At 72.6% G+C, this 112935-nt stretch carries 107 protein-coding genes, 1 tRNA gene and 1 riboswitch (2 of these 109 only partly in view); of the genes, 43 read left to right on the top strand and 65 right to left on the bottom strand.

Annotated elements, in window-relative coordinates:
• The 6 genes in view from thrB to ABWI07_RS01225 are tightly spaced (at most 58 nt apart) and all read right to left on the bottom strand, a layout consistent with a single transcriptional unit that may run on beyond the window.
• Positions 1 to 77, bottom strand: partial view of a homoserine kinase gene (gene thrB, locus ABWI07_RS01250; protein WP_353817320.1) — the beginning only. It extends 865 nt beyond the left edge of the window; 77 of the gene's 942 nt are visible here — the first part of the coding sequence; it begins with the start codon at positions 75 to 77; its stop codon lies off the left edge, out of view.
• 1 nt (position 78) lies between these two features.
• Positions 79 to 1146 carry a threonine synthase gene (thrC, locus tag ABWI07_RS01245; protein WP_353817319.1) on the bottom strand — a complete coding sequence of 356 codons (1068 nt, stop codon included), beginning with the start codon at positions 1144 to 1146 and terminating at the stop codon, positions 79 to 81.
• Between the two features lie 58 nt (positions 1147 to 1204).
• On the bottom strand, positions 1205 to 2509 hold the full coding sequence (locus ABWI07_RS01240; RefSeq protein WP_353817318.1) for a homoserine dehydrogenase: 1305 nt from the start codon (positions 2507 to 2509) through the stop codon (positions 1205 to 1207).
• Entirely contained in the window at positions 2506 to 3897 is a 1392-nt protein-coding gene (gene lysA, locus ABWI07_RS01235) for a diaminopimelate decarboxylase (RefSeq protein WP_149259377.1), read from the bottom strand. Before lysA ends, ABWI07_RS01240 begins: the two co-directional genes overlap by 4 nt.
• On the bottom strand, positions 3894 to 4568 hold the full coding sequence (locus ABWI07_RS01230; protein WP_353817317.1) for a DALR anticodon-binding domain-containing protein: 675 nt from the start codon (positions 4566 to 4568) through the stop codon (positions 3894 to 3896). Before ABWI07_RS01230 ends, lysA begins: the two co-directional genes overlap by 4 nt.
• Positions 4569 to 4589: 21 nt before the next feature.
• Positions 4590 to 4952, bottom strand: a complete 363-nt coding sequence (locus ABWI07_RS01225; RefSeq protein ID WP_149259586.1) for a response regulator transcription factor — start codon at positions 4950 to 4952, stop codon at positions 4590 to 4592.
• A 115-nt stretch (positions 4953 to 5067) separates the two neighbouring features.
• Here ABWI07_RS01225 and ABWI07_RS01220 point away from each other — a divergent pair.
• Together ABWI07_RS01220 and ABWI07_RS01215 are read left to right on the top strand one after the other, a co-directional pair.
• A tRNA-Arg gene (locus ABWI07_RS01220) sits at positions 5068 to 5139 on the top strand.
• A gap of 290 nt (positions 5140 to 5429) precedes the next feature.
• Positions 5430 to 6221 (top strand): PIN domain-containing protein, encoded by a 792-nt coding sequence (locus ABWI07_RS01215; RefSeq protein WP_353817316.1) that lies wholly within the window; start codon positions 5430 to 5432, stop codon positions 6219 to 6221.
• 25 nt (positions 6222 to 6246) lie between these two features.
• Here ABWI07_RS01215 and ABWI07_RS01210 read toward each other — a convergent pair whose 3' ends face one another.
• The 6 genes from ABWI07_RS01210 to ABWI07_RS01185 all read right to left on the bottom strand — a co-directional run bounded on the left by ABWI07_RS01210 (position 6247) and on the right by ABWI07_RS01185 (position 12203).
• Complete coding sequence (locus ABWI07_RS01210) at positions 6247 to 6891, bottom strand: hypothetical protein (RefSeq protein ID WP_353817315.1); 645 nt, start codon at positions 6889 to 6891, stop codon at positions 6247 to 6249.
• Positions 6892 to 8210: 1319 nt separating this feature from the next.
• Positions 8211 to 8528, bottom strand: coding sequence for a GNAT family N-acetyltransferase (locus ABWI07_RS01205; RefSeq protein WP_353817314.1), 318 nt, complete (start codon positions 8526 to 8528; stop codon positions 8211 to 8213).
• A gap of 144 nt (positions 8529 to 8672) precedes the next feature.
• Positions 8673 to 9866: an ABC transporter permease gene (locus ABWI07_RS01200; RefSeq protein WP_353817313.1), complete on the bottom strand. Its 1194-nt coding sequence runs from the start codon at positions 9864 to 9866 to the stop codon at positions 8673 to 8675.
• Entirely contained in the window at positions 9863 to 10552 is a 690-nt protein-coding gene (locus ABWI07_RS01195) for an ABC transporter ATP-binding protein (protein ID WP_353817312.1), read from the bottom strand. Before ABWI07_RS01195 ends, ABWI07_RS01200 begins: the two co-directional genes overlap by 4 nt.
• On the bottom strand, positions 10549 to 11631 hold the full coding sequence (locus tag ABWI07_RS01190) for a peptidoglycan-binding protein (protein ID WP_353817311.1): 1083 nt from the start codon (positions 11629 to 11631) through the stop codon (positions 10549 to 10551). Before ABWI07_RS01190 ends, ABWI07_RS01195 begins: the two co-directional genes overlap by 4 nt.
• Positions 11628 to 12203, bottom strand: a complete 576-nt coding sequence (locus tag ABWI07_RS01185; RefSeq protein WP_353817310.1) for a hypothetical protein — start codon at positions 12201 to 12203, stop codon at positions 11628 to 11630. The genes ABWI07_RS01190 and ABWI07_RS01185 overlap by 4 nt, the downstream gene beginning before the upstream one ends.
• A gap of 111 nt (positions 12204 to 12314) precedes the next feature.
• On the opposite strand from ABWI07_RS01185, the gene ABWI07_RS01180 reads away from it, so the two are divergent.
• Positions 12315 to 13619, top strand: a complete 1305-nt coding sequence (locus ABWI07_RS01180) for a sensor histidine kinase (RefSeq protein WP_353817309.1) — start codon at positions 12315 to 12317, stop codon at positions 13617 to 13619.
• An 8-nt stretch (positions 13620 to 13627) separates the two neighbouring features.
• The gene (locus ABWI07_RS01175) at positions 13628 to 14266 is read left to right on the top strand and encodes a response regulator (RefSeq protein ID WP_353817308.1); all 639 of its coding nucleotides are present in this window, start codon (positions 13628 to 13630) and stop codon (positions 14264 to 14266) included.
• Between the two features lie 72 nt (positions 14267 to 14338).
• Here ABWI07_RS01175 and ABWI07_RS01170 read toward each other — a convergent pair whose 3' ends face one another.
• The 7 genes from ABWI07_RS01170 to ABWI07_RS01140 all read right to left on the bottom strand — a co-directional run bounded on the left by ABWI07_RS01170 (position 14339) and on the right by ABWI07_RS01140 (position 21512).
• Entirely contained in the window at positions 14339 to 14752 is a 414-nt protein-coding gene (locus tag ABWI07_RS01170) for a VOC family protein (RefSeq protein ID WP_353817307.1), read from the bottom strand.
• A 134-nt stretch (positions 14753 to 14886) separates the two neighbouring features.
• The gene (locus tag ABWI07_RS01165) at positions 14887 to 17181 is read right to left on the bottom strand and encodes a thiamine pyrophosphate-binding protein (RefSeq protein ID WP_353817306.1); all 2295 of its coding nucleotides are present in this window, start codon (positions 17179 to 17181) and stop codon (positions 14887 to 14889) included.
• Positions 17182 to 17197: 16 nt separating this feature from the next.
• A complete protein-coding gene (locus ABWI07_RS01160) occupies positions 17198 to 17320 on the bottom strand; it encodes a hypothetical protein (protein WP_268843233.1) in 123 nt (40 codons plus the stop codon).
• Between the two features lie 209 nt (positions 17321 to 17529).
• Complete coding sequence (locus ABWI07_RS01155; protein WP_353817305.1) at positions 17530 to 18702, bottom strand: hypothetical protein; 1173 nt, start codon at positions 18700 to 18702, stop codon at positions 17530 to 17532.
• Positions 18699 to 19217: a SigE family RNA polymerase sigma factor gene (locus ABWI07_RS01150; protein WP_149259367.1), complete on the bottom strand. Its 519-nt coding sequence runs from the start codon at positions 19215 to 19217 to the stop codon at positions 18699 to 18701. Before ABWI07_RS01150 ends, ABWI07_RS01155 begins: the two co-directional genes overlap by 4 nt.
• A gap of 154 nt (positions 19218 to 19371) precedes the next feature.
• On the bottom strand, positions 19372 to 20952 hold the full coding sequence (locus ABWI07_RS01145) for a bis-aminopropyl spermidine synthase family protein (RefSeq protein WP_235036784.1): 1581 nt from the start codon (positions 20950 to 20952) through the stop codon (positions 19372 to 19374).
• Between the two features lie 104 nt (positions 20953 to 21056).
• Positions 21057 to 21512 (bottom strand): carboxymuconolactone decarboxylase family protein, encoded by a 456-nt coding sequence (locus ABWI07_RS01140; protein ID WP_353817304.1) that lies wholly within the window; start codon positions 21510 to 21512, stop codon positions 21057 to 21059.
• 135 nt (positions 21513 to 21647) lie between these two features.
• On the opposite strand from ABWI07_RS01140, the gene ABWI07_RS01135 reads away from it, so the two are divergent.
• Positions 21648 to 22496 (top strand): sigma-70 family RNA polymerase sigma factor, encoded by an 849-nt coding sequence (locus ABWI07_RS01135; protein ID WP_353817303.1) that lies wholly within the window; start codon positions 21648 to 21650, stop codon positions 22494 to 22496.
• A 61-nt stretch (positions 22497 to 22557) separates the two neighbouring features.
• Here ABWI07_RS01135 and ABWI07_RS01130 read toward each other — a convergent pair whose 3' ends face one another.
• Positions 22558 to 24021, bottom strand: a complete 1464-nt coding sequence (locus tag ABWI07_RS01130) for an MFS transporter (protein WP_149259364.1) — start codon at positions 24019 to 24021, stop codon at positions 22558 to 22560.
• A 321-nt stretch (positions 24022 to 24342) separates the two neighbouring features.
• Positions 24343 to 24481, top strand: a riboswitch (cyclic di-AMP (ydaO/yuaA leader).
• A gap of 8 nt (positions 24482 to 24489) precedes the next feature.
• Between ABWI07_RS01130 and ABWI07_RS01125 the strand changes: the two genes are divergently transcribed.
• Entirely contained in the window at positions 24490 to 25272 is a 783-nt protein-coding gene (locus ABWI07_RS01125; RefSeq protein ID WP_353817302.1) for an NlpC/P60 family protein, read from the top strand.
• A gap of 76 nt (positions 25273 to 25348) precedes the next feature.
• Here the strand turns inward: ABWI07_RS01125 and hpnH are convergent, their stop codons facing one another.
• The 8 genes from hpnH to ABWI07_RS01085 form a co-directional block, all read right to left on the bottom strand.
• Positions 25349 to 26353 carry an adenosyl-hopene transferase HpnH gene (gene hpnH / locus ABWI07_RS01120; RefSeq protein ID WP_149259362.1) on the bottom strand — a complete coding sequence of 335 codons (1005 nt, stop codon included), beginning with the start codon at positions 26351 to 26353 and terminating at the stop codon, positions 25349 to 25351.
• Between the two features lie 64 nt (positions 26354 to 26417).
• Entirely contained in the window at positions 26418 to 28283 is a 1866-nt protein-coding gene (shc, locus tag ABWI07_RS01115) for a squalene--hopene cyclase (protein ID WP_353817301.1), read from the bottom strand.
• Between the two features lie 27 nt (positions 28284 to 28310).
• Positions 28311 to 29321 carry a polyprenyl synthetase family protein gene (locus ABWI07_RS01110; protein WP_353817300.1) on the bottom strand — a complete coding sequence of 337 codons (1011 nt, stop codon included), beginning with the start codon at positions 29319 to 29321 and terminating at the stop codon, positions 28311 to 28313.
• On the bottom strand, positions 29318 to 30709 hold the full coding sequence (gene hpnE, locus ABWI07_RS01105) for a hydroxysqualene dehydroxylase HpnE (protein ID WP_353817299.1): 1392 nt from the start codon (positions 30707 to 30709) through the stop codon (positions 29318 to 29320). The genes ABWI07_RS01110 and hpnE overlap by 4 nt, the downstream gene beginning before the upstream one ends.
• Positions 30706 to 31566: a presqualene diphosphate synthase HpnD gene (gene hpnD, locus ABWI07_RS01100; protein ID WP_353817298.1), complete on the bottom strand. Its 861-nt coding sequence runs from the start codon at positions 31564 to 31566 to the stop codon at positions 30706 to 30708. The genes hpnE and hpnD overlap by 4 nt, the downstream gene beginning before the upstream one ends.
• A complete protein-coding gene (gene hpnC, locus ABWI07_RS01095) occupies positions 31567 to 32433 on the bottom strand; it encodes a squalene synthase HpnC (protein WP_353817297.1) in 867 nt (288 codons plus the stop codon).
• Between the two features lie 290 nt (positions 32434 to 32723).
• Complete coding sequence (locus ABWI07_RS01090) at positions 32724 to 33653, bottom strand: helix-turn-helix domain-containing protein (protein ID WP_353817296.1); 930 nt, start codon at positions 33651 to 33653, stop codon at positions 32724 to 32726.
• A 139-nt stretch (positions 33654 to 33792) separates the two neighbouring features.
• The gene (locus ABWI07_RS01085; protein ID WP_149259356.1) at positions 33793 to 34596 is read right to left on the bottom strand and encodes an SAM-dependent methyltransferase; all 804 of its coding nucleotides are present in this window, start codon (positions 34594 to 34596) and stop codon (positions 33793 to 33795) included.
• A 129-nt stretch (positions 34597 to 34725) separates the two neighbouring features.
• On the opposite strand from ABWI07_RS01085, the gene ABWI07_RS01080 reads away from it, so the two are divergent.
• Positions 34726 to 35958: an RNA-guided endonuclease InsQ/TnpB family protein gene (locus ABWI07_RS01080; protein ID WP_149259355.1), complete on the top strand. Its 1233-nt coding sequence runs from the start codon at positions 34726 to 34728 to the stop codon at positions 35956 to 35958.
• 482 nt (positions 35959 to 36440) lie between these two features.
• Here ABWI07_RS01080 and ABWI07_RS01075 read toward each other — a convergent pair whose 3' ends face one another.
• Complete coding sequence (locus tag ABWI07_RS01075; protein ID WP_149259354.1) at positions 36441 to 37484, bottom strand: PucR family transcriptional regulator; 1044 nt, start codon at positions 37482 to 37484, stop codon at positions 36441 to 36443.
• A 176-nt stretch (positions 37485 to 37660) separates the two neighbouring features.
• Between ABWI07_RS01075 and ABWI07_RS01070 the strand changes: the two genes are divergently transcribed.
• Positions 37661 to 38356, top strand: coding sequence for an SDR family NAD(P)-dependent oxidoreductase (locus ABWI07_RS01070; protein WP_149259353.1), 696 nt, complete (start codon positions 37661 to 37663; stop codon positions 38354 to 38356).
• Positions 38356 to 39108, top strand: a complete 753-nt coding sequence (locus tag ABWI07_RS01065) for an SDR family NAD(P)-dependent oxidoreductase (RefSeq protein ID WP_149259352.1) — start codon at positions 38356 to 38358, stop codon at positions 39106 to 39108. The genes ABWI07_RS01070 and ABWI07_RS01065 overlap by 1 nt, the downstream gene beginning before the upstream one ends.
• An 8-nt stretch (positions 39109 to 39116) precedes the next feature.
• Here ABWI07_RS01065 and ABWI07_RS01060 read toward each other — a convergent pair whose 3' ends face one another.
• Together ABWI07_RS01060 and ABWI07_RS01055 are read right to left on the bottom strand one after the other, a co-directional pair.
• Entirely contained in the window at positions 39117 to 41558 is a 2442-nt protein-coding gene (locus ABWI07_RS01060) for an ABC transporter permease (RefSeq protein WP_353817295.1), read from the bottom strand.
• Positions 41558 to 42334 carry an ABC transporter ATP-binding protein gene (locus tag ABWI07_RS01055; protein ID WP_353817294.1) on the bottom strand — a complete coding sequence of 259 codons (777 nt, stop codon included), beginning with the start codon at positions 42332 to 42334 and terminating at the stop codon, positions 41558 to 41560. The genes ABWI07_RS01060 and ABWI07_RS01055 overlap by 1 nt, the downstream gene beginning before the upstream one ends.
• Positions 42335 to 42468: 134 nt before the next feature.
• Here ABWI07_RS01055 and ABWI07_RS01050 point away from each other — a divergent pair, with 134 nt between their 5' ends.
• Positions 42469 to 43074 (top strand): response regulator transcription factor, encoded by a 606-nt coding sequence (locus ABWI07_RS01050; protein ID WP_149259350.1) that lies wholly within the window; start codon positions 42469 to 42471, stop codon positions 43072 to 43074.
• On the opposite strand, the gene ABWI07_RS01045 is transcribed toward ABWI07_RS01050, so the two are convergent.
• Complete coding sequence (locus ABWI07_RS01045) at positions 43071 to 45185, bottom strand: sensor histidine kinase (protein ID WP_353817293.1); 2115 nt, start codon at positions 45183 to 45185, stop codon at positions 43071 to 43073. The genes ABWI07_RS01050 and ABWI07_RS01045 overlap by 4 nt on opposite strands.
• Before the next feature lie 305 nt (positions 45186 to 45490).
• Between ABWI07_RS01045 and bdeA the strand changes: the two genes are divergently transcribed.
• Positions 45491 to 46366 (top strand): bis(hydroxyethyl) terephthalate hydrolase, encoded by an 876-nt coding sequence (bdeA, locus tag ABWI07_RS01040; protein ID WP_149259348.1) that lies wholly within the window; start codon positions 45491 to 45493, stop codon positions 46364 to 46366.
• Positions 46367 to 46393: 27 nt separating this feature from the next.
• Here bdeA and ABWI07_RS01035 read toward each other — a convergent pair whose 3' ends face one another.
• Together ABWI07_RS01035 and ABWI07_RS01030 are read right to left on the bottom strand one after the other, a co-directional pair.
• Positions 46394 to 47653, bottom strand: a complete 1260-nt coding sequence (locus ABWI07_RS01035; protein ID WP_353817292.1) for a PucR family transcriptional regulator — start codon at positions 47651 to 47653, stop codon at positions 46394 to 46396.
• A 275-nt stretch (positions 47654 to 47928) separates the two neighbouring features.
• The gene (locus tag ABWI07_RS01030; protein ID WP_149259346.1) at positions 47929 to 49137 is read right to left on the bottom strand and encodes an RNA-guided endonuclease InsQ/TnpB family protein; all 1209 of its coding nucleotides are present in this window, start codon (positions 49135 to 49137) and stop codon (positions 47929 to 47931) included.
• Between the two features lie 130 nt (positions 49138 to 49267).
• Between ABWI07_RS01030 and ABWI07_RS01025 the strand changes: the two genes are divergently transcribed.
• Positions 49268 to 52018 carry an ATP-binding protein gene (locus ABWI07_RS01025; RefSeq protein ID WP_160160914.1) on the top strand — a complete coding sequence of 917 codons (2751 nt, stop codon included), beginning with the start codon at positions 49268 to 49270 and terminating at the stop codon, positions 52016 to 52018.
• A gap of 25 nt (positions 52019 to 52043) precedes the next feature.
• Here ABWI07_RS01025 and ABWI07_RS01020 read toward each other — a convergent pair whose 3' ends face one another.
• Together ABWI07_RS01020 and ABWI07_RS01015 are read right to left on the bottom strand one after the other, a co-directional pair.
• A complete protein-coding gene (locus ABWI07_RS01020; protein ID WP_353817291.1) occupies positions 52044 to 53204 on the bottom strand; it encodes an SRPBCC family protein in 1161 nt (386 codons plus the stop codon).
• Positions 53205 to 53215: 11 nt separating this feature from the next.
• A complete protein-coding gene (locus ABWI07_RS01015) occupies positions 53216 to 54019 on the bottom strand; it encodes an SRPBCC family protein (protein ID WP_149259343.1) in 804 nt (267 codons plus the stop codon).
• Between the two features lie 365 nt (positions 54020 to 54384).
• Between ABWI07_RS01015 and ABWI07_RS01010 the strand changes: the two genes are divergently transcribed.
• The 4 genes from ABWI07_RS01010 (at position 54385) to ABWI07_RS00995 (ending at position 58431) form a co-directional block, all read left to right on the top strand.
• Entirely contained in the window at positions 54385 to 55632 is a 1248-nt protein-coding gene (locus ABWI07_RS01010) for an extracellular solute-binding protein (protein WP_149259342.1), read from the top strand.
• Complete coding sequence (locus tag ABWI07_RS01005; protein ID WP_149259341.1) at positions 55633 to 56574, top strand: carbohydrate ABC transporter permease; 942 nt, start codon at positions 55633 to 55635, stop codon at positions 56572 to 56574.
• 121 nt (positions 56575 to 56695) lie between these two features.
• Complete coding sequence (locus ABWI07_RS01000) at positions 56696 to 57511, top strand: carbohydrate ABC transporter permease (RefSeq protein WP_149259340.1); 816 nt, start codon at positions 56696 to 56698, stop codon at positions 57509 to 57511.
• Positions 57508 to 58431, top strand: coding sequence for an ROK family protein (locus tag ABWI07_RS00995; RefSeq protein WP_353817289.1), 924 nt, complete (start codon positions 57508 to 57510; stop codon positions 58429 to 58431). Before ABWI07_RS01000 ends, ABWI07_RS00995 begins: the two co-directional genes overlap by 4 nt.
• Before the next feature lie 81 nt (positions 58432 to 58512).
• Here ABWI07_RS00995 and ABWI07_RS00990 read toward each other — a convergent pair whose 3' ends face one another.
• Complete coding sequence (locus ABWI07_RS00990) at positions 58513 to 59394, bottom strand: helix-turn-helix transcriptional regulator (protein WP_149259338.1); 882 nt, start codon at positions 59392 to 59394, stop codon at positions 58513 to 58515.
• Positions 59395 to 59581: 187 nt separating this feature from the next.
• Here ABWI07_RS00990 and ABWI07_RS00985 point away from each other — a divergent pair, with 187 nt between their 5' ends.
• Entirely contained in the window at positions 59582 to 61015 is a 1434-nt protein-coding gene (locus ABWI07_RS00985) for an MFS transporter (RefSeq protein WP_353817288.1), read from the top strand.
• A 72-nt stretch (positions 61016 to 61087) separates the two neighbouring features.
• Here ABWI07_RS00985 and ABWI07_RS00980 read toward each other — a convergent pair whose 3' ends face one another.
• Together ABWI07_RS00980 and ABWI07_RS00975 are read right to left on the bottom strand one after the other, a co-directional pair.
• Entirely contained in the window at positions 61088 to 61546 is a 459-nt protein-coding gene (locus ABWI07_RS00980; RefSeq protein ID WP_149259336.1) for an SRPBCC domain-containing protein, read from the bottom strand.
• 41 nt (positions 61547 to 61587) lie between these two features.
• Positions 61588 to 62559, bottom strand: coding sequence for a GlxA family transcriptional regulator (locus tag ABWI07_RS00975; RefSeq protein ID WP_149259335.1), 972 nt, complete (start codon positions 62557 to 62559; stop codon positions 61588 to 61590).
• A gap of 116 nt (positions 62560 to 62675) precedes the next feature.
• Between ABWI07_RS00975 and ABWI07_RS00970 the strand changes: the two genes are divergently transcribed.
• From ABWI07_RS00970 to ABWI07_RS00960, 3 genes are all read left to right on the top strand, one after another.
• Complete coding sequence (locus tag ABWI07_RS00970) at positions 62676 to 63440, top strand: NIPSNAP family protein (RefSeq protein WP_353817287.1); 765 nt, start codon at positions 62676 to 62678, stop codon at positions 63438 to 63440.
• A gap of 70 nt (positions 63441 to 63510) precedes the next feature.
• The gene (locus ABWI07_RS00965; protein ID WP_353817502.1) at positions 63511 to 66192 is read left to right on the top strand and encodes an ATP-binding protein; all 2682 of its coding nucleotides are present in this window, start codon (positions 63511 to 63513) and stop codon (positions 66190 to 66192) included.
• A 163-nt stretch (positions 66193 to 66355) separates the two neighbouring features.
• Positions 66356 to 67105 carry an SDR family NAD(P)-dependent oxidoreductase gene (locus ABWI07_RS00960; RefSeq protein ID WP_353817286.1) on the top strand — a complete coding sequence of 250 codons (750 nt, stop codon included), beginning with the start codon at positions 66356 to 66358 and terminating at the stop codon, positions 67103 to 67105.
• 137 nt (positions 67106 to 67242) lie between these two features.
• Here the strand turns inward: ABWI07_RS00960 and ABWI07_RS00955 are convergent, their stop codons facing one another.
• The 4 genes from ABWI07_RS00955 to ABWI07_RS00940 form a co-directional block, all read right to left on the bottom strand.
• Complete coding sequence (locus ABWI07_RS00955; protein ID WP_149259332.1) at positions 67243 to 68289, bottom strand: CU044_5270 family protein; 1047 nt, start codon at positions 68287 to 68289, stop codon at positions 67243 to 67245.
• Entirely contained in the window at positions 68286 to 68894 is a 609-nt protein-coding gene (locus ABWI07_RS00950) for an RNA polymerase sigma factor (RefSeq protein ID WP_149259331.1), read from the bottom strand. The genes ABWI07_RS00955 and ABWI07_RS00950 overlap by 4 nt, the downstream gene beginning before the upstream one ends.
• 148 nt (positions 68895 to 69042) lie before the next feature.
• Entirely contained in the window at positions 69043 to 69531 is a 489-nt protein-coding gene (locus ABWI07_RS00945; protein ID WP_353817285.1) for an SRPBCC family protein, read from the bottom strand.
• Positions 69528 to 69773, bottom strand: a complete 246-nt coding sequence (locus ABWI07_RS00940) for a hypothetical protein (protein WP_149259329.1) — start codon at positions 69771 to 69773, stop codon at positions 69528 to 69530. Before ABWI07_RS00940 ends, ABWI07_RS00945 begins: the two co-directional genes overlap by 4 nt.
• Positions 69774 to 69918: 145 nt before the next feature.
• Here ABWI07_RS00940 and ABWI07_RS00935 point away from each other — a divergent pair, with 145 nt between their 5' ends.
• The gene (locus ABWI07_RS00935; protein WP_353817284.1) at positions 69919 to 70743 is read left to right on the top strand and encodes a hypothetical protein; all 825 of its coding nucleotides are present in this window, start codon (positions 69919 to 69921) and stop codon (positions 70741 to 70743) included.
• 21 nt (positions 70744 to 70764) lie between these two features.
• Here ABWI07_RS00935 and ABWI07_RS00930 read toward each other — a convergent pair whose 3' ends face one another.
• Entirely contained in the window at positions 70765 to 71685 is a 921-nt protein-coding gene (locus tag ABWI07_RS00930) for an NADP-dependent oxidoreductase (RefSeq protein WP_353817283.1), read from the bottom strand.
• 103 nt (positions 71686 to 71788) lie between these two features.
• Here ABWI07_RS00930 and ABWI07_RS00925 point away from each other — a divergent pair, with 103 nt between their 5' ends.
• The 5 genes from ABWI07_RS00925 (at position 71789) to ABWI07_RS00905 (ending at position 74831) form a co-directional block, all read left to right on the top strand.
• On the top strand, positions 71789 to 72148 hold the full coding sequence (locus ABWI07_RS00925) for a VOC family protein (RefSeq protein ID WP_353817282.1): 360 nt from the start codon (positions 71789 to 71791) through the stop codon (positions 72146 to 72148).
• Positions 72145 to 72456 carry an ArsR/SmtB family transcription factor gene (locus ABWI07_RS00920; protein ID WP_353817281.1) on the top strand — a complete coding sequence of 104 codons (312 nt, stop codon included), beginning with the start codon at positions 72145 to 72147 and terminating at the stop codon, positions 72454 to 72456. Before ABWI07_RS00925 ends, ABWI07_RS00920 begins: the two co-directional genes overlap by 4 nt.
• Positions 72453 to 73397 (top strand): ATP-binding cassette domain-containing protein, encoded by a 945-nt coding sequence (locus ABWI07_RS00915; protein ID WP_353817280.1) that lies wholly within the window; start codon positions 72453 to 72455, stop codon positions 73395 to 73397. The genes ABWI07_RS00920 and ABWI07_RS00915 overlap by 4 nt, the downstream gene beginning before the upstream one ends.
• Positions 73394 to 74224 (top strand): ABC transporter permease, encoded by an 831-nt coding sequence (locus tag ABWI07_RS00910; RefSeq protein ID WP_353817279.1) that lies wholly within the window; start codon positions 73394 to 73396, stop codon positions 74222 to 74224. Before ABWI07_RS00915 ends, ABWI07_RS00910 begins: the two co-directional genes overlap by 4 nt.
• A gap of 172 nt (positions 74225 to 74396) precedes the next feature.
• Positions 74397 to 74831, top strand: coding sequence for an SRPBCC family protein (locus ABWI07_RS00905; RefSeq protein ID WP_353817278.1), 435 nt, complete (start codon positions 74397 to 74399; stop codon positions 74829 to 74831).
• A 38-nt stretch (positions 74832 to 74869) separates the two neighbouring features.
• Here the strand turns inward: ABWI07_RS00905 and ABWI07_RS00900 are convergent, their stop codons facing one another.
• Complete coding sequence (locus ABWI07_RS00900) at positions 74870 to 76750, bottom strand: ABC transporter ATP-binding protein (RefSeq protein ID WP_149259323.1); 1881 nt, start codon at positions 76748 to 76750, stop codon at positions 74870 to 74872.
• A 124-nt stretch (positions 76751 to 76874) separates the two neighbouring features.
• On the opposite strand from ABWI07_RS00900, the gene ABWI07_RS00895 reads away from it, so the two are divergent.
• Positions 76875 to 78032, top strand: a complete 1158-nt coding sequence (locus ABWI07_RS00895) for an aminotransferase class V-fold PLP-dependent enzyme (protein WP_149259322.1) — start codon at positions 76875 to 76877, stop codon at positions 78030 to 78032.
• 10 nt (positions 78033 to 78042) lie between these two features.
• On the opposite strand, the gene ABWI07_RS00890 is transcribed toward ABWI07_RS00895, so the two are convergent.
• From ABWI07_RS00890 to ABWI07_RS00875, 4 genes are all read right to left on the bottom strand, one after another.
• Complete coding sequence (locus ABWI07_RS00890; RefSeq protein WP_149259321.1) at positions 78043 to 78462, bottom strand: CBS domain-containing protein; 420 nt, start codon at positions 78460 to 78462, stop codon at positions 78043 to 78045.
• Between the two features lie 72 nt (positions 78463 to 78534).
• Positions 78535 to 79536: an LCP family protein gene (locus ABWI07_RS00885; RefSeq protein WP_353817277.1), complete on the bottom strand. Its 1002-nt coding sequence runs from the start codon at positions 79534 to 79536 to the stop codon at positions 78535 to 78537.
• Positions 79533 to 80114 carry an RNA polymerase sigma factor gene (locus ABWI07_RS00880; protein ID WP_235036780.1) on the bottom strand — a complete coding sequence of 194 codons (582 nt, stop codon included), beginning with the start codon at positions 80112 to 80114 and terminating at the stop codon, positions 79533 to 79535. The genes ABWI07_RS00885 and ABWI07_RS00880 overlap by 4 nt, the downstream gene beginning before the upstream one ends.
• A 1421-nt stretch (positions 80115 to 81535) precedes the next feature.
• Positions 81536 to 82108 (bottom strand): hypothetical protein, encoded by a 573-nt coding sequence (locus ABWI07_RS00875; RefSeq protein WP_353817276.1) that lies wholly within the window; start codon positions 82106 to 82108, stop codon positions 81536 to 81538.
• A 117-nt stretch (positions 82109 to 82225) separates the two neighbouring features.
• Between ABWI07_RS00875 and ABWI07_RS00870 the strand changes: the two genes are divergently transcribed.
• Entirely contained in the window at positions 82226 to 83476 is a 1251-nt protein-coding gene (locus ABWI07_RS00870) for a D-alanyl-D-alanine carboxypeptidase family protein (protein WP_353817275.1), read from the top strand.
• Positions 83477 to 83589: 113 nt separating this feature from the next.
• On the opposite strand, the gene ABWI07_RS00865 is transcribed toward ABWI07_RS00870, so the two are convergent.
• From ABWI07_RS00865 to ABWI07_RS00840, 6 genes are all read right to left on the bottom strand, one after another.
• Complete coding sequence (locus tag ABWI07_RS00865; protein WP_353817274.1) at positions 83590 to 85014, bottom strand: pyridoxal phosphate-dependent decarboxylase family protein; 1425 nt, start codon at positions 85012 to 85014, stop codon at positions 83590 to 83592.
• Complete coding sequence (locus tag ABWI07_RS00860; RefSeq protein WP_353817273.1) at positions 85004 to 86365, bottom strand: MFS transporter; 1362 nt, start codon at positions 86363 to 86365, stop codon at positions 85004 to 85006. The genes ABWI07_RS00865 and ABWI07_RS00860 overlap by 11 nt, the downstream gene beginning before the upstream one ends.
• Entirely contained in the window at positions 86362 to 86970 is a 609-nt protein-coding gene (locus ABWI07_RS00855) for a TetR/AcrR family transcriptional regulator (protein ID WP_149259316.1), read from the bottom strand. The genes ABWI07_RS00860 and ABWI07_RS00855 overlap by 4 nt, the downstream gene beginning before the upstream one ends.
• A 33-nt stretch (positions 86971 to 87003) precedes the next feature.
• Positions 87004 to 88224: a PucR family transcriptional regulator gene (locus ABWI07_RS00850; protein ID WP_235036778.1), complete on the bottom strand. Its 1221-nt coding sequence runs from the start codon at positions 88222 to 88224 to the stop codon at positions 87004 to 87006.
• Between the two features lie 130 nt (positions 88225 to 88354).
• Positions 88355 to 88984, bottom strand: a complete 630-nt coding sequence (locus ABWI07_RS00845; protein WP_149259314.1) for a LysE family translocator — start codon at positions 88982 to 88984, stop codon at positions 88355 to 88357.
• A gap of 67 nt (positions 88985 to 89051) precedes the next feature.
• A complete protein-coding gene (locus ABWI07_RS00840; RefSeq protein ID WP_149259313.1) occupies positions 89052 to 89663 on the bottom strand; it encodes a TetR/AcrR family transcriptional regulator in 612 nt (203 codons plus the stop codon).
• 193 nt (positions 89664 to 89856) lie between these two features.
• Between ABWI07_RS00840 and ABWI07_RS00835 the strand changes: the two genes are divergently transcribed.
• Positions 89857 to 91020, top strand: coding sequence for a cytochrome P450 (locus ABWI07_RS00835; protein WP_353817272.1), 1164 nt, complete (start codon positions 89857 to 89859; stop codon positions 91018 to 91020).
• A gap of 206 nt (positions 91021 to 91226) precedes the next feature.
• On the opposite strand, the gene ABWI07_RS00830 is transcribed toward ABWI07_RS00835, so the two are convergent.
• Positions 91227 to 91412 (bottom strand): DUF397 domain-containing protein, encoded by a 186-nt coding sequence (locus ABWI07_RS00830; RefSeq protein WP_353817271.1) that lies wholly within the window; start codon positions 91410 to 91412, stop codon positions 91227 to 91229.
• Positions 91403 to 92206: a helix-turn-helix domain-containing protein gene (locus ABWI07_RS00825; RefSeq protein ID WP_353817269.1), complete on the bottom strand. Its 804-nt coding sequence runs from the start codon at positions 92204 to 92206 to the stop codon at positions 91403 to 91405. Before ABWI07_RS00825 ends, ABWI07_RS00830 begins: the two co-directional genes overlap by 10 nt.
• Before the next feature lie 206 nt (positions 92207 to 92412).
• Here ABWI07_RS00825 and ABWI07_RS00820 point away from each other — a divergent pair, with 206 nt between their 5' ends.
• Positions 92413 to 92811: an ATP-binding protein gene (locus ABWI07_RS00820; RefSeq protein WP_353817268.1), complete on the top strand. Its 399-nt coding sequence runs from the start codon at positions 92413 to 92415 to the stop codon at positions 92809 to 92811.
• A complete protein-coding gene (locus tag ABWI07_RS00815) occupies positions 92790 to 93158 on the top strand; it encodes a hypothetical protein (protein ID WP_353817267.1) in 369 nt (122 codons plus the stop codon). The genes ABWI07_RS00820 and ABWI07_RS00815 overlap by 22 nt, the downstream gene beginning before the upstream one ends.
• A gap of 35 nt (positions 93159 to 93193) precedes the next feature.
• Here ABWI07_RS00815 and ABWI07_RS00810 read toward each other — a convergent pair whose 3' ends face one another.
• A complete protein-coding gene (locus tag ABWI07_RS00810; protein WP_353817266.1) occupies positions 93194 to 93541 on the bottom strand; it encodes a cupin domain-containing protein in 348 nt (115 codons plus the stop codon).
• A 22-nt stretch (positions 93542 to 93563) separates the two neighbouring features.
• Here ABWI07_RS00810 and ABWI07_RS00805 point away from each other — a divergent pair, with 22 nt between their 5' ends.
• Positions 93564 to 94193, top strand: coding sequence for a TetR/AcrR family transcriptional regulator (locus tag ABWI07_RS00805; protein ID WP_353817265.1), 630 nt, complete (start codon positions 93564 to 93566; stop codon positions 94191 to 94193).
• 379 nt (positions 94194 to 94572) lie between these two features.
• Here the strand turns inward: ABWI07_RS00805 and ABWI07_RS00800 are convergent, their stop codons facing one another.
• Positions 94573 to 94713: a hypothetical protein gene (locus ABWI07_RS00800; RefSeq protein WP_353817264.1), complete on the bottom strand. Its 141-nt coding sequence runs from the start codon at positions 94711 to 94713 to the stop codon at positions 94573 to 94575.
• A 118-nt stretch (positions 94714 to 94831) separates the two neighbouring features.
• On the opposite strand from ABWI07_RS00800, the gene ABWI07_RS00795 reads away from it, so the two are divergent.
• Positions 94832 to 96127, top strand: coding sequence for an HNH endonuclease signature motif containing protein (locus ABWI07_RS00795; RefSeq protein WP_353817263.1), 1296 nt, complete (start codon positions 94832 to 94834; stop codon positions 96125 to 96127).
• 314 nt (positions 96128 to 96441) lie between these two features.
• On the opposite strand, the gene ABWI07_RS00790 is transcribed toward ABWI07_RS00795, so the two are convergent.
• Together ABWI07_RS00790 and ABWI07_RS00785 are read right to left on the bottom strand one after the other, a co-directional pair.
• Complete coding sequence (locus ABWI07_RS00790; RefSeq protein WP_353817262.1) at positions 96442 to 97545, bottom strand: CU044_5270 family protein; 1104 nt, start codon at positions 97543 to 97545, stop codon at positions 96442 to 96444.
• A 14-nt stretch (positions 97546 to 97559) separates the two neighbouring features.
• Positions 97560 to 98108, bottom strand: a complete 549-nt coding sequence (locus ABWI07_RS00785) for an RNA polymerase sigma factor (RefSeq protein WP_235036777.1) — start codon at positions 98106 to 98108, stop codon at positions 97560 to 97562.
• A 395-nt stretch (positions 98109 to 98503) separates the two neighbouring features.
• Between ABWI07_RS00785 and ABWI07_RS00780 the strand changes: the two genes are divergently transcribed.
• Entirely contained in the window at positions 98504 to 99292 is a 789-nt protein-coding gene (locus ABWI07_RS00780; RefSeq protein WP_160160911.1) for a trypsin-like serine peptidase, read from the top strand.
• Between the two features lie 77 nt (positions 99293 to 99369).
• Here the strand turns inward: ABWI07_RS00780 and ABWI07_RS00775 are convergent, their stop codons facing one another.
• Positions 99370 to 100224: a helix-turn-helix domain-containing protein gene (locus ABWI07_RS00775; protein ID WP_353817261.1), complete on the bottom strand. Its 855-nt coding sequence runs from the start codon at positions 100222 to 100224 to the stop codon at positions 99370 to 99372.
• Between the two features lie 75 nt (positions 100225 to 100299).
• The gene (gene galE, locus ABWI07_RS00770) at positions 100300 to 101304 is read right to left on the bottom strand and encodes a UDP-glucose 4-epimerase GalE (protein ID WP_149259301.1); all 1005 of its coding nucleotides are present in this window, start codon (positions 101302 to 101304) and stop codon (positions 100300 to 100302) included.
• 243 nt (positions 101305 to 101547) lie between these two features.
• Here galE and ABWI07_RS00765 point away from each other — a divergent pair, with 243 nt between their 5' ends.
• From ABWI07_RS00765 to ABWI07_RS00730, 8 genes are all read left to right on the top strand, one after another.
• Entirely contained in the window at positions 101548 to 102201 is a 654-nt protein-coding gene (locus ABWI07_RS00765) for a response regulator (protein WP_160160910.1), read from the top strand.
• A gap of 108 nt (positions 102202 to 102309) precedes the next feature.
• Positions 102310 to 103671, top strand: coding sequence for a YveK family protein (locus tag ABWI07_RS00760; protein ID WP_353817259.1), 1362 nt, complete (start codon positions 102310 to 102312; stop codon positions 103669 to 103671).
• Positions 103672 to 103675: 4 nt separating this feature from the next.
• Positions 103676 to 104821 (top strand): DegT/DnrJ/EryC1/StrS family aminotransferase, encoded by a 1146-nt coding sequence (locus ABWI07_RS00755; protein WP_353817258.1) that lies wholly within the window; start codon positions 103676 to 103678, stop codon positions 104819 to 104821.
• On the top strand, positions 104818 to 106038 hold the full coding sequence (locus ABWI07_RS00750; RefSeq protein WP_149259297.1) for a glycosyltransferase: 1221 nt from the start codon (positions 104818 to 104820) through the stop codon (positions 106036 to 106038). Before ABWI07_RS00755 ends, ABWI07_RS00750 begins: the two co-directional genes overlap by 4 nt.
• Positions 106035 to 107426: an O-antigen ligase family protein gene (locus tag ABWI07_RS00745; protein WP_353817257.1), complete on the top strand. Its 1392-nt coding sequence runs from the start codon at positions 106035 to 106037 to the stop codon at positions 107424 to 107426. Before ABWI07_RS00750 ends, ABWI07_RS00745 begins: the two co-directional genes overlap by 4 nt.
• The gene (locus ABWI07_RS00740; protein ID WP_353817256.1) at positions 107423 to 108805 is read left to right on the top strand and encodes a lipopolysaccharide biosynthesis protein; all 1383 of its coding nucleotides are present in this window, start codon (positions 107423 to 107425) and stop codon (positions 108803 to 108805) included. Before ABWI07_RS00745 ends, ABWI07_RS00740 begins: the two co-directional genes overlap by 4 nt.
• A 2-nt stretch (positions 108806 to 108807) precedes the next feature.
• Complete coding sequence (locus ABWI07_RS00735) at positions 108808 to 109593, top strand: sugar transferase (protein ID WP_353817255.1); 786 nt, start codon at positions 108808 to 108810, stop codon at positions 109591 to 109593.
• Between the two features lie 26 nt (positions 109594 to 109619).
• On the top strand, positions 109620 to 110540 hold the full coding sequence (locus tag ABWI07_RS00730) for a hypothetical protein (RefSeq protein WP_353817254.1): 921 nt from the start codon (positions 109620 to 109622) through the stop codon (positions 110538 to 110540).
• 4 nt (positions 110541 to 110544) lie between these two features.
• Here the strand turns inward: ABWI07_RS00730 and ABWI07_RS00725 are convergent, their stop codons facing one another.
• Entirely contained in the window at positions 110545 to 110697 is a 153-nt protein-coding gene (locus tag ABWI07_RS00725; protein ID WP_160160909.1) for a hypothetical protein, read from the bottom strand.
• A gap of 180 nt (positions 110698 to 110877) precedes the next feature.
• Complete coding sequence (locus ABWI07_RS00720; RefSeq protein ID WP_353817253.1) at positions 110878 to 112440, bottom strand: Rieske 2Fe-2S domain-containing protein; 1563 nt, start codon at positions 112438 to 112440, stop codon at positions 110878 to 110880.
• Positions 112441 to 112697: 257 nt separating this feature from the next.
• Between ABWI07_RS00720 and ABWI07_RS00715 the strand changes: the two genes are divergently transcribed.
• Positions 112698 to 112935, top strand: partial view of a sensor histidine kinase gene (locus tag ABWI07_RS00715; RefSeq protein WP_353817252.1) — the beginning only. 629 nt of this gene lie beyond the right edge of the window; the window shows 238 of its 867 coding nt (coding positions 1–238); the start codon lies at positions 112698 to 112700; the stop codon falls past the right edge of the window.

The raw sequence follows: 112935 nt of genomic DNA, 5'->3' as shown, positions 1-112935 counted from the left end.
AGCGAGTCGAATCCGGGGCCCAGGTTGGCGCTGGTCGCGGGGGTCCGCACCAGCACCGGGCCGTCAGCCCAGCCCACCTCAGGTGAGGCCGAGCTCGGACGCGGCGGAGTGCGCGTCGACCTTGATGGTCGTCGGCGCGGGCGCCCCGGAGATGGCCCAGTCGGGGTCCTTGAGGCCGTTGCCCGTCACGGTGCAGACGACCCGGGACCCGGCCGCGACCGCGCCCTGCTCGCCCGCCTGGAGCAGGCCCGCGACGCTCGCCGCCGAGGCGGGCTCCACGAAGACGCCCTCCTCCCGGGCGAGGAGCCGGTAGGCGGCGAGGATCTGCCGGTCGGTGACCGAGTCGATCGCGCCGCCGGACTCGTCCCGCGCGGCCACGGCGAGGTCCCACGAGGCGGGGTTGCCGATCCGGATCGCGGTGGCGATGGTCTGCGGCTTCAGGACGGGCTCGCCCTTCACGAACGGCGCCGCGCCGCTGGCCTGGAAGCCCAGCATGCGCGGGGTGCGCGAGGAGACGCCGTCCTTGGCGTACTCCTTGTAGCCCATCCAGTAGGCGGAGATGTTTCCGGCGTTGCCGACGGGCAGGCAGTGGACGTCGGGCGCGTCGCCCAGCGCGTCCACGATCTCGAACGCGGCCGTCTTCTGGCCCTGCAGCCGGTACTTGTTGACCGAGTTGACCAGCGCCACCGGGTAGTCGACGGACAGCTTGCGCGCCAGTTCGAGGCAGTCGTCGAAGTTGCCGTCGACCTGCAGGAGCCGGGCGCCGTGCACCAGCGCCTGGGCCAGCTTGCCCATCGCGATCTTGCCGTTGGGGACGAGGACCGCGCAGGTCATCCCGGCCCGCACCGCGTACGCGGCGGCGGACGCCGAGGTGTTGCCGGTCGAGGCGCAGATGACGGCCTTCGCGCCGTCCTCGGCTGCCTTGCTGATCGCCATCGTCATGCCGCGGTCCTTGAACGAACCGGTCGGGTTGGCGCCCTCGACCTTGAGGAACACCTCGCAACCGGTCAGCTGGGACAGCCGGTGGGCGGGCACCAGAGGGGTGCCGCCCTCCAGCAGGGTGACGACGGGCGTCGCGTCCGTCACCGGAAGCCGGTCGCGGTACTCCTCGATAATGCCGCGCCACGCGCGGGCGTTCGCGTTCACGTCGGTCTCCTCGGCTGACCTGCGATGTCACCCGAAGTCTATCGGGACGGACTCCGCCTCACTCGTCCCCTTCGACGCGCATGACGCTCGTCACCTCGCGGACGATCTCCAGCCCGCGCAGGCCCTCCACCGTCGCCGACAGGGCCGCGTCCGGCGCCCGGTGCGTCACGACGACGAGCTGCGCCTCCTCGCCCGACCCGACCTGCCGGACGGCCTGGATCGAGACGCCGTGCCTGGCGAACTCCTCGGCGACCGTGGCGAGAACACCGGCCTCGTCCGTCACGTCGACCTGGATGTAGTAGCGCGTGACGGTCTCGCCCATCGGAAGCACCGGAAGCTTCGCGTACGTGACCTCCACCGGGCCGGGCGTGCCGCCGACGACGTTGCGGGCGACCGCGACGAGGTCGCCGAGGATCGCCGACGCGGTCGGGGCGCCGCCGGCGCCCGCGCCGTAGAACATCAGCGACCCGGCCGACTCCGCCTCGACGAACACCGCGTTGTACGCCTCGCGGACGCTCGCCAGCGGATGCGACCTCGGGATCATCGCCGGGTAGACGCGGACCGACACCCCGCGCCCGTTCCGGCCGTCCTGCGAGGGGATCCGCTCGCAGATGGCCAGGAGCTTGACGACGCAGTCCATGCCCTGGGCGCCCGCCACGTCGGCGGCGCTCACCTCGGTGATGCCCTCCCGGTGGACGTCCGCGGCCGTCACCGGCGTGTGGAAGGCGAGCTGCGCCAGGATGGCCGCCTTGGCCGCCGCGTCGAAGCCCTCCACGTCGGCCGTCGGGTCGGCCTCCGCGTAGCCGAGCGCCTGCGCCTCTTCCAGCGCGTCGTTGAAACCGGCGCCGTGCGTGTCCATCTGGTCGAGGATGTAGTTCGTGGTGCCGTTCACGATGCCGAGCACCCGGTGGATGTGGTCGCCGACCAGCGACTCCCGCAGCGGCCGCAGCAGCGGGATCGCGCCCGCCACCGACGCCTCGTAGTACAGGTCGGCGCCGTACTCCCGCGCCGCCGCGAACAGCGTCGCGCCGTCCTCGGCCAGCAGCGCCTTGTTGGCGGTGATGACCGACTTGCCGGTCTTCATCGCCTCCAGCATCAGCGTCCTGGCCGGCTCGATGCCGCCGATGACCTCGATGACGATGTCGACGTCGTCCCTGGTCACCAGCCCCTGCGCGTCCGTGGTCAGCAGTTCCGGGTCGACGCCCGCGCGGACCCGGTCCGGCCTGCGCACGGCGATCCCGGCCAGCTCCAGCGGCGCCCCCACGCGCGCCGCCAGATCGTCGGCCTGCTCGTTCAGCAGCCGGACGACCTCCGTGCCGACCACGCCGCAACCGAGCAGCGCCACGCGCAGTCCGGGTTTCACGCTTCGACCTCCGCATCCAGCCGCAGCAGGTCCTCCGCGCTCTCCCGGCGGACGATCACGCGCGACCTGCCGTCCCGCACCGCCACCACGGCCGGCTTCGGGACATGGTTGTAGTTACTGGCCATCGACCGACAGTACGCACCGGTCGCCGCGACCGCGACGAGGTCCCCCGCCGCAAGATCTTCGGGGAACCAGAGGTCCCGCACGACGATGTCGCCGCTCTCGCAGTGCTTGCCGACAAGCCTACTGAGCATGGGCGCGGCCTCGGAGGACCTGCTCGCCAGCACGCCGGTGTACTCGGCGCCGTACAGGGCCGTCCGCAGGTTGTCGCTCATGCCGCCGTCCACGGAGACGTACGTGCGCAGGCCCTCGACGTCCTTCACCGTCCCGACCTCGTACAGCGTGACGCCGCCGGGGCCGATGATCGCCCGTCCGGGCTCCACGGTCAGCCGCGGCATCGACAGCTCGTACGCCCGGCACTCGCGCGCCACGATGTCGCGCAGCCCGTCCGCGATCGACTTCGGGTCGTGCGGCTCCTCGCCCGGCACGTACGCGATGCCGTAGCCGCCGCCCAGGTCCAGCTCCGGGAGCTCGATCCCGTGCTCGTCCCGGATGGCGACCAGCAGCTCGGCCAGCCGGTGCGCGGCCACCTCGAACCCGTCCACATCGAAGATCTGCGACCCGATGTGGCTGTGCAGCCCCACCAGTTCGAGCTGCTCCAGCTCCAGGACCCGCCTGACCGCCTCCAGGGCCGCCCCGGAGCTCCTGGAGAACCCGAACTTCTGGTCGTCGTGCGCGGTGGCGATGAACTCATGGGTGTGCGCCTCCACACCCGTGGTGACACGCACCATCACCTTGGGCCGGACACCCATCTCCTGGGCGAGGTACCCCACGCGGGCGATCTCCTCGAACGAATCGAGCACGATCCGTCCGACCCCCACCTCCAGGGCCTTCTCCAGCTCCCAGGCCGCCTTGTTGCTCCCGTGCAACGTGATGCGCTCGGTAGGAAAGCCCGCCGCCAGCGCCACGGCAAGCTCACCCCCGCTGCACACGTCCAAGCCGAGCCCCTCCTCGTTCAGCCACCGCGCGACCGCCGTACAGAGGAACGCCTTGCCCGCGTAGTGGACGTCCCCGTCATGGAACGCCGCCGCGTACTCCCTGGCACGGCTCCGGACGTCCTCCTCGTCGTAGACGTAGAGCGGCGTCCCGTACTCCTTCGCCAGGTCCCTGACGTCCACTCCCCCGACGGTGAGGACGCCCTCCTCCCGCTTGGAGTTACGCGGCCACACCGAGGGCTCCAGCGCGTTCAGGTCCTCCGCCGGCCCGGCCGGATGGTCCTCCGGCAGGACGTCGGCGTGCCGCGGCCCAGCAGGGTGTACTCGACTCATATCCGCTCTCTAGGGGTCTCACCGATCATGTTCAGCCCGTTGCCGAGGACGACCTTGACGGCCTCCGCCAGGCCGACCCGTCCCGCATGCACGGCCCCTGGCTCCTCATCGCCCATGGGCACCGCGGGACAACGTTCGTGCACCTCGTGGTACTCCTCGGCCACCTTCTCCAAGCACAACAGCAGCGGCCTGGCATCCCGTTCCCGCTCCGCTTGCGCGGCCCGCCCGGGCATGTCTCCCAGAGCCCCCACGAGCTCCTCCGCCCCACCCTCGAACGGCCCGGCCTCGACCCCGAATTCCCGGGCCCAGCGCCCCACCCAACAGGCCCGCGCATAGGCGTAACGCACTGAGAACCCCGGATTCTCGAACGTCCGGGGCCACTCGCTCCACCCGCCCGGCGGCACCCGGGCGACCCCGTAACGAGGATCACTCCGGACGGCGTCCACCAACTCCGGCCCCACCACGACCCTGACGAACCCGGGCCCGGAGACGCTCCCGCCCGCCCGGCGCGCGATCACCCGCGGATCCACCCCGAGCCGCAGCGCCACCGGGCTCTCGAAGACCCCGCCGCCCCGCCCGAAGACCACGACCTCCTCGGGGACCGCGACATCGATCTCCCCCGCGGCCACGGCGTCCCGCACCGCGCGCACGAGAGCATCGCCTGGAGTCACCCTGGTGAGACTAGCCGACCACTATCTGGACACCGCAGCCAGTTTCCGCACCGTCTGGATCAGGTGGTTCGGGTCGAACGGCTTCGTCACGTACGCGTCGACGCCGATCTCCATTCCCCGCCGCACGTCGTGCTCCTGCGCCCGTGCCGTGATCATCACGACCCGGATGTGCGCGGTCCCGGGGTCCTCCCGCAGCCGCACCGCCGTGACCCACCCGTCCAGCCTGGGCATCATCACGTCCAGCGTGATCACGTCCGGCCCGACCTCCGCCACCCTGTCCAGGCAGTCCTGCCCGTCCACCGCGGTCGAGACGTCGAACCCCTCCAGTTGCAGGTTCACGGCGATCAGCTGGCGGATCACCTCGTCATCATCGACGACCAGCACGCGTCCCAGTGGCTCGGTCACGGCCTCGAAGTTAGCCCACTCCACCCCCGGCCCGCACGGCGAACAACCCCGTACGCGCCACCCCGCCAACCCTGGTAACCTCATACCGCGTCGCGCCCCCTTAGCTCAGGGGATAGAGCAACGGCCTCCGGAGCCGTGTGCGCAGGTTCGAATCCTGCAGGGGGCACCCCAAAACGATCAGCCGGTTTCCGCGCTTGACCTGCGGAAACCGGCTCTTCTCGTTCATGGCCCATGTGACATCAGATGCCACCACAGGACGCCGTATGCCACGGCGCGTGTTCCATCTGTGTTCCAGCCTCCGCCAGCTGCGGCCAGCCAGTGGACATCCCCACCCTGAGGTTGCACCCCTAAGCACCTCCCTCGCTCGTTGCGGCCGGTGGCGAGCGCACGGTTCCTCGCGCACCAAATCGCGGAATTGTGTCGCACAAGGCGGAGCCGACCTGGCAATCTTCAGCCATGATTCTCCGCGAAGGACGCGACATCGACGATGCGGTTCGCGCAATTCGTCAGTTGGCGAACAGCGCAGGGACCGTGCGGACCGGCGTCGCCGACGAGCCGAAGGCCAACTACATCAAGTGGGTGGACGACTGCGAGCGGCAACTGCGCAACATCTTCACCGACACGGATATCGCCAAGGACATGATCACCGACCGTTACTGGCGTCTAACCGCTGAAGGTGCCGGTGCGTCCTTGGCCTTCCACACCGCCCTCGGGGCCGAGATCGAAGTACAGCGAGATCGCCTCAACGCCCTGGCAGACAAGCTTGAGGAACTCGCCAAGGTGGCGCGACGCCCTGGGCAGATTGTTATCCCGGACTGCAACTTCTACGTGCATTGCATGCCGATGCAGGACGTCAAGTGGTGCGACGTCCTGAAGGTGGAGCAGGTGAGGCTTGTCATGCCGTACGCCGTCCTCGACGAGTTGGACAAGGTCAAGGACATGAAGGGGGATCGCTCCAACCGAGCGCGCAACGTCCTCAAGTACGTCGACCAGCTGATCCCGGACTACTCCAAGAGCGATATGGGCGAGTTGCGCGACAAGGTCACCTTCGAGATCTTCCCGGACGAGCCCGATCACCGTCGTCGGTGGAGCATGGACGAGGAAATTGTCGACCGCGGGCTTCTCCTGCAGCGGCTTGCTGGGCAACCCGTTCTAATTCTGAGCGACGACCGCGGTATGCGCATCCGAACCCAGCGGCGCGGCCTACAATCTCGCGGAGTCGACGATCTCAGACCACCGACCACTTGAAGTCGTGCTGTTCTCTGACCAGGTCCTAGTCGCCGAGCGCGTCGTCTATGAGCCCCTCCCACACGCGGTCCTGACCGACTATGACCTTGGCGTAGATCTTCAAGAGCACCTCGACACTGTGTCCCGCCCACTGGGCGACCTGCGTGGGCGGGACGCCGGCGACCCCGAATTCCAGACCCCCGAACGCGGGCTCCCGGCTGGTTCCGGTCTCATCCACGATCCGGTCCCACAGCGGTGTATCCCTGAGGCGATCAGGCTGGCATTCGGGCAGATCCGGGCTCTCCAGGCTTGTGACAGTCTCCTCGAACTCCTCCGGCGTTCTGCTGTACCGATCCACCAACGGTAGGAGCTCACGCTCCTCAGCCACGATGCTCCCCGCTTCTTCGGTTGTCAGATCCATCAGGACCCATGTGTCCCCGAAGAAACCGAACCCACTGTCACCGACCTCCGCTGTCTCGTCATATTCGCTCTTGGAGGGCATCCAAAAAGACGCACCCGCAGGAACCTGCGCTGAGACTTCGACTGAGTACGACGGGATCAAGAGAATCCTCCTGTCATCACGACGGCGACTCTTGGGGCACTCAGTCTTGCAGATATGTGCACGCGGACCCCAGTCGCGTTCGAGCTCTCCAGCCACCGACTGGGCCCCCACGAGGAGCAGCCTCGCCACAGCTCCCCAGCGCCGCCGGTTGATCGCCACCAAGCTGCGGCGACCGAACGGACCGGCTCTTTGCTACTCACTGCGTTCCACCTGTGTCCAAGCGAGGCATGTTCCGACTCGTCCTCGCAGGTAGACGGACTGAACGACGATGGTCTCCGGAGCCGTGTGCGCAGGTTCGAATCCTGCAGGGGGCACCTCAGACGACAAGCAAAGACCCCGGCCGACCAGGCACCCCGCCTGCCGCCGGGGTTTGTTGCGTATACAACCAAGTGCCAGCAAAGCCCCCGCTCGCCACACTTCCCGGCCCATACGCGGAACGCGGTCAAGGCCATACCCGGAAGATCGGGCGTACCGGATCCGTCGGCCACCCGAACTGGTCACCGTCGATCGTGAAGCCTTAAACGGAAAACCTCCAGGCTCAGGCCAGGCGGCGAGCTTGCAACGGTCGGGCCGCCGCTCGCGGCGACTTCGATAGATGTCCCCCACCCGCACAGACGCCTGAGCCCATGTGTCCTGACCCAGCACCCTGCGTGGATCAGACACGCCAAGGAATCCCATGTAACTTCGCGCCCCGTGACGGGCCTCCCCAACCCGATGCGCTGAGGACGGACGGACCCCCCGAAGCCGGCGATGCTTCAGGGGCTGGGCGGCTATCACATTCCGTCTTCCATCTCTTGCCGAAAGATTCTTCGTCTGTACCAGGCGTCGAATACCAGACCGTAAAGGACGGCGAAGGCCAGGCCGAAGAGGGCCGCTCTGGTCCAAGAGGCGTCCGGCTCCAGCACCGTCCGCATGAGCACGCACCAGAGGAACCCGCCCATGGCGTAGAGGAACACGCGCAGTGGGAGCGGGCGTCTCGGGACTCGGGTCTTGGCCACGCTGTCAGCACCTCAGCATTGGAGACAACCGATCATCCCACTGACGACCGCAGGCAGGGCAAGGGATGGGCGGCGTCTCGGGGGCGTGGCATGGTGAGGGGGTGTCTTTTCCCTGGACCAATCTCATACGGCCGGGTCGACGCTGGTCGCGGCGCTTGGTGGATCGTTGTTTACGGCGGTCCTAGGTGGACGTACCGAGCATCGTCGGCTCAGTCATGAAAGGTGGATGAGGCGCAGAAGCGAGCGTGTCGATGGCTATGCTGAGTTTCTTCGGCTTGCGCATGCGGACACTCGCCTGTTGCCTATCGCGCTCTTCCGGTTCTCCCACAGTGTTCCCGATGACGAGGCGCGAAAGATGATTGACGAGGCAACTCGCAGGCGGGGAGTGAGGGCGGCTGCCACAGGGCGATTTACTCTGCCGCATGCTCATGATGGCGAACGTGAAGTGCGCTATGGAAGGTGCTTGCGCATCTGGGTGCATAGCGTTTCGTAGCGGGTGATCGTTCCGTCTGGCGCTTCCTGGTCCCAGGACTCGGGGGCGCGGCCGTGGGCGATGTAGCCGAGGCGTTCGTAGAGCGCGCGGGCTCGAGGGTTGGTCTCCTCCACGCTCAGTTCGGCGCGGTTCAGGCCTCGGGCGCTGATGCGCTGTTCGGCGGCCTGGATGAGTGGCGTGCCGATGCCGCAGGACTGCAGCGCCTCGTGGACGGCCAACTGCCACAGGGTTCCCGCGCCGGGCGTCTTGGCATGGTCGACCCCGCCGATCGCCACTGGCAGACCGGACGGCGGGCAGACGGCACGAACTTCCCCTCCCACGTATCAGCGGTGGCCGGTCGGGCCAACGCTAGTGCCGGCGCATGTGTCCCCACCGTCGGCGCCGATCTTGCGGCCGGCGCCGTGGGTGGGAGGTGCGTGTCAGACGGTTCGCAGGGCTTCCGTGGGGGGTAGGCGGGCGGCTCGGGTGGCGGGGTAGAGGCCGGCCAGGGCGCCGATGAGGACGGCCGCCGCCAGGGCCGCAGTGATCGCGGTCGTGGGGGTCTCCGGGTGCCAGCCCCGTGTCGTGGCGGCCGTGAAGGTGATCAGTGTGCCGAGGAGCACTCCCGTCAGGCCGCCGAGCACCGAGAGGAGCAGGGCTTCGAGGAGGAACTGGGCCGCGATGTGCGGGCGGGTGGCGCCCAGGGCGCGGCGCAGGCCGATCTCGCCGCGGCGTTCCAGGACGGAGATGACCAGGACGTTGGCGATCCCGATCCCGCCGACGAGGAGCGCGACGGCGCCGAGGCCGATCAGCAGCGTCGTGGTCGAGCCGGCGATGAGCAGGCGGGACTCCAGGACATCGGACGGACGGGTGACGTCCACCGCCTCCGGGTTCTCCGGGCTGACGGCACGGGCCAGGAGGGTGGAGGTCGCGTCGACCCGGTCGGTGTCCGCGCGCAGGTAGAGCCTCGTGGGATGGCCCGTGTAGCCGAACGCGGAGGCCGCCGGGGCACCGATCAGCGCGGCGCGGTTGATCTCGGGCGCGAGCTCCAGGGGCCGGAGGATTCCGGCGACCGTGAACCAGCGTCCGCCAAGCCAGATCCGCGTGGCCGGATCGATCCGGTCGATGCCGAGGCCGGCGGCGGCCTGGTGGCCGAGGACGACCACCGGGTAGCGGGCCGTGGCGCCGGTGAGGAAGGCACCGGCGGCGAGTCGGCCGTCCAGGGTCGTGAGCAGGGACGGGTCCGTCGCCCGCACCTCCAGTCCGCCCGTCCGGCCGGCGGGGACCCGGTCCGTCCGGAACACGGCGACCCCGGGAAGTTCGGCGGTGGCCGTGACCCGCGTGACCCCCTCGGTCCGCGCGACGCTCGTCGCGGCGGTGGTGGGCAGCGGCACCTCGGTTCCGCCGCGGTCGGCGCCGGTCGCGACCGTGAGCAGGTTCGTCCCGAGACGGTCGACTCGGGCCAGCAGTTCCGACTGGCTGGAGCGGGTGATCCCGAGGACGGCGACGATCGCCGCGATCCCGAGCGCGACGCCGAGCGTCGACAGCGCCGTCCGCAGCCGCCTGCTCCGCAGCCCCACGACCGCGAGGGGAAGCAGGTCGCCCGGCCGCAGCCGCGACTCGACCGCGCTCATGCCCGGTCCGCCGTGCGTTCGGCGACCCTGCCGTCGCGGAGTTCGACGCGGCGGCCGCAGGCGGCCGCGACGTGCGGGTCATGGGTGATGAGCAGCAGGGTGACGCCGTCGGCGTTGAGGCCGTGGAGCAGAGCGAGGATCTGGTCTCCGGTGGCCGAGTCCAGGTTGCCGGTCGGCTCGTCGGCTAGGACGAGGGCGGGGCGGCCGACCAGGGCCCGGGCGATAGCCACCCGCTGGCGTTCGCCGCCCGACAGTACGCGGGCCTGCCGGCCCGCGCGCTCGGCGAGCCCGACCCGCTCCAGCGCCTCCAGTGCGGCGGCCCGGCGGCGGTGCGGCGGGACGCCCCGGTAGAGCAGCCCGTCCGCGACGTTCGCCGCCGCGGTCCGGTGGTCGAGCAGGAAGAACCGCTGGAAGACGATGCCGATGGCGTGGGCTCGCAGCCCGGAGAGCCGCCGGTCGGAGAGCGTCTCGACGCGCTCGCCGCCCAGCAGCACCGATCCGCCCGTCGGGCGGTCCAGCCCCGCGGCCAGGTTGAGCAGCGTCGTCTTGCCCGACCCGGACGGTCCGACCACCGCGACCATGTCCCCGGCGCGCACCTCCAGGTCCACGCCGCGCAGCGACTCGACCGGCGGCGTCCCCGGATAGGTCTTCGCCACCTCTTCGAATCTCAGGACGACCTCGTTCATGAGACCGGCACCTCCACCCGGGCGCCCTCGTCCACCCCGGTCACCTCGACGGTTCCGGTCGTGTCGTCGAACAGGCCGGGCGTGACCGGGACGAGCCGCCGCGCCGACCCGTTCCGGACGGCCACCTGGTAGCCGCCTCCGGGACGGGCGAGGAGTGCGGTGACGGGAACCGTCAGCACGTTCCGCCGCCGCTCGGTCTCGATCGCGACCTGGACGGGCACCTGGTCGAGTTCGGTGAGCGTGCGCGGCGGATCGACCAGGGTGACCGTCACGGCCACGGTCGGCGGCGGCGGGGGGCCGTCCTGCTGTGCGGGCTGGTCCGTCGTGGCGACCTTCCCGACCGTCCTGACCCGGCCGCGCAGGGCACTGCCCGAGTCGGTCGCCATGACCTGCACCGGATCGCCCACGTGCAGATGGGGCCGCTGCTCGGCCGGCACCGAGACCCGGACGGTCTTCGACGTCGACGTCCCGGCCAGCATCCGGGTCCCGGGACCGGCCGACGCCCCCGCTCCGGTCGTCACGCGGGAGATCCGGACGGGCCCGCGCAGGAAGACGACCTCGCCGAGCGCGAGTTCACCCGTCCGCGCGGCGGACGGCAGCCCGCGCGCCTTCTGCCATCGCCGCACGGCCGCCGCCGTGGTGGCCGAGAAGTGCCGGTCGACGGTTCCCGGGGCGTGGCCGAGGGCGTCCAGATTGCGTTCGAGCTCCAGCACGTCGGGTCCGTCCGTCATGCCCGAAGTGAACGGGCGGTAGGCCGGGACGCGTCCGTAGAGCAGCACCGCGGCCGTGCCCCGCACGGCGAACAGCCGGGATCCCCGCCCGATCACCGCTCCGGCCGGGGGCGCGGCGGTGACCACGCCCGCGGGGAGCTGGTTCAGGATCGAGACCGTCCCCTCGTAGCCGAGCGTGCCCGAGAACGGGAGCCGGGAGACGATGTCCCCGCGGCCGACGGGCGCCGTGGTCACGGCGACCTGCGGCGCGTCCGCCCCGTGCGCCGGTTCCCGCCGGCCCGCCTCCCAGAGGCCCGCGGATGCGGCGACGACGACCGCCCCTGCCGCCAGCATGAGGATCATCCTCATGAGGCGGCGATCCTTCCGCTCCAGTACCGCACGCAGGGCCGCGTCGCCCGGACCATCCGCTGGGACTTGCCTTCGGCGGCCAGCGGGGTCCCCATGAGCGGGAACGTCCCGTCCGCCTTGGGGTCGGGCCACTCGGGGATTCCGTGCTCGCGGAGGCACTGGGCGAACCTCCTGAGGGCGGGGACGTCCTTCGGCCCCGGGTCCTGGCTGCTGCGGGTGTTCGACCGCCTCTTGCTGATCGAGGACATCTGGCGGAGCACCGCCTTGCACTCCGGGACCTTCTCCAACTCCAGGAAGATGGACTTCAGCCGGACATCGCCGCCGGGCGGGGAGAAGACGACGTCGTCACCGGAGGTGTTGAGGGCGGGGTCGGGAAAGTTCGGGTAGCCGTGCGTCCTGGCGCACTGCGCCACCCGCTTGCCCAGTTCCAGCATCTGCTGCGTGCTGTTCCCGGTGGACGGCCCGGTGGCGGAGGGCGCGGCGTGGCCGGAGGAGCAGCCGGCGAGCGCCAGGGCCAGGATCGGTGCCAGGGCCCACGCCTGCCCCGGCGGCCTGGAAGCGAGTCTCTTCATGTCCGACAGGCTGCGCGTCCGCTGTGCCCCGGCGCGTCTGGCGTGCGGCAGACCCGGAAATACATCGTCCGACAGATCCGCGCCTCACCGTCTCCCGCCTACTCTTCAGCCATGCGCCCCCGGCCCGGCCCCGTCCTGCTCGACTCCGCCCTGGCCGCGGTCCTCGCCGCGGCGAGCGCGCTGCTGGGCGCAGACCCGGGGGTGGGCACCCCCGTCCAGACCAAGGTGGTCATGATCTATGGCTCCGAGGCGGACTGGCGGCTGCACATCGTCTTCTGGTGGTCGGCGTCCGCGCTCCTGGTCGCGGCGCTGCTCGTCCGGCGCCGGCGGCCCGCGACGGCGATGGGGCTCGCCGCGGCGGGCGTCTGCGCGCACCTCACCGGCTGGCCGGCCGTGCTGTTCGCCCCACCGCTGCGCCCCTGGTCGGGGCTCAGTCGCGATCTCCCCCTGCTGCCGCTCGACCTGGTCGTCCTGGTCGTCCTCTACGGGTTGGCCGGCTCCGCCGCCACCCGCCGGCCGCCGCTCGCGGTGCTGATCGCCGCCGAGGCGGGGCTGGCCGTGCTCGCCCTGCTCCAGCCGCTCGACGCGATCCGCCACGACCGCCTCGGCCCGCGCAAGGGGGAAGTCCTTCCCGACGTCTGGGGCGCGTTGGTACAGGCCCTCTCGGACGCGGCCGTCCCCGCGCTGCTGCTGGCCATTGCCTGGGCCGCCGGCGACAACGCCCGGACCAGGCGGGTGCACCTGGCCGTCGTCGAGGCCAGGGCGGCCGACCTGGAACGCGAGCAGGAGCAGCGCACGGCCCTCGCCGTCGCGGCCGAGCGGGGGCGGATCACCCGCGAGCTCCACGACGTCATCGCCCACGGCCTGTCGGTCATGGTCGTCCAGGCGCAGGGGGCGCAGGCCGCGCTGCACCGCCATCCCGAGCGCAGCGAGGCCGCGCTGCACAACGTGATCGGTACCGGGCGGGCCTCGCTCGCCGAGATGCGCCGCCTGCTCGGCCTGGTCCGGGCCGAGGCCCGGCTCGCCCCGCAGCCCGGCCTCGCGGCGCTGCCCGAGCTGATCGACCGTGTCCGGGCCGGTGGACGGCCGGTCGCGTTCGAGATCACGGGCGAGCCGGCGACGCTGCCCGCGAGCATCGAGCTCTCGGCCTACCGCATCGTCCAGGAGGCACTGACGAACACCCTGAAACACGCCGAACCGGGCTGCTCGTGCAGTGTCGGCCTGCACTTCGGCAGCGACGAGCTCCGGATCCGCGTGCACGACACCGGCGCCTCGGCGAGTCCGCCGGTCTTCGGCAACGGGCTACGCGGCATCGCCGAACGCGTCACGGCGCTCGGCGGCACCGTCCGCGCTGGACCGGCCGGCCAGGGCGGCTTCGAGGTCGCCACCGTCCTGCCGCTGGCGGCCCCCGCATGATCCGCGTCTTGATCGCCGACGACCAGGCCCTGGTCCGCACCGGCTTCCGCATGATCCTGGACGAGACCGGCGACATCGCGGTCGTCGGGGAGGCCGCCGATGGGCTGGAGGTGCTCGCCACCGCCGCCGCGACGGCCCCGCACGTCATCCTGATGGACGTCCGGATGCCCGGCATCGACGGTATAGAGGCGACCCGGCGGCTGCGCGCGCACGCCGCCCCTGAGGGACCGCCCCACGTGATCATCCTGACCACCTTCGACCTGGACGAGTACGTCTACGCCGGCCTCCGCGCCGGTGCCGCCGGGTTCCTGCTCAAGGACACCCTTGCCGCCGACCTCGTCGCGGCCGTCCGCGCGGTGGCGTCCGGCCAGAACGTCGCCGGCCCGACCGTCACGCGCCGGCTGGTCCGGCATTTCATCGACAGCGCGCCGCGGGCCGCCGACACCTCGGACCTGGCGCTGCTGACCCCGCGCGAACGCGAGGTCCTCGTCCTCATCGCCCAGGGGATGTCCAACGCCGAGATCGCCGGCACGCTGGTGATCACCGAGGGCACGGCGAAGACCCACGTCAGCCGCATCCTCACCAAGCTGGGCCTGAGGGACCGCATCCACGCCGTCATCCACGCCCACCAGAACGGCATCGTCTGAGCGCTCGACGCCGGGCCTTCTCCAAGCCGGTCACGCTGGTGGTGCCCGGCTTGGAGCGTCCTGCCGGCTCGGTTACTCGGCGTAGGGCTGGTCTTCGCCTTGGGCGCTGTAGCCGAGGCTCCAGATGTAGCCGTCCGGGTCGGCGAAGGTGCCGCCGTAGCCGCCCCAGGGGAGGGCGCCGGCGGGCTTGAGGATGGTGGCGCCGGCCTTTTCGGCCTCCGCCATGATCTCGTCGACGCGCGCCTCGCTGCGTACGACGTAGGTGAGGACGATTCCGCTGAAGCCGCTGCCCTCCGGGCTCAGGCCCACCTGCTCGGCGAGACCTTCGCGGCCGTAGAAGCCGACCGGCGAGGCGCCGTCGGACTCGAAGAACACCGAGATGCCGTAGTCGTTCTTGATCTTCCAGCCGAGGCCCTCGGTGTAGAACTTCTTGGCCCGGTCCATGTCCCGGACGGCGAGGAGGATCGAGCTCACATGTGCCTTCATGGCGTGTCTCCTTGTGTGTGTCACCCGCCTTGTGGAGATCACGCTAGGTAAGGAGCGGGGGTCGGCACTTCTCGATTCCTGACCGATGCCCCGGACCGGCGGGCTGGGCGGCGCGCCGGGCCGGGGAGGGTGGGTCAGGTGGAGTGGAGGTCCAGGGCGGTTCGGACTATCGCGTCCGTGTCTATGCCGTGGTGGCGGTAGACGTCGTCGATCGTGCCGGACTGGCCGAAGGTGGTGACGCCCAGGGTCGCACAGGGGACGTTGTTGATGCCGGACAGGAAGGCCAGGGTGTGGGGGTGGCCGTCAAGGACGGTGACGAGCGGGGTGGCGCGGGAGGCGGGGAACGCCTGGTCCAGGACCCAGTTCGGTCCGTCGTCGAGGCCCTGGCGGGAGCGGAGGGCCTGGAAGAGCAGGCCGGGGCTCGTCACGCACACCACGTCGGCGCCGATGCCGGCCTGTTCGAGGCGGTCGGCGGCGGCCAGGGCCTCGGGGACGAGGGCGCCCATCGCCGCGATGGTGACGGCGGGGCGGTCGGCGCGGCGCAGCGGGTAGGCGCCGGCGATCACCTGGCGGCGGCGGCGCTCCCGGGCCGCCGGGTCGGCCGGGACCGCCGCGAGGGTCTGGTCCACTGGACGGGTCGACAGGCGCAGGTACGCCGAGCCGCCGTCAGGGCGGCCTAGGCGGGCCATGCTCGCGAGCAGCGTCCATTCGGTGTCGAGGACGAACGCGGGCTCGTAGGCGACGCAGCCCGGCTGCTCGACGCCGATCGAGGGGGTGACGATGGACTGGTGCGCGCCGCCCTCGGGGGCCAGCGTGACCCCGGACGGGGTGCCGATCAGGATCGACTGGCCGCCCGCGTAGATGCCGAACGACCAGGGTTCGAGCGCGCGGCCGACGAACGGGTCGTACAGGACGCCGATCGGCAGCAGGGGACGGTTCCAGCGGCTCCAGGTGGCGCCCAGTTCGCCGAGGAGGCCGACCAGGTTGGTCTCGGCGATGCCCAGCTCGATGTGCTGGCCCGCGGGGCTCTCCCGCCAGTGCAGGATCGTCTCGCCGTCGTCGGCGAACCAGTCGCGGCGTTCGGACGGCGACCAGACGCCGACCTTGTTCACCCAGCCGCCGAGGTTGGTGCTGGAACTGACGTCCGGGCTCACGGTGACGACCCGCGACGCGGCCTCGGGGGCCTCGCGGGTGAGGTCGAGCAGCAGGCGGCCCAGTGCGGCCTGGGTGGTCGCGGTGCCCTTGGGGGTGCGGCCGATGTCGTCGGGCAGCGAAGGCGGGGCCTCCGGGGCGGCGGAGGTCCGGCGCAGCCGCGCGGCCGTTTCGGCGCACAGCCGGGCGGCCTCCGATCCCTCTTCGAAACGGGCCCACGGGGTGTCCGGGTCGACGCCCAGGCGGGGCGCGAGCTCGGCGATCTGGTCGGCGGTGAGGAGCGAGGAGTGGTTCTGCGGGTGGCCCTCGCTGGGCAGGCCGTGCCCCTTGACGGTGTACGCGAAGATCACGGTCGGCCGGGAGTCGTCGATGGCGTCGAACGCCTCGGCCAGGGTGCCGAGGTCGTGGCCGCCCAGGTTGCGGAGGGCCGCGAGGAGCGTGGCGTCGTCGAGTTCGGCGATCAGGCGGGCGACGGGCTCGCTGCCGCCGGGGAGGCGGTCGCGGAGCTCGCCGGCGTCGCAGCGCAGCAGGCGCTGGTACTCCGGGTTGGGCATCGCGTCGATGCGGGCGCGCAGGTCCGCGCCGCCGGGGCGCTCGAACAGCTCCGTCAGCAGCCGGCCGTACTTCAGCGTCAGCACCTGCCAGCCGGCGGCGGCGAACATGCCCTTCAGCCGGTGCGCGGCCATGTACGGGACGACCCGGTCGAGGGACTGCCGGTTGAGGTCGACGATCCACACGATCTCGCCCAGTTCGGCCACGCCCGGGTCGAGGATCGCCTCCCAGACCGCGCCCTCGTCCAGTTCCGCGTCCCCGACCAGCGAGTACTGCCGGCCGGCGGGCGCCCCTTCCACGTACCGGCGGGCGACCGCGCCCCAGATCGGCGCGGTGGCGCCGATGCCCACGGACCCGGTGGAGTAGTCGACGGGGTCGGGGTCCTTGGTCCGGCTCGGGTAGCTCTGCAGCCCGGCGAACTCGCGCAGGGACGTCAGGTACCGCTCGTCCAGGTCGCCGAGCAGGTAGTTGATCGCGTGCAGTACCGGGGAGGCGTGCGGCTTCACCGAGACGCGGTCGTCCGGGCCGAGGTGGCGGAACCACAGCGCCGTCATGATCGACGCGATGGACGCCGACGACGCCTGGTGGCCGCCCACCTTGAGCCCGGACGGGTTGGGCCGCACCCGGTTGGCGTGGTGCACGATGGCCGTCGCCAGCCACAGCACCCTCCGCTCGACCTCTTCCAGCACCCCGGAGTGCGTGGCCGTCCCCACCGGATCGTTCATCATCGGCTCCTTTGCCTCAGCGCCAGGGCGGGGGCAGGCCGGCGGAGATCGGCCGGATCTCCGTGTCGGCCTCCGCGAGGTGGCGGCCGCCCAGCCGGCCGTCGCCGCTGCCGGGACCCGGCGCACCGCCCAAGGGCACGGCAGCCCCCTTTGGCTGCCGGCGCCACTGGCGATGGCCTGTCCCGCGCGGATCCGGTCGGCCACCCGCCAGGGTACGGGCCCTGTCGCGGCCCAAGACCACCGAGTCGAGGGCGGGACGACGTCCGGTGTCGAGGTCCGGCCCGCCAGCAGCGCCGCCGGCGAACGGAGCGTGGGTGCCGGCCCCGGGGCGCGGCACCCAGGCGTCCGTCAGCGGTGGGTGAAGACCGGGTTCCAGGAACCCGCCCGGTCGGACCGGCGGTACCCGGTGAGAGGGGTGATCTTGCCCTTCAGGTCCACCAGCAGCAGCCGGTTGCGGAACTCGCCGAGCCCCTTGCATTTGAGCGGGTCGCAGCCGATCGCGAAGAGCGTGCGATCGTCGGCCCAGGCCTCGGCCGATTCGATCGGGAGCACCGCCGCCTTCTTCCCGGTGACCACGTTGGTGACGGTGACGGCGGGGCCGGGCTTGGGGCCGAACTTGGGCAGCAGGGCGCCGTTCGGGGACAGGCCGGCTTCATGGTCGTCGTATTCGGCCTCGTGCGCCGGTGCGGGCCGCTTCTTGCCGTCCAGGCTGTAGAAGACCTTGGTCGGCAGGGTCGCGGTGGGCGCCCAGATGAGGGCGCCGTCCCGGCTCCATCCCAGGTCCTGCCGGCTGCTCGGGTTGTCGCGGCCGGCCGGCATGGGGTGGAACGCGCCCGGCCCGGCCGCGCTGTCGGTGACGTAGTAGCCGGTCCTGGACGATGTGCCCGGACCGGGCCGCGTGTCGGGGTTCTTGCCGTAGGCGGTCAGGAGCAGCCGGCGCCCGTCGGGCGACCAGGCGGCCCCGCCGACGGCGTGGTCGACCCGGATCCAGCGGACGACCTTCCGGGTCTTCATGTCGAACATCCCGACCCGCTTGGCGGGAAGGGGCCCCTCCAGCACGGCCGCCCGCGCCATGCCGGGCGCGACGCTGATGTACGCCCAGGGCGCATTTTCGTACTCGCCGGTCGACGGGTTGTACAGGTGCCAGGTGCGTTCGAAGGACCCGCCGCCGTCGCCGCCCACCCACTGCCCGGTGTAGTAGGCGGACACGGCCATGTGCCCCGCGGCGACGAGCCTGCGCGGGAAAGCGCTGCCGAGGTCCGTGCGCAGCGTCGTGTCGGACGAGAGGGCCACCCGCTCGAACTCGGGCGCCGAAGGCCGGGGCCGTGCCGTCCCGCCGCCGGAGACGAGGGCCACGGCGGCCGTTCCGGCGAGGAGCGCGGCCGTCCCGCCGACCAGGGCGATCTTGATGAGCGGCCGGCGGCGGCGTGCCCCCAGTGCCCGGTCGGCGAGACCGGCCGGGACCTGTGCCTCCGCGCCCCAGTCCTCGAGCGCGTGCTTGACGATCGTCTCCGGTTTCATCGCCGGGCCTCCTCTGCCATCTCGGGTTCGTTCAGTTCGGGCGCCAGCCGGCGCAGCCGCGCGAGGGAGCGATGGGTCGTGCTGCGCACCGTGCCGACGCTGCAGCCGAGGATCTGCGCGACCTCCGCCTCGGGCAGGTCCTCCAGGAAGCGCAGCGCCAGGACCAGCCGCTGCCGGGGCGTGAGGCAGGCCAGCGCGCCTCGCACGGCGAGCTTGAGGTCGACCGCCGACGTGCCGTCGGGTGCGCCCGTCTCGGGCAGCACTGCGACCTGCGCCTCGCGCCGCCGCCACGCGGGCCGCCAGAAGCTGGCCTGCTGGCGGTACATCACCCGCCGCACGTAGGCCTCCGGGTTCTCGATGTCGGCCCAGCGGGCGGCGGTCTTGAAGAGCGCGGTCTGCAGGACGTCCTCGGCCGCGTGCTGGTCGCCCCCGGTCAGGAGGTAGGCCAGCCGCATCAGCGCGGTCGACCTCGTCTCCACGAACTCACGAAAATGTCGCTCTGCGGCGGCATCCATCGTCACCTCCGAATTGCTGTCGCCACTGAGACGCATCCGGAGGGACGGGGCTATGCCTGCGCCCGTGAAGTTTCCGTCCGGCCGGACCGGTCGCAGGCCGCCGGCAACGGCCGGAGTGGGTTCTCGGACGCGGCCGAGCCCGAGGGCCATCCGGTCACGATGGCGTGGTGACGAGGTCCAGGGAGGTGCGGACGGTGGCGGGCAGGGCGCGCAGGCGGTGGAGCGGGAGGTCGAGCAAGGTGGCGTCCATCGCCCAGGGGGCCGCGTCGGCCACGATGCTGCGGGCCTGGCGCTTTGTCAGGCCGGGGTGCGCGTCGATCAGCGCGTCGCGCCAGACGTTGGCGACCTTGCCGTGGGCCCGGTCCTGGATGGCGCGCACGATGCGGCCTACCTGGTCGGCGTCGTCGGGTCGTGTGCGCACCGCCTCGGCGGTCGAGCCATGGCGGGTCAGCTCGTAGAGGCCCTTCAGTACGGCGGTTTCGTCCGCCAGGTCACCGGGCGGGTCGGGCAGGAACACCCGGACGTGCTCGGCGCGCGTGGCCAGCAGCACCCGGACCAGCGCCGCCTCCAGGCCCGGAGGGAGCGCGACGGCCGCCCGCCGCACCCGCGCCGCGTACGGCTTGGCCAGCCAGGTCGTCAGCCGCACCCGCGGCACCTGCGGGAGCACCTGCTTGGGCCAGTCCCCCACCAGGACGTCCGGGTCGAGGTCGGCGACGTCGGGCGACGCATCCGCCGCCGCCCGGGCTTCGACCGCCTGGGGCCCCTGGGTGTAGATGGCCGTCGCGAAGCGGTCGGCGCGGGCGTCGGCGGCCGGCAGGGACTTGCCGGTCGGCCGGAGGATGTACAGGTCGGCGCGCGAACCGATCGCCTCCGCTCCGAAGTAGCGGTTGAAGTCCGGGTAGACGGCCTCGTTCACCAGGTTCAGGTCCTGCAACGACTGCTGGACCTTCAACGCGAGCATCGGGGTGCGGTCGCTCGCGCCGTAGGCGAGCAGCACCCGGCCTCGCCCCTGGTCCCGCAACCCCTGGACCGCCCGCGCCACGAACAGCCCGACGCCCTCCGGCGTGTACGGAGGGTCGGTCACCGCCAGGTCCGCGTACGCGACGGCCGAGGCGGGCAGCCCCAGCCTCAGGTCCGCCCACCGGGTGCGCACGTCCAGGCCCAGTTCGGCGGCGCACTCGTCGATGTAGGCCAGGATCCGCTCGTCGACGTCCACGACGGTGGTCTGCACACCTGGGTGGACGAGCCCGACCGCCAGCGAGGTGAGGTCGTGGTCCCCCACGCACAGCAGCCGCGTGCCCGGCAGCCAGAACCGGGCCGCGAGGAGCAGGGCCCGCCGCACCACCGTCTCCGGCGTCGCCGATACATGGTCGAGCACGTGCCGCGCCCCCGGCGCCCGCTCGATCAGCCCGGCCATCCGCTCCACCACGGCGGCGTACTCGGGCAGCAGGTGCCCCACCGGGTCGGCCGGTTCGAGCGGGCGGTACCCGGTGCTCAGCAGGTCGACGATCTCGCCGCCCTGCTCCGGGGTGAGGCGGAACCGGTCGCCGGCACGCTCCAGCGAGAGCCCGGCGAGCAGCGACTCCACCGAGCGCCGCGGGGCGCCCGTCTCCCGGACCAGCTCGCCGAGCGTCCGCCATCGCCGGTCCGCCAGGAGGCCCAGCGCGGTATGGACACGCCGGGGGTCCATGTCCGCCGCGACCGGTGGACCGTTCGGCGTTTCCCCATCAGCCACCCGCGAATGCTATCGGCGCCCGGCCTCCGCACCGCCGACCAGGCCGCGCCGCTCGCCGCGCGGAGGGGCGGGGAACCATCCGGCGGTCCCCCGCGCCGCGCGTCTCAGCCCCAGCGCGTTCCGGCGGGCACCCGGAAGGCGGTGTTGATCCGGTTGAAGAAGTTGGTGATCGCCACCATCAGGACCAGGGCCCCGAGCTGCCGCTCGTCGTAGTGCTCGGCGGCCTCGGCCCAGGTCTCGTCGGTGACCGCGCCGGGCCGGTCGGCGAGCCGGGTCATGGCCTCGGTGAGCGCCAGCGCCGCCCGTTCGGCGTCGTCGAAGCGCGGGTCCTCGTACCAGGCGGCCAGCGTGAGCAGCTTCTCGGTGCTGACGCCGGCCTCGGCCGCGCTCGTGGCTCCGGCGTCGGTGCAGGCGCTGCATCCGTTGATCTGGCTGGCCCGCAGGTGGACCAGCTCCAGCACCTCCCGGGGGACGCCGCCGCCGTACACCGCCTTGAAGATCTCCTGGACGCCCGCGCCGATGTCGGGCCCGCTCGAAGAACCGTGGATCCGTGGTGCCATCTCTTCCTCCCGCAGTCGATGTGGACGGCACCACGACGCACCGGGCCGGGGAGAAGTAACGTCGGCCCCGGCGTTACCTTCTCGACTCGTGCCGCGTCCTGGTGGAGGAACCACGACACGCAGCCCGGGAGCACCGTGACCCGACAGGACAAGCTGGCCGCCGACTTCGAGGCGCACCGCCCCTACCTGCACGCGATCGCGTTCCGGGTGCTCGGCCAGCACGCGGACGCCGACGACGCGGTGCAGGAGGCGTGGCTGCGGCTGGCCCGTACCGGCGGCGACGGCATCGAGGAGCTGCGCGGCTGGCTCACCACGGTGACCGGACGGATCTGCCTCGACATCCTGCGCCGGCGCGGAGTCCGCGGCGAGCAGCCACTGGAGCCTGAGCTCTGGACCGCCTTGGGCGACCTCGGCCCCGACCCCGAGGCGGAGGCCGTGCTCGCCGACTCGGTCGGCCTCGCCCTGTACGTCGTCATGGACGCTCTCACTCCGGCGGAGCGGGTCTCGTTCGTGCTGCACGACGTCTTCGAGATGCCGTTCGACGCGGTCGCGGCCGTCCTCGGCCGGAGCACCGCCGCCGCCAAGATGCTCGCCAGCAGGGCCCGGGGACGGATCCGGCTCGGCGCGCCCACCGCCGACGCCCACTCGGCGGCACGCGGGGTCGTCGACGCCTTCCTGGCGGCCGCCGGCCGGGGCGACCTCGCGGGCCTCCTCACCCTCCTCGCGCCTGAGGTCGAGCTGCACAGGGGCCCGAGCGTCGTCCGGGGCGCGGACGAGGTCGCCGCCCAGGCCACCGTCGGGGCCCGCCGGGACGCGAAGGGCCACCCGGCACTGGTCGACGGCGTCCCCGGCGTTCTCATCACCATGGGCGGCCGCCCGTTCCTCCTGATGGCCTTCACCGTCGAGGACGGCCGAATCACCACGATCCGGACGCTCTCCGACCCGAAGCGGCTGGCCCAGATCGTCCCCTCCTGGGTCACCTGACACGCCGGGTCCGCACGCCTTGAGCGCCCCTTTCGACGGGGGCGCTCTGGGTGGCCGGGCGTCAGTGGGCGGGGGTGTCCGGCTGGGGTGGGGTGCGGATCAGGAGGGTCACCAGGACGGCCACGGTGGCCAGGGCGAGGGCCGAGACGGTCGCCGCGGTGGTGTAGCCGTGGACGAGGGCGCTCACCCGGGAGGCGGCCGGGCCGTGCTCGCGCAGGTAGCCGGCCGTCGCGCCGATCGCGACGGTGTTGACGACGGCGGTTCCGACCGACCCGCCCATCTGGGACGCGGCGTTGACGACGGCGGCGGCGACCCCGGCCTCGCGCGGGGAGACGCCGGCGGTCGCCAGCGAGAAGGCCGGCGGGAACACGGCGCCCATGCCGATCCCGAGCAGGATCTCGACGGGGACGACCGAGGCGGCGTAGCCGCTGCCCGGGTCGAGCCGGGTCAGGACGGCCAGGCCGGCCGCGGCGATGAGCAGGCCGCCGCCGATCAGCAGGCGGGCGGGCACGCGCCGGGTGAGCAGGGCGCCGACCAGGTACCCGCTGACCGAGTTGGCGAAGGCGAGCGGCAGGAACGCCAGGCCCGTGCGCATCGGGGAGAAGTGCGCGACCACCTGCAGGTAGTAGGTGAGCGTCAGGAAGATCCCGAAGGCGCCGACGACCGCGGTGGCCACGGCGAGGTAGGCGCCTGCCCGGCCGCGGTCCGCGAGGATGCGCAGCGGCAGCAGCGGTGCGTCGTGCCTGGCCTGGCGCGCGATGAACAGCGCGAGCGCCAGGGCGCCGGTCGCGAGCGGCGCGGTGGTCTGCCACGCGTCCCAGCCGTGCGGGGCGGCCTGCCCGGCGCCGTACACGACGGCCGCCAGGCCGCCGGTGACGAGGACGGCGGAGATCCAGTCGACGCGCGCCCCGGGGAAGCTCGGCGGGGCCGGAAGGACGATGCGTCCCGCCACGGACGCGGCCGCGGCGATCGCCACGTTGACGTAGAGGCACCAGCGCCAGTCGGCGTACTGGGTCAGCGCGCCGCCGAGCAGCAGCCCGACGGCCGCGCCGCTGCTCGCCACGGCGCCGTACACGCCGAACGCCTTCGCGCGCTCCTTCGGTTCGGTGAACGTCACGGCCAGCAGGGACAGGGCGGTGGGCGCGAGCAGCGCGGCGAACGCCCCCTGCAGGGCGCGCCCGACCACGAGGACGCCGAAGCCGGGCGCGGCGCCGGCGATCATCGAGGCGACCGCGAACCCGGCCAGCCCGGCCAGGAAGCTGCGGCGCCGCCCGACCAGATCGGCGATCCGGCCGCCGAGCAGGAGCAGCCCGGCGAAGGACAGGGTGTAGGCGGTGATCACCCACTGCCGGTCGGTGTCGCCGAAGCCGAGCGCGTGCTGGGCCGTGGGCAGCGCGATGTTCACGATCGTGGCGTCGAGCGCGATCATCAGCTGCGCGACGGCGATGACGACCAGCGCGGCCCAGCGGCGGTTCGGGACGCCCGCGGACGGGCCGGACGCGGTGCGCGACGTGATGGCGGTCATGGAACCCACCTCCCTTTAAGTGAAGGGTTCTCCTCCAGATATTAACTGGAGGTTTCTCCTCCGTCTAGAGGTGGAGCGGGATCGCGTACGGCCTTGGAGAGGGAGGGACTCAGAGCACCTCGGGATCGCCCACCGGGGCGCTGAGCTGCGGGTTTGATCGCGGGAAGCTTGCCATCCCTTGGTGATTTCTGTAGGTTTGCCGCTCCAAGACGCTCTCCAGGCGTTTTGTCCCACTTACGTGGGCGGGGTGCCCTCCCCGCGGAACAAGGCCCCGAGACGGTCCATCGATCGGGCCTCACATCGTCAGCGCCGCTTCTCCCTCAGCGGCACCCGCCGAGTCCGCCGTCGCGCGGAGCCGGGGACCCACCTCGCACCGGGGTGAATCGGCCTGCCCAGGCCGTAGGGCGACTTCCACGCCCGAACCCGTCAGCTAACCCGGTAGGCGGCACTTGGAAGCAAGGAGCCCCCTTGAAAGGCAAGCACAGCAAGCAGTCGCGCCGTCTAAGGCTCGCCCCCTGGGCCATCGGCACGATGACGGGTCTCGCCACCTTCGGCGTGACGGCGGCACTGCCGACGACCTTGCAGCACGCGACCATCGAGACGGCCGCCGCAGCCCAGACCGTCCCCCAGCAGCAGACCGCGCAGCTGCTGGCCGAGCGGCGGACGCAGGTCGGAGAGCGGAGGCAGGCCCGGGCCGCGGCCCAGTTCCAGAAGGAGTTCAAGGCGCCGACGAAGGCCGAGGCGACGAAGAGCCGGTCCTCGACGAAGGTCGAGTCGAAGCCGGTCTCCGCGAAGAAGCAGGCCGTTCCCCAGCAGCAGGCGGCCGATCCCAAGGCGGCCAAGCGGGCCCTGGTCATCAAGCGGGCCAAGAGCTGGCACCCGCACACCGCCCAGCGGGTCCCCTACAGCCAGACCGGGTCGCACAACGGCTACCGCACCGACTGCTCGGGCTACGTCTCCATGGCGCTGGGGCTGCCCAAGCCCGGGCCCAACACCGTCGGCCTGACCTCGTCGCGATACACCCAGCGCATCAAGATGTCCCAGCTGAAGAAGGGCGACCTCGTCATGGACGCCCTCGGCAGCAACACCACCCGGCACGTCGTCATCTTCGAGAAGTGGGCGAACAAGCAGCACACCTCGTACTGGGCGTACGAGCAGCGCGGGCGGTACGGCACCGACCACCGGACGCTCACCTACGGGCTGTCCTCTGGCGACGAGTACAAGGCGTACCGGCCGACGTCCCTCAAGTAGGCGGCGGCTCAAGAGAAGCGCCCGGCATCGGCGGATCGCCGGTGCCGGGCGGAGCGGGTTGTAGAGCGGTCACAGGTCAGACCGAGCGGACGGCCCGCATGGACTCCTTCAGGGAGCCGAGGGTCGCGAAGACGGCCGTGGGCTCGTAACCGCAGTGGGCCATGCAGTTGGCGCAGCGGGAGTCGCGGCCCCGCCCGTAGGAGTCCCAGTCGGTCTCGTCCAGGAGTTCCTGGTAGGTCTGGGCGTAGCCGTCCGACATCAGGTAGCAGGGCCGCTGCCAGCCGAAGAGCGAGTAGGACGGGATCGCCCAGGCCGTGCAGGGAAAATCGACCTTGCCCTCTAGGAAGTCCAGGAACAGGGGCGAGTGGTTGAAGCGCCACCGCTTGCGGTTGCCGTCCCCGAACGCCTTGCGGAACAGCTCCCGCGTCTCCTGGACGCCGAGGAAGTGGTCCTGGTCGGGAGCCTTGTCGTACGCGTAGCCGGGCGAGATCATCATCTCGTCGACCTCGAGGTCGTCGTTGAGGTAGTCGAGGACGTCGATGACGGTCTGCGGCGTGTCCGTGTTGAAGATCGTCGTGTTCGTGGTGACGCGGAACCCGCGCCGCTTGCACTCCCTGATGGCGGCCACCGCGTCGTCGAAGACGCCCTCCTTGCACACGGACTCGTCGTGGCGCTCGCGCAGCCCGTCGATGTGCACCGCCCACGCGAAGTAGGGCGACGGCGTGAACTTGTCGATCTTCCGCGGGATGAGCAGCGCGTTCGTGCACAGGAACACGAACTTCTTGCGCCGGACGAGCTCGTTCACCAGCTCGTCGATCTGCGGGTGCATGAGCGGCTCGCCGCCCGCGATGGAGACCATCGGCGCGCCGCACTCCTCGATGGCGGCGAGGGCCTGCTCGACCGGCATGCGCTTCTTCAGCACGTCGTGCGGGTGCTGGATCTTCCCGCAGCCGGCGCAGGCGAGGTTGCAGGCGAACAGGGGTTCCAGCTCGACGATGAGCGGGAACTTCTCCCGCCCGCGCAGCTTGTTGCGGAGGATGTAGCCCCCGATGCGAAGGCTCTGGCGGAGCGGCATGCTCATGGTGTCCGGACCTCCTTGGGCGGTGCGGGCCCGGTGGACTCCACCGGGTCGTGGGCGGGCCGCGTCATGTCGCGGCCCGCAGGTAGCGGCCGAGCGCGCTCACGGGGAACACCAGCCGGTACAGGTGGTAGTTGATGTAGAAGTCGCCGGGGAAGCCGGTGCCGGTGAACAGGTCCTCGTCCCAGTTCCCGTCCGGGCGCTGGTGGTCGACGAGCCACTGGACGCCCGCCTCCACGGCCGGGGAGCGCTCGCCCGCGGCGAGCAGCGCCAGCAGGGCCCAGGCCGTCTGGGAGGGGGTCGACTCGCCCCGCCCGATCCACGCCGGGTCGTCGTAGGAGCGCAGGTCCTCGCCCCAGCCGCCGTCGGCGTTCTGGTGGTCCTCCAGCCAGGCGACGGCGCGCCGGATCGCGGGCTTGCCGGGACGGACCCCCGCCGCGATGAGCGCGGGCACCACGCTGCCCGTCCCGTAGACGTGGTTCGCCCCCCAGCGCCCGAACCAGGAGCCGTCCTCCTCCTGCGCCCTGAGCAGCCACACGACGGCGCGCCTGACCGCGGGCGACTCCGCGAGGCCCTCCCCGGCCAGCGCCTCGACGACGTGGGCGGTGACGTCGGCGGACGGCGGGTCGATGACGGCGCCGAAGTCGCAGAACGGCAGCTTGGTGCAGAGCTCGCGGGTGTTGTCGGCGTCGAACGCGGCGAAGCCGCCGTCCCGCGACGCCATCCCGTCCAGCCAGCGGACGGCCCGCCTGACCGGCTCCTCCGCCTCCGGGAAGGACACCTTGCGCAGCGCCAGGATGGCCTCGGCGGTGTCGTCGGTGTCGGGGTAGACGTCGTTGTCGAACTCGAACGCCCACCCGCCCGGCGGGACGTCCGGCCGCTTCACCGCCCAGTCCCCCGGCCCGCGGACCTCCTCGCCGACGACCCATCCGGCGGCCTTCACCAGGGCGGGGTGGTCGGCGGCCACGCCCGCGTCGGCGAGCGCGTTCATGGCGAGCACCGTGTCCCAGACGGGCGACTGGCACGCCTCCAGGCGGCGGCCCTTGTCGTCGCGGATGATGAACCGTTCGAGCCCGTCCAGCCCGCGTTTGACGACCGGGTGGTCGAGGCCGTAGCCGAGCTCGTGCAGCGCCATGAGCGAGTACACCCACGGCGGCTGGATCCCGCCCCAGCAGCCGTCGGCCTCCTGCCTGGCGATGATCCAGTCGGCGGCCCGGCGCAGCGCCGCCAGGCGCAGCGGGCGCACCGGCCGCCTCTCGTACACGTGCAGGACGCGGTCGAGGGCGTTGAACGCCGCCCCCCAGCCCTTGGCCTCGTTCGCCGGCATCGCGCCGCACCGCAGCTCCGGCAGGTCGAACGGCAGCGCCCGGACGGGCCGCAGCGACCCGAGGACCGTCAGCGGGACGATCGTCTGCCGTGCCCAGCACGCCCAGTCGTAGACGTTCAGCGGGACGCGGCTCGGCAGGAACATCAGCTCGGGCGGCATGACCGGCAGGTCGTCCCAGGACCACTGGCCGAACAGCGCCAGCCAGATCCGGGTGAACACGCGGCTGCCCTCGACGCCGCCCGCCTCCCGCACGTACTCGGCGGCCTTGCGCATGTGCCCGGCGCCGACCGGGTCCCCGGCGAAGCGCAGCGCGACGTAGGCCTCGATCGTCGTGGACAGGTCGGCCGGGCCGCCGTGGAAGTTCGCCCAGGTGCCGTCCTCGCGCTGCTGGGAGCGGATCCAGCGCGCCGCGTCCTTGGTGTCGGCGTCGGAGCGGATGCCGAGGAACTGGCGGAGCAGCAGGTCCTCGGCGTCCATGGTGACGTTGGTCTCCAGTTCGGCCTTCCACCAGCCCTCGGGCGACTGCAGGCCGAGCAGGTGGTCGCGGGCGGCCTCGGCGGCGGCGGCCGCCGCGCCGGTGAGTCCGGACACGTCGGTGGTGGTCATTCGGTCCTTCCCTTCTGGCGCGGCGGGTCAGTGGTCCCGGGAGGTGACGAACAGCGCGATGTCGCGGAACTCGGCGGCCACGAGCCCGTCCATGCCCGAGTCGTCGAGGTGGCGCCCGGCGGCGGCGACGCGGCGGTCGGCCTCGGCCGCGGCCCAGTCCCGGCCGCCCGCCGCCTCCACGAGGCGGGCCATCTCCCGCAGGACGCCCTCGGACGGCGGCCCGGGTTCGGCGTACAGCGCGGCGAGCCGCTCGGACTCGGGGCGCCCGGAGTTCAGCGCGTACACCACCGGCAGCGACTTCTTGCGCGCCCGGAGGTCGGCCAGGACGGGCTTGCCGGTCGTCTCGGGACTGCCCCAGATGCCGAGCAGGTCGTCCACGAGCTGGAACGCGAGGCCCATCTCGGTACCGAACCCGGTCAGGTGCGTCACGAGGCGGGTGGGGCCCTCGGCGAGCATCGCCCCGATCGAGCAGGCGCAGGCGAGCAGCGCACCCGTCTTGTCCCCCGCCATGGTCAGGCACTCGTCGAGCGCCACGTCGTCGCGCTGCTCGAACCCGATGTCGAGCGCCTGGCCCGCGATGAGCCGCTGAGTGGCGGCGGTCAGCGCGCGCGCCGCCCAGTGGGCGCCTCGCGTCTGCTGGTCGAGGAGCAGGTTCTCCGACAGCGCCAGGAGCGCGTCCCCGCCGAGGATGGCGGCGGACGGGCCGAACACCGTCCACGCGGCGGGCCGGTGCCGGCGGGTCCGGTCGCCGTCCATGATGTCGTCGTGCAGCAGCGAGAACGCGTGCACGAACTCGACGGCGACGGCGCCGGGCAGCGCCGTCTCGTGGGGTGCCCCCGCGGCCCGCGCGGACAGCAGCGCCAGCGCGGGACGCAGCGCCTTGCCGCCCGCGGCGGCGGGCTCGCCGTTCTCGTCGGTCCAGCCGAGGTGGTAGGCGACGACGCGGCGGGTCCACGGGTCGAGGCGCTCCGCGCAGGCGCGCATGGCCTGGTCGACCAGGGCGCGGCCGTCGGTGATCGAGGCCGGGACGGTGGTCATCGGCCGCTCCCCCCGTCCTGGCGGTGCTCGTTCCGGACGGTCGGTCTCAGGTGGCGGCGGACGAGACGGGCCGCGGTCAGACCGCTGCGCACGGCTCCCTCCATCGTGTCGGGCCAGCCCGTGTCGGTCCACGCGCCGGCGAGGAACAGCCACGGCAGCCGGGTGGCGGACGCGGGACGCAGCGCGTCGCTGCCGGGGCTCTGGCGGAACGTCGCGTGCCGCTCCCGCGTCACGAAGAAGTCGGTGACGCGAGCGCGGCGGGCGGCCGGAAGCAGCCGCCTCAGCTCGGCGAGGTACACCGAGCGCAGTTCGGCGGTGGGCGTGTCGATCCAGCGGTCGGCCGCCGAGACCGACACCGCCAGGTACTGGCCGCCGCCCGTCAGGCCGCTGACCGCGGTGCGGTCGAACACCCACTGCACGGGCGAGCCGACCGCGGCGGCGAACGGCAGGTCGGCGCCGTCGACCCGCAGGACGGGCCGGTCGTAGACGACGTGGACGTTGACGATCGGGCTGGAGCCGAGCCCGGCCCAGCGCGCCCGGTCGGGGGCCGCCTCCTCGGGGACGAGCCCGGCCGCCGCCCGGTGGGGCACGGCGAGGACGACGGCGTCGGCGCCGACCGGCGAGCCGTCCACCACGAGCTTCGGCCCGGCGTCGATCGCCGTCACCTTCGCGTTGAGGTGGATCCGGCCGCCGTTCCGCTCGATCTCGGCCGCCGGGAGCGTGCCGTGCAGGTCGCCGAGCGGGACGGCGGGCACGCCGATGTCGGCGGCGTCCGCGCGGCCGAGCAGCGCGGTCTGGCACACGAACGCGGCGGGGCCGAGCGCGGCCCCGTCCAGGCGGACGTTGAGCGCGGCCGTGACGAACAGCTCCCAGAGCGCCGCGCGCGCCCAGGGCCCCTGCCCGTGCTCGGCGAGCCAGGTGCCCATGCTGATCCGGTCGAGCGACGGGTCGGCCGGGTCGACGCGGTCGAGCGCCAGCGACGCGCCGACCGCCCGCAGCCGGTCGGGCGGGGAGAGCAGCCGGTACCCGGCGAGCGCCGGCAGCAGGTGCAGCGGGCCGGGGGCCTTCGCACGGCGGAGCCGTCCGCCCGGGCCGTCCGGGGTCAGGACGCGGACGTCGAAGCGGTCCTGGACGCGGACGCGGTCCAGCGCGTCCAGCCGGGCGAGCAGCCCCTGGTACGCCGAGCAGCATTTCAGGAAGATGTGCTGGCCGTTGTCGACGGTCAGGCCGTCCCGCGTGAAGGAGTGGGTGGCGCCGCCGAGCCGGGGCCGCGCCTCGTAGACCGTCGGGCGCAGCCCCGCCTCCTGGAGCGCCAGCGCGGCGGTGAGCCCGGCGAGCCCGCCGCCGACGATCGCGACCTCCGCCGGGCCGCCGTCGCGGGCGCTCACCGGTGGATCCCGGCCATCGCCATGGCGGACACGGTCGCCTTCTCCCACGCCGGCAGGGACGTCCGCGTCTCCAGGGCGGTCAGCGGGTCGGCCGTGATGCGGCGCAGCAGGTGCCGGTAGATGCCCGCCATCGCGCCCGCGCACGCGGCGCTGCGCCGGTCGAGCATGGGCAGCAGCTTCAGGCCGTCGGCGTACCACCGCTCCGCCCGGTCCGCCTGGAAGCGGACGAGGCTCGCCAGGCGGTCGGGGTCGTCGGTCGCCCGGCCCGCCTCGTCGCGCTCCAGGGTGCATCCGAACCGGGCGAGGTCCTTCGCGGGCAGGTAGACGCGGCCGTTCGTCCGGTCCTCCCGGACGTCGCGGAGGATGTTCGTGAGCTGCAGCGCGACGCCGAGCGCGTCGGCGCGCGGCACGGCCGTGGCCGGGTCGTCGGTCCCGAAGACGCCGAGCGACAGGCGGCCGACGGAGCCGGCCACGCAGCGGCAGTACCAGAGGAGGTCGTCGAAGGTGTCGTAGGTCCCGCCGCGCACGTCGGCCTCGCAGCCGTCGATGAGCTCGCCGAACGCGTCGAGCGGGATCGGGTGGCGGCGGGCCGCGTCGGCTAAGGCGACCAGCACCGGGTCGGAAGGGTGGGCGCCGGGGTCGGCGATCCGGGCGCGCTCGCCGGCGAGCGCGGCGAGCCGGTCCGCGACGGGCGCGCCGTGGTCGTCGCCGATGTCGTCGACCCGCCGGGCGAACGCGTACACGGCGCTGAGGGCCCGCCTCTTGGGGGCGGGAAGCAGCCGGATCCCGTACGAGAAGTTGCGCGCCTGGGAGCGGACGACGCTCTCGCAGTGCCGGTAGGCGGTGGATGCGTCCATCTAAGCTGCCCTTCTCCTTCCCATGGTCCGCGACCACTCGGCGAGCAGCCGCGCCTTCCTCGGCCGCGGCGGGCCCGCGAGGACGTCGTAGGCGGCGCGCTCCAGCGCGTCGAGGGCGGCGAGGCCGCCCGCGACGTACCCGGCGACCGCGACCCGCGCGAACCCCTGGAGCCCGCAGGTGAGGGCGGCGCCCTCCGCCAGCATCCGCCGCGCCCGCCCCGCCTGGAGCGCCACGACCCCGCGCAGCCGGGTCGGGGTCGCCGCGGCGGTGAGGTCGTCCTCGGTGCAGCCGAAGCGCCGCAGGTCGTCCGCGGGCAGGTAGACGCGGCCGTTGCGGTGGTCCTCGGCGACGTCCTGGCAGTGCTCGATGATCTGCAGGGCGGTGCACACCTTGTCCGACAGCCGGATCCGGTCCGGCGTGGCGGCGCCGAAGACGTGCAGGACGATGTGCCCGACCGGGTCGGCGGAGAGCGCGCAGTAGCCGAGGAGGTCGTCGAACGTCGCGTACCGGGTGACGGCCTGGTCCTGGCGGTTCGCCCGGATCAGGCGGCGGAACGGCTCGGCGGGGATGCGGCGGGCGACGATCGTCTCGGCCAGGTCGCGCAGCACGGGCAGTTCCGGCCGCTCGCCCGCGTAGACGCGGTCGAGGTCGCGCTCGACCAGGTCGAGGAGGTCCGCCCGCTCGCCCGGCGGCGCCTCGTCCCCGATGTCGTCGACGAGCCGGGCGTACCCGTACACGTTCAGCAGGTGGGCGCGGTGGCGGGCGGGGAGCAGCCGCGAGGCGACGGGGAAGTTCTCCCCGGCCTGCAGTTCGGTCCTCGCCCGGCGTTCCTCGGTGGCGTTCCGCAGACGCTCGCTGACGGACATGGTGTTCCCCCTGGGGCGGTGGCGGCGCGGGGGCGCTTATCGATGCCCGTTAACCGGGTGATCGACCGGTAAACCTGGCATCGTCGGGGCCCATGGTGCGTACGTCCCCGATCGACAGCGCGAAGCCTCCCGAATTTCCGTCGTTCATGAATATAGGCCGGAAGTGGTCAGGCGGGAATATGGGTTCGGGCGTCCGGGCGATCACCGGCCGTCGTCCCGCATTCACCGGAGAATGGCGGCGGCTCCGCGGGACGGGCGCCGCGGGACGGGCGGAACGGGCGGCGGGAGGCTCAGTAGGTGGCGAGTATTCGGGCGAGGACGCGAGGCGTGTGCTCGGGCGGCGAGGCCTCGGTGACCAGTGTGTTGAACAGGTGCCAGTGGTGCTCGATCTCGGCGCGCCGCGTCGGGTAGACGGCATTGTCGGGACGCTCCAGATAGACCATGTCCTGCAGCCCCTGCTGCGGGAACCGGACGAGGGTGAGCGACCCGTCTCCGGCGACCTGGCCGGAAATGCCGAGGGGCGCGATCTGGATGGTGACGTTCGGCCGCCTGCACAGCTCGACGATGTGCAGGATCTGCCCGCGCATCGTCTCGGGCGCGACGGTGGGACGCCAGAGCGCCCCCTCGTCCAGCACGACCCAGAGGTTGAGCGGGCGCGGCCGGCGGCGCAGGACGCGCTGGCGCCGCATCCGGAACTCGACGCGCCGCTCGATCTCGGCCTCCGACCCGGACCCGGTGCGGGAGGCGACGAGTTCGCGGACGTAGTCCTCCGTCTGGAGCAGTCCGGGAACGAACCGGGCCTCGAACGTCCGGACCAGCTTGGCCGCCTGCTCGGCGCTGAGGTAGTCGCGGACCCAGCGCGGCACGATGTCGCCGTCGGCGTGCCACCAGGGCGGCGCGTCGGTCTGCTCGGCGAGGGCGAGCAGGGTGGCGAGCTCGCCGGGGTCGGCGCCGTAGCGGTCGAGCAGCCGGGCGACGTCGCCGGCCCTGGCGCGCGAGCGGCCCAGCTCCAGTCTGGTGATCTTCGACTCGGAGCCGTAGATCGCCAGGCCCGCCTTCCGGCGGGAGAGCCGGGCGGCCTCCCGCAGCTCGCGGAGCCGCCGGCCGAGCAGCATGCGCGGGACGAGCGGGTCGCCCTGCGCGGAGACCGTGCTCACCGGAGCGTTGCGGGTGCGGGCCGACCGCGGCTTCCTGCTGCCGGTGATCGTGGCGGAGGCCAAGGGGGGACTCCTCATCGGAAGACGGCGTGGACGACCGCTCCGACTATAGTTCACGCTGCGCGTCGGAGATAGGACCGTATGTTACGTAGCGTCTCGGACATATAGCCCAGTCCCGGGAGGCGACCCCCGGCACGGCGCCTCAGGGTTTGCGGGCCACCCCGCATCTGGTCGGCAGGTTCTCGCCGCCGATCGGCCCCACCTCGGGGCGCCATGCGCCGCTCGTCACCAGGCCCGGCTCCTCCAGTTCCAGCCCGTCGAAGTAGCCGCGGATGAACTCGGGGCCGCGCAGCCGGAACGGGACGGCGCCGGTCTCGTCGTAGGCGCGCTGCGCCGCGTTGAACGCCTCGTTCTCGTCGGTGGAGTCGTGCAGGATGAGGTAGCTGCCGGAGGGCAGCGGGTCCATCAGCCCGCGGACGACGTCGTACGCCTCGTCCGGGTCGACGATGTGCCCCAGCACGCCGATGATCATCAGCCCGACCGGCCGGGACAGGTCCAGCAGTTCCGACGCCCGGTCCATGATCGTCTTCGGGTCGTGCAGGTCGCAGTCGATGTAGGCGGTGCTGCCCTCGTTCATCAGAGCGCGGGCGTGCGCGAGGACGAGCGGGTCGTTGTCGACGTAGACGACCTTGGCGTCGGGAGCGGCGCGCCGGGCCATCTCGTGGGTGTTGTCGACGGTGGGCAGGCCGGTGCCGCAGTCCATGAACTGGCGGATCCCGCGCTCGCGGGCCAGGAACCGGATCGCCCGGTCCATGAAGTAGCGGCCCGCGCGGGCGATCTCCACGATGCCCGGGTACAGCCCGACGTAGTGGTCTCCGGCGAGCCTGTCCACCTCGTAGTTGTCGGTCCCGCCGAGCCAGTAGTTCCAGATCCGCGCCGACTGCGGAACGCCAGTATTGATCTTGGAGTCCGATCCCTTCCCCGGGCCGGGCGTGGCATCCGTCATCGGTTCTCCTTCGTGGACAGCCCGGCCGTCAGGCCAGGGGAAACGGACTTTTGCGGAGCATGTCGGGGATGCCTGGGCGTTTCGGCGGCGGCCGGGTCGGCTCGTGCCGAGACTGTTAGAACGTGGGGTATGGCGCGGCAGGTCAGGCGGGCGTTCAAGTACCGCTTCTACCCCACCGGCGAGCAGGCGGCTGAGCTGTCGCGCACGTTCGGCTGTGTGCGGCTGGTGTACAACAAGGCGCTGGAGGAACGCACCCGAGCCTGGTACGACGAGCAGCGCCGCATCTCCTACGCGCAGTCCTCGGCGGCGCTGACGCGGTGGAAGAAGACTCCGGAGCTGGCGTTCCTGGCGGAGGTGTCGTGCGTGCCGTTGCAGCAGGTGCTGCGGCATCTGCAGACGGCGTTCGCCAACTTCTTCGCCAAGCGCGCCGCCTACCCGCGGTTCAAGTCGCGCAAGCGGTCGCGTGCGTCGGCCGAGTACACCCGCAGCGCCTTCACCTGGCGCGACGGGCGTCTGACGCTGGCGAAGATGGCGGCGCCGCTGGACATCCGCTGGTCGCGTCCGCTGCCCGAGGGCGCGGTGCCGAGCACGGTGACGGTGTCGCGCGACAGCGCGGGCCGCTGGTTCGTCTCGATCCTGTGCCAGGACACCATCACCGCGGCCCCGGCCACGGAGCACGCGGTCGGGATCGACGCCGGGATCACCACGCTGGTGGCGCTGTCGTCCGGGGAGAAGATCGCCAATCCCCGCCACGAGCGGCGTGACCGCGCCCGTCTGGCCAAGGCGCAGCGGGAGTTGGCCCGCAAAACCCCGGGTTCGGCGAACCGGGACAAGGCCCGCCGGAAGGTGGCCCGCGTGCACGCGCGGATCGCCGACCGGCGACGCGACTTCCTGCACAAGGTGTCGACCCGTCTCGTCCGTGAGAACCAAACGGTCGTGATCGAGGACCTCACCGTCGGCAACCTGCTCAAGAACCGCACGCTCGCCCGCGCGATCACCGACGCCGCGTGGCGGGAACTGCGCTCCATGCTGGAGTACAAGTGCGCCTGGTACGGCCGCGACCTCGTGGTGGTCGACCGCTGGTTCCCCTCCTCCAAGCTGTGCGGAACCTGCGGAACCGTCCGCGAGACTCTTCCGCTGGAAGTCCGCGAGTGGACGTGCGAGTGCGGTGCGGTGCATGACCGCGATGTGAACGCGGCGCGCAACATCCTGGCCGCCGGGCTGGCGGTGACCGCCTGTGGAGACGGTGTAAGACCTCAACGGGACACCTCCCGGACGGGGCACTCGTCGGCGAAGCAGGAAACCCAGCGGGCGACCGCTGGAATCCCCCGCCTTCAGGCGGGCGAGGAAGCCAAGGTCTGACGCTCCTTCCAGCAGGTACGGGGCACCTCTCGCGGCAAACTTAGACCCCGGGCCCCGAGAACTGCCGGAAAAGCGGAATTCGGACCTGTCCCCCCATCAATTCGGGACGATGACGAATACGCAGGGTGATCTCGACACCGAAATGTACGTTGACTCGTGTGCCCTATGTGACGCCTGCGGGCGCGGAAACCGGCCGGGGACGCGCGTCGGCCGTCCGGCCGAAATGATCACTAACGGAGCGGATATGGATCGGTGTCCGCGACGCCATGGCGATCACACCGGGAGTCCAGGCGATCAGCTTTTACCTTTCCTGATATTTTGCCAAATCGAACGTCACTCATTACCCGCAGGCCGAGTCGTCGCCACGGCCTTCGTCCCGGACGAATCCGAACAAGATTCACGACTAGCCATTTATCCCTTATTGCGTCATTTCAGGCGTTTCTTTCGTTCGCCGTACCAACGCCCACCCGGGGATCGGGCGGTCAGCGGCCCGCCCAGACGGCGATCGCGAGCGCCACCCGGTCGTCGAACCGCATCGGGTCGCGGCCGGTGAGCGACTCGATCCGCGCCAGCCGGTGGCGGAGGGTGTTCGGGTGCAGGAACAGCGCGCGCGACGTCGCGCCGACCGCGCCGCCCATGTCCAGGAAGGTGCGCAGCGTCTCGGTGAGGCGGGTGCCGTGCGCGGCGTCGTAGTCGCTCAGCGGCCGGGCGATCTGCTCCAGGAAAGGGGCCAGCTGCTCCTGGTCGAGCCGGTCGAGGAGGGCCTGGAAGGTGGCGAGTTCGGAGGCGTACACGACCCCGCCGGTGCGGCGCGCGGAGTCGAGCGCGGTGAGGCTCTCGGCGAGCGAGAGCGGCAGGTGCTCCAGCGGGCCGGCGCTGCCGACGCCCGCGGGCTCGGTCCAGGCGTGGGCGTCGTTGGTGACGAGCAGGGCCGTGTCGTCGTCCAGGCCGAGGACGCCGGGCAGCTCCTCCTCGACCGAGCCGTCCATCGCGATCACGAGCAGGGAGGCGGGGTCGAGCCCGGCGTCGTCGATCCGGGGGCGCAGCGCCTCGGCGGACGCGAGGCCGTCGCGCACCATGCGCAGCAGCCGCCCGGTCTCCTCCCGCTCGTGCCGCTCGTCGCCGGCGGACGCGAGCCGCTCGGCGAACCACTCGGTGAAGCCGAGGAACGGGACGTCCTGCGGCACCTCCAGCAGCGGGAGTCCGACGCGGTCGCAGGCCAGGCTCAGCTCGTCGGGCACGGTGTCGGTCATGTCCCCGACGCCGTAGCCGATCGCGCTCCCCCGGCCGGACTTGACCGAGTCGACGAACGCGGCGCACGCGCCCGGGTCCCGCAGCGCCGCGCCGACCGTCAGGACGACCTCGTGCCCCCGCAGGTAGGGGCCGGGGTCGAGCAGCTCGGTGGAGTGCGCCCAGCGGACCGGGCGGTCGAGCCCGTCCTCCCCCGCGACCAGGCGCAGCCTGAAGCGCGGCACCTCGAGGAGCTGCCGGACGGTGAGGTGCGGCGGCGCGGAATCGCTGGTCACAGCCTCACCCTCTCATTCCGGCCCGGCGCCGTCCCGTGCCCGTGACCGTCTTTTGGGCAAGTGCACGAAAGGTCGGGCGCGGCGCGGTGGGTTCGGCCAAGAAATCGCCATGAGGCTTGTCACCAGCGCTTATGCCGGGTTTGCCTGGTGCTTTCGGGGCATCGGGAGGTGATCTCATGGACGGGCGGGTCGCGCTCGTCGCCGGGGCGGCCGGCGGCATCGGCTCCGCGCTGGTGCGCGAGCTGGCGGGGCGCGGCTGGCGGACGGCGGGGCTGGACCTTCGCCGGGCCTCGGACGCCGACCACTCGGTGAGCGTGGACGTGGCGGAGCCCGCGCAGGTGCGCGCGGCGGTCCGGCGGATCGAGCGGGAGCTCGGCCCGGTCGAGGCGGCCGTGTGCGCGGCCGGGCACCACGCGATCGTCCCGATGTCCGACATCGCCTGGCCCGACTGGCGGCGGATGCTGCGGGTACACCTCGGCGGCGTGGTCAACGTGTGCGCGGCCGTCGCGCCGGGGATGGCCGAGCGCGGCCGGGGCAGCCTGGTGCCGATCGTCTCCCACCTCGGCGTCGGCGGCGCGAACGCCGAGGCGCACTTCGCGGCGGCCACCGGCGCGGTGATCGGGTTCGTCCGGTCGCTGGCGGCGGAGCTGGGGCCCTCCGGGGTGCGGGTCAACGCGGTGGCGCCCGGCCCGACCGACACGCCGATGCTGCCGTCCGACTCGCCCTGGCGCCGGCCGTCCTACCTGCAGGCCCTGCCGGCCGGGCGGCTCACGTCCCCGGAGGAGGTCGCGCTCGCCGCCGCCTACCTCATCGAGGACGGCACGTTCTGCGCCGGCGAGATCGTCTCCCCGAACGCCGGGACGGTGCTCTGATGACGATCGCGCTGATCACCGGGGCGGCCGGCGGGCTCGGCACGGCCGTGGCGCGCCGGCTCTCGGCCGACGGGCGCCTGGTCGCCCTCAACGACCGTCCCGGCCGGGACGTGGCCGGGCTCGCCGCCGAGCTGGGCGGCGTCGCCGTGCCGGCGGACGTCTCCGACCCGGCGGCGGTGACCGCGATGGTGGCGGAGGTCGAGCGCCGGACGGGCGGGCAGATCGGGCTCCTGGTCACCTGCGCCGGCCGGCTGGAGACGGCCCCGTTCACCGCGGAGCCGGAGGACCTCGCCGACTGGTGGCGGGCGGTCGACGTCGACCTCGGCGGGACGTTCGCGTGCGCGCAGGCCGTCATGCCGGGCATGGTCGAGCGCGGCGGCGGCCGGATGGTCTTCGTCGCGTCCGAGTGGGGGGTGATCGGGTGGCCGCGGGCGAGTTCCGACTCGGCGTCCAAAGGAGGGACCATCGCGCTCGCCAAGTCGCTCGGCCGCGAGTTGGCCCCGCTCGGCATCGCGGTGAACGCGATCGCGCCGAGCTCGATCGACACGCCGCGGCTGGAGGTGGACGCCGCGGCGGCCGGGGTGACGGTCGGGGAGTTCCGCGCCCGGTGCGTCGCGCGGACGCCGCTCGGCCGGGTCGCCTCGCCCGAGGAGGTCGCCGCGGCGGTCGCGTTCCTGGCCGACGAGCGGCTTCCGACGCTCGTCGGCCAGATCCTGCAGGTCAACGGCGGCACCACCCGGGCCCGCGCCTGACGGCCCTCCTACTCGCGGGCGGCGACGGCGTCCGCGGGGCGGGCGGTCATGGCGAGGCGCGCGGCCGGGAAGGTCGCGGCCCCGGCGAGCAGGAGCCCGAAGGCGAGGACGCCGAGGTGGCCGATGGGCGGGACGTACGGGGGGCCGCCCGTCATGCCGGCGGCGAACGCGGTGAGGGTGCCGAGGGCGATCGCGGTGCCGAGGGCGGCGGCGATCGCGGCGACCGCCAGCGTCTCCCATCCGAGCATCGCCATGATCTGGCGCCGGGTCGTCCCGACCAGGCGCAGCAGCGCGAACTCGCGGGACCGGCCGGCGGTGGACATCGCGAGGGTGTTCACCACGGCGATCGCCGTGAACGCGATGATGAGCCCCATCGCGACGTAGGCGACCTCCGCGTCGGCGGCCGACCTGGCCTCGGCGAGCGTGCCCGCGGACACGACCGGGAGGCCGCGCGGGGGGCTGCCCGCGATCAGCAGGGTGCCGCGGGGGTCGTCGACGTGGGCGGCCAGCAGATCGCGGGAGACGGTCAGGTCGCCGAACCCGAGGCCGCGTCCGTAGACCGCGACCACGGTGGGCGCGAACGGCGTGCCGTCGCCGAGCGTGAGCGGCAGCCGGTCCCCGGGCCTGACGCCGAGGCGCCGGGCGGCGGTGGCGCTGACCGCGACGGCGGAGGCGTCCAGGCGGTCGAGCGACCCGGACCGGACGTCCAGGTCCAGGGTGCGGTCCAGGCCGTCCGGCGTGACGCCCTGGACGGCGTAGTTCTCCAGGCCGACCCGGACGGTGCTGTGCAGCACCTCGGTCACGGCGGTCACGCCGGGCGTCCGGCGGAGCTCCTCGGCGGTGCCGTGCGGGACCCTGGGACCGGCGACGTGCGCGGCGAGGGTGCCCTCGCGCGCCTGCCGCGTCGCGGCGTGGCCGATCGTCGTCTGGACGAACAGGATCGTCGCGGTCAGCCCGATCATCAGGGTCAGCGGGGTGACGACGGAGGCCAGGCGCCGCGCGCCGGCGGCGAGGTTGGCCGCCGCGAGATGCCCGCCGCCCGGGAGGAGCCGGAGCGGGACGGCGAGGGCGGCTACCGCGCCGCGGGCGATGAGCGGGCCGAGGAGCGCGACGGCGACGGTCCAGACGATCGCGGTCAGGATCGTCACCGGGCTCGACGCCGCCTCCGTGTCGAGGTGCGCCAGCAGCACCGTCAGGACGACGGCTCCGGCCGCGACGGCGGCCCCGGCCGCGATCCGGGCCGGGCCGAGCCGGGCGCGGCCCGCCGCCGCGTCGCCGAGGGCCTCGACGGGACGGATCCGGGCCGTCCCGCGCGCGGTGATCCGGGCGGCGGCGACGGCCGCGGCGAGGGCGGCGAGCGCGGCGGCGAGCGGCGGGAACGGTCCGACGACGAGCTCCAGGTTGGGCGGCAGCGCACCCAGCCCGCGGAACTCGTCCCGCAGCCGGAACGCCAGCGGCAGCCCGGCGGCCGCGCCGAGCGGCCCCGCGACGAGCCCGACCAGCAGCGCCTCCCGCCCGATCATCCGGCGGACCTGCCGCGGCGTCGCGGCGACCGCCCGCAGCAGCGCGATCTCCCGCTCCCGCTGCCGCACCGACAGCGCGAACGTGCCGGACACCACGAGGACGGCGACGAGCAGGGCCGTCCCGCCGAGGGCGCCGCCCATGGAGATGAGCTTGACGCGCGCCTTCTCCGCGCCGAGGAACTCCGCCCGGCCCCGGTCGTCGCCGGTGTGTACGGTCGCCGCGGTGCCGCGCACGGCCCCCTCGACCGCCTTGGCGGGGCCGTGGGCGCCGATGGCGGTCACCATGCCGCCGTGGCCGGCGAGGCGCGCCGCCTGGGCCGTCGTGAAGAAGACGGCGGTCTGGTGCGCAAGGGCCTGCCGGGTCACGCCCACGACGCGGTAGGAACCGGGGACGGCGGCCTGGACCCGCACGGTCGCGCCCACGCGCAGGCCGCCGGCGCGCGCCGCGGCCGCGTCGACCACGATCTCGTCGTCCGCGGCCGGTGCCCGCCCCTCGCGGAGGGTGAACGGGGTGAGCGCGGCGGACTCCCACCCGTGGCCCCACGACGCGCGGCCGTCCGCGCCGGAGCCGCTCCCGGCGGAGCCGATCTCGGCGGGGAACGTCACCTCGGTGACGACCCCCCGGACGCCGTGCGCCGCCCGGACCCTCGCGGCGACGGACGCGGGCAGCCACGCGCGCTCGGCGATCGGCTTCGCCTTGTGCTTCCGCTTGCCCTCCTTCTTGACGATCGTCTTGTGGACGAACTGGTCGCCGGTGACGACGACCGGCGCCCCCGCGTACCGCTCGGGCTCGACGGAGCCGCGCAGTCCGGTGTCGAGGAGGACGCCGCACGCGCAGACCAGGGCCGCCGCGCACAGCAGCGCGGCGAACGCCCCCGCGAAGCCCGCCTTGCGGTGCCGCAGCGTGGCGAGAACGAGTCCGAGCATCACTTCCACGCCCCCAGCCGGGTCATGCGCGCGGCGACCCTGTCGCTGGACGGGGCGTCCATCGCGTCGACGATCCGGCCGTCCGCGAGGAACAGCACCGTGTCGGCGTAGGAGGCGGCGACCGGGTCGTGGGTGACCATCACGACCGTCTGGCCCATGCCGTCCACCGTCTCGCGCAGCAGCGTCAGCACGTCCCGCGCCGTCATCGTGTCGAGCGCGCCCGTGGGCTCGTCCCCGAAGACGACGTCCGGGCAGGTGACGAGGGCGCGTGCGATCGCGACCCGCTGCTGCTGCCCGCCGGACAGCTGCGCGGGCCGGTGCCCGGTCCGGTCGGCCAGCCCGACCCGGGCGACCACCTCCGTGAGCCACCCCCTGTCCGGACGGGTGCGCGACAGCCGCAGCGGAAGGGTGATGTTCTGCTCCACGGTCAGCGACGGCACCAGGTTGAACGCCTGGAACACGAAGCCGACGCGCCGCCTGCGCAGCTCGGTCAGCTTCGTCTCGTTCATCGAGGAGAGTTCGGTGTCCCCCAGGCGGACCGTGCCGGACGTGGGCGTGTCCAGGCCGGCGGCGCAGTGCAGGAACGTGCTCTTGCCCGAGCCTGACGGCCCCATCACCGCCGTCAGGCGGCCCCGCGGGAGTGACACCGTCACCTCCCGCAGCGCCGCGACCGCTCCCCTGCCCCGTCCGTAGACCTTGCTGACCGCGTCCATGCTGACCGCGTCCGTGGGCGCCGCGCCGGTGCCGACCGCCTTCGTGCGTACCGCGTCGTTCATACCGATCAGTCTTCTGACCTGCGGTTCCGGCCACCAGAGAAGAGATCACCTGCTACCCGTGACTTCGTCATGGGTCCGGGCGTGACGCCGTCCGGGCGGGCCGCGCGGGCGGCGGGCGCTGGTAGACATGAGCCGTGATCAAGGTGCTTCTCGCCGACGACCACCACGTGGTGCGCGGCGCCCTCGCCGCGCTGCTGGGGCTCGAACCCGACCTCACCGTGGTCGCCGAGGTCGAGCGCGGGGACGAGGTGCTGCCCGCCGCCCGCTCGTCCCGTCCCGACGTCGCCGTCCTGGACATCGACATGCCGGGGCTGGACGGCCTCGCGGCCGCGGCGGCCCTGCGCGACGCCGTCCCGGAGGTTGCGGCGCTGGTCCTGACCGGGCACGGCAAGCCCGGTCACCTGCGCCGCGCGCTGACGGCCGGGGTCCGCGGGTTCCTTTTGAAGACGGCGCCGCCGGACGAGCTGGCCGCCGCCATCCGCAAGGTCGCCGCCGGGGAGCGCGTCCTCGACCCCAACCTCGCGCTCACCGCCTGGGGCCTCGCCGACAACCCGCTCACGCCGCGCGAGACCGACGTGCTGCGCCTCGCCGCGGACGGGGCGGACGCCCCGGAGATCGCCGAGCGCCTCCACCTGTCCGCCGGGACGGTGCGCAACTACCTGACGGCCGTCGTCGCCAAGCTCAACGCCCGCAACCGCACGGACGCCGCGCGCATCGCCCGTGAAGCGGGGTGGCTCTAGCCGATCCTCGCCTCCAACCGGAAGCATCCCTTTCCGTCGGCGCGCGCGCTGAGCGTTCCTCCTGCCGCGGCCAGTCGCGTGGTCAGATTCCCGATTCCGGCGCCGGGGGCGGTCCGGGGCGCCTCCGGGTCGAGCCCGTCGTTCTCCACGACCAGCCAGACGGCGCCGCCGTCCTGCCCGGTCGCGATGGTGGAGCGGGTGGCGGCGCTGTGGCGGAGCACGTTGGTCACCGCCTCGCGCAGCACCGTGCCGAGCACCGCCGACGTGCGGGCGTCCAGGTCCGGGTGCCCGAGGACGGTCTCGACCTCCACCCCGGCGGCGGTGAGCACGGACCGCGCCGACGCCGCCTCCGCGTCCAGCGCCAGCTCGGCGTCCCCGCCGGTCGCCGCGCGCAGGTCCCTGCGGGCCTGCTCGGCCATGTCGACGACCTCGGCGAGCTCCTTGCGGGCGCGGCCCGGGTCCGCGCCGGCGAGGCGGCGGGCCAGCTCGCACTTGAGCAGGATCGCCGCCAGGCTGTGCCCGAGCAGGTCGTGCAGGTCGCGGGCCGCCCGCAGCCGCTCCTGAACGGTCGCCGCCCTGGCCAGCTCCTCCCCGGCCGCCCGCAGGTCCCGCACCAGCCGCGCCAGCCGGACGAGCCCGTACACCACCAGGCCCGTCACCAGCGTGCTGATCACGTGGTTGACGACGGCCGCCGTGCCGAGTCCGAGCGTCCGCGCGGCGAGGCCGACCGCCGCCATGGACGCCGCCACGAGCGGGACGGCGGCCCAGGCCGGCAGCCCGACCAGGAACGTCCCGGCGAGGAACCCGGCGACGCCCACCCACGCCTTCCCGAACACGGCGACGGGGGCGAAGCTGAGGACCGCGAGGACCGGCGGCCACCACCGGGGCCGTCCGCGCCCGGCCCACAGCAGCTGCACCGCCGAGATCACCGCCAACCCCGCGGCGGCGGCCGGCCACAGCGGCCCCCACGGGACCGCCAGCAGCCCCTTGACGGAGAACCCCGCCAGGACGGCCGCCAGCAGCGCGAGCGAGAGCCGGTACGCCGTCCGGTCGGGCAGGCTCACCGGGCGCTCTCCCGCCGCGACGGCCGCCTCCACCGCGAACCGGCCGTCCTCGCCCAGCCCGGCGGAGAAGGCGCCGCCCGCCGCGCGCACCCGCTCGGCGGCCTCCTCCAGCCCGTCCGCGCCGCGCTCGGCCGTCCGGACCCCGTCGTTGACCACCCGCAGCCCGACCACGCCGTCGCGCTCGGACGTCGCGATCAGGCAGGTCCGCGCGGAGCCCGCGCGCACCACGTCCGTGACGGCCTCGCGCAGCACCGTCGCCAGCAGGGCCCCGGCCGGGCCGAGCGGCTCCCGGTGCCCCTCGCGCACCTCGGCCCGCACGTCCGCCGCCTCCAGCAGCGCCCGCGCCGCCGCCACCTCGGGGGCGAGCGACATGCTCCGCAGGTCCGCCGCCGCGGTGCGCGCCCTGTTCAGCGACCGCCTGGCCACCGCGAGCACGTCCGCGATCTCCGCCGGCCGGTCGAGGGCGCGCCGACTGCCCGCCGAGACCGCCCGCAGGCCGTCGCCGAGCCCCTCGTCCAGTTCCGCCGCGATCCGGAGCCGCTCGCGCTCCACCGCCGCCACGGTGAGGGGCAGCCGGGCCGCCGCGACGTCGTCCGCCCGGTCGGCCAGCCGCACCAGCCCGTAGACCACGAGCCCGGTCAGCAGGCAGGTGATCGTGACGTCGGCGCGCGTCCCGCCGTACGGCGCGCCCGCGAGCGCCGCGCTCGCCAGGACGCACGCGGCGGCCGGCCGGGCGCCCGCGAGCAGCAGCGAGCCGAGGACGAACCCGAGGATCCCCGCCGACGTGCCGAACGCGACGACGCCCGTGTAGGCGGCCGCCGCCTGCGCCGGCAGGCTCCAGGTCAGGGCGCGGCGTGTCCGCCACCGCGGTACGACCCGGACGAACTGGGCCAGCAGGACCGCCAGCACGAGGACGATCGCCGCGCCCGCCTGTACGGGGCCCTCCGTCCGCGAGGGGGCCGCGAGCACGTACACGCCGGCGAACGAGGCGAGCACCACCCCGACGACCCACCGCGCCGACCGCGCCCCCGGAACCGCCCCTGCCAACCGTCTCCCACCTCCCGGCCCGAAGGCCGCCGTCCCGCCGCCGGCTCCCGCGTCCGCGTGCCCGGGACGCGGCGGCCGGTGCCAGAGTACGAGCCGGAACGGGCGGTTCCGGCTCCCGGAGGCGCCGCCCGCGCGCGCGAACGGCTGGTCAGGGCGACCGCCACGGGGTGACCGGCGATTTCGCCGATGCCCGGGGGCGCGGCGGGTGCCGAGAATGTGCGCGTCCCGGAGCCGGCTCCCCGGCTCCGGCCTCCGACTCCGGAGCCGCAGCCCGGCTCCTCCACCCCGAGCAAGGAGCGACCCCCGTGCCCTCCCTCACCGCACGCGCGGCGAAGACGGCGCTCGCCGCGACGCTGACAGCGGCCGCCCTCGTCCTCCCGCAGACCGCGCAGGCCGCCGACAACCCCTACGAGCGCGGCCCCGCCCCGACGCAGCAGAGCATCGAGGCGCTGCGCGGCCCGTTCGCCACGTCCCAGACGAGCGTCTCGTCCCTGAGCGTCACCGGCTTCGGCGGCGGGACGATCTACTACCCGACCAGCACCGCCGAGGGCACCTTCGGCGCGGTCGCGGTGGCGCCCGGCTACACCGCCGACCAGACCAGCATGGCCTGGCTCGGCCCGCGGCTCGCCTCGCAGGGCTTCGTCATCTTCACGATCGACACCCTCACCCGGCTCGACCAGCCGGACAGCCGCGCCCGCCAGCTGGAGGCCGCGCTCGACTACCTCACGCAGCGCAGCACCGTCCGGTCCCGGATCGACACGACCCGGCTCGGCGTGATGGGCCACTCGATGGGCGGCGGCGGGACGCTGGAGGCCGCGGAGGACCGGCCGCAGCTCCAGGCCGCGATCCCGCTGACGCCGTGGGACCTGCAGAAGAACTTCTCCGACGTGCACGTCCCGACCATGATCATCGGCGCCCAGGCGGACACGATCGCGCCGGTCGCCACGCACTCCCAGCCGTTCTACGAGAGCATCCCGGCGGCGTCGGAGAAGGCGTACCTGGAGCTGGCGGGCGCCAGCCACTTCGCGCCCAACACCTCGAACACGACGATCGCGAAGTACAGCATCTCCTGGCTCAAGCGGTACATCGACAACGACACCCGCTACGACCAGTTCCTGTGCCCGGCGCCCGCCCGCGACCTGACGATCTCGGAGTACCGGGACACCTGCCCGAACTCCTAGGGGTCCGCCGCAGAACCGAGCCCCCGCTCACCGACCGGGCCGCCCGCCGCCTCCCCGCGCGGGCGGCCCTTCGGCGTGCGGGCCGGGCGAGCCGTCCCCGGGGCCGTGCAGGCGCAGCGCGCTCAGCGCGAGGACGAGCTCGACGAGGTCGCCGGGCCGGGCGAGCGTCCGCCCGGTGAGCTGCTCGATCCGGCGGAGCCGGTTGAGCACCGTGTTGCGGTGGCAGAACAGCCGGTCGGCCGCGCGGGCCGCGGAGCCGTCGCACTCCAGCCAGGTCTCCAGCGTCGTCAGCAGCGCGTCGCGGAAGCCGGGGTCGACGTCCGCGAGCCCGCCGAGCGCGACGTCCCCGAGGCGCCCGGCGAGGCGGGGCTGGGACAGGACGAGGGCGTCGGGGAGCCGGCGGTCCAGCCGGGCGATCTGGTTGCCGGGGCCGCGGCAGGTCCGCAGCGCCAGCTCGGCGAACCAGCGGGCGCCGCCCAGCTCGGCGAGGGAGCTCACGACCGGGCTCACCCCGGCGTGCGAGCGCGCGTAGGGGCGGACCGCGTCGACGAGGTCGTCCAGCTCGGCGGCGCCGAGCGCGACCAGCGCCACCTGGGCGTCGGTGCGCAGCCGCCAGATGAACCGCATCCCGCCGGTGTCGCCGGGGCGCCGGCTCACGCCGTCCCCGAAGCCGCCCTCCGCGCCGAGCATCACCACGGCGTAGCGGCCGGTCGCGGGCAGCCCGAGGACGGACGTGGCGGTCGCGAGCAGCCCGCCGTCGGCGCCCTGGCCGTCCAGGAGCGCGTCCACGATCGCCTGGACGCGCTCCTCGCTGCGCCGCGCGAGGTCCAGCTCGGTGCGGTGGTACGCGGCGGCCGCCGCACCGGACTGCTGGTCGATCGTGTCCCAGGTGCGGGTCGCCTGCCGGATCAGCGCCGGGACGTTCTCCGGGTCGTGCCGGCCGACGACCTCGACGACGGCCTCCCAGAACACCCGCCCGGCGAGCCGGTAGGAGCGCAGCAGCTGGTCGAGCGGCTGCCCCTGGTGCGCGCGCCGCTGCCCGAGACGCCGCGCCCACTCCAGGTCGGCGCGGCCGCGGCCGGGGTCGAGGATCGTCTTGAAGCCGTGCCCGAGCCCGGTGTGGCACATCTCCCACACGTCGTGGCGGAACGCGTCGTCGCTGCCGCCGCGGTCACCCGAGAGGATCTCGGCGGCGAGCCGGTCCGCGAGGTCGGGCAGGCGGTCCGCGAGCCGCAGCACCGCCCGGCGCATGATCGTGCGATCGGCGTCCACCTGGCCGACGTTCATCGAGGGCCACCTCCAGCACAACGCGGGGGCCTCATCGTGCCACCACGGGGGCGCACGGGCCATCGAGGGACGGCGACACTGTGCCCGCTCACAATCGGGGCCGGTCGCGATTGCGCCGCGTCCCCGAAACCGGAGCCCGCTCTGGACCGGTACCGGGTGCCCGTGTTGACCTAGGGTCCCTTCCCTTTTGAGTCCCCGTCCAATAGAGCCCTTCCCGCGGCTCCGGGCGAGGACGGTTCCCGCCGAGGAGGGACCGGCTTGGCTTCCTCTCCCGCTTACAAGTGGGGGATTCCAGCGGTCGCCCGCTGGGTTTCCTGCTTCATCGACGAGTGCCCTGTCCGGGGGGTGTCCCGTTGAGGTCTTACACCGTCTCCACAGGCGGTCACCGCCAGCCCGGCGGCCAGAAGGTTCCGCGCCGCGTTCACATCGCGGTCATGCACGGCGCCGCACTCGCACGTCCATTCGCGGACGTCCAGCGGCAGCTTGCCGCGGATGGTTCCGCAGGCCGCGCACAGCTTGGAGGAGGGGAACCAGCGGTCCAGCACGACCAGGTCGCGGCCGTACCAGGCGCACTTGTACTCCAGCATGAAACGCAGTTCCCGCCACGCGGCATCAGAGATGGCCCGGGCGAGCGTGCGGTTCTTGAGCAGGTTGCCGACAGCGAGATCTTCGATCACGACCGTTTGGTTCTCACGGACGAGTCGACTCGACAGCTTGTGCAGCAGGTCGCGGCGCCGGTCGGCGATCCGTGCGTGCACCCGGGCCACCTTGCGGCGGGCCTTGTCCCGGTTCGCCGAGCCGGGGGCTTTGCGGGCCAGGTTCCGCTGCGCCTCGGCCAGGCGGGCGTGGTCACGGCGCTCATGGCGGGGATTGGTGATCTTCTCCCCGGTCGACAGTGCCACCAGCGAGGTGATCCCGGCGTCCACCCCGACTGCGGCCTCCGTGGCCGGCGCCGCAGGGATGGTGTCCTGGCACAGCAGGGACACGAACCAGCGCCCGGCGCCGTCGCGCGACACCGTCACTGTCGTCGGCTCGGCCCCGTCGGGCAGCGGACGCGACCAGCGGATGTCCAGGGGCGTCGTCATCTTGGCCAGCGTGAGGCGCCCGTCGCGCCAGGTGAAGGCGCTGCGGGTGTACTCGGCCGAGCAACGCGACCGCTTGCGCGACTTGAACCGCGGGTAGGCGGCCCGCTTGGCGAAGAAGTTGGCGAACGCCGTCTGCAGATGCCGCAGCGCCTGCTGCAGCGGCACGCACGACACCTCCGCCAGGAACGCCAGTTCCTGGGTCTTCTTCCACTGCGTCAGCAAGGCCGACGACTGCACGTAAGAGATACGGCGCTGCTCGCCGTACCAGGCCCGGGTGCGCTCCTCCAGCGCCTTGTTGTACACCAGCCGCACGCACCCGAACGTGCGCGACAGCTCAGCCGCCTGCTCGCCCGTGGGATAGAAGCGGAACTTGAACGCCCGCCTGACCTGCCGCCCCATGCCGCCCGTTCTAGCAGCCTCGGCACGCGCCCACCCGGCGGACGCCGAAACGTCCCGACTTCCCCGACCTGCTCTAAAAAACCGTTCCCTCCCCGGTCTGAAGACCGGGTGTATCCACGAAGGAATCTCCATGACACACGAACGGCTGCACGGACGCGAGCGCGAGCTCCAGGCGGTCGAGGAGATGCTCGACCGCGCCCGGGACGGGCACGGCGGCGCCCTGGCGGTCACCGGGGACGCAGGCGTCGGCCGGACGGCCCTGCTGGAGGCCGCCGTGCACCGCGCCGGGACGGCCTTCCGCGTGCTCGGCACGACCGGCGTCCCCGCCGAGACCGGCGTCCCGTACGCGGGGCTGCACCGGCTGCTGCGCCCGCTGTCCGAGCAGGTCGCGCAGCTGCCGCCGGCGCACCGGGACGCCCTCGCGGCCGTCCTGTCCGGCGCGCCGCGCGCCGAGCCGTTCGTGCTGTTCACGGCGGTGTGCGAACTGCTGAGCCGGGCCGCGCGGAACGGACCCGTGCTGTGCCGGGCCGACGACGTCCAATGGCTCGACCGCGGTTCGCTGGAGGTGCTGGCGTTCGCGGCGCGGCGCGTCGAGGACGAGCCGGTGGCGGTGCTGTTCGCCGTCCGCGACGGGGAACCGGACACGGGCGCGCTCGGCGGCATCCGGCGGCTGCGGCTGGCGCCGCTGGCCGAGGACGCGGGCCGGCGCGTGCTGCGGGACGCGCTCGGCAGCGCCCTGGACGGCTCGGCGGGCGGCGACCTGGCCGAGGAGATCGTCGACCTGGCCTGCGGCCGCCCCCTCGCGATCCGCGAGCTGGCCGCCGCGCTGACGTCCGGGCAGCTGTCCGGCGCCGCGCCGCCGCCGCGGGCGCTGCCCCCGTCCAGCTCGCTCCGCGCCCTGCACCGGCGCCGCCACCTCGCGCTTCCCGCGGGCGCGCGGCGGCTGGTGCTGATGACCGTGGCCGAGGAGTGGATCGGCGCCGCCACGATGGCGCGGGCCGTCCGGGCGGACGGGATCGGCGACGGCGACCTCGACGCCGCCCGCGAGTCGGGGCTGCTGCGGTTCGAGGGCGACGGGGTGGCGGTCCGCAACCGGCTCGTCCGGTCCTCGCTGTGGGCCGACGCCTCGCGCGAGGAGCGGCAGGACGCGCACACGCTGCTCGCCGAGGTCCTCGTCCGGGAATGGCAGCGGCCGCGGCGGCTCTGGCACCGCGCCGCCGTGGCGGGCGAACCCGACGACCGGCTCGCCGGGGAGCTGGCGGAGGCGGCGGCCGCGGCCCGGCGGGCGGGCCGGTACGCCGACTCCTGGCGGATGTGGCAGCGCGCCGCGGCGCTGACCGTCGAGCACGGCGCGCGGACGGACCGGTACCTGGCCGCCGCCGCGGACGCCTGGGCGAGCGGCCGGTCGCGGCGGGCCCGCGCCATGCTCCGGCAGGTCCGCCCCCGCGCCTGCGACGGGGCGCGCACCGCCCGCGCCGCCGCGCTGCGCGGCGAGATCGAGGCGGCGGCGGGCTCCCCCGCGGCGGCGGTCCCCGTGCTGCGGGACGCGGCCGAGCGGCTCGCCGGCGCCGACCCGGAGGCGGCGCTGGACGCGCTGATGTGGGCCGCCGAGGCCGCCGACGCGTCCGGCGACCACCACGTCTACCTGGAGGTGGCCGGCCGCGCCGCGGCGCTGGACGTCGCCGCGCCCGGTCCGCGCACCGAGCTGCTGCTCGCCCACCTCGGCGGCTTCGCGGCCTCGATCCGAGGCCGGTACCCGGAGGCGGCCGGACGGCTCCGGCGCGCCGTGCGCCTCGGCGCGGACGTCGCGGACCCGGTCGCGCAGACGTGGGCCGCGCTCTCGGCACTCGCGCTCGGGGACGGCCCCCGCGCCCGCGCGCTGGCGGGCGAGGCCGTCGCCTCGGCCAGGCGGGCCGGCGACGCGCCCGCCGAGTCGTTCGCGCTGATGATGGCCGGACGGTGCGAGGCGCTGCTCGGGCATCCGCCCGCACCGATCGCCGCGTGCCACGACGGCCTGCGCCTCGCGCGGGCCACCCGGCTGCACGGGCACGCCGCCGAGCAGCTCGCGACGCTCGTCCTCACCGCCTCCTTCAACGGCGACGAGGCCAGGGTGCGCGAGCCGCTGGAGCAGCTCACCGGGACGGCCGACGAGCACGGCCTCGCCCGCGCGGCCGCGCTCGGGTCATGGGCGCCCGCGTGCCTGGACCTCGCCGCGGACCGGCCCGCCGACGCCGCCGCGCGGCTGCGGCTGCCGGGCGGCGCGGGGCTCGCGCACCCGCCGGCGCGGCTCCTCGCCGTCCCGCACCTGGTCGAGGCCCTGGTCCGCACCGGCGAGCCCGACCCGGCCGCGAGGGCGTACGAGCACTTCCGCCGCTGGGTGGACGGGATCGGCCCGGCCCCCGGGCCGGAGGCGCTCGGCCGCCGCTGCCGGGCCCTGCTCGCCGGATGCGACGACGAGGCCGAGGAGCACTTCGCCGAGGCCCTCCGCCTGCACGAGGCCGCCGGCGCCGTGTTCGAGCTCGCCCGCACGGAGCTGCTGTTCGGGCACCGGCTGCGGCGCGGGCGGCGCCCCCGCGCCGCCCGCGAGCACCTGCGCGCCGCGCTGCGGATCTTCGAGCGGTACGGCGCCGCCCCGTGGACCGCGCAGGCCCGCGCCGAGCTGCGCGCCGCCGGGGAGACCGCGCCGCGGGCGGCGAGCGGGTTCGGCAAGCTCACCGCGCAGCAGGCGCACATCGCCCGGATGGCCGCCGAGGGGGCCACCAACCGGGAGATCGCTGCGCGCCTGCTGCTCAGTCCGCGGACGATCGACCACCATCTCCGCAACGTCTTCACCCGGCTCGGGATCCGGTCGCGCGTCGAGCTGGCCCGGCTGATCCGCTGATCCGCTCATCCGGCCTTACGCCGGGTCAGCGGACCTCCTCGTACTCCTCCTCGCGGGCCTCGGACCCGCTGTTGCGGGAGGTGGAGGAGCTCCGGGTGCTCCGGCCGTTACGGGAGCCCTTGGACTCGGAGTCCTTGGCGCTCTCGGTGCCCTTGCCCTCGGAGTCCTTGTCCTTGGAGCTCGCGGAGCCGCCCTTGCCGGACTTCTCCTCTTCCTCCATGGCCTCCTCGTGGGTGCGGACGACCTCGCTGTCGCGGATCTCGCCGCGCCAGCCCTCGATCTCGTCCGCGCGGGTGAGCGAGTTCGTCATCACGTACCGGCGGAAGTGCTTGAGCTCCAGCCGGGCGCGGCGGCCCTGGGCGCGCCAGAGGTTCCCGGTGCGCTCCATGAAGCCCTGCGGGTGGTACTCCAGGACGACCAGGACGCGGGTCAGGTTCGGCGACAGCTCGTGGAAGCTGACCGTCCCGTCCACGTGGCCCTTCGGGCCCTTCGAGCGCCACACGATGTGCTCGTCCGGGACCTGCTCGACGATGGTCGACTCCCAGGTCCGCGCCGACCAGAAGATCTTCGCCTTCCAGTTCAGCTTGGTCTCGTCGGCCTGGTCGACGCTGATGACCTTCTTCATGAAGGACGGGTAGTCCTGGAACTGCGTCCACTGGTCGTAGACGAGGCGGCGCGGCGCACCGATGTCGATGTGCTCGACGATGTTGGTGACCTTCACCTTCTTCCCGCCGCCCTTGCCGCCCTTGCCCTTCCCGTCCTTCTTGCCGAAGGGCAGGACGTTCTTGAGCTTGCCGAAGATGCCCTTGCCCTTGCCGTCGTCGGACTGCTCGTCCTTGCCGGCGTCGTCGGCGTCCTTGGAGTCGCCCTTGGAGTCGGCCTTGGAGTCGCTCTTGGCCTCGTCCTTGGCCTCGTCCTTCGCGCCGTCCTCGGCGCCGGAGGTCTTCGCCTGCTCCTGGTCCTGGTCGCCCTGGCCGCTCCCGCCGCGCTTGCCGGAGAGGGCCCGGCCGGCCGCGACGGCCGCGCCCGCGCCGAGCAGGACGCCGCCGGCGGTGCCGACGGCCCGGCCGCCCGGGAGGGCCTTGGTGACGGCGCTCAGACCGGACGAGCGCTTGCGCCCGCCGATCGGCAGCCTCTTGGCGATCTGTCCGACGGGCAGCTTGCCCACCGGGTTTCCGCGTGCCATGTTCAGCTTCCTCACTTGGGGTTGGTGACGGTCTCGCCGTCGCGGATCTCACCGCGCCAGCCCTCCACCTCGTCCGGGTGGAGGAGCGCCTGAGTCATCACGTGACGGCCGAAGTGCTTCAGTTCGAGCCGGGCCCGGCGGCCCTGGGCGCGCCAGAGGTTGCCCGTCCGCTCGAAGAGGCCGGCGGGGTGGTACTCCAGGACGAGCAGGATCCGGGTCAGGTTCGGCGCCAGCTCGTGGAAGCTGACCGACCCGTTCACGTAGCCCTTCGGGCCCTTCGAGCGCCACACGATGTGCTCGTCGGGCACCTGCTCGCTGATCGTCGACTCCCACGTCCGCGCCGACCAGAAGATCTTCGCCTTCCAGTTCAGCTTGGCGTCGTCCGTCTGGTCGACGCTGACGACCTTCTTCATGAAGGTCGGGTAGTCCTGGAACCGCGTCCACTGGTCGTAGACCAGGCGGCGCGGCGCACCCACGTCGATCTGCTCGACGATGTTGGTCGGTTTCCCCCTTCGCCCCCGCCCGAAGATGCCGGCGAGGGTCTCCTTCAGGGCCGTCCAGCCGAAGCTCAGCAGCGCGCGGAAGGGGGACTTGCCCTCCTGCAGCGCCTTGACTCCGGCCAGAGCGGCCTTGGCGAGCGGGCCGGCCTGCTCCGCCTTCGCGGTGAGGTGCCGGACCGCTCGGTCGAGCCGCCGTTCGAGCCGGGTGACGAGCCCGCTCGTGGCACGGCGTGCCAGGCGCCGGGCCGAGAGCACGGCCAGCGCCCCGCCGGCGCCGACGGCCGCGCCCACGATCGGGCCCGTCCGGAGTTTCATGTCCTGTCCACCTCATCGTCCAACTCGGGTACGGCGCCGGGTTACCCGGTCAAGCAGGGGCAAAACAGGACGCAGGAAGGAACAAGACATCTCTTCCGACCGGTCGTGACAGAAAGGTGTCCAGACGTTCACTCCCAGTGCACGGGAGGGATCGGCGCCGCCGGACGACCAGACCAGCCCAGCGTGCGCACCGGACCAGTGGGGTGTACCTGAAACGCCACATAACGGTTGAGATTCGGTGAAACACCCGCCTCTTGAACCGGTACGGACCAGTGTTTATCTTCAACCCCACCACGCACGTTCATGCTCGGGGGGCGTTCACACGCGCATTTCTTTCATGCGCGCCGGCCAGAAGGCGGGGACAGATGAAACGGCACCTCCTGGGCATCGCCGCCGCGGGCCTGACCGTGGCCCTCGGCGTCAGCGGATGCGGCAAGGGAAGCTCGTCCGGAGGCGACTCCGACGGAAAGACCATCAAGTTCGTCGCGGCCATCTACGACGACAACACCAAGCCCTACTGGGACGCCCTGATCAAGGACTTCGAGGCGAAGAACCCGGGTTACAAGGTCAACCTGGAGATGGTCGATTGGACCCAGATGGACGCCAAGGTGAAGACCTACGTCCAGACCAGACAGGTCCCCGACATCCTCAACTACAACGCGTTCTCCGACTTCGCCCGCGACGGTCTCATCTACAAGGCGGAAGAGGTGCTGTCGCCGGGCACGCTCGGCGATTTCACCCCGACCTTCGTCCAGCAGGCGCAGTACAACGGCGCCCAGTACGGCCTGCCGTTCATCTCCAGCGCCCGCCTCCTGTTCTACAACAAGGCCCTCTTCGAGAAGGCCGGCATCGGCGACCCGCCCGCCACGTGGGACGAGGTCAAGGCGGACGCGCAGAAGATCAAGAAGGCGGGCTCGACCGGGTACGGGCTGCCCCTCGGCCCCGAGGAGTCGCAGGCCGAGTTCTACTCCTGGGCGATGAACAACGGCGGCGGATGGGTCGACGCCACCGGCAAATGGGCGATCAACCAGAAGGCCAATGTCGACACGCTCGCCTTCCTCAGGGACCTCAACAAGTCGGGGCTGACCCAGCCGAACCCGGAGACCACCGACCGCAAGACCGTGTTCAACCAGTTCGCGCAGGGCAAGATCGGCATGGCGATCGGCGGGCCGTTCACCAAGGCCGGATTCATCGACCCGGTGGACAAGAATCTCGACTTCGGCGTCGCGCCGCTCCCGAGCAAGAACGGCACCGAGCACAACACGCTCGGCGTCATGGACGTCCTCGCCGCGTTCAAGAAGGGCGACGGCAAGAACAAGGAGGCCGTCAAGAAGTTCCTCGACTTCTTCTACCAGAAGGAGAACACCTCGAAGTTCCTCAGGACCGAGGGCTTCCTGCCGGTGACGAAGTCGGCCGGCGACGCGCTCAGCGCCGACCCCTACATGAAGCAGTTCGTGGACGCGCTCCCGACGTCGAAGTTCGCGCCGACCTCCAACCCGGCGTGGTCGGCGGTCGCGGGCGCGGTCAAGCAGGACCTCGGCACCGCGGTCGCGAACGAGGACCCGAAGAAGGTCCTGGACAAGATCCAGGAGACCGCCGAGAAGGCCGGCTGAGTGCGGGACCTCAAGACCGGGGAGCGGGGGGCCGCCGCCTCGACGGCCCCCCGCCCCTCCCCCGTCCGGCGGATCGGGCGGGCCCTGGCCCCGCTGCCGTGGCTCGCCCCGTCCCTCGCGCTCATCGCGTTCGTGGTGCTGTGGCCGGTGATCGAGATGGTCCGCACCTCGCTGCAGAGGATCAGCTCGTCCGGCACCGTGCTCGGCTACCGCGGCGGCGGCAACTACACCGACCTGTTCGGCGAGGACGATCTGGTCCCGGTCGTGCTGCGGACGCTGCTGTGGGTCGCCGGGATCGTCGCCGTCACCATGGTGCTGTCGCTCGCCCTGGGCCAGTTGCTGAACGCCCGCTTCCCCGGCCGCCGGGTCGTGCGCTGGGCCGTGGTCGTCCCGTGGGCGGCGTCGGTGCTGATGACGGCGCTGATCTGGAAGTGGATGCTGGACAACTACTCCGGCCTGGTCAACCGCGTGCTGCTCGACCTGCACGTGGTCGACGAGCCGGTGAACTGGCTGGCCCACCCGGGGCAGGCGATGCTGTGGATGATGTGGGTGGCGGTGTTCGTGTCGCTGCCGTTCACCTCGTTCGTCATCCTCGCCGGGCTCCAGACGATCCCCGCCGACCTGTACGAGGCTGCCCGAGTCGACGGCGCCGGACACGTGCGCGCCTACGTCGCCATCACGCTGCCGCTGCTGAGGCCCGCCATCCTGATCGCCTCCATCATCAACGTGATCAATGTCTTCAACTCGTTCCCGATCATCTGGGCGATGACGGGCGGCGGCCCCGGCAGCAAGACCGACACCACCACCACGTTCATGTACAAGCTGGCCTTCTACGACCAGAACGTCGGCGAGTCCGGCGCGATGGCGGTCGTGAACTTCGCCCTGATCCTCGTGATGGTGCTGCTGTACCTGAGGGCCGCCCGCTGGCAGGAGGTCCGATGACCGCAGCGAAGCGAGGATCTTCGGACCTCCGGTCCCGGGGGCCTGGGGGTCGCCCCCAGGAAGGAAGGGTCCGATGACCGCAGCGGGGCCTGGGGGTCGCCCCCCAGGAGGGAAGGGTCCGATGACGCGCCGGATCGTCCTCGCGGGCGTCGGCTGGCTGGTCGCCCTGGCCTTCCTGCTGCCCTACCTGCAGATGTTCGTCACCGCGCTGAAGCCGGAGCGCGAGCTGACCAGGTCACCGGGCACCTACCTGCCCTCGCACTGGACGTGGTCGAACTTCGTGGACGTCTGGTCGGCCGCGCCCGTCTGGACCTACATGCGGGTCTCCCTCACGGTCGCGGCCGCCGCCACCCTGGTCACCCTCGCCTGCGCGATGCCCGCCGCGTACTACACGGCCCGCAACCGCTTCCGGGGGCGCGGGGCGTTCCTGCTGCTCGTCCTGGTCACGCAGATGTTCGCGCCGACCGCGCTCGTGATCGGCATCTACCGGGAGATGGTCGCGCTCGACCTGACCGACACGCTGCTGTCGCTGATCCTGGTGAACGCGGCGTTCAACCTGCCGTTCTGCGTCTGGATCCTGCACGGCTACTTCGCCGGCATCCCGAAGGAGCTGGAGGAGGCCGCGTTCCTGGACGGCGCCGGGCGCATCGGCGCCCTCGCCCGCGTCACGCTGCCCATCTCCATGCCAGGCGTCGTCACCGCGGTCGTCTACACGTTCATCGCGGCCTGGAACGAGTACATCGTGGCGCTGACGGTCACCGCATCGCCGGACCGCCGCCCCCTCACCGTCGGCATCCCGTCCTTCGTGACCCAGTACCAGGCGCACTGGCAGTACCTCTTCGCCACCTCGCTCATCGCGATCGTCCCGGTCGTCATCCTGTTCGTGTTCGTCGAGCGCTACCTCATCGGCGGCCTCACGGCGGGCTCGGTCAAGTGACCCTCATCGGCCTGGACGTGGGCGGCACGACGATGAAGGCCGCCCTGGTCAGCGACGGCACGCGGGGCGGCGAGGGCGTGCGGGCCGGCGGGGAGCCGCAGGTCCTGGCGAGCGAGTCGCGGCCCACCGACCGGGCCGACCCGGTGGGCGGCGTCCTGGACTTCGCCGCCCAGCTCGCCGCCCGCGCCGCGTCCCTGGGCTCCCCCGCCCGCGCGGTCGGCATCGCCCTGCCCGGCATCGTGGACGAGGCGGCGGGCACGGCCGTCCACTCCGCCAACCTGGGGTGGCGGGACGTGCCGATCCGGCGGATGGCGCGCGAGCGCCTGGGCATCCCGGTCGCCATCGGCCACGACGTCCGCACCGGAGGCCTGGCCGAGGCCGTGCTGGGGGCGGGCCGCGGCGCGGGCGACTTCGTCTTCATGGCGATCGGGACCGGCATCGCGGCCGCCCTGATCCTGAACGGCGTCCCCTATCCGGGGACGGTGGGCTGGAGCGGCGAGATCGGCCACGTGGTCGTCCGTCCCGGCGGCGAGCCCTGCGCCTGCGGGAACCGGGGCTGCCTGGAGACCTACGCCTCGGCCGCCGCCGTCTCCCGCCGCCACGGCGGGGGCGTGGCCGCCGAGGAGGTGATGGCGCGGGCCGCGAGGGGCGAGGAGAAGGCGGGGCGGGTCTGGTCGGAGGCGCTCGACTGCCTGGCCGACGGCCTCGCCGCGGCGACCCTCCTGCTGGACCCGGGCCTCGTGGTCATGGGCGGCGGCCTCGCCCGCGCCGGCGACGCGCTTCTGGACCCGCTCGGCTTGCGCCTGGCCGACCGCCTGGTCTTCCGCGCCCCGCCCCGCCTGGTGCGCACGGAACTGGACGACCAGGCGGCCGTCAAGGGCGCGACGATCCTCGCCCACCGCCTCCTGGACGTCGGCTAGGGCCGCAGCAGGTGAAGCCATTCGTGCGACACCTCGGGCGACCACCCGCCGCACGAGCGGCCCAGCGCATGGAGGTTCCGGTCAGCGTGGCCGCGTGGGGTCGGGCACGTCCGGCGACGCTTCGTGCGGCGCGTCCTGGGTGAGGGTTCGCAGTGCGTCGGCGGAGGCGGCGTCGTTCGGGGTGTAGATCTCAAGCCGGTGGTCCGGGCTGTCGGGCTGGAGCCAGACCTGGTAGGCGACGCTCGCGGCTCCGATGGTGGGGTGCTGGAGGTGCATGTCTCCGACGGTGCAGTCGGCGACCTCTCCGGTCGCCCACATGGCCGCGAACTCGTCGCTGCGCATGGTGAGTTCTCCGATCAGCTCGGCCAGCCGGGCGTCGGTCGGGAAACGGCCGGCGGTGAGCCGCAGGTAGGCGACGTGGATGCGTGCGAGTTCGTCCCAGTTGCGGTGGAGGTTCCGGGTGAGCGGGTCGAGGAAGAACATCCGCGGGATCGAGGGGCGCCGGTCCGGAGCGTTCGGCGCCTCGAAGTCGATGTGCTCGGCGAACAGCGCGTGACCGGCGCGGTTCCACGCGAGCACGTCTCCTCGCCGGCCCAGCACGAGCGCCGGGGTCGCGTCGCCGAGTGTGTCGAGGAGAGCCAGAACGCGCCTGTGGGGTTGCTCCCGGCCGGGGTCCGACAGTCCGGGGGCGGCGGGCTGCCGAGCGAGATTGCGCAGGTGCGCCGTCTCCACTTCGTCGAGTCGCAGCACCCTTGCCAGGGCGTTGAGCACCTGATCCGAGGCGGTTTCCGCCTGTCCCTGCTCCAGCCGGGTGTAGTACCCGGGGCTGACTCCGGCGCACTGGGCCAGTTCTTCGCGGCGCAGGCCCGGGACGCGTCGAGCGGTGCCGTAGGTGCGCAGTCCGATCTCGGCGGGCGTGATCCGATCACGCCGGCTCTTCAGGAACGTTCCCAGGCTCTCCACGGCATCGAGCGTATGCATGCCGCGGCGGGCGTGGGTGCACCTGCTGGGTGTACCCACAGCAAGGGGATGGCCGTCTTACGCGGCGGCCCTGAGCGTGGACGCCATGTATCAACAGCACGCGAGTAAGCCGGGTGCACGGGTCTGGCTTGGTCTCCTTGTCGTCCTGGGGCCGGTACTGCTGGTCTCGATGGACGGGTCGATCCTGTTCCTGGCGATGCCCCGGATCAGCCGGGCACTGGCGCCGACGGCCGAGCAGTCCCTGTGGATCCTGGACGTCTACGGCTTCGCCGTCGGATCCCTGCTCATCGCGTTCGGCAACCTCGGCGATCGATACGGCAGGCTGAGGCTCCTCATGATCGGCACGGCGGTCTTCGGCCTGGCGTCCGCGGCCGCGGCGTTCGCCCCCGACGCCGGACTGCTCATCGCCGCCCGTGCGCTGATGGGCGTCGCCGGGGCCACCCTGCTCCCCTCCGCCCTGGCGGTGCTGAGCGAGCTGTTCACCGACCCGCGGCGCCGCGCACAGGCCATCGGAATCTTCGCGGCCGCGTTCGCCGCCGGCTTCGCCGTCGGCCCGGTCTTCGGCGGCGTGCTGCTGGAGAGCTTCTGGTGGGGGTCGGTCTTCCTGATCAATCTCCCCGTGGTCGCCCTGTTCCTGGTCTTCGCGCCGGTCCTGCTCAGTGAAGTCCGCGCGACTCGCCCCGGCCGCGTCGACGTCACCAGCGTCGTGACCTCCGCTGCCGGCCTGCTGCTCGCGATCTACGCGCTGAAGCGCGTCGCGGCCGAAGGCCTCTCGCTCCTCCCCGTCCTGGCGGCACTGACCGGGGCGGTGCTGCTGGTGTGGTTCGCGACCCGGCAGCGGCAGCTGCGACATCCACTGATGGACTTCTCCCTGTTCCGTGACCGCACCTTCACCGTCGCGATCATCACCGGGCTGCTGCCCCTGGCGGCATGGTCCGCGACCGCCTACCTGGCAGGCGTCTATCTCCAGTCGGTCCTGGGCATCGCGGTCCTGCAGGCCGCCCTGCTCGCACTCCCAGGAGCCGCGGTGCTCACCACCACCTGCGTCGTCACGCCGGCCGTGGTCGACCGCATCGGCAAGCGCACCACCCTGCTCGTCTGCCACTTCTCCATCGCCGCCGGGCTGCTGCTCCTGCTCCCCACCACCGTCCACGGTGGCGGCGGCTGGTACGTCGCCTCCACGGTCGTCGCCGGAGTCGGCTACGGCCTCTCCTTCGCACTCGTCGCGGACACCGCCGTCGGCGCCGTCCCCCCGGAACGCGCCGGCGCGGCCGGAGCCATCGCCGAGACCAGCAACGAGATCGGCAACGCCCTCGGCATCGCGCTGCTCGGCTCGCTCGCCGCACTCGTCTTCCGGCTCCAGGGCCCGGCCCTCGCCCCGACCCTCGGCGAGACACTCCAGATCCCGAAGCTGACAGCCATTTCCGCCGACGACGCGAAGTCCGCCTTCGTCGTCGGACTGCACGCGGCGGCCGTCGTGGCCGGCCTCCTGCACGTCACACTCGGCGTGCTCGCTTCCCGTTGGCTGCCCAGGCAGAGCCAGAGCGACTCGACGCCCTCCTCAGACGAGCCGGCCGATCTCGCGGAGAGCGAGGCGCGATGAGCCGGGCGGACTCGCCCTTGCCGATCGAGGGCCGGTACCCGCCGGTGGAGCGCAGTCCGCTCCCGCCCGGTCCTAGTCCGGTTCGACGAGCCTCGCGAGGTTGTCGAGCGCCATGCGCGTGCCGGTCTCGTTGTCGGCGGCGGGGACGGCGTCGGGCAGGCCCTCGTGCACGATGAGCACCTCGGTGCCGCCGTCGACCTCGGTGAGCGTCGTGGTCATGGTCATCTCGCCCCGGAGGGCGGGGTCGCCGGTCTCGAACTCGAACACCTCGACCACGCGCTCGTCCGGCACCAGCTCCGCGAACCGCCCGTGGTAGGTGTCGGTGTGCGCCGCCGTCTTCCCGGCGCCGGTCGGCGCGTCGTAGGTGAGCGAGATCCGGAACGCGCCGCCCTCGCGGCCGTCGAACTCGTGCACCTCGCTGGTCATGCCGTCCGGGACCCGCCACCGCATGATGGCGTCCGCGTCGATGAGCGCCCGGTAGACGGCCGAAGGCCGGGCCCGCACGCGCCGGGAGACCCGCGTCGAGTACATGCGCCCACCCTACGGCGCACCCGCACGGGCGCCGGGCGGTTTCAGGCGCCGCGGGAGCGGAAGGCGCGCCGGTAGTCGGTCGGCGGGACGCCGACGTGCCGGGTGAAGTGGCGCCGCAGGTTCGCGGCCGAGCCGAGGCCGCTGCGGCGGCTCACCTGGTCGACGGGCAGGTCGGTGGATTCCAGGAGCACCCGGGCGCGGCCGAGGCGCTGGTCGAGGAGCCACCGGGACGGCGTGGTCCCGGTGTGCGCGGTGAAGCGGCGGGCGAACGTCCGCGGGCTCATCCGCGCCCGCCGGGTGAGGTCGGTGACGGTCAGCGGCTCGTCCAGGTGCGCGGCGGCCCACTGGAGGACCGGCCCCAGCCCGTCCCCGTCGGTGCGGGGCACGGCGAGCTCGACGTACTGGGCCTGGCCGCCGGGGCGGTGCGCGGGCACCACCATGCGCCGGGCCACCTGGTTGGCGACGTCCGCGCCGAGGTCGCGGCGGACGATGTGCAGGCACAGGTCGAGCCCGGCGGTGCGCCCGGCGCTGCTGAGGACGTCCCCGTCGTCGACGTAGAGCACCGAGGCGTCCACCCGGACCTCCGGGTGCCGGCGCTGCAACTCGTCGGCGAACATCCAGTGGGTGGCGGCGGAGCGTCCGTCCAGGAGCCCGGCGGCGGCGAGGGCGAACGCGCCGGTGCACAGCGACACGATCCGCGCGCCCGCGCGGTGCGCCGCCGCGAGCGCGCCGGTCAGCGCGGGCGGCACCGGGCGATCGGACTCCACGTGGACGTACGGCAGCGCGGGCACGACCACCATGTCGGCGCCGGCGAGGGCGTCGAACCCGTGCTCGGCGTTGAGGGTGAATCCGAACTCCAGGCGCACGTCCCCGGGCTCGGTCGAGCACAGCCGCAGCCCGTACCACGGGACGGCGGGGTCGGCCCGCGCCGAGCGGAAGACCTGGCAGGCGATCCCGACCTCGAAGAACGGCATGTCCTGGAGGAGGACGAGGGCGACGGAGGCGCGCGTCATAGCCGTCCAACCTATGGCGAAAAGCGTGCGAACATCGGCGGATTTGCCACTCGTGGCCGCCGCACCCGGGCTGCGACCGTGGAACCCCGACCACTCCTCCGCACAAGGAACGAGCCATGCCCGAATCCCTCACGACCACGCCGGACTCCGCGGCCGCCCTCCCCTGCGCCGTCGTCGAGCTGCGGCAGTACACGCTCCGGCCGGGAGGCCGCGCCGTCCTGACCGAACTCTTCGACCGCGAGTTCGTCGAGACCCAGGAGGCCGTCGGGATGCGCGTCATCGGGCAGTTCCACGACGAGGACGACCCGGACCGGTACGTGTGGCTGCGCGGCTTCCGCGACATGGAGTCGCGGAAGGCCGCGCTCACCGCCTTCTACCTGGAGGGCGCGGCTTGGAAGGAGCACGGCGTCGCCGCCGCCGAGACCATGCTCGACTCCGACGACGTCCTGCTGCTGCGGCCGGTGGCGCCCGGCTCCGGCTTCCCGCCCGCGGGCGGGCGGCCGCCGGTCGGCGCGACGCCTCCCGAGTCACGGGTGACGGCGACGATCCTGCACCGGGAGGACCCTGTCGACGCCGCGTTCGCCGACTACTTCAACGACACGGTCGCTCCGTTCCTGACCGGCCTCGGAGCCCCTCCCGCCGCCCGCTTCCAGACCGAACCGGCCGAGAACACCTTCCCCCGCCTGCCCGTGCGGTCGGACGCGAACGTCTTCGTCTGGTTCACCGTCTTCGAGGACACCGCCCGTCTGCGCGACCACCTCGACCAGCTGGACAGGTCGCCGGAGTGGACCGAGCGGCTCCTGCCCGCCCTCACCGCCGGCTCCACGGCACCGCTGGAGCGGCTGGTCCTGTCCCCGACCGGCCGCTCGGCGCTGCGCTGAGGCGCCCCGGCAGGGTGGTCGATTCGTCCGTCTTTGTGGCGGGTGCGGCTTGTAGTGTGGTCCCGTGCTCATGGGGCGAGACCGCGAGCTCGACCACCTCGCCGGCCTGCTCGAGGACGCCCGCGCCGGGCGGAGCAGGACCGTGGTGGTCCAGGGCGAGGCGGGGATCGGCAAGACGGCCCTCGTCCACCAGGTCGTCGCTGACGCCGGGGAGATGCGGGTCGTCCGCGGCGTCGGCGTCGAGTCCGAGTCGGAACTGGCGTTCGGCGGGCTCCATCTGATGCTGCACCCCTACGCCGACCGGTTCGACGCGCTGCCCGAGCAGCAGGCGGCGGCGCTGCGGTCGGCTTTCGGCCTCGGCTCGGGACCGGCGGGCGACCGCTTCCTGATCGGCGCGGCCACGCTCACGCTGCTGTCGGAGCTGGCCGCCGACCGCCCGCTGGTGTGCCTGGTCGACGACGCGCAGTGGCTGGACACCGCCTCGCTGGACGCGCTGCTGTTCGCCGCCCGCCGGCTCGGCGCCGACCCCATCTCCATGATCTTCACGGCCCGGGACGGCGCCCGCCCGTTCCCCGACCGCGGCCTGGAGGTGCTGCGGCTGGCCGGGCTGGACCGCCGCGCCGCCGAGGACCTGGTGGCGGCGCACGCGCCCGGCCTGACCGTCCCGGTGCGGGAGCGGCTGCTGGACGAGGCGGCCGGCAACCCGCTCGCGCTCATCGAGCTGGGGAGCGCCCTGCGGTCGCGTCCCGCCCGTCCCGCCGAGCCGCTGCCGGTCGGCGGCAGGGTGCAGGAGACGTTCCGCCGCCGGCTGGCCGAGCTGCCGGAGGCCACCCGCCGGCTGCTCCTCGTGGTCGCCGCCGACGGCACCGCCGACCTCGCCATCGTGCTGCGCGCCGGGGACGCGCTCGGCCTGACCCCCGCCGACCTCGAACCCGCCGAGGAGGCCGGGCTCGTCGTCCTCGACGGCGAGGAGGTGCGGTTCCGGCACCCGCTCATCCGCGCCGTCACCTACCAGGACGCGGCACACCACCGGCGGATCGGCGTCCACGGCGCGCTGGCGCGGGTCCTCGGCGGCGACGAGCACGCCGACCGGCGCGCCTGGCACCTGGCGGCGGCCGCGACCGGCCCGGACGAGGACGTCGCCGCCGAGCTCGAACGGGTCGCGCACCGCGCCGAGCTGCGCGGCGGGACCGCCGCCGTCGCCACCGCCTACGAGCGCGCCGCGCGGCTCAGCACCGAGCCGGAGGGCAGGGCGCGGCGGCTCGTCCACGCGGCGCGGGCCTCCTACGACGCGGGACGGCCCGACCAGGCCGCCCGCCTCGCAGAGGAGGCCGAGCACCTCACCGCCGAGGACGGGGTCGTCGCCGAGGCCACCTTCATCCGCGCCCAGGTCGCCTACGAGCGCGCCTCCCCGGCCGCCGACGCCGAGCTGGCGCTGCGGGGCGCGGCGCTCATCGCCGGGAGCGACCCCGAGCAGGCGGTGGCCATGCTCACGGAGGCCGTCTGGTCCGCCCGGGACGCCGGGGCGCACGACCTGGTGCGGCAGAGCGTCGAGCTGCTCGGGACGGTGCGGCTGCCCGCGGGTTCGGCGAAGGCGCCGGTGACCGCCGCGCTGATCGCCTACGGGCGGCTGCAGGAGGGCGCGCCGGGGGCCGTCCCGCCGATGCGGGCCCTCTTCGAAGCCGCGCGGAACGGCGGGATCGAGGACGTCGTCGAACGCCTCATCGGCGGTTTCATGGGCCTGCTCGTGGCCGACGACCGCGGCGCGACCGGGCTGCTCGTGGAGATGGCGTCGGAGGCCAGGGCCAGGGGCGCGCTCGGCTGGCTCCCCTACATCCTGGAGCCCCTCGCGATCGGGCGGGTGCTGCTCGGCGACCTGCGCGGCGCGGACGCGGCGGCGGCCGAGGGCATGTCGCTGGCCGCCGACATCGGCATGGACATGCAGGTCACCGCGCTGAAGTGCATCACGGTGCGGCTGGAGTCGGACGCCGGGCGCAGCCGCGCCCTCGCGCCGGACGTCCTCGCGCACGCCGACCTGCACCCGACGAACGCCGCGCTCGCGTCCTGGGGCCTCGGCCTGCTCGACCTCGCCGAGGGGGACGCCCGCGCCGCCCTGGAGCGGCTGGACGCGGTGTGCTCCGGCCCGGCCCGGCACGACGTGCTGATCCGCGCCGTCCCCGACCACGCGGAGGCGGCGGTGCGCGCCGGGCGGCCGGAGCTGGCCCGCACCCACCTGCCCGCGTTCGAGACGTGGGCGGCGGCCGCGTCGAGCACCGCCCTGGTCTCCCGGTGCCGCGCCCTGCTCGCCGCCGGGGACGAGGCGGACGAGCACTACCGCACCGCCCTGAGCCTGCACGGCGACCGCGCCTACGACATCGCGCGGACCCGGCTGCTGTACGGCGAGTGGCTGCGCCGCCGGCGCCGCCGCACCGAGGCGCGGGAGGAGCTGACCGCGGCGCGGGAGGCGTTCGCCCGGCTCGGCGCCGAGTGCTGGGCCGAGCGCGCCCGCGCCGAACTGGAGGTCCTCGGGGACCGCCCGGCGGCCCGGTCCGGGGACGCCGACCCCCTGAAGCGGCTGACCCCGCAGGAGCTCCAGGTCGTGCGGCTCGCCGCCGCAGGGCTCAGCAACCGGGAGATCGGCGCGCAGCTCTACCTCAGCCCCCGCACGGTCGGGCACCACCTCTACAAGGCCTATCCGAAGATCGGCGTCACCCGCCGCGTCGAGCTGGCCCGGCTGGTATCGGACATCTGACTTACCCTGACCGGCGCACCCGCCGGCCCTGCCCCGGTGACACCGCCCTCTGAGCCCGTCCACCCCTGCTGGCCTGCGGTGTCGCACATCCGTTCGATGACCGATGCGGGCCGTCCGGTCGCGCTCGTAGCGTCGTGGCACCTCGAACGAACGGAGAACCACGATGCTTCTGGAGAACAAGACCGCGGTGATCTACGGCGGCGGCGGGGCGATCGGCGGCGCCATGGCGCGCGCCTTCGCGGCCGAGGGCGCGCGCGTGTTCCTCGCCGGCCGCACCCCCGCCACGCTCGACGCCGTCGCCGAGGAGATCCGGGGCGCCGGCGGCCTCGCCGAGACGGCCCGCGTGGACGCCCTGGACGAGGACGCGGTGAACGGCTGGGTCGACTCGGTCGTGGAGACGGCCGGCAGCGTCGACGTGTCCGTCAACGTCATCTCCCAGGACGCGCTGTTCGTGCCCCTGATCGACATGCCGGTGGCGGACTTCGGCCGGGCCATGGAGAAGGTCGCCCGCTCGTTCCTGCTGACCACCCAGGCCGCCGCGCGGCACATGGTCAAGCAGGGCTCGGGCGTGATCCTGCACTTCGGCGGCTCCGACAGCACCAACCGCATGCCCGGCATCGGGACGGTGCAGATCGGCTGCGACATGGTCGAGGCGATGCGCCGCCAGTGGGCGTGCGAGCTCGGGCGGCACTCGGTCCGCGTCCTGTCGATGCGGACCGGCGGCATCCCCGAGTCCATGCCGGACATCCCGGACATGGAGCCGGTCAAGCAGCAGATGGTGGACGCCACCCTGCTCAAGCGCGCCGCGACCCTCACCGACGTCGGCCGCGTCGCCGCCTTCCTGGCCTCCGACCACGCCGCCAGCCTGACCTCGACGCAGGTCAACATCACCGCCGGCGCCCTGGTCGACTGACGGGGGCCTTCTCGGCGCCGCCTCCTCCGCTCCTCGCGCGCGGAGAGACGGCGCGACGGGGGCGGTGACGCCTCGCCCGCTCCGACGGTCCGCACCCCCGGACCGGGCGAGGCGTCATCCCGGCATCCCGTCCCGGCTCAGCCGCGACCGCCCGGCTTCGGGACGAAGGCCGCGGCCGTCAGGGCGCCCCAGCCCGTGATCTGCCCCCGCTTCACCGGCAGCAGGCCGGGCTCCCGGTGGTCCTTCACGGCTAGGACGCGAAAGCCCAGGTAGGCGTAGCTCTTCGGATCGATGAAGATCTCACTGCGCAGGTAGCCGTTCTCGACGCGGTAGAGGGTGACCCCGCGGCGCCCCCCGAGATCGGCGGCCGCGGGCTCGTAGCGCACGCCGGGGATCCGGGCCGCGGCGCCGTACAGCGCCGCCTCGATCTTCGAGGGGAGGACGGCGTCGCGCATGGAGCGGGTGACGAGTTCGAACGCCGCGGAGTCGCGCTCCTCGGCGGTCGGCGGCTTCGGCTTCGCCTTCTTCATCAGCGCGTACTTCTCGCGTGTCCGCTTCGGCAGTCCCTCCGGGACCGGCTTGCTCCACTCCGCGAGACGCCGGGCGTACTCGGCGTCGACCGTCTTGTAGATCCGCGCGAGCACCGCGCCGGGGTCGGTCGGCAGGGAGAGCAGTTCGGGATAGGTCGGGGTGTACTTCGAGCCCTCGGCGACGCGCAGCCTCCCGTTCTCGACCACGGCGAACCGCTTGCCGTCCGTCCGGCGCCAGAGTTCCTGGGTGCGGGTCTTCGCCGGGGTGCCGAAGAGCGGGCGCCCGCCGCCTTCCTGGGTCTCCGCGTAGACGGTCTTCACGTAGGCCCACTGCGCCGGGCCGAGCTTCGGGACGGGCTTGGTCGCCGCGACCAGGGCGGCGTTGCGGGCCAGGTCCTGGGGGCCGCCGACCGGACGCAGGGCGACGGGCTCGGGCTCCCGGTCATCCTGTCCGATGGCGACGACGGCGGCGACCGCCATGGCCCCGGCGAGGGCGCCCGCCGTGAGGAGGCGCCGGCGGCCCCGCCACGGCCGGGCCTGGGAGGCGGGCGCGTCCTCGCTGAGCCGGACGCGCAGGCGGGCCTTGGCCATGCGGTCGTACTCGGGCACGTCCGGGCGGCCCTCGCGGAACAGGGTGATCTCGTCTGTGGTCATGTCGCGCTCTCCTGGAGGGGGTGGACGCCGCCGAACGCGCGGTGGAGCTTCTTGCGGATCCGGTGCAGGCGGGACTTGATCGTGCCGACGGGGACGCCGAGGGCCTGGGCCGCCTCGTCGTAGCTCAGTTCGGCCCAGGCGATGAGCAGGAGCAGGTCGCGGTCGGCGGCCGAGAGGCGGGTGAGGGCCGCGGCGAGCTCGGGCCGCAGCCGGCCCGCCGCCACCCTGGCGGTGCTGCGCTCGTCGAAGCCCTCCTCCGGCCGGTCCGGCGCCGCGCGGGCCAGGGCCCGGTTCCGGCGGGCCTCGGCCCGGCGGTGCTCGCGCAGGGCGTGTGTCGCGATCCCGTAGAGCCAGGGGCGCGCGTCCGGTCGTCCGAGGTCGTACCGCCCGCGCTTGCGGAACGCTGCCAGGAACGTCTCCGCGACGACGTCCTCGGCCATGTCGGGGCCGAGGCGGCGGGCGACGTAGCGGTGGATCTCGTCGCCGTGCCGGTCGAAGATCTCCGCGAAGCGCTCGGGCCGCCGGAGCGACTCCCGCAGGACCGCGGCGTCGGTCACCGGACCGGGAGGGACGTCCGGTTCCGTCCCGGAAGGCGCGGTCAACATGGGCCACGTCCGTTCATGGGGGTCCTTTCGGTTGGCTGTCACCCGGTACTCGACCGGTCGCCGCGAACGGGTTCCCTCTGCATGCGGGGCGGCACGGGGTGCGTGGGCGGGCCTTCGGCGTCCTTCCTGGTGAATCCCCCAGGGGTGGTCAGGTGGCCGGGCCCGGGTTGGCGGCTCGCAGGGCTTCGGCTTGGAAGGCTTCGGCTTGGAGGGCATCTGTGATGGCGTCCTGCCAGCTCGCCAGGAAGGCGGGGTATTCGGCGGCGAACCGGTGCAGGTGGGCGGCTCCCTCGTCGGAGAGCGCGGTGAGCTCGTAGGTGACGGTCACCTCGCTGTGCCCGTCCGCCTCGTCCAGGACGACGGAGACGGTTCCCGCGCTGGTCCCCGGAGTGACGCGCGCGTAGCGGATGCGCCGTCCCGGCGTCCCGTCGACGACGATCCAGGTGGTGGTGCGCTCGCCGGCGTGGGTCTGGAAGACCGTCTCGGGCCTCGCGTCGTCGGTGACGGGCGCGGGGAAAGACGGTTCCCACCCCGGCACCCAGCGCCGCTCGCCCCGTGCGGTGAAGAGGGGGAACGCCTCGGCCGGGGGCAGCGGGACGGTGATGCGGCCGGCGAGGCGGTGCCGGACGCCGCTCATCGCGGCTCGTCCAGGGTGTGCGCGTCCGCGGCGGTCAGCGTCAGGCCGTAGACGTCCTTGAGCTGCTCGATCTTGGCGAGCGTCTCCGGCGAGAAGGGGGCCTTGCCCTCGAAGGCGTGCAGGGCGATGCCCTCGACCAGATCGCCGAGGGAGAGGTCGAGGTACTCGGCCAGCGCCTTGAGGACCTTGAGCACGTTGCGCTCGACGCGCACGCCGGTCTGCACCCGTTCAACTTTTACCATGGTACCAAGTTACCAGTTTCGCTGTGGGCGGGGCCTTGCCGGGCAGGGGCGAACGGCGGCGCGGGGTGGCCACGCAGGGACGATCGCCCTACCTTGGACGATCACGTGATCTACGGACGTGACAGACAAGAGCGGATGGAGCGGTATGTCGGAGCCTTCGGCCGGACCTGGCAGCACCGGCGGAGAGCCGCGGACGAAGGGGCGTCCCTCCACGGACGACGACCGCCGGCACTGGATGTGGCGGCCGTCCTACCTGGCGGCGGGCTTCGCGGTCTCCTTCGTGCTCCTTCTAGCGGTCCGCAGCGACACCTTCTACTGGGTCGCGGTCCTCGGGATGCTCGGGCTCGCCATCGTGGTGCTCCTGGCCTTGCAGCTGGCGCTCTACAGGCCGTTCGGCGGTCCCGTCCCCTATGCCACGGACGGCACCGACCGCCAGGGCCCGGTGAAGTACCACTACAAGGTCCTGGTCAGGCGCTACCTGCTGGTCATGGCGGTCGCCGCCGTGCTGGTGGCCGTGCCGCTCGCCGTCGGCGTCGGCTACCTCGGCCCGTTCCTCGGCGCGGGGCTGGTCTCGCTGGGGATGGGGACGAGGTTCTGGCTTCCCCAGATCATCGCCGCGCGGAGATGCGCCCGGGTGCTGAAGGTCTACGACTTCGAGTTCCGCGCCCCCATACGGAAGACGAACCTGGGGGCCAAGGGAGTGCGCTCCCTGATCCTTGGCGGCGACGCCGCGCCGCGCATGTCCGCCCGGGAGCCGCTGTTCTCCGACCGGTGGCCCAAGGAGATCGGCCTCGGAGCGTGGTTCGCCGGGGACGAGCCCTTCGGCGGCGTGATCCTGGTCCCGGGCACGGGCGAGCTGATGTGCATGCAGCCCGAGAACTGGGCCGCGCTCGACAAGGCCCGGCGCGAGGCAGGCCTCGAGCGCCAGGAGCGGGCCAGGCGAGCCGGCCTGGCGCGCAAGCGGATCTAGCGGCTCCGGCCGGTCCAGTAGCTACGGCGTGATGACGAGCTTGCCGCGCGTGTGCCCGCCGCGGCTCTCGTCGAACGCCTCGCCCGCCTTCTCCAGCGGGAACGTCCCGGCCACCTCCACCGTGAGCGCGCCGCGGTCGGCCATGGCCGCCAGCTCGGCGAGCTTCGCCCCGCTCGGACGGACCCAGATCCAGTGGCCGCCGTGCTCCTCGACCGTGTTGTCCGCGACCGACACGTGCCGCCCGCCCTCGGCCAGGACGGCGAGGGTCGTGTCCAACTGGCCGCCCACGAAGTCGGCGACCGCGGACACGCCGCCGGGCGCCAGGTCCCGGACGCGCTCGACCAGCCCGTCCCCGTAGGCGACGGGCTCGGCGCCGAGGCCGCGCAGGAAGTCGTGGTTCCGCTCGGAGGCCGTGCCGATGACGCGGGCGCCGCGGTCGCGGGCGATCTGGACGGCCAGGCTCCCCACCCCGCCGGACGCCGCGTGGACCAGCAGCACGTCGCCCGGCCCGATCTCAAGGCGGTCCAGGGAGCGCTGCGCGGTCATGCCGACGAGCGGCAGCCCCCCGGCCTGGTTCCAGTCGAGCGCCGCGGGCTTGCGCGCCACGTCGTCGGCCGCGACCGCGACGTACTTCGCGAACGTCCCGGCGCCGACGACGTCCTTGCGGGCGTAGGACATGACCTCCTCGCCGTCCGCGAAGTCCGGCGTGTCGGGGCCGCTGCCCCGCACGACGCCGGCGACGTCCCAGCCCGGGATGACGGGGAACACCGCGTCCATCATCCCGTCCAGGCCGCCGGCCATGACCTTCCAGTCCACGGGGTTGACCCCCGCCGCGCGGACCTCGATCAGGACCTGCCCGGGCCCGACCTTCGGGTCCGGGACGTCCCCGACCCGGAGGCGCGAGTTGTCGGCGGCGAAGGAGTCATAGGTGACGGCACGCATTCCCTCAACCTGCCACCCGACCGGCCCGGCAAACATGGCGTGCAACACGTAGGGAGTTCCCTACGTTTGACAGGTAGGAAATCCCCTACATATCTTCGTGCGCATGAACATCACGCATGTGCGGCTGCTGACCGTGCCGGTCTCCGACCAGGACGCGGCCAAGGACTTCTACGCGACCAAGTTGGGCTTCGAGGTCGTCGCGGACCGTTCGACGGGCCCGATGCGCTGGCTCCAGCTGGCGCCCAAGGGCGCGGAGACGGGCGTCGTCCTGGCGGACCACGTGCCCGGCGCGGCGCCCGGCAGCGTCCACGGGCTCATGCTGGAGACGTCCGACCTCGACGCGGACTGCGAGCGCCTGCGCGCCGCCGGGGTGGCGGTCGAGGGCCCGCAGGACCTGCCCTGGGGGCGGCAGGCGACGCTGACCGACCCCGACGGCAACGGCATCGTGCTGGCCGCGCGGTGACGGTGGACGTCTTCGCGGCCCTGGCCAGCCCCGTCCGGCGGGAGATCACCGCGCTCCTGCTGGACGGGCCGCGCCCGGTCAACGACCTCGCGGCGCACTTCTCGATGAGCCGCCCGAGCGTGTCGGAGCACCTCAGGGTGCTGCGCGACGCCGGGCTGGTCAGCGAGCGGCGCAGCGGCCGGCAGCGCCTCTACCGGCTGGAGCCCGCGCCCCTGCGCGAGCTTTCGGAGTGGCTGTCCCCCTACGAGCGGTTCTGGCGGGAGAAGCTCGCCGACCTGCGCGATCTCCTGGACGAGGAGGACCTGTGACCCCCGTCATCGAGGCGGCCGGGCTGGTCAAGCGGTTCGGGGGCGTCCGGGCCCTCGACGGGCTCGACCTCGTCGCCGAACCGGGGCAGGTCGTCGCGCTGCTCGGCCCGAACGGCGCGGGGAAGACGACGTTCGTCCGCGCGGTGGCGACGCTCGTCCGGCCCGACGGCGGCACCCTGCGCGTGGACGGCGTCGACGCGGCCCGCGAGCCGGGCCGGGTGCGGCGGCTCATCGGCCTGGCCGGCCAGTACGCGGCGGTCGAGGCGGCGATGACCGGGCGGGAGAACCTGGAGATGATCGCCCGCCTGTTCGGCCAGGGCCGCCGGACCGCCCGCGCGAGCGCGGCCGAAGTGCTCGACCGGCTGTCCCTGGGCGAGGTCGCCGACCGTCTCGTCCGCACCTACTCGGGCGGAACGCGCCGCCGCCTCGACCTCGGCGCGAGCCTGGTCGGCGCGCCCCGGCTCCTGCTGCTGGACGAGCCCACCACCGGCCTCGACCCGCGCGGCCGCATCGAACTGTGGGACGCCATCGGCGGCCTGGCGGCGGGCGGCACGAACGTCCTCCTCACCACCCAGTACCTGGACGAGGCCGACCGCCTCGCCGACCGCGTCGTGATCATCGACAGGGGCCGGGTGGCCGCCGAGGGCACTCCCCGCAAGCTGAAGTCGCGGATCGGCGGCGACCTCGTCGAGGTCCACGTCCGCGACCGCGCCGCACTGGCCCCCGCCGCCCGCGCCCTGGAGCCGATCGCCCCCGCCCACACCGACCCGTCGTCCCTGCTGGTGACGATGCCCGCCGAGGACGGCCCCGACGACCTGCTGAAGGCCGTCCGGGCCCTGTCCGACCACCACGTGGCCATCGAGGACGTCACCCTGCGCCGCCCCACCCTCGACGAGGTCTTCCTAGCCCTCACCACCAACCCGGAACGGACCCCGTCATGACCGTCCCAGCCGCACCCCCCACCGCCCACGGCTCGCCGATGACCCGGGTGGCCGGCGGGGCCGGGTTCGGAGCCGCGACCTGGGCGGTCGCGCAGCGGGGGGTCCGGCGGACGCTCCGGACGCCGCAGATCCTCGTCATGGGGCTCGCGCAGAGCGTCGCGTTCCTGCTCATCTTCCGGTACGTGTTCGGCGGCGCGATCGGCACGGGCGGCGTCGGGTACGTCGACTACATGATCCCCGGGCTGCTGACGGTGAGCGGCCTGTTCGCCGGGATGAGCGCGGCGGTCGCGGTCGCCGAGGACCTCGCGTCCGGCTACCTGGACCGGCTGAGGTCGCTGCCGATGCCGCGCACGGCCGCGCTCGCGGGGCAGGTGGCGGCCGACACGGTGCGGGTCGCGCTGATCCTCGCGGTGAGCGCCGCGCTGGCGTTCGCCGTGGGGTTCCGGGTGCACGCCGGCTGGGGATCGGCGCTGGCCGGGTTCGGGCTGTGCGTGCTGTTCGGGTTCGCGTTCGTGTGGATGTTCGTGGCGCTGGGGCTGCTGACCGCGAGCCCGCAGGCCGCGCAGGGCGTGGGGTTCCTCGCGCTGCCGCTGAGCTTCGTCTCCGGCGCCTACGTCCCGGTGGAGACGATGCCCGGGTGGCTGCGCGGCTTCGCCGAGCACCAGCCGGTCACCGTCATGATGGACGCCGTGCGCGTCCTCACGCAGGGCGACGCGGCGGCCCTGGGCCACGCCCCCGGCTACTACGTCTGGCGGTCCCTGGCGTGGACCACCGGCATCGTCCTAGTGTCCGGCGCCATCGCCCTGACCCGCTTCCGCAAGATCTGACATGGGCGCAAATCGTCGTGAGCGTAGGGCGCGACGTGGGCGGATGGCGGCCTGGGCGCAGGGTGTGACATGGGCGCCGGCCACGACGAGGGCGCAGGATGCCAGGTGAGCGAGGACGCGACTTCAGCACAGGGGCACGACTGGGCGCGGGGTGCGATGTGGAGGTGGGGACATGAGTGGTGAGCGGGCCTCGATCGAGGTGGACGAGTTCCTGCCGCATCCGCCCGCGAAGGTGTGGCGGGCGCTGACCGAGCCGGAGCTGCTGGCCCGCTGGCTGATGCCGAACGACTTCAAGCCCGTCGTCGGGCACCGCTTCACCTTCGCGGCCAAGCCGATCCCCGCGGTCGGCTTCGACGGGACCATCGAATGCCGCGTCCTCGACGTCGACGAACTCCGGCTGCTGCGCATCAGCTGGCGCGGCGGCGGCCTCGACACGACGGTGACGTGGCGGCTCGTCGCCGAGGGGCGCGGAACGCGCCTGTTCGTCGAGCACGCGGGCTTCGACCTCGACGACCCCGTCAACGCCTACGCCTTCCGCGGGATGGGCGGCGGCTGGCGCTCCGGCATCTTCCGCGCCCTCCGGGAAGTGCTCACCGACCTGCGCTGACCCCCGTCGCAGGCCGGTGAGCACTTCCAGGCGCTCGGTCAGGCGACGGGTTCGAGGGGCGGCTCGTCGGCGAACTGGGTGCGGTAGAGGTCGGCGTAGCGGCCGCCTGCGGCGAGGAGCTCCTCGTGGGTGCCGCGTTCGATGATGCGGCCGCTCTCCACGACGAGGATCAGGTCGGCGGCGCGGACCGTGGACAGGCGGTGGGCGATGACCACGGCGGTGCGGCCGTCGAGGGCCTCGGTCAGGGCCTCCTGGACTGCGGCCTCGGACGTGGAGTCGAGGTGCGCGGTGGCCTCGTCGAGGATCACGACGCGCTGCCTGGCGAGCAGGAGCCGGGCGATGGTGAGGCGCTGGCGCTCACCGCCGGACAGGCGGTAGCCCCGCTCGCCGACGATGGTGTCGAGGCCGTCGGGCAGGCCCTCGATGAGGGTGTCGAGGCGGGCGCGGCGCAGGACGTCCCACAGCTCCTCGTCGGTCGCCTCGGGGCGGGCGAGCAGGAGGTTCTCGCGGATCGACTCGTGGAACAGGTGGCCGTCCTGCGTCACCATGCCGAGCGTGTCGCGGATGGCCTGGAACGACAGGTCGCGGACGTCGACGCCGCCGAGCCGGACGGCGCCGGAGTCGACGTCGTAGAGGCGCGGCAGCAGCTGCGCGATCGTCGACTTGCCCGCGCCGGACGAGCCGACCAGGGCGACCATCTGGCCGGGTTCGGCGCGGAACGATACGTCGTGCAGGACGTCCACGCCGCCGCGGGTGTCGAGGGTGGCGACCTCTTCGAGGGAGGCGAGGGAGACCTTGTCGGCGGACGGGTAGGCGAAGGTGACGTTGTCGAACTCGACCGCCACCGGGCCCTCGGGCACGTCGCGCGGCTCGGGCTTCTCGCTGACGAGCGGCTTCAGGTCGAGCACCTCGAAGACCCGCTCGAAGCTCACGAGCGCGCTCATCACCTCGACGCGTGCGCTGGCCAGGGCGGTCAGCGGCGCGTAGAGGCGGGTGAGCAGCAGGGCCAGGGCGACGACGGCGCCGGCGTCGAGGTGGCCGCGCAGGGACAGGAACCCGCCGACGCCGTAGACGAGCGCGAGGGCGAGCGCGGAGACCATCGTGAGCGCCGTGATGAAGACGTGCTGCACCATCGCGGTGCGGACGCCGATGTCGCGGACGCGGCGGGCCCGGGCGGCGAACTCGGCCGACTCGCGCGCGGGGCGCCCGAACAGCTTCACCAGCGTCGCTCCGGGGGCGGAGAAGCGCTCGGTCATCTGCGTGCTCATCGCGGCGTCGTGCGCCGCGGCCTCGCGTTCGAGCTTCGCCAGGCGGCTGCCCATCCGGCGGGCCGGGAGGACGAAGACGGGCAGCAGGACCAGCGCGAGCAGGGTGATCTGCCAGGAGATGCGCACCATCACGGCGAAGGTGAGCAGGACGGTCACAAGGTTGCTGACCACTCCGGAAAGGGTGTCGCTGAACGCGCGCTGGGCCCCGATCACGTCGTTGTTGAGGCGGCTGACCAGGGCGCCGGTGCGGGTCCGGGTGAAGAAGGCGACCGGCATGCGCTGGACGTGGTCGAACACGGCCGTGCGCAGGTCGAGGATCAGCCCCTCGCCGATGCGCGCGGACAGCCAGCGGTTGAGGAGGCCGAGGGAGCCCTCGGCGAGCGCCAGTACGGCGATCAGAACGGCGAGCCACACGACGGTGGACGTCGCCTCATGGTCGACGATCGCGTTGACGACCCACCCGGCGAGCACCGGCGTCGCCACCGCGATGACCGCCATCACCACGCTGAGCAGGAGGAATGCCGTGAGCAGCCCCCGGTGCGGGCGGGCGAAGCGGCCGATGCGCCCCAGCGTCGCCTTGGAGAACGGCCTGCTGTCCCGTGCGTTCATGGCGTGGTGCAGCGACATCCACGCCGTGACTTCCATGTCCATGGAGACCCCTGTGATCGTTAACCTGGAACAGCGAGCATGCGACCTCAAGAAAGGTTGAGGTCAAGCCGCCGCCGGATCCCAGGGTCCCGCGGGGGTACGACATTCCGCGAGAGGAAGGCGGCCTGTGGACATCGACGAGCTCCGGTCCGACACCCCCGGCTGCGCGAAGGTGGCTCACCTCAACAACGCCGGAGCCGCCCTGCCGCCGCGTCCCGTCATCGACGCCGTCGCCGGGCACTTCGAACTGGAGTCGCTGATCGGCGGATACGAGGCGGCCGAGCGCAACGAGGCGCCGATCGCGCGCTTCTACGACGCCGTCGCCAGGCTCCTGGGGGCCCGTCCTGACGAGATCGCCTTCGTGGAGAACGCCACCCGAGCGTGGGACATGGCGTTCTACGCGATCCCCTTCGCGGACGGCGACCGCATCCTGACGACGACGAGCGAGTACTCCAGCAACGCCATCGCCTACCAGCAGGTGGCGGCGGCCAAGGGCGCGCATGTGGAGGTCGTCCCGGACGAGGCCGACGGCACCCTGTCCCTGGACGCGCTGGAAGCCGAACTGGCCAAGGGCGACGTCCGGCTGGTGTCGCTGAACCACATCCCCACGCACAACGGGCTCGTCAACCCGGCCGCCGAAGTGGGACGGCTGTGCCGCGAGCATGGCGTCCTGTACCTCCTGGACGCGTGCCAGTCGGTGGGGCAGCTCGCCATGGACGTCAACGAGATCGGCTGCGACATCCTGTCGGCTACGGGGCGCAAGTACCTGCGCGGCCCGCGCGGCACGGGCTTCCTGTACGTCCGGCACGGAATCCTGCAGACGCTCGTCCCGCCGTTCCTCGACCTCCAGGCCGCCGACTGGAAGGCCCCGGACGGGTTCGTGATGCGCGACGACGCGCAGCGGTTCGAGACGTGGGAACGGCACGTGGCCGGGCAGATCGGGCTGGGCGTCGCCGCCGACTACGCGGCCGGCCTGGGAATGGCGGAGATCGAGGACCGCGTCCTCGGCCTCGCCGCCCGGCTCAGGGAGGAGCTGGCCGCGCGGCCCGGCGTCACCGTCCTGGACAAGGGCGCCCGCCCGTCCGGCATCGTCACGTTCACGGTGGAGGGCCGCGACCCGGCGGCCGTCAAGGCGGCGGCGAGAGAGGCCGGCGTCAACGTCAACGTCACCAACCCGGTCTCACACGGATACGACCCGCACGCCCGTCCAGCGGCCGTGCGGGCCTCCGTGCACTACTACAACACCGACGAGGAGCTGGAACGGCTCCTGTCCGTGCTGCCCTAGGCCGGGCAGTTCACGTGTTGGAACGCGCCGCGCTGATGTCGGCGAGCGCCGACGCGGCGTCCTTCTCGATCGCCAGGTCCCCGATGGACACGATGCCCACCGGACGGCCGTCCTCCATGACCGGGAGCCGCCGCACGGACCGTTCCCGCATGATCTGCGCGGCCCTGTCGAGGGAGTCGTCGGGCCCCACGGTCGCGGTCACCTTGCTGGCGATCTCGCCGATCCTCGCCTTGGCGGGGTCGCCGCCCGCGGCGAGCCCGCGCACCACCAGGTCGCGGTCGGTGACGACGCCCTTCAGGTCGTCGCCCTCCGCCACCAGGACCGCACCGATGTCCTCGTCGCGCATCGCACGCGCCACGGTCACGATGTCGAGTTCCGGCGACACCGACGTGGGCGAGCCGGTCATGATGTCGCGGACTTTCGTGGCCATCGCTCACACACTCCTTGCTCGTGGGTCGTAGCCGGGATCGATGCGGCCCCTACCCTCCGAAGGCGCGATCACTCATCGCGTCCGGAACGGTGCGAGCACCCGCCGCGCGGCCGGCTCGTCCACCACGAGCCGGTTCGGGTCGGAAGGCGCGGGACGGACCGGGATCGTGTGGAAGGCGGCCCCGTCGCCCTTGTCGAACCCCCGCGCGAGGGAGCGCAGCGTCCCGGCGTCCAGCTTCGGCGTGCTCTCGACCGAGCCGGCCGCGACGGCGAGGAAGCGCGCGAACCTCAGCGGGTCCCGCGACATCATCTCCCTGGCCTTCCGCGCCACCGAGGCGAGGAACTGCTGCTGGCGTTTGACGCGGTCGAGGTCGGAGCCGTCGCCCAGGCCGTGCCTGGTCCGGACGTAGGCGAGCGCCTGCGTCCCGTGCACCAGGTGCCTGCCCGGGGGCAGGTGCAGCCCGGACTTCTGGTCGGACACGGCCACCGGCAGCGTGATCTCGACCCCCCCGAGCGCGTCCACCACCTTCTTGAACCCGGCGAAATCCACGGTCACGGTCTGGTCGATCGGGACGCCGGTCAGCGACTCCACCGTCTTCAGCGTGCAGGCGGCTCCGCCGAGCGTGAATGCCGCGTTGACCGTCGCCCACTGCGCCGGGTTCTTCCCGCATGCGGGGATCCGTACGAGGACGTCCCTCGGGATGCTCACCACCTGCGGCTTCTTACGGTCGGCGGGGACGTGTACGAGGATCAGGGTGTCCGAGCGCTGCGGGCCGCCTCTGTAGCGCGCGTCCAGCCCGATGACCAGCACGTTCAGCGCCTTGGTCGCGGCGGGCGGGGTCGGGTTCGGCGTCGCGGGCCGCGCGCCGCGCCCGTGCAGCAGCACCACCGGAACGAGGATCGCCGCGGCCGTCACCGCCGCGACCACGCCGAGCAGCGTCCACCGCCCCGGGCCGCGGCGCCTGCGCCGCGCCCCGTCGAGCAGCCGGTTCCGCTGCCGGGCGAGGGACGGCGGCGGCTCGTGCTCCAGGTCGCGGCCGAGGTCGCGGAGCAGTTCCAGGTCGTCCACGGTCACGCCTCCTCGCGCGTCGGGTCGGTGTCGCCGAGCGCCGCGCGCACCTTGCGCCGCGCCCGGTTGAGGCGGGAGCGGACCGTCCCGACCGGGATGCCGAGCGCCCGCGCCGCCTCCTCGTAGGACAGGTCGCCCCAGGCCACCAGCAGCAGGACGTCCAGGTCGCGGCGCGCCAGGCCGGACAGCGCCGCCGCCAGCGCGGGACGCGTCGCCGACGCCGTCACCCCCGCCGCGACGCGGTCGTCGGGCCCCTCCACCGGGCCGTCCACGGGGCTGCGCCGCAGCGCCCGGTAGCGCGCGGCCTCCGCGCGGTGGTGCCGTGCGACCAGCTTCGTCGCGATGCCGAACAGCCACGGCCGCGCGTCCTGCTGCGCCAGGTCGTAGCGGTGCCGCTTGCTGAACGCGACCAGGAACGTCTCTCCGACGACGTCCTCTGCGGGCTCCGGACCGAGCCTGCGGGAGACGTACCGGTAGAGCATCGCCGAATATCGGTCGAACAGCGCGGCGAACGCCTCGGGATCGGCGAGCGAACTCTCGATGAGAGCCGCGTCGCACTCCCGAGCCGTGGGGGGAACGGTCATCGCGGCCACCATGGCATGCGCACCGGGCCTTCCCGTGCGGGGACGTTGTCAGCGGTGTATCTCCGCAACCCGCGTTACGAGTTCACGCTGGACCTGAGACACGGCCCCGCGGATACGGATTCCGGCGAACCTTCCCGATAAAATGCGCATCCTCATATGCACGGGGTTGTCGGCAGGACCGCTCCGCCGCCTGTCGGGGTACGAGCAGAGGGGGTCTGCACGTGGGCGACGACGCCGAACTTGACGAGGAAGCGGCGCGCAACGGAACCGCCGAGTTCCGCGTACCGGCGAAGGTCAACATGACCCGTCCGGACATCGCCGTCCGCCGTCCGGTGAAACCGCAGGACGAGGCCGGCGACGAGTCGGCCGACGCGTCCGGCGACGAGGAGGCGGCGGAAGAGCCGGGCGAGAAGCCCTCGGCGAGCCCCACCTGGTACGTCCAGTTCACGCCTCCCGAGGCCGAGGAGCCCGAACGGGACACGCCGTCCCCTGCCGCGCCTCCGCCCCCGGAGACCAAGCCTTGGCGCCCCACGTCCCAGTCCGTCCGCGACGAGGAGCCCGCCCAGGAGGAAGAGGCCGCGTCCCCGGCGGACGAGGCCCCGGCCGAAGAGCCCCCCGCCGACGACCCGACCCAGACCACCGCACCCCAAGAGGACCGCGCGGCCCCCGCCGCGCAGGAGCGCGAGGGGCGCGGCGCCTCGGCCCCTGGCCATGCCGCGCCCCCGACGCCCAGCGATGCCCCACCCCCGGCCGTGACACCCCGAACCAGCGGCAGGCACGCGGCACGCCCCGCCCCCGAACGCCCCCAGGGCGAAGCTCCCCAGGAAGACCCAGGCGACGTCCAAAAACCACGCGGCAAGCGAGCCCGGCCGGCGCCCCCTGACGGCGAACGCGGCCCGCGGAGCACGCCCGCGTCCGCCGCACGCCAGGAAACACCTCGCGAAGCGCACGAGAACGCAGCACCACCCGCCCGATCACAACAAGCACCACCTCAGGAGACCGAGCAGGCCCAGGGCGCAGCTCCACGCACCGCCCCAGCCCAGCCGCAACGCCAGGAGCGCCCCAGCGAGGCCCGCGGGAACGCGGCACCTCACGAGAGCGAGCGGGCACAGGGTGCGTCCCGCCCCGCTCCTGCGCAACGGCAGGAACGGCCCGGCGACGCCCGCGGTAACGCGGCACCACCCGCTCCGCCGCAACAGGCGGGACCTCAGGAGCCCGAACGGCCACAAGGCGCAGCTCACCGCGCCACTCCGGCTCAGCGGCAACCGCAGGAACGTCCGGGCGACGGCCAAGAACCACGCGGCGAGCGAGCCCGGCCGGCGCCCCCTGACGGCGAACGCGGCCCGCGGAGCACGCCCGCGTCCGCCGCACGCCAGGAAACACCTCGCGAAGCGCGCGGGAACGCGGCGCAGCCCACCCGATCACAACAAGCGGCACCGCAGGAGACCGAGCATCCCCAAGGCGCGGCCCCACGCCACAACCCGGCCCAGCCGCAACGCCAGGAACGGCCCGGTGACGCCCGCGAAGCGCGTGGGAACGCCGCACCACCTGCCGCATCCCGTCAGGCGGCACCTCGGGAGCACGGGCGGCCCCAGGGCGCGGCTCCACGCCCCGCTCCTGCGCAGCCGCAGTGGCAGGAACGTCCGGGCGACGTCCATGAAACACGGGGCGATCGGGGCCGACACGCGCCCCCTGACACCGAACGCCCTCAGGGTGCGCCGGCGCCACAGCAGGAACGTCCCGGCGGAGCGCACGGGAGCGCGGCGCCGGCCGCCTCGCGGCATGTGGTGCCTCGGGAGAACGAGCGGGGCCAGGGTGCGGCCCGTTCCGCTCCACCGCAGCGCCAGGAACGTCCCGGTGACGTCCACGAGTTGCGCGGCAACCGGGCGCTGCCCGCGCCGCAACGGCACCCCGCCCCGCCCGACACCGAACGGCCCTGGGGCGCGGCCGGGCCGGGGACGCAGCAGGAAGCGCCCGGCGACGTCCGTCCTCAAGCGCTCTCCCCTGCCGGACCCACGCGGATCGAGCGGTTGCCTGACCTGTCGTCGCAGGGCGGTCCCTGGGAGGCTTCGCTTCCGGCCCCGACGGCGCGGACGTCCGGGCAATGGAGCGTGCCCTGGGACGGGGAGGCGCCACCTCCCCAACCGCCCGAGCCCGCCGTGGCGGAGAAGCGCAAAGGCAAGCGGCGCTGGCTCGTCGTGGTCGCGGCCATGCTGGTCCTCGTGGCCGGGGTCGTGGCGGGGCAGCTGCTGCGGCCGCCGCCCAACCCGACGGTGCGGCTGACCATCGCGTCCAGCCACACCTTCCCCGGGCAGGCCCCGACGCTGCCGTGGCCCGGGGTGGGCCAGGCGGTGCTCTACGTGGACGGGGTCGGGACGATGGGCTCGTCGGGCGGGACGGTGCCGACGCCCACGGCGAGCGTCGCCAAGGTGATGACGGCCTACGTGTACCTGAACGACCATCCGCTGAAGCCCGGCGAGGCGGGGCCGGTGCTGACCGTGTCACCCCAGGCGGCGGCGCAGATCCCGGCGCGCAAGAGGCGCGGCGAGTCGCTGCTGGAAGTCACGGCGAACCAGCGGCTGACGCAGCGCAAGGCGCTGGAGGCCCTGCTCATCATCTCGGCGAACGACGTGGCGCACGAGCTCGCGCGCTGGGACTCCGGCAACGAGCAGGCGTTCGTGGCGAAGATGAACGCCGCGGCGCAGCGGCTCGGCATGACCTCCACGCGCTACACCGACCCGAGCGGCTACCACTCCGGCACCGTCAGCACGGCCGCCGACCAGGTGAAGCTGCTGCGGGCGGCGATGAAGATCCCGGCGTTCACCGAGATCGTGAACAACCGGATGTACGTGCCGGACGGCGGCGGCTCCCCCCGGCAGGGCGGCAACTTCATCCTCGGACGCAACGGCGTGGTCGGCGGCAAGACCGGCTACACCGACGCGGCGGGCGGGAACTTCGTGTTCGCCGCGCGCCGGGACGTCGGCGGCACGCAGACCCTGATCGTCGGCGCGGTGATGGGGCAGCGCTCCCCCAGCGCGGCGGACGCCGTCAACACGGCGGAGGGCATCCTCGTCGCGGCCGAGCAGGCCATCGTCGCGGCGCCGCTGGCGCGCCCCGGCCAGACGGTCGCCTGGCTCGACGACGGGCTCGGCGGCCGGAAGGCGCTGACCGCCGCGTCGCCGCTGAGCATCGTCGGCTGGCCCGGCCTCACCGTGCCCGTCCGATTCGACGGCGACCCGCCCGCCGAGCCCGAGCGCGGTGCCAAGGCCGGTGTCGTGGACGCGGGCGCCGCCCGGGTGCCGGTGAAGGTCGGCACCGGAAGCCCCCCGTCCATCGTCAAGCGACTGACGCGCCTCGGCTAGCGACGTTGACGCGCGGCGTGCCACCCCTGTCCAAGCGCTGACAGGGGCAGCACGCCGCAAGGCAACGCGGGGAGCGTCGGCATCGAGCCGGCCGACGTCCGCGGACCCCGGCGTCAGGCGTACAGGGCCGACAGGAAGCGGATCAGCAGGGCCTCGCGGGTGGCGGGCGGCAGGGCGTCCAGGATCGCGTTGACCATGGCCATCTCCGGTTCCGCGCCGCCGGCGAGGTCCACGCCGACCGACGCGAGCAGCCCCGCGAACCCGGCGTCGTCCAGGCTGTCGAGGTCGAGGCCGGCGAGCGCCTCCACCAGGTCGGACGGGACATCCGGCGGCCCGGCGGCGCGGGCGGCCTTCACCGCGTCGGCCAGCGCGGCCAGGAGCGCGTCGACGTCGCTGACCCCGGTCAGCGTGAAATGCAGGTTCGGCGGGATGCCCTGGTAGGACAGCTGCGGCTGGAAGAACCAGCCGCGGGCGCGGGCCTCGTCGGCTACGACGAACACGTCCAGCTCCGGGTCGGACGAGGCGACGGCGACGAGCGGGGCGGCGGGCTCGCCGAGCACCCGCAGGCCCGGAATGCCCGCGATGCCCGCGGCGAGCCGCTCGGCCGCGCTCATCGCGGACTCGGCGAGTTCCCGGTAACCGCGCGCGCCGACCGCCATGAGGGTCGCCCACGCCGCGCCCAGCGGCCCCGCGCTCTTGCTGCTCTGCACGCCCGCGTTGATGACGGTGTAGCCGGGCCATTCGGCGGACGCGAAGTACGCGTGCCGGCGGAGCGACTCGTCCGCGAACAGCACGACCGAGGCCCCCTTGGGCGAGTAGCCGTACTTGTGCAGGTCGCAGGAGAGGGACGTCACGCCCGGCACGGACAGGTCGAACGGCGGGACGTCCCGTCCGGCGTCGCGCAGCCAGGGCAGCACCCAGCCGCCGACACAGGCGTCCACGTGGCACGGCACACCGGCGGAGGCAGCGATGGAGGCGATCTCCGGGACCGGGTCCATGACGCCCTGCGGGTAGGACGGCGCGGAGGCGACGACGAGCACCGTGCGGGGCGTGAGCGCGGCGGCGGTCGCGGCCGGGTCGGCGCGGAACGCGTCGTCCACGGGAACGTGCACGACCTCCAGGCCGAGGTAGTGCGCGGCCTTGTGGAACGCGGGGTGCGCCGTCGCCGGCAGGACGATCTGGGGCGTGCCGTCCACCGGCCGGGCATCCCGCGCCGCCTTCACCGCCAGCATGATCGACTCGGTGCCGCCGCTGGTGAAGATGCCCGACCCGCCGCCGAGCTTGCCGGCGACCGCCCCGACGATCCGGCGTTCGAGCGCGACGATGCTGGGGAAGGCGGTCGGGTCCAGGCAGTTCACCTCCAGCATCTCCTGGTAGGCGGTGGCGGCGAGGTCGTGCACCGCCTCCCGCCCGGTGTCGTAGACGTAGGCGGTGACCTGGCCGCCGCGCACGGGCAGGTCGGCGTCCCGCAGCCGGGCGAGTTCGGCGAGCAGCTCGGCGGCGGGGCGGCCGGCTTCGGGAAGGGGGTCAGACGGCATGTTCCGGTGTTTCCTCGATCGGGAGGTGGGCGGCGGCCCGCCGGCGGTAGGCCAGCAGGAGGGGGACGCTGAGCAGCAGGAGCACGGCCGGGACGAGCGTGAACCCGGCGGTCAGCCCGCTGAGGGCGGAATCCGGCTGGACGACGGGGGTGTCCAGGTCGGAGGACTGGAACGACGAGGCGGCCAGGATCAGCGCGAAGACGCCGGGGCCGAGGGCGAGCGCGCCCGTCTCCGCCGCCGTCCACAGCCCGGTGAAGGCGCCGGACTGCGCGTGCCCGGTCCGCCCGGCGTCGGCGTGGACGGTCTCGGGCATCAGCGACAGCGGCAGCAGCTGGACGGCGGCATAGCAGACGCCGACCACGGCGCTGAGGGCGAGGACGCCGGCGGTGGAGGTGATGAGCGGGTAGGCCGCCGCGGCGGCCGCGGCGAACACCACCAGCGCCGCGGCGTAGCAGCCGACCTCCCCGTACCTGCGCGCCAGCCACCGCCACAGCGGGACGGCGAACGCGCTCGGCGCCACCATGCAGACGAACATCGCCGAGGTGAGCCCGTAGTCGTCCAGCCGGTAGGTCGCGACGTAGGGCGCGCCCGCCAGCATGATCGCGACGGCGAGGGTGTTCCCGACGTGCGCGCCGAGCAGCAGGAAGAACGGCCGGTTGCCGCGGGCGGTGCGCAGCGCGGCGACCAGCCCGAGCGGGTGCGGCCCCGGGCGGGAGGGGATCCAGCGGGTCGCCAGCGTGCTGGCCACCATCGCCGCGCCCATGATGACCCCGATCACGGCCCCCATCAGGGCGTATCCGGCGCGCCCGCCGCCGGCGGCGCCGGTCAGGACGGGCGCGAGGCCGCCGGCGACCAGGATGCCGACCGTCAGGCAGACGACCCGCCACGCCATCGCTCGGCCGCGCTCGGACGGCTCGCCCGAGATCTCCGCGGGCAGCGCCACATACGGCACCTGGAAACACGCGAACGCGCTCGCGGCCAGCAGGAACATGATCCCGGCCCAGCCGGCGGCGAACCCCGGGGAGTCGACCGGGACGGCGAACATCCCGGCGAACAGCAGCGGCAGCGTCACCGCGCCCAGCAGCAGCAGGCGGGTGCGGCGCCCGGTCCGGACGGCCTCGCGGTCGCTGGCGGCGCCGACGACCGGGTTGAGCAGCACGTCCCACGCCTTGGGCACGACCAGGACGGCCCCGGCGATCGCGGCCGTCACGCCGAGGACGTCGGTGAGGTAGTAGAGGAGGAGCAGCCCGGGGACCGAGGAGAAGACACCGGTGCCGATCGAGCCGACGCCGTAGCCCAGGAGGCGCCGGCGGGGCAGTGCGGTATTCGTTTGGAGCGGCACGTTGGTCATCCGGCGCCGCCGGAGCGCATCCGGATCGCGGCGGAAACCGTCCGGCGCATGTGGGCGCGGAACCGGGCGACCGCCTGCGGGTCGTCCAGTTTCCGGCGTTTCCCCTGCTGGTCGAGGATGCCGCCCGCACCGAACCCGTGCGTGCACCAGACGACCGTCCACACGAGGTAGTCGAGATCGACCTCGTCGCCCACGACCGCGCGGACGGCGTCGCTGGTCATCTGCATCAGCGGCCGGACGTAGTCGTCGTCCAGATGCGCGACGTCTGCGGCGTCCGACAGCCACCGGTGCATCCACAGGGCGGGGATCTCAGGCTGCTCCAGGCAGAGCACGACGTACCGGTCGACGAGGGTGAGGAGGCCCTCCTCGTCCGGGGTCATCTCGGCGATGGCCTTCTCCAGCACCTGCCGCTCGGCGCGGTGGGCACGTTCCATGACGATGAGGTACAGGTCGCGCTTGCCGCCGACGTGGTAGGCCACGGTGGCGACGTTCAGCCCCGCCGCCTCGGCGATCATGCGGGTGGACGTCCCGTCGTAGCCCAGCGCGGCGAACAGCCGGGTCGCGGCCTCGATGATCCGCTCTCGCCCGTTGTCGCTGCTGCTCATGCGGCCAAAGCTAGGCGCTCGGACCGCGCTCGGTCAATCGCTTGATTGAACCGCCGGGGGCGCGGTGAGCCAGACGGTCAGCACCATCTCCAGCTCCAGCCGCAGCTCCGGCTCGTACATCCGCTCGCCGAACAGCTCCTCCAGCTGGTGGAGCCGGTACCGGACGGTCTGCGGGTGGACGTGCAGCCGGTGCGCGACCTCGGTGGCGTTGAACCCGTTCTGCAGGCAGGAAAGCAGCGTCCGCATGAGCCGCTCGCGGTGCCGGGGCCGGACGCTCTTCAGCGGCGCCAGCCGCTGCTCCGCGACGGCGCGCACCAGTTCCTCGTCCTTGAAGACGACGAGCGCCGGCATGTGCTCGGCGCAGCGGATCAGCCGGTCGGACGGCAGGATGCCGCGGCGCGCGAGCGGCAGCGCCTCCCGGGCCCAGCGCAGGGACCTGGCCGCGTCCTCGGTGCGGACGGTGGGTCCGAGCGCGGCGACCCAGTCGCGCAGCGCCGACTCCAGCATCCGGCCGCGTCCCGGGCCCTCGGGGTCGGGGACGAGCAGGCAGGGTTCGCGGCGGTTGACGTCGGCGAGCACCTCGGGCGGCAGCGACGGCGGCGAGAACGGCCGCCGCTCCCGCTCGTACAGGACGACGGCGGCCACCGTGCGCGGGACGCGCCACTGGGCGAGGCGGGCCAGGTCGGCGACGGCCTGCGGGGCGGCGGGCGGCTCGGCCAGCAGCAGGTCGAGCAGCCGGCGGCGGCGGTGCTCCAGCTCGCCGGCCTCCTGCGCGCGGGCCTTGGTGTAGCCCTCGGTGGCGGCGCGGGCGATCTCGTCCAGGAACGCGAAGATCGCCTCGGCGATGCCGGCGAGGGTGCGCGGGGAGATGTCGTACCGCTCCGACTCGGCGGCGAACCGGCGCCAGGCGACCCGGGCACCGAGCCGCATCGAGGTCTGCAGGACGTCCAGGCTGCGGCCCTCGCGCGCCTCCGCCCAGCCGATCTCCCGGTAGACGGCGGCGACCGGCTCCCAGGAGCTGCCCGGGTCCATGATGAGGTCGACGAACTGGCGCAGCGCCCCCTCGACGGCGAGCCGGACGAGGCGCGCGTACTCCTCGTCCTGCGGCCGGGAGTACTCGGGGATCCCGGCGAGGATCTCCTCGATCATCTCCTCGGCGAGCGCGTCCAGGTGAGGCCGGAACATGGCGGACAGCTCGCGGGGGACGCCGGCCAGGGGCTTCAGCGGTGAGCGCTCTCCAAGGCTCGTCGTCACGTTCTCACCTCCCGCACCGGAAGCTACAGAGGACCTTCCGGGCGGGCTGCAAGACGCGCTACGCATTGCGCAGCGTCACTTGTAAGCGAACTGACAAACCCACCATGCCGCGCAGGAGCGCGACCGGACTTCACGCACGGCGGGGGCTGGGCGCGGCGAACACGGCCGCGGCGCCGAGCGCGAGGTAGATCAGCCCGGTCGCGTGCCGCTGCCGCCGCCGGAACGCGGGGCGGGCCCGCAGCCAGGCACCGATCGAGCCTGCGGCGACCGCGTAGACGATGTCGCTAGCCAGCCCGATCAGCGCGGTCGCGGCCCCCATCACCGCGATCTGCAGCGGCACCGCGCCCGCCTCCTGGTCGACGAACTGGGGCAGGAACGCGAGGAAGAACAGCACGACCTTCGGGTTGAGGACGTTGACGAGCACGCCGTCCAGGTAGACGCGGCGAAGCGGCCGCGGCCGGAGGACGGGTTCCCCGGCCTCGTGGCGGGTGCGCAGCGTCCGGTATGCAAGGTAGACGAGGTATGCGGCGCCCGCGTAGCGCAGGAATCCGAACGCGGTCGCGGACGCGGCGATGACGGCGGACAGCCCGGCCGCCGCCGCGGCGATGTGGACGAGCGTGCCGGTCTCGACGCCGAGTGCGGACGCGATCCCGGCACGGCGCCCTTCGCCGATGCTGCGCGTGGTGATGTACAGGTGGTTCGGGCCCGGGATGGCGACGAGCGCCAGCGCGGCCAGCAGGAACAGCAGGGGGTTCGTCACATGCGCACGCTATGACCGGGATGGTCTACGTCCCAGGTCCAATCAGCGTCGCGGCGAGTGGACCAAATCAGGTCGGAGTGGGGGCGGCGAAGGCGCCGGCCAGGACCAACCGGCCCGCGGTGCGGACCATCGAGGCGACCTCGTCGGCCGGCTGGCGCAGCGAGGCGAGGCTGATCAGCGCGGCGAGCAGGATGTGCCCGAGGACGATCTCGACGTCGTCCCGCTCGGGCACCGGGTCGCCGATCGCCGTCGAGAGCCGGTCGCGCAGGAACAGGAACAGCACGGTGCGGGCGTCGTCGACGCTGGAGTCGTCCGAGGTCACGGCCTGGATGATCGCCGAGGTCAGGGTGGGCTCCGCCGCCGCGACGTACACGATGCGCTCCAGCAGCGCGGTGAGCCGCTCCTGCGGGGTGTCGCCGACGGCGAGCGCGTCGATGTCGTCGGTGACGCGGTGCGCCCAGGTCGCCGCAACCTCGGTGAGCAGGTGGTCCTTGGTGGCGAAGTACCGGTAGACGGTCGCGCGGGCGACGCCGGCGCGGTCGGCCACGTCGTGCATGGTGACGGCCGGGTAGCCGCCCTCCAGCGCGAGTTCGCGGGCAGAGTCGATCAGCCGCTCGCGCCGCGCCTGCTGATCCTTGCTCAGCGTCCGCGTGACGGTGAACCGCGCATCGCCGCTCAATTCGCCCTGCCTCTCCGCATGGCCCGCCTCGCCGTGACCGTCCCCCATTCTTCCGTACATCGGCCCCGAACGCGTGCATCCCGGACGTACGCCCCCTTTACCGGCGGCGCCTTCCGATCCACGATAGACCTACCGCTTGCTTGGTGAGATCGTGGTCTCGACTCACGTCTCCCCCGTCCCGAGGAGCGAGCCCGTGGACATCGACCTGCTCGACGGCGAGATGTACGCCACCGACCCCTGGTCCGTCTACGCGCGACTGCGCGCGGAGGCGCCCGTCTACCACGACGAGGAGAACGGCCTCTGGGGCGTCTCGCGCCACGCCGACGTGTTCGCGATCGAGCGGAACCCCAAGGTGTGGACGAACTCCGGCGGCTACCGCCCGCAGCTTCCGGCCGACCCGTCGATGATCGGACAGGACGACCCCGAGCACGCCCACCGGCGCCGCATGGTCTACCAGCGCTTCACCCCGCGCGGCGTCTCCCGCTACGCCGAGCGCATCCGCGCGACCGCCGTCGACTGCATCACCACGGCCCTGGAGGCGGGCACCGTGGACGCCGTCCCGGCGCTGGCGGCTCCACTGCCCGCCCGCGTCATCGGCTGGCTGCTCGGCTTCCCGGAGGACGCCTGGCCGCGGCTCGTCCACTGGTCGGCGACGGCCGTGTACGCGGGCGGCGGCCTGCGCTACGTCACCGACGACGCGACGATCGCCGCCGGGGAGTACGCCGTCGCGGTGCTGGAGATGGCCAAGGACCGCCGCGCCTGCCCGACCGACGACCTGCTGTCCGTCTGGTCGAACGCGGGCCCGGACCAGCCCGCCTACGACGACGAGCACCTCGCCCACGAGGCGCTGCTCCTGCTGGTCGGCGGCGCCGAGACGACCCGGACCGTCATCGCCACCGCCCTGGACGCCCTCATCCGCAACCCGGCGGAGTGGCGCAAGCTGCGCGACGACCCGTCCCTCATCCCGGACGCCGTCGAGGAGTTCGTCCGCTGGACGACCCCCATCCTCAACATGTGCCGCGTCGCCGCGACCGACGCCGAGGTCGCCGGCGTGAAGATCCCGGCAGGCGGCCAGGTCCTCCTGATGTACGGCAGCGCCAACCGCGACGAAGCGGTCTTCGAGGACCCGGACGTCTTCGACGTGACCCGCCGCCCAGGCGACCACATAGCCTTCGGCCTGGGCCCCCACTTCTGCCTGGGCGCGTCCTTGGCCCGCCTGGAACTCCAAATCTTCTTCGAAGAGTTCATAGCCCGCGTGGCCACCGCCGAATGGGCCGACGACCAGGGCCCCCGAATCCTCCGCAACGCCTTCGTAAGAGGCGTAACCGAGTTCCCCATAACCCTCACCCCCCGCTGACCGACCCGGACCTCATTGAGGCGCCGGAAGGGGTGGGGCTCCCACTGAACTTCGGACCGTCCCGGACTTCGCTGTCCCAGAGGCCACCGCCCTCACACGGGGAAGGCTAGTTCTGTACAGTTAGAACCGGCCTTGAGATGCCATTGGACTATGCCACATTCGCGACGGCCCATGACCGCCGGTCGCTTTCCGGTTCGAACAGTGCGCTAAAGGTTCTTGAGTACCCTGGTGAAGTGCCGAAACTCCCCGGGGCTGATAACGAGCTTGGGACCGTCAGGGTCCTTGCTGTCACGGAACGCCACCACCAGCGAAGTCCTAGCAATCTCAACGCAGTTGTCGTTCTGAACCGTGCTGCGTGAAGCCTTGCGCCACACTGCCTTGCTCAGGTCCATCTTTCCTCGATCACCTTCCTGATCAGCGCTCGACTGTCCCTTACATTGAGCGCCTCCGCCTGCAGACTAGCGAAGGTCTCGTTGAGGCTGGCAAGGTCCTCAGCGGATGCGCTGGTCACGCCCTCGGTCGCGTTCACGATGTATGCCGCTTCACTACGGTCGGACTGTGTCGCTATGGCGAAGGCCGCCCGCGCCTCCTCAACATAGACGGGCGGGAGGATCTGAACTCGGATCCCGTCTCGGCGGGACAGGTCAAGCAGATAATCGAGCTGCTCACGCATCACCTCGACGGTGCCGACTTGCCTGAGCAGGACGCTCTCCTCCAGCACCACGAATATCTTTGGCATCGGACTGCACATGACTTGCTTCTGCCTGCCCATGCGGGACGCGGTGTCATCGGGGTTCTTCAGGATCGCGCCTGCGTACGCCTCGGTCTGAAACAGTCCGTTCACGATATGCGTCTCGTAGACACGGATAAGGCCGGCTGTCAGTTCCACCTTCGGGAAGTTGACGAAGTAGGTCGCGTACTTGGTCGACTTGATCGTTTCCAGCAACTCGTTCCATGCCTGGATGATCTCTCCGTTGGCACGCAGCGCGCCGTCCAACCGGTTGGCGAAGTCGAAGCGGCATCGAGTCTTGCCACGCTCGACGTGGCTGACATAAGCACGCGAAACGTGCACCAAGGCAGCCAGTGCCGTCTGGTTCAGACCCGCCGCCTCACGTAACCGTCTTACCTCTGCCCCGAAGGTCCTGAGTTCAGGACTGTCTTTGCCCTTACCTCTCGGCTCAGCCATCTAGCTTCTCCTCGCAGGCCTGCAACCAGTGCGCTAATGAATGCAACCAAAATGGGGGTGCTTCTCCGGTCACCTATTAACGTACTTCGCCCTGTGGCTTGATGGTGTTCATTCGATAACACAGGGTGATCGAGCAGGTTTCTTCCGGTTTTGCGGGGTTAGCCCGTTTGAGATCGCCCTCTGTCCAGGCTGGGAGGGGTTCACCGATGCAGGGAGTACTGCTCGCGCCCGAGGCGCCGCCGCTCGTTCTGGAACCGTCCGACGAAGCCCCCGCGCAAGCGCGGCGCTACCTCATCGGCCGGTTCCGCGAACTCGGGCACGCCGACGACTTCGTCGGGCGGCTTGTGGTTACGGAGCTGGTTACCAACGCCTACAAGCACGTCGGGGTCGGGCACATCGTCGTGCGGATCTTCCCGGACGTGCGCGAACCGCTCACCGTCATCGAGGTGTGGGACGAGAGCAGTGCCCACCCCGTCATCCAGTGCGCATCCGACGAGGCCGAGGGCGGGCGCGGTCTGGTGCTGATCGAGCAGCTCGTCCATGACTGGGGCGTCCGGCCGCTCAACGAGGAAGGGAAGATCACATGGGCCCGCTGCGCTCGCTGATCGTCCGGGCGGGAGGGCGTCTGCTGTGGTGGCGGACCCGCGCGACGGCGATCCTGCACCTGGAACTGCTCGCCGCCGCGATCGAGGCCAAGGGCTACCGCTGCATCAAGCACTACCAGGCCGACGACTTCCCCACCCGGTCGCCGCTGCTGTGGATCCTCGCGTTCAGCCCGGACGACCACGTCCGCCTGGCAGTGCGCGCCCGTGCCACGCCCGGCCGGACCTGGGCCTACTACGAGGCCGCACGCGGCAGGCGCGGCTACCTCTCCCCCTGCGGCAACGCCGAACACGCCGCCGACCAAGTGGACGCGCTTCTCAAACACCGCATGTACCCGTCCACCTGGTGACGCCTACCGCTCGGCCAAGTGGCGCCGGGCGGGGTTCAGGGGATGGACGGTCCCAAGGCGGCATCCGAGCGCGAGGCGCCGGGGCGGGGTTCTTTTAGTTCGATGAACACGGAATGGGTGGGAGTGCTGCCGACATTGCGGCCCTGGTGCTCCTGCGCGTCCAGCCAGCGGGCCTGGCCTGCCTCCAGGTCCACCCGGGCCTCTCGGCCTCCCGACGAGATCACCCGCTGGAACGAGGACAGGGTCACCATGACGCTGTCGGGATGGGAGTGCAGGTGTGTCGCATCACCCGGCGCATCCCGGTATTCCAGCACCCGCACCCGGTCGTTCTCCCACAGGACCCGGTACAGCTCCGGGTCGGTGACCACTGGATCCTCGTTCATGGGACTACAGTACCATGACGGGATGGCAGTACCATATGAGTCGACCGGACGCGTACGGCAGAAGCAGCGCACGCGCAATGCCCTCGTCGAAGCCGCCCGGTCCCTGCTGGAAGGCGGACACGCCCCGACCGTGGAACAGGCGGCCGACGCCGCCGGCATCTCCCGCACCACGGCCTACCGCTACTTCCCGAACCAGAAGCACTTGCTCCTCGCGGCGATACCGATCATCGACCGGCCCAGCCTGCTCGACCGGGACGCACCCGATGACGTCCACGCTCGCCTCGACCTGGTCATCACCGAGCAGACGAAGATCCTGCGCGAGTGGGAGCCGCAACTGCGAGCCGCCCTGCGGGTGTCCCTGGAACAGGGACCGCAAGCGCCGCCCGACATCCGTCCCGCACTACGGCAAGGCAGGGCCCTCACATGGATCGAGGACGCCCTGGCGCCTCTGGCCGAGTCGCATCCGCAGATCGTCCGCAGACGACTCGCCGTCGCGATTCGCGCTGGCTGCGGAATCGAGGCTTGGGTCTGGATGGTCGACATCGCCGCCATGCCACGGCCAGAGGCCGCGACACTCATGCGCGAGTCGGCGCAAGCGCTGCTGACAGCGGCACTGGCACGAAACTGCACATCTTCCCGCCCACACCCTTGAGCAGATGGAACGTGCAGGCACCTTCCGGGAGGCCGCCTCTCCCCGGGCAGGGCATGTCCACGTGTTCGGGTGGTGGCACCGCCCACACTCAGTTCCCCACCGCGCTCCGCCGATAGTGACCTTCACAGGGCTCACGGGGCGCCGGCGCGTCGTCCGCTCGCCACGACCTCCGGCGAGCGGACCGCAGTGCGGGTTGTCCCGCCGGATGATGTTTGCGCCGACCAGGATCGCGTCGCAACCGACCGGACCTCGTCCGCCCGAGCAATGTCCGCCCGAGCAATGTCCGCCCGAGCAATGTCCGCCCGAGCAATGTTCGTTGTCGGACAGCAGGAGGCGCTCCGCGGTCGCATCGTCGATATAGCCGGCGGCCGAGGCTCAGTCATCGATGCCTCCACGCCGCCTCCGCGCCAAAAATAGTGATCAAGGGTTCGATCGTCCGGGTGATGCTCTCCACCGGGTCATCGCGTGCGTCCGGCGCCGCGAAGTTGTCGCCTCGGGCGGCAATGTCCGGCTTTTCCAAGAATGCGAATGTGATGCCGGCGCCTGAACTATCGCTATGGTGACAATAATCAACCTGCAATCCCGAGGTAGCTCGTTCACCTGTTCGATATGCTCTGTGTATGTGTTCGGTTACGGATATGGATCTCGGTGTGGCGTCCACGCAGGAGTTGGTGGACGCCGCTGCCGCGATCGCCGCCGAACTCGCTGCCCGCCCCGCGCCCGAGTCGGCTGCGGTGTGCATGGAGCTCGCCGAGACGTTAGCGGTGGCGTCGGACGCCCATGAGGCCGCGTTGGCCGGGTTCGTCGCCCGCGTGGACGCGGCGAGTGAGACGCGCCGGTGGGGGTTGCCGTCCACGCAGGCGTGGCTGCGGTCGCGGCTGGGCATGCGCGATGCCCGCGCCAAGGAGCGCGTCACGCTGGCCCGGCAGCTCCATCGGCTTCCTGTGGTCACCGAGCTCCTGGCCAGAGGTGAGTTGTCCTGCGGCTACGCCTCCACGGTCGCCGACGCCGTGGCCCGCCTCGACGATGACGACTGCGCCAAGGCCGAAACGCTGCTGCTGGACATGATCGGCCAGGGTTTCTCGCCCGGGAAGGTCGCCGCGTTCGGGCGCCGCATCCGGGAGGTGATCGCCGAACGCGACGGCTGCGAGGAGCCACCTGAGGAGGTGCAGCGCGGGTACGAGCGGTCCTGGATCGACTCCACCCGCTCGCTGGACGGCGGCCGCTACATCAAGGGCTGGCTGAACGCCGAGGACGCCGCCGTCTGGGACGGCACCCTGGGCCCGCTGGCCAAGCCGTCCGGGCCCGACGACCACCGCGACCTGCCCGAGCGCACCGCCGCCGCACTGAGCAGCGTGCTGTCGGGCGGGCACAAGGCCACCAAGGTCACCGTCATCTGCGACCTGGACACCCTGACCGGCGGCCAGGCACAGGCGAGGTTGACCGACGGGACACCGATTCCTGCACCGCAGGCCCGCCGCATCGCCCTGGCCGCCGGAGTCTCACCCCTGCTGCTCGCAGGCGGAAACACGCCCCTCTACCTAGGGCACAAAGTCCGCTTCGCCACCGCCGCCCAGCGCCAAGTCCTGGAGACGCTCTATCCCACGTGCGCGGTGCGGGGCTGCGAGGTGCCCGGGACGCTGTGCGAGGTCGACCACGTCAACGGATGGGCCCTGGGCAAAAGCCCCACCGACATCGACAAACTCGCCCTGTGCTGCGGATGGCACAACCGCTACAAACACACCCACCCCCAACACATCCACACCACCCACGACCCCGCCACCGGCCGCTACCTCTATCGGCTCCACCCACCACCCGACAAAACAACCCACCCACCAAACACCAACCCACGACCCATCGAGCCACAGACGGCCCACCCACGAACTGAGCCGCAAACGGCCGAGCCGTCCGCCACCCTCAATCGGGCCGCATAAGGGGCTGTGACCATGAACGTTCACTGGGCGTAGCACCGGGCGCAGGTCACCGGGATGTGGAAGGCGATCGGCTTCATCACGGCCTGGCAGACCAGCGCAGCCCGGCGGACCAGCGCAGCCCGGCGGACCAGCACAGCCCGGCGGACCAGCGCAGCAACTTTTGAGTAATGCCAAGAATGCTTCCAGCCATTCGGGAGTTCACCGCATACCCAAACCGCATACCCAAACGCGTCCGCTAATGCGCGAACCAAACATCCTTGATGAAACCCCAAGCCCGGGACCGCTTCATGGGTCCCGGGCCGTGTCAGGGGTTTTCAGGGGCGGTCGTCGAGGTGGTTCACCCAGCCCATCGACTGGTAGGTCATGACGAGCATGGGGGACTTCCGGTCGCCCGAGTCCTGTTCGAGGAGCTGCCCGGTCTCCGGGTCGATGATCAGGCGGATCTCGATCCCGCCCTTTCCGGCGAGGACCGCGCCCTTGCGCCCGAGCCGGTCGGTGCCCGTCCCGAGGTAGGTGATGCCCGGCTGCTCGGCGAGCATCCGAAAGAGGGCGCTCTTCGTCGCGGGCGTGATCGGGCCGACCAGCAGATCCTGCGCGGTACCGAAGACGTACTGGGCGAAGTCCCCCGACATCGGCACACCGTCGTGCCCCAGAGACGCCTGGTTCTCGTCCCGGTACCACCCTCGCAGCGCCTTCTCGAGTGCCTTGGGCTCGGAGGGCAGCTTGGCCAGTGCGGAGACCGTCTGGTTCCGCTGGGTCTTGGTGAGCTTGAGGTCCGAGAAGTCGTAGTCGTTGACGTGCCGCTTGGCCGACCACGGCTCCAGCTCCGGTGAGCCGAGCGCCTTCCACTTGGCCTCCTCGGCCGCGCTCGGGAAGGTGATCTTCCGGTCGATGCCGACGATCGTGCGGTCGCGGCGATCACGGCCACTCCACGTCTCCTGCGTCGTTGTCACGTAGGCGGTCACCGGCGGAGACTTCTTCCCTCGCTTCTTCGCCAGGGCCTCGCTGCGGGGGGACCGCCTTCGGGCGGGGCCGACGAGGCGGGTCTCGCGTTCCCGGGTGTACCAGTACTTGCCGGTCGTCGCGGGGGCCTTGGCCGCGCCCTCGGCACTGGCAAGCAGCACCGTGCGCGCGTCCAGGCGCTGCGATGCGGCCGGTGCGGGCGTGCGGGTGCCGCTGGAGTCGCCGGTGGCCACGATGACGCCGACCGCTGCTGCGGCCACCGCGCCTGCCGCCAGTCCGGCGGTCAGGAGCCGCGGCATCCGGCGCCGTTCGGTCCGGGGCACGGCCTCCTCTGACGTGGCGGCCAGGACGCGGGCGATGTCCTGCTCGCGGCGGCGCGCGTACGACTCGGCGGCGAGTTCGTCGAGGGCTTGGGGCCTCAGCGCCTGGAGGGTGCTGTCAGGGGTTCGGTTCATGTCTGCTCCGGAGCTCATCTGGTCACCCGCTCGGCGCTGCCGGTGACGGAGGGACGGGTACGCCGCGCGGGAGCGTCGTCGAGGGCCTTCACGAGCCGGCGCCGGGCCCGGTGCAGGCGGACCTGGAACGCCGCCGTCGAGCAGCCGACGACCTTGGCGGCCTCGCGCGGCGTCAGGCCGTGCCAGGTGACGAGGGTGAGCACCTCGAGGTCCTTCTCGGTCATCGCGGCCAACGCGGCGACGGCGCTGTCGCGTTCGGTGACGTGCTCGGCCACGTCCCACGCGATGAGATCGGCATCGGTGGTCATGGCGGCGACCCGGTCGGCCAGCGCATGGCGCCGGTATCCGCCCGTCCGCTGCTTGTGCAGCAGGTTGCGGGCCACGCCCAGCAGCCACGGAAGCGCCGGCTCGCGTATGTCGGCCAGGCGCCGCCAGGCGATGAGGAACGTCTCGCTGGCGACGTCCTCGGCCGTATGCGGCTCAGTGCGGGTCAGCGCGTACGCCAGCACCCGCCGGTAGTTCTCGTCGTACAGATCGGCGAAGCGTTTTCGGGGATCATCCATCCGCCCCTGCCTTCGATGAGTAGGTGACCTTCACCCAGTACTCCCGTGCGAGCGGCCCCGTTTACACGCCGATCTTCACAGGTTCGCCGAAGCGAGGGTCCGCCCGCCCCTGCGTGCGGCGCCGCGGCACCTCGGGGGGCCTCCCGGCGGCCGGGAACCGGCTCCCGCTGATCGTTCTGCTCCGCGGTGGGGCCGAGGCGCCGGCCGCAGCTCGGCCATAACCCAGCCGAGGCGAAAATACATCGGCATGCAAGTGGATTTCGCGGGCGGCCTTCTTATCTAGATTGGACTCTCGTCCATCCGTGCAACAATCCACTGCTACGGAGAATTGGATGAGAAAAAGATACTACGCCCAAAAATATATCGAAATAGGGTCGGCTCTGGTTCTCACCACCGTGCTCGCCACCGGAGTCGGGGGCGTCGATATCGCGTCCGCGGAGGGGGCGCCGGGCGCGCCGCCGGTCCGTCCGGGGGCGCCGCATCTGGTGCTTCCACGCGGCCCCGCCCATCTCGGCGCCTCCCGCATCGGGGCGGGCTTCAACCCCACCGTGGGACGCCTGGAATACGACGATCCCGTCACCCACGAACACGGCCTCTGCACAGGGGCCGTGGTCAGGAGCAACAACAGGAACCTGGTCCTCACCGCCGGGCACTGCATGTCCGAGGGCGGCAAGAGCCGCAAGTACCAGAACTTCAAGTTCCGGCCCGGTGCCACGACGAACGACCCGGCACCGTTCGGGGTCTTCGAAGGCTTCAGGGCCAACAGCGTGAAGCAGTGGGGGAAGAAGGGCGACCTCCGCTACGACTTCGGCTTCGTGAACGTCAAGCCGAACCAGCAGGGTCAACGGCTCGGCGACGCGGTCGGCGAGAACGGCATCATCGTCAACCAGTCCTACGTCGCTCCGCGGACCGTCATCTCCTACCTGGGTGCGCTGCTCGTCCAGAAGGAGTGCTTCGGGGAGACGCGGCCCTTCCTGCCGCCTCCCGAGAGCCGGGTCAGGATCAACTGCGACCTACCTCCCGGCAGCAGTGGCGGCCCCTGGCTGAAGGACTACGACGCCGGGACGCATCTGGGCCTCGCCAACGGCGTCATCAGCCGTGTCGCCGCCGACCGCTCCTACAACCTGTCCCCCTACTTCGACGACGCGATCTGGGCGCAGTACCAGCGCTCCGCCACCTACTGAAAGCGGCGGGCTCGGCCGATGGTCCACTTGTCCTGGCTTTCATTATGGAAAACGGATATATCGGCGACTTGGCGCGTCTATGAGAGACGTCCGATTATCCTGGTGATGAGGTCCTGCGAATCCGCAGGGCTCAGGGCGGTGGCGCGCAGGTGGTCGACCGCTTCTCGGTACCGGTCGATATCGTTCCTGCCCTCCAGGTAGATTTCGCCGATCAGCCCTTCGGTGTACACGATGGGGGACAGAGCCGCGTCCTTGAACTCCACTAGGGAGAAAGCACTGTTCAGGCCCGGGTGCGCGCCCGACTTGAAAGGCACGGCCTGGAGGGTGACCTGCGGAAGCCGTGATTGCTGGTGCAGCTTGTTCAGCTGCGCCTTCATGGTCGCGCTCCCGCCGACATGCCGGATCAGCACCGATTCGTCGAGCAGGACCCAGAGCCGAGGCGGATCGTCCCGGGTGAGGAGGCTCTGCCGCCGCATTCGCACCTCGATGCGCTCCTCAAGTACGTCCTCCCGGATGCTCGGCGACAGTCCGCGCAGGGCGGAACGGGCGTAGTCCGCAGTCTGCAGGAGTCCGGGGACGAGGCAGGAGTCGTACTCCGTGATCGAGGAGGCACCCTCCTGGTAGTCGATCAGCGACGTCACCTCGCCGAGGTCGCTGTACTGCCGCCACCACGACCGCCGGCGCGCCTCCCTGCCCAGGCGCATCAGCTCGTCTTTGACCGCGGGGTCGGTCACCCCGTACAGGTCGCACAGATCCCGGATGTCACGCGCGGTCGCGACGCGCTGGCCCGTCTCAATCCGGCTCACCTTGCTCGTCGAGCACAGCAGCGCCTGCGCTACCTCGTCGATCGTCTTGGACGATCCCAGGCGAAGTCTCCGCAATCGCGAGCCGAGTTCCCGCCGGCGGATGGTCGGGCTTCCACCATCGGTCATGACCAGGTCACCGCCCCTTGGAGTTCGTCCGGTCACCCCTTTGCGGAAGGTGGGGTGACCGGACGGGTTCGCGGGTCAGGCCACGTCCAGGGCGCGGCGGCGGTCGGCCCATTGGAGGGAGTGGCGGATGGCGTCCTCGATGCTGTACTCGGGTTTCCAGGCGAGCAGTTCCCAGGCCTTGGACGGGACGACGTAGGCGCCGACGACGTCGCCGGGGCGGGCGGGGGCGTCCTCGGCCAGGAAGGATTCGCCGACGACCTCGCGGAAGGCGGCGACGAGTTCGCGGACGGTGGTGCCGTCGCCGGTGCCGAGGTTGATCACTTCGTAGCGGGAGTGGTCACCGGTCGGCGGGATGATCGCGTCGAAGCGGGTCGCGGCCGCGTGGAAGGCGCGGGCGATGTCCCAGACGTGGATGTAGTCGCGGATCGCGGTGCCGTCGCGGGTCTCCCAGTCCACCCCGGTGATCTTGAAGGGGACGCCCAGCGAGTAGCACTCGATCATCTTGCCGAGGGCGTGGGTCGGCTTGCTGTTCTGCAGGCCGGTGCGCAGCCGCGGGTCGGCGCCGATCGGGTTGAGGTACCGCAGCGAGATGACGCGCAGCCCGTACGCCTTGCAGAAGTCCTGCAGGAGCAGCTCCGCCATCATCTTCGAGCGGGTGTAGGGGTTCTGGGGTTCCAGATCGGACGTCTCGGAGACCGAGAGGTCGGCCTCGGGGCGGTACATCCCCGCGGTGGAGGCGAAGATCATGCGATCGCAGCCGTTGCGGACGAGGTGGCCGGCGAGATCGAGGGTCCTGGACAGGTTGACCCGGTAGTAGCGCAGCGGGTCGGTCATCGAGTCGGGCACCACGATCAGCGCGGCGCAGTGCACGGTCGCGACGATCTCGGGATGGTCGCGGAAGATCTCGTCGACCAGGTCCCCGTCCCCGATGTCGCCCTGGTAGAAGACCTTGCCGGCGGTGAACTCCTGCCGTCCGGTGATCAGGCTGTCGAGCACCACGGGAGTGATCCCGTGTTCGGCGAAGGCGGAGGCGATCGTGCTGCCGATGAAGCCGGCTCCCCCTGTGATCAGCACTTTCATGTGGCATCCCTGCAGGCCAGTGCGTCCCCTTGAGTGTCAGCCACAGAATCGGCAGCCGGCCGCGGATGGTCAATGTCTGGCACTCTCGGTGACCGGGTCCGGACGCGTGTGAACCGGCGGGGCCCGGCCGCCGTCCGCGCACGAGTCTTCCCCCGGCACCGCCTCCGCCGCGGATCGGACGGCCGAAACGAAGTACAGCGTTTGCAGGATCCGCGGAGCGCGCTCAGCGGTCATGGTCGGTGCATGGAACCGATCCGCGTCCTCATCGTGGACGATCACGCGCTCTTCGCCGAGGCCCTCGCGGCGCGACTGGGGCGCGAGCCCGATCTGGTGATCCTGCCGATCGCCGCCGATGTGCGGCGCGCGCTGGCGCTGACCGCCGCCGAGCGCCCGCGGGTGATCGTCCTCGACATGACGCTGGACACCGAGAGCGGGCTGGACGTCCTGGACCGGGTCCGCAAGCGGTACCCCGACGTCCGGGTCGTGATGCTGACCGCGATGAGCGACGTGGACGCGATGGTGCGGGCGATCCGGACGGGCGCCGTGGCGTGGGTGGAGAAGACCGAGAGCGCCGACCTCGTCGCCCGGGTGATCCGCTCCGCCGCGCGGCGGGGCGGCTGGATCCCGCCGGACGTGCTCGGCGAGGTGCTGCGCAGGCTGCGGGAGGACGACGCCGGCGGAGTGATCGCCGAGCTGACGCCGCGGGAGCGCGAGGTCCTGCAGTGCATGGTGGACGGCCTCGGCCGCGCGGAGATCGCCGAGCGGCTGTGCCTGTCGGCGAACACCGTCCGCACCCACACGCAGAACCTGCTGGCCAAGCTCGACATGCACTCCGCCCTGGAGGCGATCACCCTGGCGATGCGCGCCGGGATGCGTCCCACCTCGGACGACTACTGACCCCGGGCGCGCTCTGGTGCAAACGGCGTAGAACGGGGTCGTCTTTTGCACGATCCCTCCGGCGGAGGGGCTTCTTACGCTCGCCGTGACGAAGCCGGAGGGAAGATCGTGGAGATCGACGAAGTCGCCGCGCGGGTGGTCCGGAGCTACTGGGCGGTCCTGCTGGTCATGACGGTCCTTCCGCTGGTGCTGGTGGGGCTCGTCATGAGCGGGCGGGAGCCGCCGTACACGGCCGGGGCGCGGTTGCAGGCGAGCAGCAGGGCGACCGACGCGGCGCCGGGGGACGCGGGCGTGTCCATCGTGGTCAGCCAGGTGAAGGCGTTCGCGACCAGCGAGAACCTGCTGAGCGGCGTGCTGCGGCGGCAGCGGCTCGACCGGTCGACGGTGAAGACGGCGAAGGCGATCGAGGTCACCGGCCTCGGCACGTCCACGGTGGTGGAGCTGTCGGTGAAGGACCGCGACCCGGAGGTGGCGCGGCGGCTGGCCGACGCGATCGGCGCCGCGGTCGTCCAGGAGATCAACGAGTCCAACCAGGGGTCGATCAGGCGGCAGATGGCCGACATCGACAAGCGCGTCCGGAAGCTGGAGAAGGACCTCGGCCCGCTGGCGCGGCGGGCGGGCCGGCAGCCGGACCCCGACATCGGCGCCGCCAACGAGCGCGAGCGGGTGCAGGCGGAGCTCACCGACCTGCGGTCGAACCGGTCGGACCTGCAGACGCAGCTCTCGTCGGCCGGGACGGCATCGGTGGTGCAGCCGGCGGTGCTGGCCCCGCGCAGGAACCCGGTCGTGATGACGGCGGCCATCGCGGGGCTGGTGGGGCTGGTCGGCGGAATCCTGATCGCGGTGGTGACGGAGATGGCCCGTCCCACGATCCCGGGGCAGCGGCGGGTGGCGCGGCGGCTCGGAGTGCCGCTGCTCGGCTGGGCCGACCGGGGCCCTGCCCGGCTCGCCGACCTCGGGCGGCGCGTCCGGCTCGCCGCCAAGAAGGAGGGCGTCGGACGGGTCGTGCTGGTCGGGGCGCCCGGTCCGCTGCCGGCCGACCTGGTGTCGTCGGTCGCGTCCGCGGTGTACGGGGACGACACGAAGATCGTCAAGGCCCGGCCCGGAGACGACGCCCCGGACGGCGACCACGGCGAGGACGGCGGCACGGACGGGCCGTCGCTCAACAGCAAGGGGCCCGGCGGGAAGACCAGCACGTCGGTGGTCCGCGCCGGTGCCGGCACCGGCGTGATGACGAAGAAGTCCGAGATCTCCCCTTCGGAGGTCCGCCGGCCGGCCCCGGTGCGCCGGCTCTGCCAGGTGCACGCGTTCGAGGAGATCGATCCCGGTTCGGACGACGAGGTGGGCGTGGTCGTGGTGGTCGGTCCGGTGACGAGGGTCGCGGGCCTGGAGACCGTCCGGGACCTGGTCGCCGCGTCCGGCTGGCCGCTGCTCGGCGTCGTCGCCGCGTCCCGGAAGATCAAGGGGTGACCAGGTGAGTACGTCCGTTCCGTTCACGGTTCCGTCGGTGTCCGGCGAGGTGTCCGACTCCGTCGTCAAGGTGCTCGACTCGGGCTGGATCACGACGGGGCCGCAGACGGCCGCGTTCGAGCAGGAGTTCGCCGACCACCTGGGCGCCGCCCACGTCGTCGCGGTCTCCTCGTGCACGGCCGCGCTGGAGTTGTGCCTGCGGGCGCTTGACCTCCCGCCGGGTTCGGCGGTGCTGACGCCGAGCCTGACGTTCTGCGGCGCGATCAACGCGATCCTGCACGCGGGGCACCTGCCCGTGCTGGTCGACATCGACGAGGACACGCTGGTCCCGAGCCCCGCGACGGTCAGGGAGGCGGCGAGCCGCACCGCGCCCGCGGCGATGGTCGTGCAGAACCAGGGCGGCTACCCGGTGGACGTCGCGGCGCTCGCCGAGGCGGCGGGCCTCGACCGGACGAGGGTCGTCGAGGACGCGGCGCACGGCCCCGGCGCCGCGCGCGGCGGCAGGCCGGTCGGGTCGGAGTCGTTCGCGGCGTGCTTCTCCTTCTACGCCACCAAGAACATGCCGATCGGCGAGGGCGGCGCGGTGGCCTCCAGCGACCGGGAGTTCGCCGACCGGGTCCGCGCGATGCGGCTGCACGGGATGAGCAAGGACTCGTGGCGGCGGTACCTGCCCGGCGGGAGCTGGCGGTACGACGTGCGGACGCTCGGGTTGAAGGCCAACATGACCGACGTCCAGGCGGCGATCGGGCGGGCGCAGCTCGCGGCCCTGCCGGGCTGGCAGCGGGAGCGCGCCGAGATCGCGGCCCGCTACGACGCGGCGCTCGGGGACCTGCCCGGCCTCGTGCTGCCCCAGCGGCGCCTGGACGGCGTCCAGCACGCCTGGCACCTCTACCAGGTGCGGGTGCCGGACCGGGACGCGGTCAGCGCCGAGCTGGAGGCGGCGGGCGTCGCGACGTCCGTGCACTTCATCCCGGCGAACCAGATGACGGCCTACCAGGAGATCCTGGGCGCCGAGGAGTGCGCGCAGGTGCCGGTGACCGACCGGGTCGGCGAGGAGCTGCTGTCGCTGCCGCTGTATCCGGGGCTGTCGGACGACGGCGTCGAACGCGTCGTCGCGGCACTCTCCGAGGCGCTGCGGAGCCGTGCGTGAGCACCGCGCGGAAGCTCCGGGTCGCCACGGTGATCACCCGGTTCAACGGGGGCGCCGGCCGGGTCGCGCTGAACGGCGCGCTGGCGCTGCCGGACGGCGACTACCAGCACGCGATCGTCACCGGCGGCGTCGGCATGGACAGCACGGCCTCGTCCACCGGCAACGGCGTCCTCTTCGGGGACGAGGCCGTCGCCAACGCCGCCGCCGGTGACCTCACCCGGCAGGCGCACGCGGCCGGGATGGAGATCGTCCAGGTGGGGCCGCTGGTGCCGCAGGTCTCGCCGCGCGACGACCTCGCCGCGCTGCGGACGCTGACCCGCGTCCTGGCGGAGGGGCGGTACGACGTCGTCCACACCCACAGCGCGAAGGGCGGCGTGATCGGACGGGTCGCGGCGGCCCGCGCGGGCGTCCCCCGCATCGTCCACACCTGGCACGGGTTCCCGTTCAACGAGTTCCAGTCGTGGGCGCGGCGACGCGCCTACATAGGACTCGAACGGGTCGCGGCCAAGCGCACCGACGCGTTCCTTGCGATCGGGTCGGAGACGGTGACGACGGCGCTGCGGCTCGGGCTGACCACACCGGAGCGGGTCCGGCTGTCCTGGCCGGCCGTGGACGTGGATGCCTACGCGGCCGCGCCCGGGTCCCGCGCCCGGGCCCGCCGCCTCCTCGACCTGCCGCTCGGCGTGAAGGTCGTCGGGTCGGTCGGGCGGCTGACGTTCCAGAAGGGCCCGGAGGTCTTCGCGAAGGCGATCGCCCGGCTGCCGGACGACGTGTTCGGCCTGTGGGTCGGCGGCGGCCCGATGGCGGGCGAGATGGAGAAGCTCACCGCGAGGCTCGGCATCGGCGACCGGATGCGCTGGCTCGGGCACCGCGGCGACGTCGCGGAGGTGCTGCCCGCCTTCGACGTGATGGCGATGGCGAGCCGCTGGGAGGGGCTCCCGTGCGCGCTGGTCGAGGCGATCGGGGCGGGGATCCCGCTGGTCGCGACGGCCGTCCCGTCCAACCAGGACCTCGTGCTGGCCGGGGAGACCGGGATGCTCGTCCCGCCCGAGGAGCCGGACGGGCTCGCCACCGCCGTGTCGGCGCTGCTCAACGACCCGTCCGCCGCCGCGCGGATGGCCGAGCGGGCGCGCGCCAGGGTCGGCGGGTGGTTCTCGCCGGAGTACCTCGGGACCGTCCTGGACGAGACCTACCGAGGGAACTCCCGCCGCCCATGACCGCGATGACCGAGGCCCCGCCCGCGCCGCCGCCGCCGAGGCGCCGCACGCGGCTGACGTCGGTGGCGCTGGTCGCGGGCATCGCCTCGCTGCCGATGCTGATGCCGGCCGGCCTTCCGCCGGGCCCCGGCAACACCGGGCTGCCCGACCTCGCGCTGGTCGGCCTCACCGCGACGACGCTGCTGTGGGCGGGCACCCGGAGGCTCCCGGTCCGCTGGCCGTTCCTCGTCCCGACCCTGATGACGATCGTCGCGGGCGGGATCGCCGCCGTCGTCAACGACGCGGGCGCGCTGACCCTGGTCAAGGACCTGTTCGTGCTGCTGTGGGCGGTGAGCGTCGCCAACCTCGGCCGCGACCCGGCGCTGCTGAGGGTCGCGCTCCGCGCGTTCGTATGGATCGGGACTTTCTACGCGCTCGTCATGATCGTCGGCTTCGTGCTGGGGATCGAGGCGCTGTCCGGCAAGCAGGTCGACGGTGAGCGCGCGATGTTCACGTTCGGCGACGCCAACTACGCGTCCAACTGGTTCATCTGCGTCTTCTTCATCGCCCGCGCGACCCGATGGCCGGAGACGCGGGGGAAGCGGTGGACGGTGTGCGGGATCCTGCTCGCCGCGGAGATCCTCACCGGCTCGAACGGCGGCCTGCTCGCGCTCTGCGTCGCGATCCTGCTCGGCTACCTGTTCCGGCTGTTCCGCGAGGGCAAGGCGCACCACGCGGTCGCGGTCGGCCTGTCCGCCTTCCTCGTGGGCGGGGCCGGTGTCGCGGTCGTCACCCAGGTCGACATTCAGCCGTTCCTCGACCAGGCCAGCCAGGCGTCCCCGATCCTGCGCGACTCCATCGGGCGGACGACCGGGGAGAGCACGAACTCGCGCGGCACGGTCCTCGCCACCACCCTCCAGATGATCGGCGACCAGACGCACCCGTGGGGCATCGGCCCCGGCCAGACGGAGAGGCAGATGCTGGTGCGGCAGGAGACCTACGTCCGGGAGGCGCACAACGACTACGTCGCCGCGGTCCTGGAGCGCGGCTTCCTCGGCGGCGTCGCGCTCATCGCGCTGGTCTTCGTCCTGCTGCTGAAGTGCGTGCGGATCGCCCGCCGGGACGCGCTGACCGGCGGGTACGCGCGGCTCGTGCCGCGCCCCGAGCTGCTCGGCGCGCTCGTCGCCGTCTTCCTCGTCTCCGGCCTCTTCTACGAGACGCTCCACTACCGGCACGGCTGGGCGGTCTTCGGCCTGATCGCCGCCCTCGACCTCTTCGGACGCCGCGGCGACTCCCCCGACCGCCGGCTCGTCCGGCCGCCCGTGGAGTCGAGTCCACCGTCCCACCGGCCCGGCCCCCATCGCGTGCGAGGCGGGGTCCGGGTTCGCGAGAGGGAGGTCGCGCGGTGAGCGGCCAGCCGAACCGGAACGGCGCGGCGGTCGCCGCACCGCCCTCCGCGGACGGCCCGGACGCCGAGAGCCGGGCGGGGAGCGCCCGGCGCAGGCTGCTGGCGCTGGTCGCGGGGAACATGGCGGGGAGGATCGGCGCGCTCGCCTCGCTCGGCCTCGCGACGATCATGGTCGCGCGGATCGGCGGGCCCGAGCTCGTCGGCGCGTTCACGCTCGTCCGGATCCTGCCGGGGCTGCTGTGCCAGCTGTCCAGCGCCGGGCTGCCGGGCGCGGCGCCGTTCTTCCTCGCCCGGAGCGACTACGACCAGAGCCGCGTGCGGCCCACGCTGGCGTGGCTCACCGTGATCGGCGCGACGGTCTCCGGCGCCGGCTGGCTGGCGCTCAGCCCGCTGGTCCACCTGGTGTTCTTCCAGTCGTTCGGGTGGTGGGTCACGGTCGCCGCCGCCGTGCCGTCCTTCACGCAGGGCTTCGTCTCGGTCGGCAAGGGCCTGCTCCAGGGGACCGACGACCAGCCCGGCGCGAGCCTCGCCATCGCCGTCGAGGAGTTCGTCTTCCTGCCGATCTACCTCGTGCTCCTGACCGGCTGGTACGGGCCCGGCGCGCTGATCACCGGGCTGGTGCTCGCCGACGTCGCCGCCGCCGCGTGGATCGCCCGCCGGCTCGCGCGGCGCGGGTTCTTCGCCGGCTGGGGGCGCCCCGACCGGCGGCTCGGCGCGTCCATCGCCGGGTACGGGCTCCGCGGCTACCTCGGCCAGCTCATCGACCTGCTGCAACTGCGGTTCGACATGGCGCTGCTCGGCGCGCTGGCCGGGCCGAAGGTGCTCGGCGTCTACACGGTCGCGAGCAAGTTCGCCGAGCTCGTGCAGCTTCCGGGCCTCGCGGTCAACTACATCCTGTACCCGGACTTCGCCAAGGAGGACCGGGACACCGCGACCAGGCGGACGGCCCGCCTGATCCTGCCCGCGCTCGGCGTGTCCGCCCTGGCCGCCCTGCCGCTCGCCCTCGCCGCCGGGACCGCGCTGCCCTGGATCTTCGGCGACGTGTTCGACGACGCGGTCGTGCCCACCTACATCCGGCTCGCCGGCGTCACGACGTTCGGCGTCACCGGGCTCGTCATGGCCTACCTGTACGGGGTCGGACGGCCCGGCGCCGCGTCCACCGGACAGGGGATCGGCCTCGCGGTCGTCGTCGTCCTCGGCGCGGTCCTGATCCCGGCGCACGGCGCGGTCGGCGCCGCGATCGCCACGTCCGTCTCGTTCGTCGCCACGACGGCGGCGCTGCTGGTCTGGTTCCGGCACGTCCGGAACACCGCGCCCGCGTCCCCCGCACCGTCCTCGCCCCCCGCATCCGAGCCCCCCGCACACGACGACAAGGGGTGACCATGTCCGAGTTCGCGAGCCGTCCCGTCGACACCTCCGAGGGCATCCCCCCGTCCGCGGCGCGCCGAGTGCTGGACGTCGCCGGCGCGGTCGCCGGGCTGCTGCTCCTCAGCGTCCCGCTGGTGCTCGTCTACCTGCTGGTGCGGCTGTCCAGCCGCGGGCCGGGCGTGTTCCGGCAGACGCGGGTCGGGCAGGGCGGGCGGCTGTTCACCATGTACAAGTTCCGGACGATGCGGCAGGGCGTCGGCGGCCTCACCGTCACCGCCAACTGCGACCCGCGCCTGACCAGGGTCGGAAAGGTCCTGCGCCGGTGGTCGCTGGACGAGCTGCCGCAGCTCGTGAACGTCCTGCGCGGCCAGATGACCCTCGTCGGGCCGCGCCCGGAGACCTACGACCTCGCCGTCCACTACGACCGGGGCTGCCGCTGGGTCTTCGAGCACCGGCCCGGGCTGACGGGCGTGTCCGAGGTCCGGTTCCGCGACTTCGACGTGCTCGGCCCCGGCGAGGAGGTCGACCTCGCCGGCTACATCGAGCGGATCGTCCCGGCGCGGGTCGCGGTCGACGCCGTCTACCTGCGGGACCCGTCGATGCGGGCCACGCTCGGCGCGCTCTGGGACACCGTCAGGCACATCCTCGGCTTCACGGTCCCGCCCCTCCGGGTGGACGCCGCCGGGACCGTCGAGCAGACCGTCGTAAGGCAGACGACCGTCAGGGAGACCACCGTCAGAGAGACCACCGTCAGGGAGCAGCCGGTGCGCGCCGCCGAGGAGCCCGGCTCCGCCGCCTGACCACCGCTTTCGGGGAGTGACGCGGGATGGACCTCCGGGACGCCCGATTCAAGATCGCGGCCGTCGCCGCGACGGTCGTGCTCGCGGCCGGATTCCTTCTCTACCTGCACGACCGGGCGTCCGGGTACGAGCCGTACCGGGGTCCGGCGGCCCCGCCCGGGACGCCCGCTACCGAGCCCGGCAGGACCCGCCGGATCGCGCTGAACACCCGGCCGTCCGACTATCCGCGGCTCCGGGCGCTCGGCTACGACCTGGTGGACGTCAAGGCGGACCCGGCGCTCGTCGCCGGGGTCCCCGCCGGGATGCAGGCGCTGCTCTGGGTCGGCAACTTCACCTGCGGCGACTTCGAACTCGGCTGGGAGGCGTTCCAGCGGGCCGTCCAGCGCTTCGGCCACGACCCGAGGGTGTACGGGTGGTACCTGTCGGACGAGCCGAACACCGGCGACTGCCCGGAGGTCGCCGGCGAGATCCGCCGCCGCGCCCGCCACATCGAGGCGTACGCACCCGGGCAGGTCTCGTTCATCTCGCTGACCGACTGGCCGATGAAGCCGCTCACGCCGCGACGCGTCGGCGTCGACCTGGTCGGCCTGGACCCCTACCCCTGCAAGGGCTCGCCGGAGACCCGCGAGCACTGCGACATCGGGGCGATCGACCGGATGGTCCGCATGGCGGACGCCGCCGGCATCCCGCGCGCCAAGGTCGCGCCCGTCCTGCAGACGTTCGGGCAGAGCTGCGCCAAGGGCGACAAGCAGTACTGGATGCCGACGCAGGCCCAGTTCCGCAAGATCCTGGCGCGCTGGGACCGGCTCGCGCCGCGGCCTCCGCTGGAGATCTCCTACTCCTGGGGACGCCAGGAGGAGTGGGCCTGCCCCGCCCTTTCGGACGCGTCCGGCGGCGCCCACCCCGATCTGCAGAGCCTCATGAAGGCCCGCAACACGGCGCGCTGAGTGGTCAGTTGCCGCCGGGCTCGTCGGCCACGGCCGGATGCTGCGATCTCGACGGGACCGGGAACTCCAGCGAGCCGAGCCTCAGAGCCAGGACTTCCATCACACCGACGGCCAGAATCAACGCGACGGCCATAAGGCCGAGCTTCCTGCGGTTCAACCGCACACCCCTTCAAACCCCCAAATAGCAAGCGAAAAGCTAACATGCCGCGATCCAAACCCCGTTCCGGACACGCCGCGCCTCACCATTCGCAACCGTCTTGTGACCACGCGGAACTTCACCGCCACCTCGTCCGGCGCCCCGGCCGCGGCGGCACGGGCCGCCGCGGCCGGGACAGGGTCAGAGCGGCCGGCTGGTGAGGTTGGCGGCGCGGGCGTTGAGGCACTCGCCGGTGGCGAGGTCGAAGGCGAAGTTGTGGGCCAGGCAGTGGATCCGCCCGTCCCGGACGACCGCGCCGACCGAGAGGTCCTCGCCCGCGTGCGGGCAGTAGCGCGGGATGTCGTAGCGGGCGCCGCCGTCGGCGACGACGATGCGCTCGCTCTCGTCCCGTCCGGTCTCGTACGCCTCGACGGCGTCGAGCGCCGGCGCGTTCGCGTGCTTGAGCAGCCCGACCAGGTGGTCGTTGTAGACGTCGGGGTCGCGGTAGAGGCTGAGCCGGAACGAGATGAGCAGGTCCTCCCACGCCATCCGGCCGGTGAGCACGCCGTCCAGCCAGCGGGCCGCGGTGGTGATCTGGTAGTGCGGGCGGACGTCCGGGGACGCCTCCGCCACCGTGAGGCCGTCCGGCGAGAAGTCCACGTCCCAGGTGCCGCCGTTCGGGCCGGTCACCTCGAAGCGGACGGTCATCGCGATCCGCTGGAGGAAGTAGTCGCTGAGGCCGCCGAGGCGGGCGAAGTGGGCGGTGAACCGGTCGAACAGGTCCGGGCCGGGCTCGGGATGCCCGGCCAGCACGGCCGCGATGGCGGCCGCCCGGTCGGCGGCGTACCGGCGGAGGTAGGCGTCCCGGTCGGCGTCGGCGAAGGAGAACTCCGCCGAGACCGGGTCGCGGGTGATCTCGCCGGTGTCCAGATCGACGGCGTCGCCGGGCTTGAAGCACTCCCAGCGCTGCCCCGGCAGATGCTCGCGCAGCCAGGAGGTGGCGGCCTCCGGGTCGCAGAAGGCGCCGTCCTCCTGGTCGAGCACCCAGTTGAGGTGGTCGACCTCGGCGTCCAGGAAGCACGGCGGCCCGGCGAACGGGGCCGCCAGCACGGGCTCGGTCTGCCGGACGAGCCGCTGCGCCGCGCGCAGCTTGGCGACGCGCTTGGCCATCGAGACCTCGGCCATCTCGCCGGCCGGGTACTCGTAGCAGATCGGGTGCCAGGACGCTCCGGACGTCTGCAGCGCCATCAGGTCGAGCCTGCCGCCCGCCATGTGCTTGGCCCGCCGGGCCTGCGCGGCGGTGAGCCGGGCGTCGTTGCAGTGCAGGATCCCGCGGCCGTCCGCCACGATCAAAAAGGCGGCGTCATGGCACATGGGAGATAGTTCCGGAATGACGGTGAGCCATGATCCGCGATCGTCGAGCGCGAATTTCTCCCATGGCGGCACCTCGATTACCTGGCGCCCGCCGGCGGCGGCCGCCACGCGTTCCCGGAAGGCGGGTCCGGGATAACCCGGAATGAGGATCCGGGTTCGCACCGGAAGGCGCTCGATGACCCACGGGTCGAAATGGTCCAGATGCTCGTGCGAGACCGCCACCCAGTCCGCGTCGAGCAGGGGGCCGGGATCCAGGTGATCGTTTCTCGGATACTGGTGCCAGGCCCCGAGAAAGGCCCCGGCCGGAGAGAGCCAGGGGTCCGCGAGCAGATGGAACGCGGCCGCGTCCACCGCCACCCCCGCATGTCCGATGAATGTGACCGTCGGCATGGTCAGACTGTCTCTCCGCACCTCCCGCGGCACACCCGCCGGAATGCGTAAAGCGACTACGCCGTCAGCATGAAAGAAATACCTCGCGGTCTCGATATGTCGACTGAGACGCCACGTAAAGGGGCCGAGTTTACGCTCTGCGACAAAATGACCGCATCCGGACAAATGGTGACATATGGCGGACGATCTACTGGACATCCCCGGGGCGGCCGGGGGACCGTCGAGACGGTGCTGGAACTTCGGGGCGGGTGGTCCTCATGAACAACGGGTGGGCTCGGTCTTCCCGGGCGGACGCTCCCATCGGGGGGAGAACGCTCGCGGGCACGGGCGTCTGGGAGGGCAGATGCCACGACCGCCGCGACCGGACGGGTGCGTCCGACCGCGGCGGCCAGTCGCTCTGGCGGCGGCGGCTGCGGCACGACATCCGACACGAACTCGGCACGATCATCATGCTGGCCTCGGCCGTCGTCGTCGCGGAGGACGTCGGCGACACCA

This window comes from Actinomadura sp. NPDC000600, from assembly GCF_040492135.1.
GTDB lineage: Bacteria > Actinomycetota > Actinomycetes > Streptosporangiales > Streptosporangiaceae > Spirillospora.
This window is presented reverse-complemented; position numbering and strand designations above follow the sequence as displayed.

Coding starts and splice junctions, on each gene's coding strand:
- ABWI07_RS00930 (WP_353817283.1), bottom strand. CDS start 71,685: ATGCGTGCCGTCACCTATGACTCCTTCGCCGCCGACAACTCGCGCCTC.
- ABWI07_RS00955 (WP_149259332.1), bottom strand. CDS start 68,289: ATGACCACAGACGAGATCACCCTGTTCCGCGAGGGCCGCCCGGACGTG.
- ABWI07_RS00975 (WP_149259335.1), bottom strand. CDS start 62,559: ATGACGCGCGCCTCCGTCGCCCTCGTCCTCCTCCAGGACATGCCGTTC.
- ABWI07_RS00945 (WP_353817285.1), bottom strand. CDS start 69,531: ATGAGCGGCGTCCGGCACCGCCTCGCCGGCCGCATCACCGTCCCGCTG.
- ABWI07_RS00965 (WP_353817502.1), top strand. CDS start 63,511: ATGGGGCGAGACCGCGAGCTCGACCACCTCGCCGGCCTGCTCGAGGAC.
- hpnD (WP_353817298.1), bottom strand. CDS start 31,566: ATGGACGCATCCACCGCCTACCGGCACTGCGAGAGCGTCGTCCGCTCC.
- galE (WP_149259301.1), bottom strand. CDS start 101,304: ATGAAAGTGCTGATCACAGGGGGAGCCGGCTTCATCGGCAGCACGATC.
- ABWI07_RS00890 (WP_149259321.1), bottom strand. CDS start 78,462: ATGGCCACGAAAGTCCGCGACATCATGACCGGCTCGCCCACGTCGGTG.
- ABWI07_RS00980 (WP_149259336.1), bottom strand. CDS start 61,546: ATGTACTCGACGCGGGTCTCCCGGCGCGTGCGGGCCCGGCCTTCGGCC.
- ABWI07_RS01080 (WP_149259355.1), top strand. CDS start 34,726: ATGGCGCGGCAGGTCAGGCGGGCGTTCAAGTACCGCTTCTACCCCACC.
- ABWI07_RS01000 (WP_149259340.1), top strand. CDS start 56,696: ATGACGCGCCGGATCGTCCTCGCGGGCGTCGGCTGGCTGGTCGCCCTG.
- ABWI07_RS01070 (WP_149259353.1), top strand. CDS start 37,661: ATGGACGGGCGGGTCGCGCTCGTCGCCGGGGCGGCCGGCGGCATCGGC.
- ABWI07_RS00805 (WP_353817265.1), top strand. CDS start 93,564: ATGGCAGTACCATATGAGTCGACCGGACGCGTACGGCAGAAGCAGCGC.
- ABWI07_RS00720 (WP_353817253.1), bottom strand. CDS start 112,440: ATGCCGACGGTCACATTCATCGGACATGCGGGGGTGGCGGTGGACGCG.
- ABWI07_RS01130 (WP_149259364.1), bottom strand. CDS start 24,021: ATGACCGCCATCACGTCGCGCACCGCGTCCGGCCCGTCCGCGGGCGTC.
- ABWI07_RS00810 (WP_353817266.1), bottom strand. CDS start 93,541: ATGAACGAGGATCCAGTGGTCACCGACCCGGAGCTGTACCGGGTCCTG.
- ABWI07_RS01085 (WP_149259356.1), bottom strand. CDS start 34,596: ATGACGGATGCCACGCCCGGCCCGGGGAAGGGATCGGACTCCAAGATC.
- ABWI07_RS00830 (WP_353817271.1), bottom strand. CDS start 91,412: ATGGACCTGAGCAAGGCAGTGTGGCGCAAGGCTTCACGCAGCACGGTT.
- ABWI07_RS00950 (WP_149259331.1), bottom strand. CDS start 68,894: ATGTTGACCGCGCCTTCCGGGACGGAACCGGACGTCCCTCCCGGTCCG.
- ABWI07_RS00795 (WP_353817263.1), top strand. CDS start 94,832: ATGGATCTCGGTGTGGCGTCCACGCAGGAGTTGGTGGACGCCGCTGCC.
- ABWI07_RS01110 (WP_353817300.1), bottom strand. CDS start 29,321: ATGACCACCGTCCCGGCCTCGATCACCGACGGCCGCGCCCTGGTCGAC.
- ABWI07_RS01065 (WP_149259352.1), top strand. CDS start 38,356: ATGACGATCGCGCTGATCACCGGGGCGGCCGGCGGGCTCGGCACGGCC.
- ABWI07_RS01170 (WP_353817307.1), bottom strand. CDS start 14,752: ATGAAGGCACATGTGAGCTCGATCCTCCTCGCCGTCCGGGACATGGAC.
- shc (WP_353817301.1), bottom strand. CDS start 28,283: ATGACCACCACCGACGTGTCCGGACTCACCGGCGCGGCGGCCGCCGCC.
- ABWI07_RS00970 (WP_353817287.1), top strand. CDS start 62,676: ATGCCCGAATCCCTCACGACCACGCCGGACTCCGCGGCCGCCCTCCCC.
- ABWI07_RS00925 (WP_353817282.1), top strand. CDS start 71,789: ATGAACATCACGCATGTGCGGCTGCTGACCGTGCCGGTCTCCGACCAG.
- ABWI07_RS00960 (WP_353817286.1), top strand. CDS start 66,356: ATGCTTCTGGAGAACAAGACCGCGGTGATCTACGGCGGCGGCGGGGCG.
- ABWI07_RS01010 (WP_149259342.1), top strand. CDS start 54,385: ATGAAACGGCACCTCCTGGGCATCGCCGCCGCGGGCCTGACCGTGGCC.
- ABWI07_RS01030 (WP_149259346.1), bottom strand. CDS start 49,137: ATGGGGCGGCAGGTCAGGCGGGCGTTCAAGTTCCGCTTCTATCCCACG.
- ABWI07_RS01185 (WP_353817310.1), bottom strand. CDS start 12,203: ATGAAGAGACTCGCTTCCAGGCCGCCGGGGCAGGCGTGGGCCCTGGCA.
- hpnC (WP_353817297.1), bottom strand. CDS start 32,433: ATGTCCGTCAGCGAGCGTCTGCGGAACGCCACCGAGGAACGCCGGGCG.
- ABWI07_RS00820 (WP_353817268.1), top strand. CDS start 92,413: ATGCAGGGAGTACTGCTCGCGCCCGAGGCGCCGCCGCTCGTTCTGGAA.
- ABWI07_RS00825 (WP_353817269.1), bottom strand. CDS start 92,206: ATGGCTGAGCCGAGAGGTAAGGGCAAAGACAGTCCTGAACTCAGGACC.
- ABWI07_RS01190 (WP_353817311.1), bottom strand. CDS start 11,631: ATGAGGATGATCCTCATGCTGGCGGCAGGGGCGGTCGTCGTCGCCGCA.
- ABWI07_RS00935 (WP_353817284.1), top strand. CDS start 69,919: ATGTCGGAGCCTTCGGCCGGACCTGGCAGCACCGGCGGAGAGCCGCGG.
- hpnH (WP_149259362.1), bottom strand. CDS start 26,353: ATGAGCATGCCGCTCCGCCAGAGCCTTCGCATCGGGGGCTACATCCTC.
- ABWI07_RS00860 (WP_353817273.1), bottom strand. CDS start 86,365: ATGACCAACGTGCCGCTCCAAACGAATACCGCACTGCCCCGCCGGCGC.
- ABWI07_RS00745 (WP_353817257.1), top strand. CDS start 106,035: ATGACCGCGATGACCGAGGCCCCGCCCGCGCCGCCGCCGCCGAGGCGC.
- ABWI07_RS00735 (WP_353817255.1), top strand. CDS start 108,808: ATGTCCGAGTTCGCGAGCCGTCCCGTCGACACCTCCGAGGGCATCCCC.
- ABWI07_RS01150 (WP_149259367.1), bottom strand. CDS start 19,217: ATGGATGCCGCCGCAGAGCGACATTTTCGTGAGTTCGTGGAGACGAGG.
- ABWI07_RS01025 (WP_160160914.1), top strand. CDS start 49,268: ATGACACACGAACGGCTGCACGGACGCGAGCGCGAGCTCCAGGCGGTC.
- ABWI07_RS00880 (WP_235036780.1), bottom strand. CDS start 80,114: ATGACCGTTCCCCCCACGGCTCGGGAGTGCGACGCGGCTCTCATCGAG.
- lysA (WP_149259377.1), bottom strand. CDS start 3,897: ATGAGTCGAGTACACCCTGCTGGGCCGCGGCACGCCGACGTCCTGCCG.
- ABWI07_RS01035 (WP_353817292.1), bottom strand. CDS start 47,653: ATGAACGTCGGCCAGGTGGACGCCGATCGCACGATCATGCGCCGGGCG.
- ABWI07_RS01195 (WP_353817312.1), bottom strand. CDS start 10,552: ATGAACGAGGTCGTCCTGAGATTCGAAGAGGTGGCGAAGACCTATCCG.
- ABWI07_RS00785 (WP_235036777.1), bottom strand. CDS start 98,108: ATGGATGATCCCCGAAAACGCTTCGCCGATCTGTACGACGAGAACTAC.
- ABWI07_RS00905 (WP_353817278.1), top strand. CDS start 74,397: ATGAGTGGTGAGCGGGCCTCGATCGAGGTGGACGAGTTCCTGCCGCAT.
- ABWI07_RS00855 (WP_149259316.1), bottom strand. CDS start 86,970: ATGAGCAGCAGCGACAACGGGCGAGAGCGGATCATCGAGGCCGCGACC.
- ABWI07_RS00940 (WP_149259329.1), bottom strand. CDS start 69,773: ATGGTAAAAGTTGAACGGGTGCAGACCGGCGTGCGCGTCGAGCGCAAC.
- ABWI07_RS00865 (WP_353817274.1), bottom strand. CDS start 85,014: ATGCCGTCTGACCCCCTTCCCGAAGCCGGCCGCCCCGCCGCCGAGCTG.
- ABWI07_RS00730 (WP_353817254.1), top strand. CDS start 109,620: ATGGACCTCCGGGACGCCCGATTCAAGATCGCGGCCGTCGCCGCGACG.
- ABWI07_RS00815 (WP_353817267.1), top strand. CDS start 92,790: ATGGGCCCGCTGCGCTCGCTGATCGTCCGGGCGGGAGGGCGTCTGCTG.
- ABWI07_RS01155 (WP_353817305.1), bottom strand. CDS start 18,702: ATGAAACCGGAGACGATCGTCAAGCACGCGCTCGAGGACTGGGGCGCG.
- ABWI07_RS00985 (WP_353817288.1), top strand. CDS start 59,582: ATGGACGGGTCGATCCTGTTCCTGGCGATGCCCCGGATCAGCCGGGCA.
- ABWI07_RS00765 (WP_160160910.1), top strand. CDS start 101,548: ATGGAACCGATCCGCGTCCTCATCGTGGACGATCACGCGCTCTTCGCC.
- ABWI07_RS01020 (WP_353817291.1), bottom strand. CDS start 53,204: ATGGCACGCGGAAACCCGGTGGGCAAGCTGCCCGTCGGACAGATCGCC.
- ABWI07_RS01060 (WP_353817295.1), bottom strand. CDS start 41,558: ATGCTCGGACTCGTTCTCGCCACGCTGCGGCACCGCAAGGCGGGCTTC.
- ABWI07_RS00900 (WP_149259323.1), bottom strand. CDS start 76,750: ATGGACATGGAAGTCACGGCGTGGATGTCGCTGCACCACGCCATGAAC.
- ABWI07_RS01200 (WP_353817313.1), bottom strand. CDS start 9,866: ATGAGCGCGGTCGAGTCGCGGCTGCGGCCGGGCGACCTGCTTCCCCTC.
- ABWI07_RS01015 (WP_149259343.1), bottom strand. CDS start 54,019: ATGAAACTCCGGACGGGCCCGATCGTGGGCGCGGCCGTCGGCGCCGGC.
- ABWI07_RS01180 (WP_353817309.1), top strand. CDS start 12,315: ATGCGCCCCCGGCCCGGCCCCGTCCTGCTCGACTCCGCCCTGGCCGCG.
- ABWI07_RS00790 (WP_353817262.1), bottom strand. CDS start 97,545: ATGAACCGAACCCCTGACAGCACCCTCCAGGCGCTGAGGCCCCAAGCC.
- ABWI07_RS01055 (WP_353817294.1), bottom strand. CDS start 42,334: ATGAACGACGCGGTACGCACGAAGGCGGTCGGCACCGGCGCGGCGCCC.
- ABWI07_RS01140 (WP_353817304.1), bottom strand. CDS start 21,512: ATGGCACCACGGATCCACGGTTCTTCGAGCGGGCCCGACATCGGCGCG.
- ABWI07_RS01215 (WP_353817316.1), top strand. CDS start 5,430: ATGATTCTCCGCGAAGGACGCGACATCGACGATGCGGTTCGCGCAATT.
- ABWI07_RS00910 (WP_353817279.1), top strand. CDS start 73,394: ATGACCGTCCCAGCCGCACCCCCCACCGCCCACGGCTCGCCGATGACC.
- ABWI07_RS00775 (WP_353817261.1), bottom strand. CDS start 100,224: ATGACCGATGGTGGAAGCCCGACCATCCGCCGGCGGGAACTCGGCTCG.
- ABWI07_RS01165 (WP_353817306.1), bottom strand. CDS start 17,181: ATGAACGATCCGGTGGGGACGGCCACGCACTCCGGGGTGCTGGAAGAG.